Here is a 115,343-nt window from a genome sequence, read left to right on the forward strand (position 1 = left end):
GTCGCAGGCGCAGTGCCTGGTCGTCTACGGCAGCACGACGTGCGGCACGTCGGGCACCGAGCTGGTGCCCGGGCTCACGACGTCGATGGTCACGATCTGCGACGCGCAGCACACGACCGGCTGCAGCGATGCGTCCGATCCGTCGCAGTTCGCGAACCTGCCGACCTACGATTCGAACAACAACGCGGCAAGCGGCACGGCCACGGGCGCGATCAACGTCGTCGAAGTGAAGATCAGCGGCTACAAGTACCAGCCGATTCCCGCGTACCCGGGGCTGCCGTCGATCACCTTCGGCAACATCGTCACCGTGATGAGGCAAGTGTCTTGACGTCCTCCTTCGCCTAAAGGCGGAGGATTCCCACACCTGGCGATGCACGTCCGCATCGGAGAATGTTCAACGCAGCGTTGGTATCTCGATCATGTTCGACACCACAGTCACTACAGGCCCACTCTCTTATTCGCAGTCCCGCGATACCTTTCGGCCGCGTCGTGCTGTCTTTCGACCCGCACGCCGAACAGGACTGGGTCGAACCGCTTTCGTCCACTTCCTCGAACGTGGCCCCGTGCGCGATCGCTTTGTAGCGGAGCTTGTCCCGGAAGGACGACCAGGATGCGTCGTAGACGCTCTTCGCCATCCTGGTTCTGGCGAGTTTTGCGGCCGACACGTTGCCGACCGCGATGTAATCGAAACGCAGCACCAGATCGAGCGCGAGCTTATGCTGGAAATCGGCACGCGCATTCGCAACCTTGGCGTGCAGCTTCGCGATATGCCTCTTGTGCTTGCGTGCTCGCTGCGCTTTCGCCAGCTTGTCCGCCGCTCGTCGACCGAATTGGTCATTGGGCAGTTTCTCGCCGGTCGAAAGTGTGGCGAAGTCTTTCAGGCCGAGATCGATGCCGACACCGGAACGGATCGGACGAGCCTGCACATCGGGCATCTCGATCACGATGTTCAAGAACCAATTACCGCGTGCATCCTGCGCAAAGCTGGTCCCGTCCTTGATCTTGCCTTCGGGAAGCGGCCGGCTGTTGAACACGCGAAACGTGTTGCCGGCAAAGCGAAACGCGTCGCCCTCGCGCTTCAGGTCGCGGCCCTTCAGCGGCACCCAGCCCAGCGACTTCCTGCCGCGATAGCGCAGGAAGGGCCGACGGTGCTGACTGCGCGACTTCGCGTATTGCTCGCACGTCGCGTTGATCGTGCCGGAGTGGATGCCGAGCGCCTTGCTGCTGCCGGTCGTGAGCATGTTCAGGTCAAAACCCGTCGGCCACTTCTTGCTCCACTTGAGCGCGTGCTTCTGCGTGTCATTGCAGAAGTTCCAGACGTAGTTCACCGCGCGGCTCTGCTTGTTGAGCAGTCCGTTGAGCGACTTCACCCGGTAGCGGTAGACAAGGATCATGCCGGTGATCCTAACCCGTGGAAGAAGCTACCTGTCAACAGCCCCCCTTTCCTTCCCGCCATCAACGGCGGGGTTTCTCGGAGCAAATACTGATGAACGCGCGCTCATTTCCGCTGTCCCGCCGGCGCGCGCAGCGCGGCGCGGCGATCGTCGAATTCGCGCTGATCGCGACGGTGCTGATCATGCTGCTGATCGGCATCTTCGAGTTCGGCCGCGTGCTGTTCTACTGGAACACGGCGAGCGAGGCCGTGCGCCTCGGCGCACGCACGGCGGTGGTCTGCGACGTGAACGCCGCGGGCGTCGTGAAGCGTGTGCGATCGCTGATGCCGCTGCTGTCGAACGCGAACGTTTCGGTTAACTACACGCCGTCGAGTTGCGACATCAACACCTGTTCGTTCGTGACGGTGAGCGTCACGAACGTCACCGTCAAGACCATGATCCCGTTCATGAACGTCACGCTGAAAATGCCGCCGTTCACGACGACGCTGCCGCGCGAAAGCCTGAATTCCGCGACGGGCGGCTCCGCCTGCAACTAATCGACAAGACGAGGCACACGACATGATCAATATCCTCGTAGCTTCCGACGATACCGCGCGGCTTTCGCAGATCGCGCGTCTCGTGGCCGACTGCGGACGCTATCGCACGACGCGCGCCACCGGCCGCCCGTCGCAGATCGAACATCGCACTGACGGGCTCGACGCGTTCGACATCCTGCTGGTCGACGGCGCGTCGCTCGAGCCGTTCGAGCTGTCGGCGATCGAGCGCATCTGCCGCGCGCATGCGGGCCTGACCTGCATCCTCGTGACGGCCGACGCATCGCCGCACGTGCTGCTCGATGCGATGCGTGCGGGCGCCCGCGACGTGCTGCAGTGGCCGCTCGATCCGCAGGCGCTCGGCCACGCGCTCGGGCGGGCCGCCGCGCAGAGCACGCGGCGCGATACCGACGACACGCGCATCGTGTCGTTCATGTCGTGCAAGGGCGGCGCCGGCACGAGCTTCGCGGCCAGCAACGTCGCGTTCGAGATCGCCGAGGGCTTCAAGCGCCGCGTGCTGCTGATCGACCTGAACCAGCAGTTCGCCGACGCGGCGTTCCTCGTCAGCGACGAAACCCCGCCGTCGACGCTGCCGCAGCTATGCGCGCAGATCGAACGGCTCGACAGCGCGTTTCTCGACGCGAGCGTCGCGCACGTGACGGAAAACTTCCACGTGCTGGCTGGCGCCGGCGACCCGGTCAAGGCCGCCGAGATGCGCGAGGACGCGCTCGAATGGATTCTCGGCGTCGCGGCACCGCGCTACGACTTCGTGATCTTCGACGTCGGCGTCGGCATCAACCCGCTGTCGATGGTCGCGCTCGATCGCAGCGACCAGATCCAGCTCGTGTTGCAGCCCGCGATGCCGCACGTGCGCGCCGGCCGCCGGCTGCTGGAGATCCTCGTGTCGCTCGGCTATTCGACCGACCAGTTGCGGCTGATCGTGAACCGCGCGACGCGCGCGAGCGAGCGGACCCGCACCGCGCTCGAGGAAGTGCTCGGGCTGCAGGCGGCCTGCACGATTCCCGACGATGCCGACACCGTGCTCGAAGCGATCAACCAGGGCCATCCGGTGTCGCGGCTCGCGCGCGGCTCGGCGGTCGCACGGGCGTTGCAGGGCCATGCGAAACAACTCGTCGACGGCGAGGTGCGCGCGGGACGCAGCGCGACGCACAGCGAGCCGTTGATGTCCCGGCTGTTCGGCCGCAAGGCCACGCCGAAGCTCAAGTCGATGTAATTCTTACGGGGAACCATCATGTCATTGCGCGAACAGATGTCCTTGCATCGGGCCCAGCCGGCGGCGGCGGGCGGCGAACCGGTCGGCCCGGCGCATTCGTCGGTGCGCGACGCATACCAGAAGCTGCGCCGCGAAATTCACCTGGCCGTGCTCGAGCGCGTCGAGCTCGAGCGCCTGTCGCGACTGCATCAGGACCAGGTCCGCATGGAGATCGGCTCGCTGATCGCACGCATCCTCGACGAGGAAAGGATGCCGGCGAACGACATCGAGCGGCGCCAGCTCGCGATCGACGTGTACGACGAGATGTTCGGCTTCGGCCCGCTCGAAGCGCTGCTGCGCGACCCCGGCATTTCCGACATCCTCGTGAACACGTACCGGCAGGTCTACGTCGAGCGCTGCGGGCAGCTCGAACTGACCGACGTGACGTTCTACGACGATGCGCACCTGATGAAGGTGATCGAGAAGATCGTGTCGCGCGTCGGGCGCCGCATCGACGAGTCGAGCCCGATGGTCGACGCGCGGCTGCCGGACGGTTCGCGCGTGAACGCGATCATCCCGCCGTCCGCGATCGACGGGCCGCTGATGTCGATCCGGCGTTTCGCGGTCAACCCGCTGAAGATGGACGACCTCGTGCGCTACCACAGCCTGACGCCGCCGATGGCCGAGCTGCTCGACGCGCTGTCGCGCGCGAAGGTGAACGTGCTGGTGTCGGGCGGCACCGGCAGCGGCAAGACGACGCTGCTCAACATCCTGTCCGGCTTCATTCCGCGCAACGAGCGGATCGTGACGATCGAGGACGCGGCCGAACTGCAACTGCAGCAGCCGCACGTGCTGCGGCTCGAAACGCGCCCGCCGAACATCGAGGGCAAGGGCGAAATCACGCAGCGCACGCTGGTGCGCAACGCGCTGCGGATGCGCCCGGACCGGATCATCCTCGGCGAAGTGCGCGGCGCCGAAGCGCTCGACATGCTCAACGCGATGAACACCGGCCACGAAGGCTCGCTCGCAACGATCCACGCGAACACGCCGCGCGACGCGCTGACGCGGCTCGAGAACATGGTCAGCGTGTCCGGCCTGACGCTGCCGCCGAAGACGATGCGCCAGCAGATCGCGTCGGCGATCTCGGTGGTCGTGCAGGCGGCGCGGCTCACGGACGGCAAGCGCAAGATCATCAGCATCCAGGAACTGACCGGGATGGAAGGCGACATCATCAACATGCAGGAGATCTTCACGTTCAAGCGCACGGGCGTGGACCGCGACGGCGCGGTGCGCGGCCACTTCTGCGCGACCGGCGTGCGGCCGAAGTTCGTCGAGCGGCTGCAGGCGTTCGGCATCAACCTGCCGGATTCGCTGTACGACCCGTCCATGCGGTACGAGGCGGACTGACGCCAGGGCGTCCTGTGCTGCCGGGGAGAGGCTCATGAATGCGATCTTTTACGGTTTTGTGATTCTTACCTTCGTCGCGGTCGTGCTGTCGATCGAAGGCATCTATCAATGGTGGAACGCGCGACACGGCGCCGCCGCGCGCCGGATCGAATCGCGCATTCGCGCGATGTCGGCCGGCGGCAACGTGCAGCAGGAGCGGCTGTCGATCCTGAAAAAGCGCATGCTCGACGAGTCGAAGCCGTTCGACCGGCTGCTGCTGCGCCTGCCGCGCGTGCATGCGCTCGATCTCGTGATCCAGCAGTCGGGCCTCGACTGGACGCTGCCGAAGCTGATCACGCTCAGCGCGACGTTCGCGGCGCTCACGTGGTTCGCGGCGAGTTTCGCGCGAGCGCCGCAGCTCGCCGCGGTGCCGCTCGCGCTGTTCGCCGGGTGGTGGCCGATGATGTACGTGTTGCGCCGCCGCGCCCGGCGGATGCGCAAGCTCGAACGGCAGTTGCCGGAGATCTGCGACATGATCGCGCGCGCGCTGCGCTCCGGTCATTCGTTCACGAGCACGCTCGGGATGGTCGGTGACGAGTTTTCCGAGCCGATGGGCGGCGAATTCCGCGTCACGTTCGACGAGGTCAACTACGGCGTGTCGCTGCACGACGCGCTGATGAACCTCGCGACGCGCGTGCCGGTGCAGGACCTGCGCTACTTCGTGATCGCGGTGCTGATCCAGCGCGAGACGGGCGGCAACCTGGCCGAGTTGCTCGACAGCATCGCCGCGCTGATCCGCGAGCGCTTCAAGCTGTTCGACAAGGTGCGCGTGCTGTCGGCGGAAGGGCGGCTGTCGGCGTGGATTCTCGGGCTCTTGCCGTTCGGCACCGCGGCGGTGATGGCGCTGCTGAACCGCGAATTCCTGTCGGTGCTCTGGGAGGATCCGGCCGGGATCCGGATGGTCGGCACGATGCTGGTGTCGATGCTGTTCGGCCTGTTCTGGATCCGCCGAATCGTGCGCATTCGCGTCTGACGCGCGAGCCGAATAACGAACCGTTGCGAGGTAGTCATGCAAAACCTGAGCGTGGTCCAGGCCGTGATGCTGGGCGGCTTGTTCATCTTCGTGGCCGGCGGCGTGCTCGTCGCGATGCTGCTGTTCGCGCCGCGCGGCATCCAGCGCCGGCTCCAGCAGGCCGGCGGAACCGGGGCGGGCGGCGTCGCCGGCCCGGGCGACGGCGACGACATGGCGTCGCGCTGGGTCGCGAAGCTGGTCGAGCTGTCCACGCCGATCTCGAAGCTGTCGGTGCCGAAGGAGGGCTGGGAGAATTCGCCGCTGCGCATCCGGCTGATGAATGCCGGCTGGCGCAACCAGAGCGCGGCCGCGCTGTATTTCACCGCGAAGACGATACTCGCGCTCGGCCTGCCGTGCGCGGCGCTGCTGGCGCTGATCACGACGTCGCTCGGCGACGAGCGCGCGGTGCTGTCGCTGATTCTCGTGGCGCTCGCCGGCATCGGCTACTACATCCCGAACATCGTACTGTCGCAGCGGGTCAAGGTGCGCCAGCAGAAGATCTTCGAGGATTTCCCGGACGCGCTCGACCTGCTGACGGTGTGCGTCGAGGCGGGGCTCGGGCTCGACGCGGCGCTGATGAAGGTGAGCGAGGAGCTGCGGTTTCGCAGCGAGGTGGTCGCGAGCGAACTCGATCTGCTGCTGCTCGAGATGCGCTCCGGCTTCACGAAGGAGACGGCGCTGCGCAATCTCGCGCTGCGCACCGGCGTCGAGGACATCGAATCGTTCTGCGCGATGCTGATCCAGGCGGACCGGTTCGGCACGAGCATCGGCGAATCGCTGCGCGTGCTGTCGGACATGCTGCGTACGCGGCGCCGGATGCGCGCGGAGGAACGCGCGGCGAAGATCGCGCTGAAGCTGCTGTTTCCGCTGATCTTCTGCATCTTCCCCGCGCTGATGATGGTGCTGCTCGGGCCGGCGATGATCCACGTCTATCGCGTGCTGCTGCCCACGTTCGTCGGCGTCGCGCCGTAAGCGGCGCGCGGATGCGGCTTCACGCGCATCGATCCAGGCTCGACGTGCCGGCCCCGGGGCGATTCGGCGGCCGGCGCGGCAACAGGCTTCATGGAGGCTCCCTCCCCAGGCGGCGCCGCGAGACAGGTCGACCATAGCGGCGTCGATGCATCCTGGACCCATGGTCGATCATGGAACGAGCCGTAGTCCACCGCCTTCACGGCTGCCCCCTGCGGCTAACCGCCGAGCCGGCGTGCTGCGTATCGGGACGGCCGACGCCCGGTGTATCACTGAAAGTGATGCACGTAGCGCAGCACCATCCGCGTCCCCTGCGGCCGGTTGCGCGCATAGGTCTCGAAGTACGCGTTGAACAGCAGGTGATCGTGCGGCGAGAAGCTATACATGGCGCCCGGCCCGATCGCGAACACGGCTTCCCGCGTGCCCGGCACGTCCTGCCCGTTGGCCTTCATGTCGGTGGTCTGACGTAGCCAGTAGCCGTTGAGCCCCAGCCGCAGGCCGGGCCGCACTTCGTACTCGGTCGCGAAGTTCACGTGGATCGCCTGGCCCGCTTGCGTCGACGTCACGTCCGGGCCGAGTGCCGTCGCCGGTTGATGGTTGGTCGCGTTCCACAGATAGTGCAGCCGCCACGATACGGTCCATTTCGGCGTGAGCCACAGCGTCGCGGCCCAGTACGGATCGAACGACCAGAAATGGCTGCCCGGATTGATCGCGCGCGCCGGATCGTACGCGCCGGTCGGCACGACGAACTGGAATTCGACGCGCTGCGCGAAGCGTGGGCCCTGCGCGCCCATCACCGGGTCGAACTGGACGAACGGGCCGATCAGCAGATCGCCGAAGCCGGCGCGCGCATTCAGCGCGACGTTGCCGATGCCGTCGTCGGTCCGCGCGGACGCGATCCACGGCAGGATCACGTCGAGGCCCGGATGCATGCCGGCAAACGTCAGCGGGGACTGATAGACGAGCTGACTCAAGCCCGCGAACAGGTCGATGTCCTGCTTCGGCAGCCCGACCTTGTTGCCTGCATTGTCGTTGACGCGGCCGGCCGTGTAGTACTGCAGGTACTGCGTGCCGTACCAGCCGGCGCCGGCCGGCGGCATGCCGTCGAGGAAACTGGTCATGCCGAGGTTGACCGCCGGCAGGTCGGCCGCATGGGCCGGCGTATGACCGGCGAGGCCGCCGAGGCCGGCGAGTGCGAAGCCTGCGGCGACGAGCAGGCGAGAGCCGATTTTCATGTTCACCACCTCTTGGCTATTTGATTGTATGTACTAATTAAATGGAGCGTGAAAGATCGGGATGATCGGCGATCGCGCGATACTGGCCCGCATGGAACACGAGCGGCGCCTTGCCGAAGGCGTCGAACTGCTCGATCTCGCCGATGAACAGCAGGTGGTCGCCGCCTTCGTAGTGGCCGACGTTGCGGCACACGAAGCGCGCGCTCGCGCCGTCGAGGCACGGCACGCCGCCGTTCTCCGAATCCGCGTGCGGCACGCCGTCGAACTTGTCGGCGCTGGGCGTCGCGAAGCGGCGCGACAGGTCGATCTGGTCGTGCGCGAGGATGTTGATCGCGAAGTGGGTCGCCGCGACGAAATCCGGGCGGCTCGGCGCGAGCTTGCGCAGGCTCCACAACACGAGCGGCGGATCGAGCGACAGCGACGAGAACGAATTCGCGGTGAGGCCGACCTTGCGCCCGTCGGCAGCGCACGTGGTGATCACGGTGACGCCGGTCGGGAACTGCCCGAACGCGGCGCGCAACTGCATCGGGTCGAGGGCCGGACGGTCGGTAACGGTCGTGTCCATGGCGCTCACTCCGCACGCACGCTGTGTTCGCGGATCAGCGCCGCGCACGCCGACGGTTCGAACCACCACGGCGCGAACCGGCGCGGATCGTCGAAACCGTCGACAATCGTTTTCGCGAGCGACGGCAACTGGCCGGCCGCGCCGAGCAGTTCGAGGATGTGCGGCGGCGGCGGGGTGAGCAGCGAGTTGGTCCAGCGCACGACGTGCCGCGCATACGCCCAGTAGCCTTCGAACGTCTGGTGCATCCAGTCTTCGCCGAACGGTGCGGCACCGCGCGCGACGATCGCGTCGAAATACGCGTTCGCGCATTTCGCGGCGTTGTTCGAGCCCTGGCCGGTGATCGGATCGTTGACCACCACCGCATCGGCCATCCCGAACACGGTGCGGCCCGACGGCAGCCGGAAGAACGGCTTGCGCACGGTCGGCGCGAAGCGCCCGGCCAGCGTGCCGTTCGGATCGGTGAGCGCGACGTCGCGGCAGCGCTCGTATTCCCACGGTACGTACTGCTGCAGGAACGACAGGCTGCGGTCCAGATGCTGCTCGGGCGTCTTCACGTCGGCCCAGCAGTCGAGCGGGCCGCCCGGGATGCCTTCGAACACCATGATTTCGCACGGGCCGGTGGTGGTCAGCGCGGGAAACACGAAGTACTCGCCGATGCCCGGCAGCAGGTTGAAGCGCACGCGCGAATACGGCTCGCTCGGCGTCATCCCTTTCACGTAGGTCAGCGCCAGCGCGCGCTGCGGACGATCGAACGGGCTGCGCGCATCGTCGCGGCCGAGCAGGTTCACGATGTCGCCCTTGCCGGCCGCGAGCAGCACGAGATCGTGGCTGCGGGCCAGTTCCTCGAGTTCGGGCACGCCGATGTCGGCGATGCGCACGTCCGCGCCGCGGCGGCGGACGCCGTCGAGCCAGTCGGCCATCTTCACGCGCTGGTCGACCGACTGCGCGTAGCGGGTCAGCCGCGACGACCAGTCGATCGCCTTGCGGCCGTGGCCGTCCGGGTGCGGCACCGCGATGCCGATGCCTTCGACGGACGGGCATGCTTCCTCCCACGTATTCAGGCCGAGATCGCGCTCGATCTGCAACGACGTGTGAAACATGCATTGGCTCGACATGACCTTGCCGGAGCGGATCTGCTCCGCGTCGCGGTTGGTCGCGAGCGTGACGTGGTAGCCCTGGTCGAGCAGGGCGAAGGCGAGTTGCAGGCCGGACTGGCCGGCGCCTACGATAGCGATGCGTCTCATGGGAGTGTCCTTGGTTGGCCGCGTGGCGGCCGAATGATTGCGTGAAGGGGCGACGCGAAACGGTCACTCCGCGAGCCGCGGAATCGCCGGCACCGCCTGTTCGGGGCCCATCGCGGCATAGCCGCCGTCCACCGCGTAGTCGGCGCCCGTCACGAAGCTCGCCGCGTCGCTGCACAGGAACGTGACGACCTGCGCGACTTCCGACGGATCGCCGACGCGGCCGAGCAGGTGGAACGGCGCGGCGACGCGATCGGTCTTCGCACGGTCGCCGTGCGTGAGCTCGTCCATCACGCGCGACCAGGTCCACCCGGGCGACACCGAGTTGACGCGAATCCGGTCGGGCGCGAGATCCATCGCCATGCTGCGCGTGAGCTGGCGGATTGCGGCCTTGGAGGTCGGATACAGCCAGCGGCCGGTTTGCGCGCACTGCGCGGAGATCGAGCTGAAATTCACGATCGCGCCGCCGCCGCGCCGCGCCATGTGCGGATGCACGGCCTTCGCGAGCATCGCCGCCGACACGACGTTGACGTCCATCGCCGCGAGCCAGTCGTTGCGGGTCGCGTGGATGCCGTTGTCGACATAGCTGCACGCGAGGTTGACGAGCACGTCGATCGCGCCGAATCGTTCGACGATCGTCGCGATCGCGCGCTCGATCGCACGGTCGTCCGTGATGTCGAGCGCGATGAACAGCGCCCGTTCGCCGAGCGATGCGGCTACGCGTGCGCCGTTGTCCGCATCGAGATCGAGGATCGCGACGCACGCACCGGCGCGGCTCAGGTCCTGTGCAACCGCGGCGCCGATCAGCGTGGCGCCGCCGGTGACGAGCGCGACTTTGCCAGCAAGGGCATTCATGGGGTGTCTCCGGGAATCATGGGGGTGAGGGTGGGGCCGCGTCAGTGCGCACCGGTGGACGGCGCACTGTCGCGCCAGCGGCGCATCAGGCCGTTCGACGGCACGGTGACGTCGAGCAGCTTGCGGGCCGTGTCGACGCCCGCGACCGGCAGGCCTGACGGGTCGAGCAGGCCGATCTGCACGAGCACGCTCGCCTGATCCCAGTAGATGTGCTCGTGATAGAGCTTGTCGCCGCGAAACTTGACGATTGCGACGAGCGGAATCTCGACGCGCTTGCCGGTCGGCGCGACGCCCGGCAGCATCCAGTCGATCTCGGTGGTGTGCGTGAAGCAGAACAGCAGCTCGTCGACGATCTGGCTCGCGCCGATCGTGCGCGAGATCGGCGTGATCGTCGTGTCGGGCGGGTTCGCATGCACGAAGTGATGCGTGTAGAAGCGCTTGAGCTCGTCATGGCCGACGCCGCCGGTCAGCGTCGGAATATGGTTGACGTACGGCTCGGCGACCATCGTGGCCATCGTCGCGTCGACGTTGCGCGTGTCGAACTCGTGCTGCAGATGCGTTTCCCACAGCGCGGACAGGTCGTAGTGCGGGCCGAGCGCGGCGCGGAACGCGGCGATCGCGCGCTGGTGGGCCATGACCGCGGCGGCCTGGTCGTAATGATCGCCGCCGGCGCGGGCGAACGCGTGGTCGACGCCGGGGTAGACGTAGACTTCGACGCCGTCGCGGCCGGCCAGCGCAGCCGCGATGCGCTGCTGCGCGTCGGGCGGGCAGAAACGGTCCTGCGCGGCGATCTGCAGCACGAGCCGCCCGTGCAGGTGCGCCGCTTCGTCCAGCGCATGCTCGATGCCCACGCCGTAGTAGCTGACCGCCGCCGCCACGCCCGGCAGCCGGCATGCGGCGAGATACGCGAGCTTGCCGCCGAGGCAGTAGCCGAGCACGCCGGCCTCGCCCGTGCATTCCGGCCGCTGGCGGAGCGCGTCCAGCGCGGCGCCGACGTCGTCGACACCGTTGTTTTCGTCGAATTCGCGATAAAGGGCCATTGCGCGCTCGACATCGGCCGCCGCATACCCGAGCTCGATGCCGGGCGACTGGCGCCAGAACAGGTCCGGCACGAGCACCGTGTAGCCTTCCTCGGCGTAGTAGTCGGCCACGTCCCGCATCGTCGCGTTCGCGCCGAAGATCTCGTGACAGAGCACGATGCCCGGCCCCGTGCCGCCGGCCGGCGTGCTCAGGTACGCGCGAAACGCGCCGCCGTCCGGCGATGGAATCTCGATGTGACGTCCGTTCATCTGTCCCTCCGTGCTGTTGGTTTCGGTGATGGGCCCAGTATTGGCGGCCGAAATGGGCGTTTCTATCCGCTTTCTTCGGCCGGTATCCGCGAATTCCGGAAACCTGCGGCAGCGGCCGCCGCGAGCCGGCGGGCCGTGGGCGACTGCGGGTATGTGCGGATGCGGACAGCCCGCACAGTTTTCTACGATGCGCGAACGGTCCGCTTCTTGCGTGGCTTGCGCGGGACTTGCGTGTTTCGTGGGACGGATTGTCCGGATGCTCCGGGCGCTGTCCGGATCGTGCGACGCATTCCCCGAGATCGGGAATGCATGCACGGCGCGAGTGCGATCGAGCACGACGGGAGAACTTCGATGGCGCAATTTTCCGAAACCGGCTGGCTGGGTGAAGCCGCCTGTTTCAATCACGGCACGCTGCTGCTGGAGTCGAACGACGTCGACGAGGTGCGTGCGCGCGTGGCGGACGTCTTCAAGCCGCATCGACTCACGCCGACCGGCGAATCGCGCGTGCTGCACAGCTGCATGCACCATGCGCGCTGGGGCAACCTGTCGCTGAACCTGCTCGATTACGGTGGCGAGGTGTCGATCGAACCGGGGCCGCTCGAGCATTTCTATCTGTTGCAGATTCCGCTGCGCGGCGACGCCCAGATCGAATGCGGCGCGACGCGCTTCGTGTCGTCGCCCGACACGGCGTCGCTGCTGTCGCCCACGCTGCCGCTCCGGATGCGATGGGGCGAAGCGTGTCCGCAAGTCATCCTGCGTATCGAGCGCGACGTGATGGAGCGCCACGCGCAGCGGCATTTCGGCGGGGACCGGCGCGCGAGCGTCGAATTCGAACCGGCGTTCGACCTGTCGTCGCCGCAGGGCGTCTGTCTCGCGCAGGTGCTGCCGGTGCTCGCCGGCGCGATCGCGACGGACGCGCATCCGCTGCGTCATCCGCTCGCGTTCGAGCAGCTCGAATCGACGCTGCTGAACCTGCTGCTGTACGGCCACCCGAACACCGCGCGCAACGGCACCCGTTCCGCGCCGGCGCCGCTCGCGCCGTTCTACGTGCGGCGCGTCGAGGAATACATCCGCGCGCATCTCGACGAGCCGCTGACGATCGAACGGCTCGCCGAACTCGCCGGCGTCAGCCCGAGCACGCTGTTCGCCGGCTTCCGCAATCGCCACGGGATCACGCCGATGGGCTTCGTGCGGCAGTTGCGGCTGCAACATGTGCGCGACGAACTGCTGGCCGACGATACGCCGGGGCTCGCGTCCGTCACCGACGTCGCGCTGAAATGGGGCTTCGCGCACCTCGGGCGGTTCGCGATCGAGTACAAGCGGGCGTTCGGCGAATCGCCGTCGGCGACGCTCAGGATGCGCCGCGGGCGGGGGTGAGGGCGGCGCGATGGGTCGGCCCGCTCGATCGCGCGGCCACGAAGGTCGTTCGACAGCGTTGCACGGATCGTCCACAATCCGTCGTGCACATCGCGCCCGTCGGCGCGATGCCTCCGGGAGCGTCCTCAATGACTGGCCTATCCATCCGGTCCGCCACGATCGGCGATGCGCAGGCGATCGCCGATTTTCATGTCAAGGTCTGGCGGCAGACCTATCGGGATCTCGCGCCGGCCGACGCGCACGCCGTTCTCGACGAACACTATCGCCGCAGACAATGGAATGAAAAGCTGTCGTCGAACGACGGGAACCCGCTCGTGCTGGTGGCGGAGATCGACGGCAGCATCGTCGGCATCGGGGCCGCCGGCGCGCCGTCCGATCCGGTATTCAACGGCCGTGGCGAGATCAAGTTTCTGTATGTCGATCCCCGATTCCAGCGTCGCAGCATCGGCCGCCAGCTGCTCGCGCGGCTCGCGACGCATTTGGGCCGGTTGCGGTATCCGGGCGCGGCGTTGAGCGTCGTCGACGGCAACGACGCGGCGATCGCGTTTTATGCGGCGCTGCATGGCCGGCCTGCCGGCGAATACATCGATCCGGGGCCGGTCTGGCGATCGCGCAACATCGTGATGGTGTGGGACGACCTCGCGAGCCTTGGTGCGTGAGCACACCGCGCGCGGCGACGCGTATCACGCGAGGCGTGCCCGCAGCCACGACGTGAACGCGGCCACGAGCGGCGACTCGGCCAGTTCATGACGCGTGACGAGATAGTACGCGTGGCGTGACGGCACCGTGGCGCTGAACGGCCGCACGAGCGTGCCGTCGATCAGGTCGTCGCGCACCGACAGGCTGTCGCCGAGTGCGACGCCCTGGCCGTGCACCGCGGCTTCGACGCCGATGTGCGCGTTGCCGATTTCGAGAATGCGGATGCCCGGCAGCTTGTCGGCGTTCGCTTGCGCGAGCCACCGCGTCCACGAGCCCGCATGCTCGCAGAACAGCGTCCGCCCCGCGAGATCCTGCACCTTGCGGATCGCATCGGGCCCGTTCATCAACGCCGGGCTCACGACCGGGAACAGCGCCGGATGCGCGAGCAGCTCGACGCGCCGGTTGCGCCAGTTGCCTTCCCCGTAGCGAATGCAGACGTCGACGTCCGCCGAATAGGTTTCGCGATCGTCGTTCGACGGAATCACTTTCAGATGGATACCCGGATAACGCTCCAGAAAATCGCCGATGTGCCGGGCGAGCCAGCGCGACGTCAGCGACAGCGGCGTCGACACGACGAGATCGCCGGCGGCGGCCGGCGAATCGAGCCTGACGGTGGCGTTCGCGATCATGTCGAACGCGGTACCGACCGGTTCGAGCAGCGCCTCACCTTCGGGCGTGAGCTTCACGCGGGCCTTTGATCGGACGAATAGCGCGATGCCGAGCGTGTTCTCGAGAATGCGGATCTGGTGGCTGACCGCGCTGGCGGTCACGTGCAGTTCATCGGCGGCGGCCGACACGCTGCCGCACCGGGCGGCGGCTTCGAATGCGCGAAGCGGGTTCAGCGGAGGCAGGCGGTTGCGCATCGGCGGGGCACGTCGCGGGCGACGATACTGAGAAAAATTTCATTAAAACGGATTCAATTTCTCGCTACAACAAAAAAAATTGAATGCCTACAGTGGGAGCAATCCAACCGAGTCGAGGTCGACCGCAATGAGCCTTACCGAACCGATCGAACGCCTGTGGGGCGGCCGCTTCCAGTCGGCGCCGTCCGACGCGCTGCAGAACCTGTCCCGCTCCGATCCGAGTTTCTTCCGTCTCGTGCCGTACGATCTGGCGGGCTCCCGGGCCCATGCGCGCGAACTGAACCGCGCGGGTATCCTGAACGACGACGACCTCGCGCAACTGCTGGACGCGATGGACGGCATCGCGCGCGACTATGCCGCCGGCGCGATCGCGCCATCGCTCGCCGACGAGGACGTGCACACGTTCCTCGAGCGCGTGCTCACGCAGCGGCTGCCGGCGCTCGGCGGCAAGCTGCGCGCCGGGCGCTCGCGCAACGACCAGGCGGCGAACGACCTGCGCCTGTATCTGCGCGACAAGGCGCGCCGGCTCGTGCGCGGCGTGCTCGACCTGCAGGATGCGCTGATCGGCCAGGCGAGCCGGCATGTCGACACGGTGACGGCCGGATTCACCCACCTGCAGCCCGCGCAGCCGATCGTGTTCGGCCATCAATTGCTCGCCCACGCGCAGTCGCTGTATCGCGACGCCGATCGCCTGGTCGACTGGGACCGTCGCACCGCGCGTTCGCCGCTCGGCGCGGCCGCGCTCGCGGGCTCGGCGATCTGCGTGCGGCCCGAGCTGTCGGCGCGGGAGCTGGGTTACGACGCGCCGTGCGAGAACTCGATCGACGCGGTGGCCGCGCGCGACCACGTCGCCGAATTCGTGTTCGTCACCAGCATGCTCGCCGTGAACCTGTCTCGCCTGTCGGAAGAAGTGATCCTGTGGACGTCGCGACAATTCCGCTGGGTGGAACTCGACGACGGCTACGCGACCGGCAGCTCGATCATGCCGCAGAAGAAGAACCCGGACATCGCGGAGCTCACGCGCGGGAAGGCGGGGCGCCTGATCGGCAACCTGACGGGGCTGCTCGCGACGCTGAAGTCGCTGCCGCTCGCGTACAACCGCGATCTCGCGGAAGACAAGATCGCCGCGTTCGATTCGATCGACACGCTCGAACTCGTGCTGCCGGCGATGGCGGGGATGATCCGCACGATGCGCGTGAACGTCGACGAGATGCGTCGCCAGGCGCCGCTCGGCTTCACGCTCGCCACCGAGGTCGCCGACTGGCTCGCGCTGACGGGCGTGCCGTTCAGCGAGGCGCACGAGATCACCGGCACGCTCGTGCGCGCGTGCGAGCGGGACGGCATCGAGCTGGCCGACGCGAGCGCCGAACAGTTGCAGGCCGTCGACACGCGCCTCGCACCGGCGGTGCGCGCGCATCTGACGCTCGACGCGGCCGTCGCCGCACGCGGCGGGGCGGGCGGCACGTCGCCCGTACGCGTGCGCGAACAGATCGATCGCCTGAGCGAGGCAATCGAGCGCCAGGCCGCGTGGGCGGCCGATTACCGGGGGCCGTCATGCTGAGCGCATCCGATTCCCGCCGTCTCGACGGCGCACCGGCGGCGGCCGATGCGGTCGCGGACGACACGGCCGTCCTCGTGCGCGTGCGCCGGCGCTACTGGGGCCGCTACGTCGCATCGGTCGCGATCGTTGCCGCGCTTGCCTATATCGCCGCCGCGTTCGCGCGCGGACAGATCGAATGGCGTGTCGTCGGCCAGTTCCTGACCGCGCGCTCGATCCTGACGGGGCTCGCCAACACGATCGTGATGACCGTCCTCGCGATGACGGTCGGTGTCGTGCTCGGGGTCGTCACCGCGGTGATGCGGCTGTCGTCGAACCCGGTGCTCGGGGCGATCGCGCAGGGCTATATCTGGCTGTTCCGCGGCACGCCGGTGATTCTGCAGTTGCTGCTGTGGTTCAACCTGGCGCTGGTGTTTCCGACGCTCGGCATCCCGGGCATCGCCGAATACCGGACCGTCGACGTGATGACGCCGTTCCTCGCGGCCGTGCTCGGACTCGGCATCAACCAGGGCGCGTATACGTCGGAAGTCGTGCGGGCCGGGCTGCTATCGGTCGATACAGGCCAGTACGAGGCCGCGAAATCGATCGGCATGCCGCGCCTGCAGGCGCTGCGCCGGATCATCCTGCCGCAGGCGATGCGCGTGATCGTGCCGCCGATCGGCAACGAGCTGATCGGCATGGTCAAGCTGACGTCGCTCGCGAGCGTCGTGCAGTACGCGGAGATGCTGCACAACGCGCAGAACATCTACTACGCGAATGCCCGCGTGATCGAACTGCTGATCGTCGCCGGCATCTGGTATCTCGCGGTCGTCACCGTGCTGTCGCTCGCGCAGGCCCGCGTCGAACGGCGCTTCGCACGCGGTGCGGGGCGCGCGGCGGGCCGAAAATGAACGACACGATCCACAACTATCGGGAGAACGTCATGACGAATGCAGTCGTTCGCGCGGTCGACGTGCGCAAGTCGTACGGCGATTTCCAGGCGCTGCACGGCATCACGCTCGACGTCGAACAGGGCGAAGTGCTGTGCATCATCGGCCCGTCGGGCTCGGGCAAGAGCACGTTCCTGCGCTGCATCAATCAACTCGAGACGATCAGCGCGGGCGCGCTGTGGGTCAACGGCGAACTGGCCGGTTACCGGCGCACGGGCAACCGGCTCCACGCGCTGTCCGAGCGCCAGGTCGCGCGCCAGCGGCTGGCGACGAGCATGGTGTTCCAGCGCTTCAACCTGTTTCCTCACAAGACGGCGCTCGAGAACGTGATCGAGGGCCCCGTGCAGGTGCTCAAGCGCCGCCGTGCGCAAGCGGAGGAGGAGGCGCGCGCGCTGCTCGCCCGCGTCGGGCTCGCCCACAAATGCGACGCGTTTCCGGTCGAGCTGTCGGGCGGCCAGCAGCAGCGCGTTGCGATCGCGCGGGCGCTCGCGATGCATCCGCAGCTGATCCTGTTCGACGAACCGACGTCGGCGCTCGATCCCGAACTCGTCGGCGAAGTGCTGGCCGTGATGCGCGATCTCGCGAAGAGCGGGATGACGATGATCGTCGTCACGCACGAGCTCGGCTTCGCGCGCGAGGTGGCCGACCGCGTCGTGTTCATGGACGGCGGCCGGATCGTCGAAAGCGGGCCGCCGGACCAGGTGCTGTCCGCGCCGACCCATGCGCGCACGCGCGACTTCATTTCGGCGGTGATTGCTTGAGCGGGTCGGGCGCCCCGTGCAGAAGCGCCCGAACGATTCCTCCGTCAACGATACAAGCCCACAACGACAAGGCGACACCCCATGAAAGCATCCGTCCTGACCCGCACGCTGGCTGCCGCCGCATTCGGCGCGCTCGCGCTTCATGCGACGTTCTCGGTCGCGCAATCCGCCCCCGCGGCCGCGAAACGCACGCTGAACGTCGCGATCGTGCCGAACTATCCGCCGTTCGAATACAAGGATCCGGCGACCGACAAGCTCGCGGGTTTCGACGTCGATCTCGGCGAGGCGCTTGCCGCGAAGATGGGCGCGAAACTCAACTGGGTCGAGACGAGCTTCGACCAGATGATGAGCGCGGTCGCGACGCAACGCGTCGACATGATCCTGTCCGGGATGACCGACCTGCCGACGCGCCGCGATGCGGTGACGTTCGTCGACTACATCGAGACGGGCCCGCAGTTCTACGTGCTGAAGGCACGCGCCGGCGAGTTCGCGCAGATGAGCGCGCTGTGCGGCAAGCGCGTGGGGTCGAGCCGGCGCACGTCGTTCCCGGACAATACGACCGCATGGAGCGCGGAGAACTGCGTGAAGGCCGGCAAGCCGCCGATCGTGGTGGTGGGCACCGACGGCTCGTCGGATGCGCGGATGCAGCTGCGCCAGAACCGCATCGACGCGGCGGTGCAGGGCGGCGAGACGCTGCCGTACCAGAACAGCCTCGAGCGGAACGCGTATGCGCCGGTCGGCAAGCCGTTCCTGTCGCAATACACGGGCATTGGCGTCGCGAAGAGCAACACGGCGCTGAGCAGCGCGCTGACGGCGGCGCTCGACCAGCTGATCGCGGACGGCTCGTACCGGAAGCTGCTCGCGAAATGGGGGCTGCAGGAACACGCGGTGGCGAAGGCGATGATCAACGGCACCCACTGAGCGCGCGATGACGGACCTGGCGCCCCGCTGGCCCGACGCGAAGCGCGCATGCGTCGCGCTCGCGTTCGATCTCGACGGCCCGACCGGCGACGCGATGCTGAACGGGTCGATCTGGCGCAACCCCGCGTATTTCACGCTCGGCAGCTACGGGCCGTGGCGCGCGCTCGGCCGGCTGCTCGACCTGCTCGCCTCTTTCGCGTTGCCCGCGACGTTCTTCGTGCCCGCCTGGGTCGCGCGAACGTGGCCCGCGCAATGCGCGGCGATCGTCGAGCGCGGCCACGAGATCGGCTATCACGGCTACCGGCACGAAGCGTTCTGGACGCTCGAACCCGATCGGCAGCGCGAGATCATGGCGCAATCGGCCGAGATCTTCGCGCGCACGCTCGGCGTGCGGCCGGTCGGGTTCCGCACGCCGTCCGGCGACTGGAGCGCCGCGACCGTGGCCGTGCTGCGCGAAGCGGGCGTGCGCTATTCGAGCTCGATGCGCGGCGACGACCGGCCGTACCTGCTGCACGGCGAGGACGGCGAGCCGCCGCTCGTCGAGATTCCCGGCCGCTGGGAGACCGACGACTACGCGTCGCTCGCGTATCACCGCAATCCCGACTACCCGGCCGGGCTCGACCGGATCGCGGGCTACGGCGCGACGCTCGACAACTGGACGCGCGAATTCGACGGCGTATACCGTGAAGGGCTGTGCCTGACGACGCTTCTTCATCCCAAGGTGTGCGGCAAACCGGGACGCATCGCGCTGCTGGATGCCTGGCTCGACCACATGCGCGCGCAGGACGGCGTATGGTTCGCACGCTGCCGCGATGTCGCCGACTGGTGGCTCGGGCAGGCCGCGCGGGAGGCGGCGCCCACGCAACGGAGCGGCACGTGACCCACCTTCCTGCATGGCCGGGCGGCGCGCGATACGCGGTCGCGATCACGGTCGACTTCAACGACATTCATGGCATCCAGACGCGCGAACCGCGTATCGTCGGCCGCGAGAAATCGCTGTCGGTCTGGCGTTACGGCGCGACGCGCGGTGTCGACCGGCTGCTTGCGGCGTTCGACGCGTTCGGCGTGCCGACGAGCTGGTTCGTGCCCGGCGCCGTCGCCGAAACGCATCGGGGCACGGTATGCGAGATTGCCGCGGCCGGCCACGAACTCGGCGTGAGCGGCTATCGCTGCGAGGATTTCGATGCATTGCCGCTCGCTGCCCAGATCGACGCGTGCCGCGCGGGGCGTGCGGCGCTCGCGGACGCGACCGGTCGCGACGCGCACGGCTTTCGCTCGTTCACCGGCAACTGGGCCGACGGCTTCGCCGAATTTCTCGTCGCGGAAGGTTTCACGTGGTCGTCGTCCTGGCGCGGCGACGATCTGCCTTACGTGCATCCGCGTAGCGACGGCGACGTGAAGGGCGCACGGCTCGTCGAACTGCCGCTGCACTACGAGCTCGAGGACGAACCGTATTTCGAGTTCAACCTGTCGCCGCCCGTGCCGGCAGGCCAGCCGCGCATCGCCGCGTACCGCGACGTGCTCGACAACTGGCGGCGCGACGTCGACGGGTTCAGGCGTTTCGGGCTGTGCTGCGTGTTGCGCCTGCATCCCGAGATCATCGGCACGGCCGGCCGGATCGCTTTGCTGCACGCGTTGCTCGCGCACTTGCGCGGCACCGGCGATGCGTGGTTTGCGACGGGGCACGACATCGCGCGCTGGTGGCATGCGCACGCACCCGTCAACGACCCGGGCCATCCGGTCGACGTGTTCGCACGCTGCGTGGCAGACGAGGCGGCACGATGACGACGGACACGCAAGCGCGCGCGACGCGGCTCGCGGCATTCGTCGCACGGACTTCCGCCGATGCATTGCCGGACGACGTCGTCGCGAAAGCCACGCGTCATGTTCTCGACACGTTCGGCGCCGCGCTGGCGGGCACGTCGGCCGTCGAGACGCGCAGCGCCCGTGCGCTGACCGGCGCCGTTGGCCGCGGCGGTGCGTCGCTATGGGGCACGCGGCGGCGCGCGAGTGCGCGCGACGCGGCGTTCGTCAACGGCATCGCCGCGCACGCACTCGAGCTCGACGATTCGGGCGGCTGCGATCATTCGGGCGCCGTCGTGCTGCCAGCCGTGCTGGCCGCGCTGTCGTGCGCCAGCCAACCGGTCGCGGGCCGAGAATGCGTGATGGCGATCGTGCTCGGATACGACGTCGGTCGGCGCGTGCTCGAGGCGGCGGGCGGCTACTCGGCCCATAACGGCGCGGGCTGGCATTCGACGCTCAGTTGCGGCGTGTTCGGCGCGGCCGCCGCGAGCGCGCGCGTGCTCGGACTCGACGCCGTGCGCACGCGTGACGCATTGGGCCATGCGGCGAGCTTCGCCGGCGGCCTGTGGAGCTTCATTCACGACGGATCGCAAACCAAGCGGCTGCACGCCGGGCGTGCGGCGGAAGGCGGCGTGCTGGCGGCGTTGCTTGCCCGGGAGGGCGTGAGCGGCCCCGCCCGCGTGTTCGACGACGTGTGGGGCGGCTTCTTCAACACGTTCGCCGCGCCGTCGCATGCGCCCGACGCGTTGACCGACGGTCTTGGCGCGCACTGGAAGCTGATGCGCTGCTCGATCAAGCCGCACGCGTCGTGCCGCAGCGCGCATGCGGCGGTCGACGCGGCGCTGCAACTCGCGGACGGCCGCACGTTCGCGGCGGGCGAGATCGAACGGGTGACGGTGCGGGCGAGCGCGTTCGTTGCGCGGATGTGCGGCGGCCGCGACCTGTCGACGCTGTCGTCCGCGCAGATGAGCCTGCCGTACGCGGTTGCGGCGGCGCTCGTGTTCGGCGACACCGGGATCGACGCTTATCGTGCGGACCGGCGCACCGACCCGAGCGTGACTGCGCTGCTCGCGCGCATCACGGTCGATGTCGATCCGGCGCTCGGCGATCTCGACGAGCCGACGGTGATCCTGCAGCGCGCGAACGGGACGCGGGAATCGCGACACGTTCCGATCGCCCTCGGCGATCCGCGCAATCCGCTACCGGATGCGGCGCTGCTGGCCAAATATCGTGCGCTGGCAAGCACGGTGTTCGACAGTGCGCGCGTCGACGCGTTGAGCGACATGTGCCTGTCGCTGGACCGGCAGGCCGACGCGCGCGTGCTGAACGAGCGGCTCGCAGGCGATTCGGAACACCTCGATTGACCGTGTCGATGGGCTTCATGCGGCAGTTGCAGCTGCAACGTGTGCGCGAGAAGCGGCCGGCCTGTTGCGCGGCCTACCCTGCTGTCCGCAGGGATCGCGGCATCCGCGCCGCGCTACGACCGGTCGCGATTCCTCGCGCGCGTCGCGCCCGTGATGACCGCGATCCCGAACAGGATGACGGCCACGATCTCGATGACGTATTGAGCGACGTGCAGCGTCATCAAACCCCACGCGACGCCACCGATGAAGATGATCCATCCGACCAGGTAGATAAGCAGGGTCATCGTTTTTCTCCTTGCAGTATTGGCCCATGGCGCGGGTGACCGGCCGTGCAAAATTTACCGGCCGCGCGGGGGGCGCGATGGAGGCGCGATTCGCGAGTGGACGAGCATATTCCGGGCCCGGGCATGCGGGGCCGGACCGGCGTCCCGATGGTCGCATTTGGCCGCACGTTTCATTCCGGCGCCGCATCGTGCGCCTGCAGCCCGAGCCGCGCCATGAGCCGCCCGGCATCGAACGGCGCCTGCGTTTTCGTGTCGTTGTCGAAATAGCAGTACACGTCGCGCGTCGCCGCACGCGGTGGTTTCAGCGCCGGTGCGGCGAGACGCGCATCGTCGGGCTGCGCGCCCCGGCTCCACGCTTCGATTCTGCGCGCCCATCGTTCGAGCGCCGCATCGGCGTATTCGCCCGAATACTTCGTTTCGGTGCCGTGCAGCCGGATATAGACGAACCGCGCGCTCAGATCCTCGAAGTGCGGCCACGCCTCGGTCGAATCCGACACGACGAGCGCGACCTTGTGGCGGCGCAGCAGCTTCACGAACGCCGGATCCACGAAGCTGTCGTGTCGTACTTCCACCGCATGACGCAACGCGCGCTTGCGGTCGATCTGCAGATAGGGCTCGCGCACGCGCGCATCGTGCCGTCGGGCCAGCGCGAGCGCGGCTTCCGTGTCGTGCGGCAGCAGGCTCAGGAAGCGTTCCATGTGCACCGGATCGAACCGCAGCGACGGCGGGAATTGCCACAGCAGCGGCCCGAGCTTGTCCTTCAGCGCGAACAGGCCCTGCGCGAAAAAATTCGCGCACGCGGTCGTGGCCGTTTCGTCGCGAAAGCGCAGCATGTGCGTCAGGTAGCGCGAGCCTTTCACGCTGAACACGAACCCGGGCGGCGTGTCGGCGTACCAGCGCCGCCAGCTGTCAGGTGCTTGCAAGCTGTAGTGCGTGCCGTTGATTTCGATCGTCTGCATGTGGCCCGAGGCATACCGCAGCTCTTTGGCCTGCTTCAGGTCGGGCGGGTAGAACGTCCCGCGCCAGCCGGGGTAGCGCCAGCCCGAAATGCCGATGTGAATCCTGCCGGATGTGCGTGTCACGTCGATGCCCGGCTGCGCCGGGTTCCTGATGCGGTTCGGGCGACGAGCAATCCGCGTGCCGCCGCCGTCGCCGAGCCGATTTTTTTTAAAGACCGCGCCACGTTCGGCCGGTATGATCGCTGCGCTCGCGAACGACGCAATCGGCCGATGCATCCGGCCGATCCGTGCGTCACAGCCTTCGCCGGCACGGCAAACACGACACCACCGGATGGACCGCGGCGACACGCGGTCCGCCGATCCGGCCGAACGGGCCAACCCAGCACGACGGAGTATCGACACGATGTGGACGGAGACAGGGGCGGGGCGGCGCGCGACAGCGATCGCGGCCGGCGGAGCGTTGTGCGTGGCCGCCGCGGGCGGCGCGTACGCGCAGGCATCGGCGCCGGCGGCGACAGCGGCCGTGCTGCCGGCCATCGACGTGCGGGGGCCGGCCGACGCATCGTCGATCGGGCTCGTCGGGCGGCGCACCGCTACCGGCACCAAGACCGACACGCCGATCGACGAGATTCCGCAAACGGTCAACCTCGTGACCGCGCAACAGATCGACATGACCGGCGCGACCGACCTGAACCAGGCGTTGCGCTACGTGCCCGGTTTCGCGACGTTCGGCGCCGACAGCCGCACCGACTGGTATGCGGCGCTGCGCGGCTTCACGCCGACGCTCTACGTCGACGGCCTGCCGGCGCCGGATACGGCCGTGATCGCGAACTGGCGCGTCGATCCGTACACGATCGATTCGATCGCGGTGCTGCGCGGGCCCACGTCGGTGCTGTACGGCGCAGGCGAGCCCGGCGCGATCGTCGACGCGCACACGAAGCTGGCCGACGGCGAGCGCGTGCGCGAAGCCGGCGTGCAGATCGGCAACGATGCGCGCAAGCAGGCGATGCTCGACGTCGGCGACAGGCTCGATCCCGATGGTAGGACTGCGTACCGCTTCGTCGGCGTCGCGCGTGACGGCAATGCGGTGACCGGCCCGAACGGCGACCGGCGCGTCGCGCTCGCGCCGTCGTTCCGCTGGCGGCCGAACGCGGACACGTCGCTGACGGTTTCCGCGACGTTCCTGCAGGACAGCGGCGACATCTCGTCGAACTTCCTGCCCGCATCTGGCACGGTGCTGCCGAACCCGAACGGCCGCCTGTCGCAGGACCGCTACATGGGCGACCCGTCGTTCAACGACTACCGCAAGAAGCAATGGTCGCTCGGCTATGCGCTGGAACACCGCGTGAACGCGATCTGGACGCTGCATCAGGACGTGCGCTGGTCGCACCTGTCGCTCGACGATGCGACGGTGTTCGGCAACGGCCTCGCGCCGCGCAGCACGACGAACATGATGCGTTTCGCGGGGCTGTTCCAGCTCAACTACAGCCGGCTCGACATCGACAACCACGCGCAGGCGCGCTTCGGCACGGGGCCGCTCGAACACACGCTGCTGTTCGGCGTGCAGTTCGACCGGCAGACGACGACCAACAGCGTGTACCTCGCGCTCGCGCCGTCGCTCGACCTGTACCACCCCGTCTATCGGCCGGTGACGGCCGCGATCTTCTCCGGCCCGACGTCGCTCGGCCACGTCGATCAGTACACGGCGATGAACGGGGTCGGCGTGTACGCGCAGGACCAGATCCGCTGGCAGCGCTGGACGCTGACGCTCGGCGGCCGCGAGGATGTCGTGAATGCGCGGTTCGACGACCGCGCCGCCGGCACGCACGCGCAGCAGGACGTCAGTGCGTTCTCCGGGCGCGTCGGGCTCACCTATCGCGGCGACGCCGGGCTGTCGCCGTACGTCGGCTATTCGACGTCGTTCGATCCGGTCATCGGCGTGCGGATGTTCGGCGGCGGCCTGCCGAAACCGACTCGCGGCGCGCAGACGGAGGCCGGGCTGCGCTGGGAGCCGCCCGGCCGGAACCTGATGCTGAACGCGGCCGTGTATCGGATCGACCAGACCAACGTCGTGACACCGACGCCGGTCAATCTCGACCCGACCGGCACGACGTCGGTCCAGACCGGCAAGGTGCGCTCGCGCGGCATCGAGTTGAGCGCGGTCGGCAAGCTGACGCGCGAGCTGTCGATCGTCGCGTCGTATGCGTATCAGGACGTCAAGAACGTGCAGGCGAACGACGCGTCGCTGAACCACTGGCCGGTGTCCGTGCCGCTGCCGCGGCAGATCGCGTCGATGTGGGCCGACTGGACCTGGCATACGGGCGCGCTGGCGGGCCTCGGCGTCGGCGGCGGCGTGCGCTACCAGAGCGCATCGGCGGGCGCGCCGGACAACTCGCTGACGGTGCCGAGCGCGACGCTTTACGACCTCGCGATCCATTACGAACTGCCGCGCTGGCGTTTCGCGGTGAACGTCGCGAACCTGTTCGACCGGCGCTACGTGAGCGGCTGCCAGTCGTACGCGGTGTGCGTGTTCGGCAACGAGCGGACCGTGCTGGCCAGCGCGAAATACAACTGGTAGGCGCGAGCGCGTCGCATGCGGCCTACGCGCGGCGTTGCGGCTCCCGCGCGGCGGTGCGCGCGCCCGCATGGCCCTGGCGCCGCCATTCGGTCGGCGTGATGCCGAACCGTTCGCGAAAGGCGGTCGCGAAATTGGCCGGCGTGGAAAAGCCGATTTCCTTCGCGATGCTGGCGATGCTGAGCGACGTGGAATCGAGCAGATCCTGCGCGATCCGCAGCCGTTCGTAGCGTAGATACTCGAACACGGTCTGACCGAGATTGTCGCGAAACGCGCGCGACAGGCGCTTTTCGTGCGTGCCGACCGCGCGCGCCAGTTCCTCCACCGTCGGCGGATCGTTCAGCGTGCGCGACAGGTGGCGGATGGCCGCGCGCACGATGATGTCGTCTTCCTTGCCGCCCGCGGGCGGGCGTTCCGCGTGCTCCGTCACGGCGGGCCGTTCGCGCTTCGTCCGCGACAGCTGCACGCGAATCCGCGCGATCACCTCCGCCGGCTCGAATGGCTTCACTACATAGTCGACGCCGCCGATCTCGAGCCCCTCGAGCCGTTCGTGCAACGCGTCGGCCACGGTCAGGAAGATGACCGGGATCGCGCTCGTCAGCGGATCGGCGGCCAGCAGGCGGCATGCGGTGAAGCCGTCCATGTGCGGCATGCGCACGTCCATCAGGATCAGGTCGGGCATCAGCGCCTGCGCGCGCTGGCACGCTTGCGTGCCGTCGAATGCGATGCTGATCCGGCATCCCGTGCTGCGCAGGATCTCGATCAGCAAACGGAGCTGGTCGGGTTGATCGTCGACGATCAGGATATGCGCGTCGCTCAACGCGGAGATCGGTGAAGACATCGTGCACCTGTGGTGAAAAGGCGGTTGGCTGCGTTTCCGCGGGTGGCCTGCCCGGTGCGGTGGAAACGTCGGAAGCCGCTCTGTGGCGACGCATCGCACGGCGTTCGTCGTTTTAATCACGGAGCCGGTCGACACGCGACGGATTGCCGTGAGCGCGCGGAGAACGATCACGACCGCCGGAATCGATGCGAGCGGAATTGTAGGAGCATATTTCGAATCCGGCCAGCCATGACGACTCTATTCGCACCATTCAATCTTCTCGATTATCGAAAATGGCGGTTTGCGACAGGAATGTAAGGCGTCGACGTGCGTCAATATTCATGGTTTACGCGTATATCCAGTGAGAAATCGCACAGCCGGGCAGTTTCGCGATTGTCTTTTTGAAGAAAGATGTTATTGGAATCCGCTTTGGCAAAGTATTTATCCGCTAGGTAAAAGATTTTTAATAACGGCGTCGGCGCGAAATCGTTTGCGCAATGGATATGTTTTACCTAAGCCGTTGAATATTTGGAATTTTACAATCTATAAAGAATGCCGTCTTTAATAACTCGGGCTCGTGTCTCATAATTCGTCCGAACTTTGAACGACGGGTCGAGCAGGGCAGCGGAAGCGCCGCAAGCGGTGACGGACGTTGCCTGACCCGGGGCCGGCGCATCAATTGATGACTGTCCAGGGCCGTGCTCGCTGCACGGAAATGAAACCCGGTTGCCGGGGATGAAATAAAAGAAGCGTGGTGGGGCGCGGTCGGCGCGACGACAAATCGGGGATGTACATGAAGACGGGTTGAATCTCCGGATTCAGTCGGGGGAAAACTCGTCCATGAGAATCAATACGTATTCCTAATACAATTGTCGAATTAACGGAACGGGACGTCGGGACGACGACATGCCCGCGGCTTTCGAACGCCCTGCCGAAACGGGTGCTCGATGCGTGTCGTGTCGATATGGTGGCCCGGTAGCGGAATCCGCTTCCGAAACGAAGTCGCAATCGAAGTCGAAGCTGTCAATAAAAGTAAGTAGTCCGTATTCAAACCAGACGCTACACAACGGAGCAGAAGACCATGAAGAGGAAGCAGATTTCGGCGCTCGCCGCCGCGATGTTCACCGGCGCGGGTGTGCTGATCGCCGGCGCCGCCCACGCGGACAATTTCGTCGACCGCGGCAACCCGGACAATGCATTGAACGGCCAGTGCATCGACGGCACCAACCCGCTGTGCGTGGCGACCAAGAACGGCAGCTACGTGGCAGTCAGCACCACCAACGTGACGCAAGGAACCAATGCGAAGGCCGGCGCCAGCGGCATCGCGATCGGCGACCAGTCGAATGCGAGCAGCAAGGGCGGTAGCGGCAGCGGCGGCGCGATTGCGATCGGGGTCGGCTCGCAGGCGTTGGCGAACTCGGCCACCGCGATCGGCACGGTCGCGGTCGCACAGGGCAACACGGCGCTGGCGATCGGCCGCCAGTCGGCGGCGGTCGGCGATTTCTCGATGGCGCTCGGCAACGTCGCGGACGCGCACGGCACGAGCTCGATCGCGCTCGGCCACTCGGCGCTCGCCAGCGGCGACCGCTCGGTCGCGATCGGCGGCGCGAACCCGACGTCGAGCGACGGCGTATCGGCCGGCGCATCGTACGACGCGGTCACGCAGACGCGTGCCGCCGGCACCCAGTCGGTGGCGATCGGCGCCGGCGCGCAGACGAACGACAACAACCAGGTGGCGATCGGCTCGGGCAGCGTCGGCGCGAACAACGGCGGTACGCCGGTATTCGGCGGCACGGCCGCACCGGTCGGCGGCGCGGTATCGTTCGGCGCGCTCGGCAGCGAACGCCAGCTCAAGAACGTCGCGGCGGGCGCGGCCGATACCGATGCGGTCAACGTCCAGCAGCTGAAGAACGTGAACAACACGCTGAGCACGGGCATCGGCAATGTCGACGCACGCGTGACGTCGGTGGGCAATTCGCTGTCGACCACGATCTCGAACGTCGACCAGCGCGTGACCAGCGTCGGCAACAGCTTGAGCACGAGCATCGTCACGGCGACGCAGAACGTCGTCAAATACACCGACGACTCGCATGCGGCGATCGCGCTCGACGGCGCGACCGGCACGACGATCGGCGGCGTGGCTGCGGGCGTCGCCGATACCGATGCGGTCAACGTCGGCCAGTTGAAGGGCAGCGTCGCGCCGTTGCAGACGTCCCTGTCGACGGCGGCGTCGAACATCACGAACCTGCAGAACAGCGTGACCGGCATCAACGGATCGTTGAGCACCGCGGCGTCGAACATCGTCAACCTGCAGGCGGCCGATACGCGCAACGTCAAGTACGACGGCGCGAGCGGCTTCGACTCGGTGACGTTCGCCGGCCCCAACGGCACGACGCTGCACAACGTCGCGGACGGCAAGGATACGCACGACGCCGTGAACGTCGGCCAATTGACGGGCGGCCTTGCATCGCTGAGCACGAGCGTGACGAACAACCTCAGCACGACGCTCGGCAACCTGAGCACGTCGATCACGAGCCAGATCGGCAACGCGACGAAGAACGCGGTGCAGTACGACGACGATGCGCACGGCGGCGTTACGCTGGGCGGCACGGGTGCAACGGCGCCGGTCGGCCTGCACAACGTCGCGGACGGCGTGGCCGCGAACGACGCGGTGAACGTCGGCCAGCTCGGCAAGGCGACCGACACGCTGAACCAGTCGATCACGGCCGTCGGCAACCAGGTGACGACGAACACCGGCAACATCGCGGCGCTTCAGCAGGACGCGCTGCAGTGGAACCCGGGCCTCGGTGCATACGATGCAAGCCACGGCGGCCACGGCCCGCAGCTGATCAGCAACGTCGCGGCCGGCAAGCGCGGAACGGACGCGGTCAACGTCGATCAGCTGACCGCGGCGATTCACGACGGGACGAGCCAGCTCGACGCGCTCGCCGTCAAATACGACGATGCGAGCAAGCAGCAGGTGTCGCTCGGCGCAGGCAACGGCGGGAATCCGGTGCGCGTGACCAACGTCGCGGAAGGCAACGTGGCGGCCGGCAGCACCGATGCGGTGAACGGCGCGCAACTGCGTCGCGCGACCGACGGCGCCGCGGCCGCGCTCGGCGGCGGCGCGACGGCGAACCCGGACGGCTCGATCGGCGCACCGAACTACAAGATCGGCGGCAGCGCGTATAACAACGTCGGCGACGCATTGACGAACCTCGACGGCCGCGTCGGCAGCAACACGACGACGCTCGCGAATCACGAAACGCGCCTCGGCAACGCCGAAACCAATATCACGAACAACACGGCCGCGATTGCCGGGCTGCAGCAGGATGCGCTGCAATTCGACCCGACGCTCGGCGCGTTCAACGCCGCGCGCGGCGGTGCGCCGACGAAGCTGACGAACGTGGCCGACGGCAACCTCGCCGCGGGCAGCACGGACGCGGTCAACGGCGGCCAGTTGTCGGGCGTGAAGACCGCGCTCGAACAGCAGATCACGAACGTGTCGAACCAGGCCGGCGAAGCGGTGAAGAACGTCGTCAAGTACGACGTCGACCCGAGCGGCAACCGGCTGAATTCGGTGTCGCTCGTCGGCGGCGACGCCACGTCGGCCGTCGTGCTGAAGAACGTCGCGGCCGGCACCAGCGATACCGACGCGGTGAACGTGAAGCAGCTGAAGGACGTGCAGTCGAACCTGAACCAGCTCGGCGCGCTCGCGGTGCAGTACGACGACAGCTCGAAGAGCACGATCACGCTCGGCGGCGCGGGCGGCACGCGCATCACCAACGTGCAGGCCGGCACGCTCGGCGCGACCAGCACCGACGCGGTGAACGGCTCGCAGCTCTACGCGACCAATCAGCAGGTGTCGAAGAACACCACCGACATCTCGAGCCTGCAAGGGAGCGTGACCAACATCGCGAACGGCAAGGCCGGCCTCGTGCAGCAGCAGGACCCGAACGGCGCGATCACGGTCGGTAAGGCGTCTGCCGGTACGAGCGTGAACTTCTCCGGCACGGCGGGCGATCGCGTGCTGACCGGCGTGGCGGCGGGCGTGAACGCCAACGACGCGGTCAACATGGGCCAGTTCAACGCCGCGCTGCAGAATGTCGCGGTCAACGACCGGATCCGTGCGACCGCGACCGATGCGAACACCACGTGGATCGCGCGCGCCGATGCGGGTGCGATCGGGTCGACGGCGACCGCAACCGGCAAGAACGCGGTGGCGGTCGGCCAGGGCTCGGTCGCCGATCGCGACAATTCGTTCTCGGTCGGCGCGAAGGGCAACGAGCGCCAGGTCACGAACGTCGCGGCCGGCACGGCGCCGACCGACGCGGTGAACGTGCAGCAGCTGAACGACAACCTCGCGACCGCGTCGACGCAGGCGAAGGGCTATACCGACCAGCGCATCGGGCAGGTGTACAACTCGTTCAACGACCTGAAGAAGGACATGTACGGCGGCGTCGCGTCGGCGATGGCGGTGGCGGGCTTGCCGCAGCCGACCGGCGCGGGGCGTTCGATGGTGTCGGCGGCGACGTCGAACTATCACGGTCAGCAAGGCTTCGCGGCCGGCTACTCGTACGTGACGGAGAGCAACCGCTGGGTCGTCAAGGCATCGGTGACGGGCAACACGCGGTCGGACTTCGGCGCGGTGGTCGGCGCGGGTTATCAGTTCTGATGCAGGCCGCGTCGCGTTGAGCGACGCGCGGTGCCGGGCAATGGATACTCAGCCCGGCACCATCCGCTGTCGATCGAGGGCCCGGGGTTCGTTCGCGAATCCCGGGCCGTCGTCGTTTGATGTCGCCAGTCGATCGGGCACCGCGCATCGACGATGCCGTCGCGAATACGAGTCACACTATCCGCCGCGATCGTCGCCATCCCGCAACCGACGGCGCGGCAAGGGTTCCACGCGCATCCGGCGGAACGTCCAATGCGAGTTGTGGAATGCGAGCCCGCGCTCGTATTCTGAAGTCCTCGGGCGGCATGGCATGGAGCCTTCGCCCTTCACCGCATCAGAGCGCGCGACCATGACCGACACGACCCACACGATGAAACTCAACCACCTGAGCTTCCCCTCTGCCGACACGCTGGCGACGGCCCGATTCTTCGAGCGATACCTCGGCTTCACGATCGCGGGAAGCTGGGACAAATCGTGGATTCTCAAACGCCCGGGCTTCGACGTCGTGATCGATCACGTCGGCGACGGCGTGCCCGCGTGGCCGACCCATTTCCACGTCGGCTTCGAACTGCCGAGCCTCGAGGCCGTGCAAGCGTTGTTCGCGCGCTTCAAGGAGGAGGGCGTCGCGATGGAGACGGACGTCTTCAACAACGGGCGCGGCTCCCGCTTCTTTTGCCGCGCGCCGGGTGGCGTGATGTTCGAACTGAACACGCGCGCGGACGCCGCGCCGGAATATCAGGGCACCTTCGACGATTGACGTCGGAACAAACGGATCGGGGAAATCCACCCCACGGGCATAAGAATAGAGCCGCGTAGCGTGCCCGATGCGCGACGGCCGCCACGCGGCCGTCGTCGCCTGTCGCGATGCGCCGCGCCGTCAGCGCGGCTGAAAGCGGATCCATGGCGTCGCATTGTTGGTCGGATAGACGACCCACCAGTGCGCGTACACGTCGACTTGCAGCTCGTTGGCCAGCGCCTGCGCGAAACTGAAGCGGCCGGCCATCCCGGCGAAGCAGGTGACGAGCTTGATCGGCCTGCCCGACGCGGCGGGAAAGTTCGTATCGGCCGCGCCATAGCCCTGCGCGCGCAGGAACCGCGCCAGCGTGGACGCGGAGGTCGGCCGGTTGATCGGCACGCCGTTCTTGGCCGTCCACTCGACCATCGCGCTGCGCGAAATACCGTGCGTCGCGACGACGTCGACGTCGAGGTTGCCGACCCGCGTGAGATTCTCCGCGAACTGCTGCCGCTGCAGATCGGTGGTGAACGCATCCCACCGGGCTTTCACGCTGGCCGTGACCGGATCGTTCGGCATCAGGATCCGCACCTTGCCGACCAGGCCGCTCTGGCCGGGTTCGCTCGGCAAGCCGGGCGCGTTCGGCGGCGGATAGTTCGGGATTTCGCCGGCGTTCTCCAGGGGCGTCGGGTTCACGCCGACCGACGCCTTGCCGGTGAAGAAGGTGAGGTGCGCGCCCGCCGCCATCAGCCCGGCGCCGCCGCCCGCCACCGCGCCGATCGCGATGTTCAGCGCGGTCGCGCGGCTGAAGAACGGCTGCCCGGTCATGCCGGCCGTCACGCCGGCCCCGGCCGCGCCGCCGGCCACGCCGCCCGCGATGCCGGAGACGAGCGACACCGACAGCGTGGTGGCAACCTTGCCCGCGCTCAGGCCGAGCGCCGCGCGCGCGGTCAGTGCGCCGGCGCCGCCGCCCGCGAGCGCGCCGGCCGCGCCGGCCGCCGCACCGGCCAGCGCATCGATGCCGAACTGTTTCCAGCTGATCTGGTCGCCGGTGGCCATGCTCATGAGGTCGCCGGCCATCGACCCGACCGCGCCGGCCACGACGCCCACCAGGATCGCCGCGCCGATGCCGGTGCCGAGCAGCAGCACGCCGGCCACACCCACCGCCAGCGTGACCAGCGCGCCGACGATGATGCCCCACACGTTCATGCCGCTCGGATCGGTGAAGACGAGCGGGTTGTTGCCGACATAGACGTACGGCGACGGCGTTTCCAGCATCGGATCGACGCTGAGGTAGCGGCCGTAGCCCGGGTGGTAGAAGCGCGCGTTGCAGTCGTAGAAACCGGAATCCGCGTCGTAGTTGTGGCCGGTGAACAGGCGCGGCCACGCGAACGGCGCGGCCACCAGCACGGTGGGCTGGCCGTACACGTCGTACTGCCACGCGCCGACGGTCTCGCCGCTCGCGTCGAGCAGCACGCGCACGCTGCCGAGATGGTCGAGCAGCGCGAAGTAGAAGCGCCCGTCGTGCCATGCCACCTGGACGTCGAGCGCGGCGATGAAGCGGGTCGGCGCGCTCGCGCCGTTTGCCGCGTCGACCATGAGTTCGCCGTCGGGCATCGACGTCTGGAAGCGCTGCGACGTCGCGCCGCCGCTCGTCCGGGTCAGCGCCGCGCGATTGCCGTCCGCGTCGCGCAGGATCGATAGCGACGCACCGGGGCCGGCGTAGCTGACGGGCCGTCCGGTGCCGGCGTCATAGCCGATCTGCCAGCACGTCGCACCCGCGCCGTCGCTCGCGCCGACGATGCCGCCCGCATGGTCGTACGCGAACGTGGTGGTGTCCTGCGCGGCCGTGTAGCCGGTCAGGCGGTTGGTGCCGGCCGCATACGTGTAGCCGGCCGAATCGGCGCCGCGCGTGTGCCGCTCGAAGTTGCCGTTCAGGTCGATCTCCCAGCGTTGCGCGTCGGCGCCGGAACCGAACGCGGTCAGCTGGCCGAGCGAATCCATCGTGGTGCAGGCCGGCCCGACCGACCCGCCGGGCACGTCCGACGTGACGGTCTGTCGTGCGATTTCGCCGTTGTAATAGCCGCCGCCCTCACAGGCGCCGGTGTCGTAGGCGAGCGTTTCCCTGAGCACGCCCCCGGCATCGCTGACTGTGGGCCAGCCGGGCGGCGTGTACGCGAAGCGTCGGGACAGCATCGACGCGCCTTTGCCGTCGGGCAACAGGCGGGTGAGCGCCGGTTTGCCGTTCGGCTCGTACTCGTGCGCGATCAGCACCGTCGTCGTGCCGCCGGTGTCGGCCGCGACCTCGAGCACGCGGCCGAGCGCGTCGTAACGGCGCAGGCTGACGAGCCCCGTGGTCGAATCCGTGCTCGACAGCAGATTGCCGCCGGCCGACCACGTATTCGCGATGACGCAGTCGCCCGCGGGCGTCCCGGCGAATTGCCGGCGCCGCGCGAGCACGCGCCCGGCCCGGTCGTACGCGACCGTCTCGGTCAAGCCGGCCTGCCCGGCGTCGCCCTGGTTGACCTCCACCTTCCAGAGCCGGCCGGCGAGATGGTCGTCCTGGGTCGCATCCGATCCGTCGCCGTCGTAGTGGCGGCGCACGCTCCAGGTGGGCGACGACGGGGGCCAGTCGGGGTCGTCGGCATGCTGCTGAAGCTGCGCGCGGTCCCACGCGACGGCACAGGTGCCTTCCTCGATCACGCGGCTCAGCGTGTCGTATTTCCGATAGGCGATGTAGCCGCCGTTCAATGCATTGCCGTCGGCGAGGAAGCGCATCAGCCCGGCGCTGCTGTAGACGATCTGCGTGGTGCCGCTGTCGGGATCGGTCGAGCTGAGCCGGTGCCCGGCGAAGTCGTAGTCGGCGGTGCTGCTGCCGGCCGGCACGGCTTTCGTGCCGGCGCCGCCTGCCGCGTACGACGCGGGCGGCACCGACGCGATGGTGCGGCCCTGCGCGTCGTAAATCTGGCTCATGCGCCAGTCGAGGCTGTCGTCGGTGAGCGCGTTCTGCACGACACGGCCGATCAGGTGCTCGGCCGTGTCCGACCAGCTTTGCGTGACCGCGCCGTTGGGATCGACGTCCGTGGTCAGGTGATACTCGCCGATCGGCAGCGGATAGGCGAAGCGCCCCGCATCGGCGTTGACGCCGTAGCCGCGCGTCGCGTAATGCGTGCTGCCGGGCCGGATCGCATAGTCGTAGCCGGGCTGACCGAACGCCACCGGCCGGCCGAGCGGGGCGTTTTCGTAGACCGTGCGCGCGAACGGATAGCCGCCGGCGTCGGGATGCCACGCGGCGAGCGCGCCCTCGAGCGGCGCGCCTTGCCAGAGGCTGCCGTCGGCGCCGCCGTTGGTCACCAGCCCGTCCTGATAGACGAACAACGCCTGTGCGCCGGACACCGTGACACGGCTCGTGAGTGCCCGGATCGCGGTGTTGCCGCGATCGTCGTACACGCCGGTGTCGAGCACCGCGCTATCGGCCGATTCGAGCTTCAGCGTCTGCAGGCTGCGCGCGAGGCCATCCCGATACTCGACGCTCAGGCCGACGTCCTCGGCCACGGCCAGCGCCGAGAAGCTGCCGGGCTGCGTCATGCCGAGCTGGACGCCGAACGGGGCGGCGACCGCGGCGTCCGCATATTCGAACACCTTGAGCCCGTCGGCGAAGAACAGCACGCGGCCCGTCACGGCCACCAGCAGCCATTCCCGTGCGGCCGGCGCGCCGCTGTCGGATTGCAGCAGCACGGGGTTCGCGCCGTCGAGCCGCCACAGACGCCAGCCCTGCGCCGGGCTGAAGCCGACGAACCAGGTGCCGGTGCCGAGCACCGCGTCGCCGAGGCTGGCGCGGTCGACCAGTACGCGCGCGGCGATGCTCGCCGCCGCGAAACCGGTGCGTTCGAGCCGCGCGCCGAGCGGCCCGGCCGCTTCGCCGTGATAGCTGAGCAGCCCGCCGCCCGCACTCCAGTCGGCCGCATTGCCCGACGCGGCCGTGTAGAACGCCAGCGCGCCGTTGCAGAAACCGTCGTATATGCCGATCCCCTGGCCGTTGACGTTGATCGCCGCGTTCGGCGTGGCGCGCGGAAACGGCGCGGCCGGGCCGATCGTCGTGTCCTGCGCGGCGAACCACGTCATGCTGATCAGGCTCGGATTGTCCCAGGGGCCGACCGTCACGGACGGCTCGGCGAAAGGGTTGTAGAGCGTGCGCGAGCGCATGCCGTTCGGCGCGGTGGTGCCGAGCGTGCGCAGCCGCGCGCCGTCGTAGGCGATCGACTGGAACTGGCAGTCGAGCGGCGTGAAGAACACGTCGTCGAGCCGCAGCCACGCCGCGCCGCCCGTCGGCAGTTCGGCCCGAATGCCGAGCGTGACGGTGGCGTCCGCGCCGAGGCCGAGCGACGACGGATCGACGGTCCATTGCTGCGGTTGCCACTGGCCGGCGGTGGGCGCGAGGCGCCGGCTCAACTGCGCGCCGCCCGGCGCGGTGAGCGTCAACGTCACGGTGAAGTCGCTCGCGGTCGCGCCGGGCGGGCTCTTGAACCAGAGGCCGAACAACTGCCGCGCGCGGCCGTCGGTCAGCGTCACGGCACGGGTGAGCGTCGCCGACGCGCTGATCTGCAGGCAGGCGGTGCCGCTGGCCGCGTCGTCGCGATAGACGGCGGCGCCGGCCGGCAGGCTCCAGGTCGGCCGCTGGTAATCCTCGAAACTGTCGTACGCATTGCCGCCCGCCGAATTGACGAAGCCGGCGATGCGAAAGCGCGCTGCATCGTCGAACAGCGAAGCCATCGGCCGGCCGGTGACGTCGTGCGAGAGCAGCACGTTGCCCTCGCCGTCGCGCGTGTCGATACGCTCCTCCAGCAGCCAGCCCGCGCCGGGCTGACCGCCGTTCCACGCGGCGAACGGCGGCGCGTTCTCGTCGACCGCGACCCAGCTGTCGGCTTCCGCGAGATAGGTGGTGCCGTCGTCGTGCGCCCAGCTGCGGAAGGTCTGCGCCTTCGCGGCCTGCAACAACCAGCCGCCGTCCGCCTGCACCCGCGTCGATGCGCTGGCCACCGGCGCGAGGATGTGCGCGCTCCACATCGCCGGGTAGACCTCGAAACCGAACAGCGACGTGCGCTGCGTGACGTTGAGCTCGCCCCGGCTGTCGTAATAGGCAGTCTGCACCGTGGCCGGATAGCCCGACGCCGCGTTGTACGCATAGGTCATGGTGCGCGCGACGCCCTGCAGGCTCTCGACCGACGTCGCGATCTGCGGCACGGCGTCGTAGAGATTGCGCAGCGTGGCGCCGTTCGCGTCGCTCGCGACCTGGTCGGTGTAGGTCCAGTCGCTGGTGGTGGACGACAGCAGCGTGCCGTCGCGGTCGTACACCGAACTCGACAGCAGCAGGCCGGCCGCCAGCGAGTACGCGTCGTCGACGGGCGCGGCCGTCCCGCGTACGCCGGCGCGGATGCGGCAATCGTCCGGCAACCGCAGCGTCCGCGCGGGCAGGCCGTTGTAGAAATGGCTCGTGGTCCAGCCGTAGCGCTGCGCCTGAGGCGTCTCGCACGCCTGGTATTCGGACACCGTCGAGAATTGCACGATGCTGCCCGACGGATCGGTGTTGGCCGACACGTCCGCGTACGCGTAGCAGCGCAGCATCGTGTCGTAGCCGCTGTCCATCGCGAGCGCGGTCACGACGAAGGCCGCGAGCGGCGCATGCAGCGAGTGATTCGCATAGCGGTGCAGCGTGATGTGGGTCGATGCGTCGATCTCGTTGCCCGACGGGAAGGTCACGAACCCCGACGGAATCGCCGGCAGCTTGCCCGAAATGGCCGTCTCGTAGTGCAGCGTGCTGTTGAGCAGGCGGAACATCTGCTGCCCGGGAAAACGCTCGACCACCGGCTCGCCTTGCGCGTCGCGCAGCAGCCCGCCGTTGCAGAAGAAGCGCACCTGCGTGTCGAGCGGCGCACCGTCGGCGTCGAGCGTCATGAACGCGAGGAAGTCCGGCGCCTGGTTGATGACGGTCGTGCTGTCGAAGCGATCGACGGTGATCTCGCCCAGCCGGAAGCCGGCGAGCGGGTTCCACGCGGGCCAGACCGACCGGCCGTAGAGGTCGCGGTTCTGCGACAGGAACGTGCCGGCCAGCGTCGGGAAGCCCTGCGTCTCGCGGTCCGCGGGCGCCGGGTCCTCATCCTGCAGCACCTGGGTGACCCACGGCGTGTCGGCGTCGGGATCGAAACTGTCGAGCGCGGCGTAGAGCGCCGACGTCGTGTTCTCCGTCTTCAGCACGCCGAGCTGATCCCACGCGTACCAGTAGAACTGGCGGTTCGCGTCGCTGCCGGGCGCGTACTGGATGCCGGCGAAGTGGTAGGACCAGCTCACGCCGTCGAACACCAGCACGTTCGGGCCCGAGCCGATCAGGCTGTTGCCGGTGATCACCGGGCCGAGCGTCTGCATGAAGGCCGGCGACAGGTTCGTGAAGCCCGGGCCGTCGAATACGTCGGGCAGCGGGCGCAACGCGAGGTTGCCGTAGTCGTCGTCCCACGCGAGCACGGCCAGGCGGTAGTCGAAAGCCTGCACCACGCCGCCCGACGACGCATAGCGGTCGATCCACGCGGCGGCCGCGAAGCCCTGGCCCATCGACAGCTGGAAATACGACGTGGCGCCGACCGCCGGAATCGTGATCGCGTCCGTGTCCAGCGTGCTGCCGAGCCGCCACGCCAGCGTCGCCGCATCGCGGACCATCAGGCTGAAGCGGCCGCGCCCCGTGTCCTCGTCATAGCAGAACACCAGATAGTGATTGGTGGCCGCCGCCACGTACGATTGCGTGTTGACGCTGCCGGACGGGCAGCACGTGCCGCTCGCGAGCGCGGGCGCGACGTCCCAGTCGCGCGTCTGCCAGTTCAGCGCGTAGCGGTCGACGCGGCGATCGTCGTCGTCGATCACGACGAAGAAGTCGGCGCCGTTGGCGATCCGCAGTTGCGTGCTGTCGTAGCGGTACGGCGTGGGCGAGCCGGGCTCGCCCGCGAAATGCCAGTCCGCGTTCGCGACCGGCCGGCGCGACGCGAGATAGAGCGTCGATTGCGTGTCGTCGAGGTTGGCCAGCAGCAGCATGAAGCTGTCGGCGCTGGTCGTGGCTACCGTCCGATCGAGATCGAGCGCGCCGTCGAAGCGCTGCCAGTCCGTCCAGGCCGAAATCCAGCGGCCCAGCCACGTGTAGACGTTCACCAGCAGCGCGTTCTCGCTGGCCTCGTACCAGGCGACGACCACGTAGTCGGCGCCGTACCAGATGCGCGGCGCGCCCGGCCGGCTGGCGCCGAACGGATTGTCGACGGTGAGGTTGCGCGAGCCCGGATCGACGTTCTCGTCCGCGCCCACGTCGATCTCGGCGTACGTGTAGCGCAGCACGCCGCCGGTGGGCAGCGTCATCGACGTCATCGCGCCCGGGTTCGGCGCGCCGTCGGCATCGAAGTTGTAGTCGAATGCGATGCCGGGGCGGGCCGCGCCGCCGCTGAAGGTATCGGTCACCCCTTTCAGATAGCGTTTGTAGCAGGCGCCGGTGGCGAGCGGATTGGCTGCGTCGCGCGGCGCGAGCAGGGTCAGGTCGTACCAGTCGAAATCGAGCCGGGTCTGCTGCGCGCCCGAGCCGTCGATCACGTCGACGTGGTCGAGATAGCGCGTCTCGTAACGGTCCTGCCATGCGTTCGGCTGGTCGCCCGGCGCCTGGGCAGGGTCGCCGTGCGCGGCCAGGTATTCCTTCGGCGCGTCGAGCGAGCGGGTGTCGTAGGTCATCGGCTGCCATGCGAACCGGCACGACCAGCCGAGATCGTTTTCCATGCTCGCGATCTGGCATTCGCGCGTGTACGTCAACGTGCCGTCGCCGACCGCCTGCTCGATCGTGCTGTACGAAAATTCGATCCAGTGCCCGAGCGTATTGCGCAACTGCGCGAGATTCCACGCGAGCGCGTAGCGCTGCTGGTTTTCCGCGCGGCGGCTCGGGCCGACCCAGTTGCCCCAGCGGATGCCCCACTGGATCAGGTTGCGCGCGGCGGCGGCCGCATCCGAGCCGCCGTAAGTGGCGACCGTGCCGTCCGGGCGGACGACTTCCCAGCTGTCCCAGGCCGGGTAGTGCGTGATCTGCCAGAACTGGTAGGGCGCCGTTTCATAGGACTGGCCGTCGGTGGTCACGGTGATCGTGCCGTCCGGTTGCCGGCGCAACAGGTGCGAGCGGCGCAGCGGCGCATCGTCGAGACGCCACTCGTCGGGGCGGCCGGTGGACGCGATACGCGCGTCCCCCGACGGGCGCCAGCCGTGTCGTTCCAGCGCGGACGCGAGCGGCGCCGGCACGCGGTCGCTCGCGAACAGCGCCGCGTTCGCGGCGTCGTCGAACGCGTCGGCGGGCAGCGTGCCGCGGCTCCACGCCGTCGGGATCGGCACGAGCTGCATCGCCTGGCCCTGGCTCATCAGGTAATACTGGACGTCGAGCGGGCTGCCCGTACCCTGCGTTTCCGCGACGATGCGTTCGAGCGGCATGCTCCAGCCCACGCCGAGCGCGCCGCTCGGGTTCGTGAGGTTCCATTGCGAGACCTGGTCCGCGACGTTGCTCTGGTACAGCAGGGTCAGGTCGAACGCCAGCCCGCCACGTGCCGGCAGCGTCAGCAGCTTGAGCGGAAAGGCGAGATTGCCGCGGAACAGGTTCACGGCGGAACCGAAGCTGCCGGCGTCGAACTGGAGCACGCCCAGGGCGGGGATGTCGGCTTGCTGGCTGGCGCTGGTGGACATGGCGACTCCTCGAGAAAATGGTCCTCGGCCCGAACGGCGGGCGGAGGACCATGAAAGGCACGACTGCAAACCGGACAATGGAACGACGCCGCGCATCGCGGCGATGCGGCGGCGAACGTCGCTTATTGCGCCCAGGCAATGACCGACGCGGTCAACGAGCAACTGCTCGGGTTGAGTTCGTTATTGCTGTTGTCGATCAGTTGGAGCGAGCCCGTGATGGTCACCGTCGGCGAATTGTTCTGCGTCTGGACCTGCACGCTCGCGCCTACCGTGCGCAGGTGGTGGTCGGTGCTGCCGAACGAGGCCGAGTAACTGGCCACCGACGCGCCGGCCGCAATCACGTTGGTCGGGAAGCTGTAGGTGGTCTGGGCCGTGATGACGCCCGAGTCGGACGGCGTGGCGGTGCTCACGGGAATCGAGATGTTCTGCACGTAGATGGACGGCATGAAAGACTCCTGTCGATCGGTAGGGTGGGGAAACACGCTGCGCGCGGGATGACGCGCACGGGCCGTACGGCGACTGCACGCTGCCGCGACGCGGCGACCCGTCCCGCGCGCGGAATACGGTTCAGGGCAGCGTCACGCCGTGAGAATCGTTCTCGCCGGTCACGCCCGACTGCCATTCGCTGTTGCGGGTCCAGAAGATGTACAGGTACTTGCGCTCGCCCGGCGCCGGATCGCCCCATTGATTGCTGGCGGTGAATACGCGCTGGCCGTTCTTGTAGGCCGCCGCCACCTGGGTCGTGACATCGATGGTCGAGTTGTAGACCCCGTAACCGGCATTTTCGATCGTCGTGGTACTCATTTTCATTCCTTCATCAATATGTGAAATATCGAGGCACGTCTTTTTTAAAGAAATCCCGAATTTATATTGCGCGACCGGTGAAATTCGGGACCCACCGGATTTTTGAAATGAGTATTCCGCGAACATGCCGTCTCGCATTGAAACCCGACGCATGCGCGACGCGATGCGGGTGGACGACGCAGGTGACGATGCCGCCCCGGTTCTATCGAAAAACCGGCGGGGAACCTGCGTGGTCGGATGGCTGAATGACGGGAATCAACCGCCAGGCGGCGGTTTGCTGGTAGCGGACATGGATGTGGCCCCCGTTCGGATCACGTCTGTTTTACTTCTTCGTCTTGCATTTCGCCGACGCGCATTTCTTGCATGCCGATGCAAATGCAACTCTCAGTCCTGTTGTTTTTTCGTGCTGCGATTGCGTATTGCGTCGAGTGCAATGGGAGTAAATACCACGCGATTCGGCATGTCAAGGATGCGCTTATAAAAAGCGTTTGTAATCGACCGTCATTGAATAGGCGCGTTTTTTTGTGGTGGTGCGGCGGCCGCGTATCCTCGCGCGATCTCGGTGTGGGGGGGCCGACGGGTGAGGCGGCGCCCGAGCCGGGCTGGCGAACCGCGCGTCAATCGAGCGGCGGCACCGCGCCATCGCGCAACATCTTGACGAGCCGCGCGCGCCGCTTTTCGAGATCGGCGATCTGGCGGTCGATCGCTTCGAGGCGTGCGCGCTGGACGTCGGTGATCTGGTCGCACGACCGCGCGCCGTCGATCAGCAGCATGCAGTCCGGAAAGCCGCGAATGTCGTCGAGGGTGAAGCCGGTCGCGATCATGCGCTGAATCTGCTTGACCTGCGTCACCGCGTTGTCGGCGAACAGGCGATAGCCGTTGGCCGCGCGCACCGACGCGAGCAGGCCGTGCTCGTCGTAGTGCCGGATCGAGCGCACGCTCGCGCCGGTGAGCTGCGCGAGTTTGCCGATGGTCAGCAGGGGCTGGGTAGGCGGGTTTTTCATGGAAAGCAGGTTAGCACGATCCGCTTGACTCTCACACCAGTGTGAGGGTTGAGACTGGGCGTCCGTTCATGCCTGGAGGAAAAATCGTGACGACCCGAGTGCTGATCCGCTGGCTGATGGCCGTGATCTGGTGGGCGACGCCGTTCGCCCTGGCGTACGACGCGGCCGCCGCGCCGCTGAGCTATACCGTGACGTCGACGGACGGCGTGAAGCTGGCCGTGCAGGAAAGCGGCGACCCCGACGGCGTGCCGGTCATCCTGATCCACGGCCTGCTCGGCAGCCGGCTGAACTGGGACGCGCAGGTCCGGAGCCCCGACCTGCGCGGATTCCGGATCATCACGTACGACCTGCGCGGCCACGGGCTGTCGGACAAGCCGCTCGGCGCGCAACCGTATCGCGACGGAACCCGCTGGGGCGACGATCTCGCCGCGGTCATCGACGGTGCGCATGCGCGCAAACCCGTCGTGGTCGGCTGGTCGCTCGGCGGCGCGGTGATCTCGAACTACCTCGCCAAATACGGCGATCGCGCGATCGCGGGCGCCGTGTATGTCGATGGCGTGGTCGAGCTTGCGCCGGGCCAGATCGTCGATCATCCGGACGTGTACCGGGACATGAATGCGCCGGACCTGAAAACGCATCTCGATGGCGAGCGTACGTTCGTCGGTCTGTGCTTCAACCGTCGGCCGGATGCCGTGACGTTCGAGCGCTTGCTCGCGAACGCCGCGATGGCGTCGTGGGACATGCAAAAGACGATTCCGACGATGTCGGTGTTCGCCGCCGCGGGGCTCGGCAATGCGCGTGTGCCGCTGCTCTTCATCTACGGCGGCCGCGACGCGCTGGTCGATACGCACGTGACGCTGGCTCGCGCGGCCGAGTTGAATCCGCGCATTGCCAGCAAGGTGTACGCGGAGTCGGGGCACGCGCCGTTCATCGAGGAAGCCGAGCGGTTCAATCGCGATCTGGCCGCGTTCGTGCGGTCGGCGTCTGCGCAATGAAGTCGTGTGCCGCGCGGGCCGGCGAGGTGGGGCCGGCGTGACCGGCTAATGTAACGAAGCGCGGGGCGATCCGTTAGCGAAGGCATTCTCGATTGCACATGCGTGCTGCTGCCAAGCGCCGCCCGCGCAACTTTATGACGCACGCCGATTAATTTATCGGTTTATATCGTTTGGGATTGCCGGACCGGAGGAACAGAATTTCCGCTGCCGGAACCCGGCGACAGCGGCGCCGCGTTCGTTCGACGCCGCGATGGTCGCGCAGGCACTTGCCCGGTTCCCGGCTTCACGACGACCTTGCCATGAATTCGGCATCAAACTAAGGAATCCGATGAGTTCGATCGATCTGAGCCCGGTCACGCCGGTTTCTTCTCCCATCCGCTCGGCCAGCGACGTCGCGCGCCTGATCAATACGGTGGACAGTTCGGTCAGCCACGCACGGATGATCGTGCTGCTGGCGCTCGGCGGCGTGTTTCTCGACGCGTACGACCTGACGACGCTGTCGTACGGCATCGACGACGTCGCGCGCGAATTCGGGCTGACGCCCGCGCTGACCGGGCTGGTCGGGTCGGCGATCATGATCGGCACGATCTTCGGTAGCCTGATCGGCGGCTGGCTGACCGACCGGATCGGCCGCTACCAGGTGTTCATGGCCGACATGCTGTTCTTCGTGGTCGCGGCGATCGCGGCCGGGCTCGCGCCGAATGTCTGGGTGCTGATCGCCGCGCGCTTCGTGATGGGGCTCGGCGTCGGCATCGACCTGCCCGTCGCGATGGCGTTTCTTGCCGAATTCTCGAAGTTCAACGGCCGCGGCAACAAGGCGTCGCGGCTCGCCGCGTGGTGCCCGATGTGGTACGTCGCGTCGTCGGTGTGCTTCCTGTTGATCTTCGGCCTGTATTTCCTGCTGCCGGCCGAGCATGCGGGCTGGCTGTGGCGCGCATCGCTGATTTTCGGCGCGGTGCCGGCGCTCGTCATCATCCTGTTCCGCAACCGCTTCATGAACGAGTCGCCGCTGTGGGCCGCGAATCAGGGCGACCTGGCCAATGCCGCGCGCATCCTGCGCGAGTCGTACGGCATCCACGCGCATGAAGCGGACGATGCGCGACGCGAGCCGAGCCCGCCGCCCGTGCGGATTCGCGTGCTGTTCCAGCGTCCGTATCTGGGGCGCACGATCGTCGCCAGCGTGATGAACCTGTGCATCCCGTTCGAATACACGGCGATCGCGTTCTTCCTGCCGTCGATCCTGTCGCAATTCCTCGGTGCGGGCGTGTTCGAGACGATCGCGGCATCGCTCGCATTGAACGTGCTGTTCGCGTTCACCGGCGGCTTGCTCGGCATGCGTCTCGCATATCGGTATGCGTCGCGTCATGTCGCGATCGCGGGGTTCGCGCTGCAAACGGTCGCGCTCGTCGCGCTGGCGCTCGCAGGCCATCCGCACGGGGCGATCGCGGTCGGCGTCGTGTTGCTGATGCTCGGTACGTGGTTGTTCGCCGAAGGCTTCGGCCCCGGCGCACAGATGATGATCTATCCGACGCTGTCGTATCCGGCCGCGATTCGCGGCACCGGCGTCGGCTTCGGGCGGTCGTTGTGCGGCATCGGCCAGGCGCTGGCGCTGTTCGTGCTGCCGATCCTGCAGGCCCGTCTCGGCACCGACATGTTCTGGGTCGTCGCGATCAGTGCGGTCACGCCGATCGTGTTTCTGCTGATCGTGCGGTACGAACCGACGGCGCATGACGTCGACGACGAAAGCGTGGCGTAAGCGCCGAGGGGACGTTTACCGCCCCCTCGGAAAACACGAACGGCTTCGTCGAATCGCACGAAGCCGTTTGTACTGAAGCCGGTCGCCGCGCGAATGCGGACAGACCGGCTTCGATATATGACGCGTCAAGCGCTGACCGCTTCCCGCTCGGCCGCGCGCTTGACCTGTTCGATATCGCGAAACTGCGCGGCCGGATGTTCGTCCGGCAACCGCGCCGAGCCGCCGAACAGTTTTTCGCGCAGCGTGCCCGGCGCATACGCGGTCGGATACACGCCACGGCGCTGCAGTTCGGGCACGAGATAGCGCACGACGTCCTCGAAGGTTTCATGCGCGACCGCATACGCGAGATTGAAGCCGTCCACGTCGGTCGCGGCGACCCATTCCTGCAGGATGTCCGCGACGGTCGCCGCCGACCCGACGAACACCGGGCCCATCCCGCCGATGCCGCCCCACGCCGCCAGCGCCTCGATCGTCCACGCGGTGTCGCCGCCCGACAGGTGTTCGACCGCGGACACGATTGCATTCGTTTCGACGCGCCTGACGGGATCGGTCGGCGCGTACTGGCCGAAGTCGATGCCGGTCCAGCCCGACATGAACACCAGCGAGCCGTCGTACGACACATAGCGGCGATACTCGTCGAACTTGGCCCGCGCCTTCTCGTCGGTCTCGTCGACGATCACCGTGACGAGGTTGTAGATCAGCACCTTGGCCGGATCGCGCCCGGCGGCCGCGGCCTGTGCACGCACGTCGGCCACGTAGCGCGCGAGCTGGTCGCGGGTCGGCGCGGCGACGAACACGCATTCGGCGTGCTGCGCGGCGAACGCCTTGCCGGGGCCCGACGCGCCCGCCTGGAACAGCACCGGCGTGCGCTGCGGCGACGGCTCGCACAGGTGATAGCCGGGCACGTCGAAGAAGCGGCCCTTGTGGCCGATCTCGTGCACTTTCTCCGGATGCGTGAACACACGGCCGTCGCGATCGCGCACCACCGCGCCATCTTCCCAGCTGCCCTCGAACAGCTTGTACAGCACCTCGACGTATTCGGCCGCGACCGCATAGCGGTCGTCGTGCGTGCGCAGCCCGTGATCGCCGACGTTCTTCGCGCCGCTCTCCAGGTACGACGTGACGATATTCCACGCGAGCCGGCCCTTCGTGTGATGGTCGGCGGTCGACAGCCGGCGCGCGAACGTGTACGGGTGCTCGAACGTCGTCGACGCGGTGATGCCGATGCCGAGATGCTCGGTCGCCATCGCGATCGGCGCGGCCAGTTGCAGCGGATCGTTGACCGGGATCTGCGCGGCCTGGTGCAGCGCGTGATAGTTGCTGCCCTTGTACACGTCGTAATAGCCGATCACGTCCGCGATGAAGATCGCATCGAAGATCCCGCGTTCGAGCACGCGCGCGAGGTCTGTCCAGTAGTCGAGATCCTTGTACTGCCACGAGCGGTCGCGCGGATGCGCCCACAGGCCCGGCGATTGATGACCCACGCAGTTCATCTCGAATGCGTTGAAGCGAATGGTCTTGCTCATTGCGCGGCCCTCGTTTCCGCTGCGGCGTCGGTATTGGCGCCCGCACCGTTGCCCACGCGCCAGACGAACGGCGGCGTACGGCCGTTGATGATCCAGTCGCCGACGATGCGCGCCTTGTACACGAGCGGGTTGTGCGACGACACCGTGCGCGCGTTGCGCCAGTGGCGATCGAGCGCGGTCGTGCTGCGGGTCGCGGATGCGCCGAGCGCGTCGAACAGGCGCGTCGCCGCGCGCAGCACGAGTTCGGACACGACGAGCTGGCTTTGCGCGGATTCGATTTCGGCCGCGACGTTCGCGGCCTGCTCGGCCGCTTCGTCGCCGCCGAAGCGCGCTTCGTACGCGTGCTGAAGCGGCTGCGCGGCGCGCAGCGTGAGCGCGTCGGCCGCGTACGCCCATGATGCGATCTCGCCGATCACCTGCTGCAGCTGGGCGTCGTCGCCGGCACGCTGCGCATTGCCGTGGCTGTAGACGCGCGTGCGGTTGCGCACGAGCTCGCCCGCATCGTGCACGATCGCGTGGCCGATACCGGCCAGCGTCGCGACGTGGAACAACTGGTAGAACGCGGTCTGGTATTTGAAGCGGCGTGCGAAATCGATCACGTTGTCCGCGTCGACCGCCGCATTCTCGAAACGCGTCGTGCCGCTGCCGGTGGTGGTCTGGCCGAAGCCGTCCCAGTCGTCGTCGCGGATCACGCCGGGCTGCGCGGTCGCGACGGCGACGATCACGTCGCTGCCGTCGTGCGCGCGCTGCGCGAACACGTCGATCCAGTCGGCGAACAGGCTGCCGGTGCTGTAGAACTTCCGGCCGTTCAGCACGAGCCGGCCGTTCTGCTCCGACACCTTCGTGACGGTCTGGCCGAGCGGTACGTCGCCGGCTTCCGACCACGCATTGCCGACGAGCTGGCCGCTCGCGAAGCGGTCGAACCAGGTCGTGCGCTGCGGCCCGGGCGTCGCGTTCAGCCAGTCCTCGACGAACGCGAAATGCCCGCGTAACGCCTGCGGCAAATTGGAATCGGCGGCGGCGAGCTCGGTCAGCAGCCGGAACAACTGCGGCAGCGATGCGCCTGCGCCGCCGGCGCTTGCCGGCAGCCGGATCGCGCCAAAGCCTGCCGACTTCAGCCAGCCGATCGCCTCGTGGGGTAGTTCGCGGTTGCGTTCGCGCTCGGCGGCGCCGGCGGCGATACGCTCGAAGATCGGCCGGAACCGGCTCGCGAGCGCGTCGTAATCGGTACCGGTGGAAAGGTCGGGAGCTGCGTGCGACGAAGTCATGCGGATTTCCTCGAAGGGCGGGGCCGTGTGCGCCGGGAGCCCAGTATAGGAAGCGCGATGCAAGCGTTCCAATAACGGATTCTCGGATCGTTATCGTCGCTGCGTATTACCGAGACCCGCGCGGGGACGTATCGACGTTCTCGCGTCCATTGCGACGTCGAAGCGCCGATTCACCTGCATCCATTGCGACGTCGTTTGTTCTCCAAAGGAATATCGTTTCGAGAATCGCTCGGTTTTCCGGTCCGCGCGGCGCTGCTAGATTGACTGCTTTCGCCATTCGACAGGAGAACCCGATGTCAGACACGAGCGCGACGATTCAGGATCGGCCGGCCGAAGCACAACCACAGCTGGCCCGTGTGATTGCGGATGATGCGGAAGCGATCGCGGTCGCGCATGCGCTGGCGCAACGTCTCGCGCAAGGGGCCGCCGAGCGCGATCGAGAACGCCGGCTGCCGCGTGAGGAAATCGAATGGTTCTCGCAGTCGGGGCTGTGGGCGATCACGGTGCCGAAGGCGTACGGCGGCGCAGGCGTGTCGCACGTGACGCTCACCGAGGTGATCAAGATCGTCGCCGCGGCCGATGCGTCGCTCGGGCAGCTTCCGCAGAATCATTTCGGGCTGATCGACGTGATCACGCTCGTCGGCACCGACGCGCAGAAGCGTCATTTCTTCGCCGAAGTGCTGAGCGGCAAGCGGTTCGGCAACGGATTCTCGGAGAAGGGCACGAAGCACGTGCTCGACCTGAAGACGCGCGTGCGGCGCGACGGCGACGACTATGTGGTCGACGGCACGAAGTTCTATTCGACCGGCGCGCTGTTCGCGCACTACGTGCCGGTGCTCGGGCTCGACGACGCGCAGCAGGCCTGGCTCGCGTACGTGCCGCAACCGACGCCGGGGCTGACCGTGATCGACGACTGGTCGGGATTCGGGCAGCGCACGACCGCGAGCGGCACGGTCGTGCTCGACGCGGTGCGCATCCCCGCGTCGCACGTGCTGCCCGCGCAGCGCGTGTCGGACGTGCCGACGCTCAACGGCCCGCTGTCGCAGATCATCCAGGCGGCGATCGACGCGGGCATCGCGAAGGCGGCGATCGACGATACGCTCGCGTTCGTGCGGACCCGCACGCGGCCGTGGGTCGACAGTGGCGTCGAGCGGGCGGTGGACGATCCGCTGACGATCCGCGAAATCGGCCGGCTGCATATCCAGCTGCATGCGGCCGACGCGTTGCTCGAACGCGCGGCGCGCACGCTCGACGAGATCGCGGCAAAGGGTGACGTGACCGAAGACGACGTCGCGCGGGCGTCCGTCGCGGTCGGCGAAGCGAAGGTGCTGACGACCGAGGTCGCGTTGCTCGCCGGCGAGAAGCTGTTCGAGCTGGCCGGCACGCAGTCGACGCTCGCCGAGCACAACCTCGACCGGCATTGGCGCAATGCGCGCACGCATACGCTGCACGACCCGGTGCGCTGGAAATATCACCTCGTCGGCAATTACTACCTGAACGGCGCGCGCCCGGCGCGGCATGCGTGGAATTGAACAGTCCGCGGCAAGCGAGGCGGGCGCCGAGGATCGGTGACGCGCCCATGCCACGGGCTGCGCCGCGCCGCTCAAGCCAGCGGATCGTCAAAAGTATGTTCTCGTGGCGACGAAGGCGACGTCCGCGATGTGCACCGCACGACGGCGATTGACGCAGGTCAACCGCATTCGCGCCGCCGGCAATACAGTGGACTCCGGCGCTTGCATGACGCGGCGCCCGATGGCGCGCGCAAGTCGCCGCGTGATGAGGCATGGGCAATGAAACATCCGACGTGGGCGATCGGGGCTGCGCTCGCGCTGGGCGCTTGCGCCGGTATGAGCCAGGAGGCGGCGTTCCGGTCGACCGAGACGCAATTGCTGGCGGCACGAGAGGCTGCAGCGCTGCACTGTTCGACGGCACCCGAATGCGACCGTGCATGGCAGCTCGCACGGCGCTACGTCGACGCACGTTCGTCGACCCGTATCACGCGATTCAGTGAGGACCGGATCGAAACCGCGCAACCGCATTTCGCCGGAGAAGTCTATCTGTGGGCATCGCGCACGGCATCGGGCGACGGCGGCGCGGTGATTCGGCTCAAGGCGATGTGCAAGGGCATGTACGGCACCGACGGCGGCCCCGGCTGGCAATACGATGCATGCGTGTCGAAGATTCTTGAAATCGAGCGGGGCTTCGCGGCGTACGAGCGCCCGCCGGACACGCCGGCGCTGCCGGTCGACCCTCGCTAATCGGCGCCGTCCGCGCCGGCGCATACCGCTTCGAACCGTTGACTTCGGTCAACGCAGGTTTCCGGCGAGCGCTGATGATGAAACAACGCCGAACGTCACCGGCGCGTCCAGTCATCCAGCGAGGTAGGTATGTACACGAACATCATGGTCGCCGTGGACGGCAGTCCTTCGTCGAGTCAGGCGCTTGAAGAGGGCCTGAAGGTTGCCCGGTCCTGCGGCGCGCGCGTGTTCGCCGTTTTCGTCGTCGACCAATCGCTTCTGATCACGTACGCCGGACGCATGAACCCGGATGCGCTGCTCGACGAAGTCCGGCGCGATGGCGCGGCGGTGCTGCGAAGCGCGGAACGGGCCATCTCGCATGCGGCCGTCAACGGCGATACCGAAATCGTCGAGACCGAACCCGGCCAGGATATCGCTGAACGGCTGCAACGCTATGTCGTCGAACGGTCGATCGATCTCGCGGTGGTCGGCACGCACGGCCGGCGCGGCGTCCGTCGGCTGGTCCTCGGCAGCGTAGCCGAACGCTTTCTGCGCGGATCGCGTTGCCCGGTCCTGCTCGTACGCGGCGACGATGCCGCGCCTGCTGCCGTCGCGGCAGCCTAGGGTCGCCGCGCCCGATACCGGGTCGGCCCGCCATCTGCCCAAGGGATCGTCATGCCGATAACTTTTCCTTCCGAACCGCCGACGTATTGCGGCCAGGACCCGGCGCTGGCCTTTCCGGCCGTGGTCGAAGGCCGCCGCGTGCGCTGCGTGATCACCGCGGAAGCGCTGGAAGACCACTTCCGGGCGGCATCGTCGCGCGAACAGGATCTCGTCGATGCATTCGCACGCCATCGCCCCGCGATCGAACGCGCGGCGCGCTGCCTGCTCGAGGAGATGGACGGCAGGCCGATCCTGCTTCACAGCGGATTTTTCCGGTTCTGTACCTGATCGCGCCGGGTCGTCGACGCGTATCAAGCGCGTGACGGTGCGAGCGGATACGCCGATTTCTGAAGCGTCCTTCGTCCTTCGTCCGTTGTGCGACACGCGATGTCGCGCGAGTCCGATCCGCATCGGGGCGCCGCGCTGGCGGGACGAAAGCGCGGGCCGCGTGCCCGCCATTCGACGAAGTGCGAACCCGGCGGCGACTGCAACGCATCCGTTGACCTGCATCAGCAACGGGCGGCCGCGTGTGTGCAAATCTGGTCGTGTATGGCGGACAAGCGCGCCGCGGCTCTCGGGAGTACAGATGATGAAAACCGACAAGCAGTTGAAGCAGGACGTTCAGGACGAACTGGAATCCGACCCGGCAATCGATGCGACACGAATCGGTGTCGAGGTCTCCGACCGGATCGTGACGCTTTCGGGTCACCCGCCGAGCTATGCGGAGAAACTCGCGATCGAGCGCGCGGCGAACCGCGTGGCCGGTGTCAAGGCGCTCGTCGTCGACATGACCGTGCATCTGCCGAACGACGACATCCGTACCGACGAGGACATCGCGAATGCCGTGCGCTCGGTGCTGCACTGGACGGTCGGGCTGCATGACGACGCGGTCAAGGTGCAGGTCGAACACGGCTGGATCACGCTGTCCGGCAAGGTCGAATGGGCCTACCAGAGCCATCTGGCCGTGCGCGCGATCTCGCAGATGCGCAGCGTGACCGGCGTGACCGACCACATCGTCGTGCAGGGGGCGGTCGGCTCGGCCGACATCGGCGGCAACATCAAGCGCGCGATCATGCGCCACGCGGAGCGCGAGGCGAAACACATCGCGGTCGAGGTGCGCGACGGCACCGTTCGGTTGTCCGGCAAGGTCGGCTCGTTCTCCGAACGCAAGGCCGTGCGCGGCGCGGCGTGGTCGGCGCGTGGCGTGCGCGCCGTCGTCGACGACCTGGTCGTCGAGTAAGGCTGGCGGACTGAAGTCGGCCGCTCCTCCCGGCCGGATGCGATACGCGCGGCGGCCGCCCGTCTTCAAGCGTCTAGCCGCCCTTCCTTTTCCGCGCGGGCGGCGATGACGCCGGGCGCATGCGGTGTTCGCCCGCGCCCGCGTGCTCGCCTTTCCGCTGGACGTGATGCGCCACGGCATCGGTCACGGTCGGAAAGAAGCTGGCCGCACCGAACACATCGAACAGCCCGTAGGCGCGCAGGCGATCCTTCACCGGCCCCTTCATTTCCGCGAAGTTCAACGCGATGCGTTGCTCGCGGAGTTCTTCGCACAGCGCGACGAGCCGGTCTGCCGCGCTGACGTCGATATCGGTGACGGGCTCCGCGGCGACGACGATACGCGCGACCGGGCATGCCGAGCGCGCGATTGCCGCGTGCAGATGCTCGCAGAAGATCTCGACGTTCGCATAGAAGAGCGGTGCGTCCCAGCGGAACAGCACGAGGCCCGGGATTTGCACGGCGTCCGGATGGCGTGTGATGTCGTGATAGCCGCGCACGCCTGACAGCCGACCAAGCACGGCATCGTACGGGTGCCAGGCACGCCACACGAACGACAGCAGCGACAGCGCGCTGGCGAGCAGGATGCCGGGAACGACACCCACGCTGATCACGCCGGCAAGGCACAGGACCGAAATCAGGCATTCGCCGCGGCGCATCCGGTACAGCCGGACGACGCTGCGGACGTCGGCGATGCCGAACGCCGCGTAGATCACGACTCCGGCCAGCGCCGCGCGCGGGACGACCGTCAGCAGCGTCGGCGCGGCAATGAGCAGTATCGCGATGCATGCGGCCGCGACGAGATGGGCGACCTGGCTCTGCGCGCCGGCGGCGATCGCCACCGGCGTGCGGGACGCGCTGCTGCTGACCGCGCAGCCCTGCGTCACGCCCGCCAGCAGATTCGCCGCGCCCAATGCGATCAGTTCCTGGTTGCGGTCCGGCGTGTCGCCCGCACGCACGGAAAGCGCACGCGACAGCATGCTGATGTCGGCGAACGACACCAGCGCCACGGCGATCGCACCGGACGCGAGCGCGCTCAGGTCGGCGAGCGAGACAGCCGGAAGGTGCGGGGTGGGCGCACCGGCCGGCAAGGCGCCGACCGTGGCGATGCCGTGCAACGGCAACACGCGTGCGGCCAGGGTCGCCGCGAGCACGGCGATCAATACGCCGGGCCAGCGAGGTATCACGCGCTTCATCAGGAAAATGGCCGCCAGAACACCGACACCGAGCAGGCAGGCAGTGGGTGAAAACCGGCGGTCGACGAGGGCATGCATGATGTGCGGGACGCTGGCGAACACGTCGCCGCCCGATGCGGTCATGCCGAACAGCTCGGGCAGGCGGCCGATCGCGAGCGTGATCGCAATGCCGTTCAGATACCCGTACTGGATCGGGCGCGACAGCAGGTCGGTGACGAAGCCGAGGCCGAGCGTACCGAGCAGGACGCAGATCGTACCGGCCAACAGCGCCAATGCGCCGGAGAGCGCGATGGCCCGCTGCGGATCATGGTCCGCGAGCGGCGCGATCGCGCCGGCGATCAGCGCGGCCAATGCCGAATCGGGGCCCAGGACGAGGATGCGGCTCGGGCCGAGTACCGCATAGGCGAGCAATGCCGCGATCGACGCATACAGTCCGGTGACGGCCGGCAGGCCGGCCGCCTGCGCGTAGCTCATGCCGACCGGAACCAGCACGGCGGAAAGCGCGATGCCCGCATAGAGATCGCGCGGTAACCATGCACGCCGGTAGTTCGCGAGCAGCGCCACACCCGGGAACATGCGTGCGATGCGTCCGGAACGGGGCAGGTTCATCGCCGCTTCATCCAGCGGATATCCGGTAAAAAGGAACTGATCGATCCGGCAGGTGCAGGTTCATCGGCATGGGTGCAGCGCGCGGCACGGAAACGACCGCGCCCGGCTTCATGCAGCCTTGAGCGCCGAAAGTTGGAGCGCCTGCGCGAAACGGGCCAGCGTGGCGATCGATCCCGTCACGCTTTCGTACCGCTCCCGTCCGATCTGGCCGTCGAGGATCACGAGCATGCCGGCGTCGCGGGCGAGGGCGACCAATGCCAGCGTGTCGAGCGCGGCTGCATCGGACCGACCGGACGGATTGCCTGAATCGGCAAGCTGGGTAGCGTGTGACATGACGTCTCTCCTGATGGCCCGCGATCGGTGTGCCGGGAGCCGTGATCCGTGATTTCAGTATCGTCGGCGCGCATGCGCGATTCAATCGGCGTGTCCCGAAGTTGTAGTAGGAATCGAGCGGCGGCCGTCGGCGGATTCCTACACGGCGGACGGCTTCGGCGAAGGGCTTCGTCGGGCCGGCCGCCTGGCGCGGCACCGTGCGTACCACGATCCGATCGCATGCCAGATGTCGGCGGCCGATTCGCAGTAGGTGAACAGTTCGAGGTCGCGGCGGTCGATCATCCCTTCGTCCGCGAGAAACGCCAGATCGACGGCGCGCCGCCAGTACGCTTCGCCGACCAGGACGACCGGCAGCGGCGCGATCTTGCGTGTCTGCAGCAGCGTCAGTACTTCGAACAGTTCGTCGAACGTGCCGTATCCGCCGGGGAAAAACACGGCGGCCTTGGCGCGCTCGAGCAGGTGAAGCTTGCGAATCGCGAAGTAGTGGAACCGGAAGCACAGATCCGGCGTGATGTACGGATTCGGCGCCTGTTCGCGCGGCAGCTCGATATTGAAGCCGATGCTCGGCGCGCCGCGCTCATAGGCGCCGCGATTGGCGGCCTCCATGATGCCGGGGCCGCCGCCCGTGACGATCGCGAGGCGCGCGGTACGCGTGCGCCGGTCGGCATGGCCGACGATACGGCCGAATTCGCGTGCGACCCGGTAGTACGCGCTGTGCTCGACAAGACGGCTGGCGACCGCGACGGCCCGACGCCGGCCCGGGTCACGCGGGCGCAGCGCGAGCAGGCGGTTCGCTTCGTCGAGCCGAGCGTTCGCGACAGCGGGGGCGACGATGCGCGTGCTGCCGTAGATCACGACGGCATGGCCGATTCGCTCATGTTGCAGGCGCGCCTCGGCTTTCCAGTAGTCGAGTTGCAGCCGGATCCCGCGCATGGTCGCGCGTTGCAGCAACGTCGTGTCCGCGTCGTCGGGCGTGCAGTTCGGATGGCCGGCGAGATGCCGCGCCCGACGCGACGGCCGCGGGATGTCGTCGAGGCCGGCGGTCGCTTCGGGCCGGGCGCGTATCCGCTTGCCGTGCGCGCCGCCGCGCGCGGTGCCGGCGGGAACGCGTTTGACTATCGTGGGCATGAGCGGGAAGGCAGTGGCACGGTCACTGACTCAGCACCCATTGGACGAGCTGATGGGCGTCGTCGGCAGAGAGCGGCCCGCCGCGATCGATGGCGGACGGCATCGGCGTGTCGCCCCAATGCGTGGGGCCGCCGACGCGCAACTTGCGCTCCAGCTCGGCGGCCGCGTGCGGATCGCCGCGGTAGCGCGTGGCGATATCGTGGAACGACGGCCCGAGGAACGTCATGTCGGGCGTGTGGCAGAACATGCAGTGCTGCGCGTTGACGAGCTCGGTCGGTTCGGGCACGGTCGTTTGCGCGGCCGCCGTGCCGGCAATGGCCGCGATCAGAAGGAAAGCGAAGCAACGCGTGATGTTCATGGTTTTTCTCGTCCGGATCGGCAGGCGCGCAGCGCGCCGCCGGTTGCGCTCAGGCGATCACTCACGAGATCACTTCGCCGAGCGGGCGACGGGGCGAATGCGGCGTGTGCGGGCCGCGGCCGACTCGCAGCAGCAACTGCGGCTCGCCGCGCAGCCCGAGCGTCCGGCCGAGGTCGGCACGCAGCGCGGCCGTCTCGATCGGCTGGTTCAGGTACGACGCCGTATAGCCCGCGCGCGCCGCGACGAGCAGGATTCGCTCCAGCGCCTGGCCCGCGGCCAGCCACGCTTCGCGATCGTCGCGCACGGTCGACAGGCAGACGATCAACGGCGACGCGCCGACGAGCTGGTGATGGAGCGCGGCCAGCCCGTTGCCGAGATCGAACGTCCGCACCGCCATCGTCACGACAGGCGCCGCGAAGTCCAGCAGCGTCGGTACGCCGGCCGCGAATGCCGGCATGCCGTCGACGCGCCGGCGCGGATCGATCCAGCTCGCCAGTTCGCGGCGAAAGCGCGGATCGGCGAACTGCTGCTGGTCGGCCTGCGCAACCAGTTCGGCGACCCGTGCGCGATGCGCGATCGAGTCGATGCACGCGACCTCGGCGCCTTCCGCGACGCCGGCCGCGATCAGCTCGCGCTGAATCTCGTCGGGCACCGCGGTGGATTCGAACGGCGCGCGCGTCGTGACGCGCGCCTGGATTGCGTCGAACAGCCCGCCGAGAGACCGATCGGAATAGCCGTCGTCGCAGACCCGGACCAGCGCAAGGAGATCGGGGTCGACCTCGGACGGAAACGTGCTGATCGTGTGGGCGAGGCCGGCGTGATCGAGCGCGACGCGCAGATTGAGCAATGCCGCGCCGCAACTGATGATCAGTTCGCGGTCGAACGGATCGACCACGGGCAATGCGCGGACCCGGTCCGCGCAGACGGCGATCGTGGCGCCGTTGACGATGAACCGCCACGGCTGGGAATTGTGGCTGGACGGGGCCAGCACCGCGTACGCCAACAGCGACTTCAATTGATCGTCGACATGGGCGCTCGCGGCAAGCGGGGGAACGGACATCATTGATCATCTCCTGGCACGCCGCGCGGGCGACGTCATGCCATCTCATCGTGTCAGCAACCGTCCGGCAGCCGTTGACCCACATCAAGCGCCCGTCACCGGGCCATGCACGCGCGATGCGCCGGGGTTAGTCTTGGACAGCGAAGCACGAAGACGATCGGCCGGGAGGTGAGCATGCTTGCGATGATGTTTGACGGCACGACACCGCATTTGCGCGAGGCGCGCGTGCCGGATCCGCGGCCGGCGCCGGGCCAGTTGTTGATCGACGTGCATGCATGCGGTGTCTGTCGAACCGATCTGCACGTCGTCGACGGCGAGCTCGCGCACCCGAAGCTGCCGCTGGTGCCGGGGCACGAAATCGTCGGAACGGTGCGCGTGCTCGGCGATGGCGTGACGGGGTTCTCCGTCGGCGACCGGGTGGGGGTTCCCTGGCTCGGTTCGACATGCGGGCATTGCGCGTATTGCACGTCGGGCCGCGAGAACCTGTGCGACAGCCCGGGTTTCACGGGCTATACGATCGACGGCGGCTACGCCGAGTGCGCGGTCGCCGACCACCGGTATTGCGTGCACCTGCCGCAACGCTATTCAGATCTCGAGGCCGCGCCGCTGCTGTGCGCCGGCCTGATCGGCTATCGAACCTTGCGCATGGCCGGCGATGCGCGTCGCATCGGCATCTACGGTTTCGGCGCGGCCGCTCATCTCGTCGCGCAGGTCGCGCGTTTCGAGGGGCGCAAGGTGTTCGCGCTGACGAAGCCCGGCGATACCGCGGCCCAGCAGCTCGCGCTGTCGCTCGGCGCCGCGTGGGCCGGCGGCAGCGACGAAACGCCGCCGGAAACACTCGACGCCGCGCTCATTTTTGCGCCCGCGGGCGCGCTGGTGCCGGCCGCGCTGCGCGCCGTGGGCAAAGGCGGGATCGTCGTATGCGGCGGCATTCACATGAGCGATATCCCGAGCTTTCCGTACGCGTGGCTGTGGGGCGAGCGCCGGATCGCGTCGGTCGCCAACCTGACGCGTGCGGATGCGGCCGAATTCATGCGGATCGCCGCTGCGATGCCGCTGCGGGTCGAAGCCGTGCGCTACGCGCTGACCGATGCGAATCGCGCACTCGACGATCTGCGCAGCGGGCGCGTGTCCGGCGCCGCCGTGCTCGGCATGCGCGATTGATCCCGCCCGGTATCCGCGCGTTCTGCTCAGATGCGCCCGAGGCCTTCCGGATCCACGATGCGGATCTGCTTGCCTTGCGCGGCGACGAGCCCGTTGCGTTGGAACTTCGACAGCATCCGGCTGACCGTTTCGAGCTTCATCCCGAGATATTCGCCGATCTCGTCGCGCGTCATCCGCAGCACGAATTCGGCGGCCGAGTAACCGCGCGCCTTGAAGCGGGTGGAAAGGTTCAGCAGGAAGGCGGCCACGCGCTGCTCGGCGGTCATCGTGCCGAGCAGCACCATCTGCGCCGATTCGCGGACGATTTCGCCGCTCATCATCTGATAGACGTGATGCTGCATCGGCCGCACTTCGCGACACATCTGCTCGAGCTGGCCGAACGGGATGATGCAGACCGTGCTGTCCTCGAGCGCGATCGCGTCGCCGTTGTGCCGCCCGGTGTGCACGCCGTCGAGCCCGAGCGCTTCGCCGACGATCTGGAAGCCGGTGATCTGCTCGTCGCCGTCGCGATGCATCATCACGGTCTTGAACGACCCGGTTCTGACCGCATAGATGCTGTGGAACGCGTCGTCCGCGCGAAACAGCGTTTCACCGCGTTTGACGTGGCGCGTCGTGCAGATCATCGCGTCCACCCGGGCGAACTCGTCGGGCGTCATTTCCCGCGGCATGCAAACGGTGCGCAGCGTGCAGGACGAGCAGCGCGACGACGTGCGCTTCGGCTGGTCCGTCCGCGTGACGGGATGCAGCGGAATGAACGGGCGCGACGGCGCCGTCGTCGGGATGTCGGCATGGCTCTGCATGATCTGCTCCGGTTGGGGCGGCAGCGGGTCGCACCGTCGCGGTTGCGCTGGCCGTCGTACAGGCGGACACGAACGTCGCCGCCTGGTTGGTCGAATCGGCGCCCATCGGATCGGCGGGCCGGCAGCCGTCGCGACGGGACGGCAAGGCCGGGCAGCTCCGGAAGGCACGCCGGTGTGTTGTTGTTGATCGGAGTATGGACAGCCGAGCGCTTGATTGAAATCAGCGGAAATTGAAGATGCGGTAGGTGTTAGGGAAGGTTTGTAGGACGATTCCTACAAGGGTGCGGCAGGTTGTCGCGGTCAGAGTTCGTCCGGGTCGTCGAACAGCCGGTGGCGCATCGCGTACCGGACGAGCGCCGTATCGTTGGCCATCTGCATCTTCTCGAGGATTCGCGTCTTGTAGGTGCTCACGGTCTTGACGCTGACGCACAACGCCTGCGCGATCTCGGAAATGGACTCGCCGGACGTCACGCGTCGGAACACGTCGAACTCGCGGTCGGACAAGCGTTGATGCGGCAACAGGTCGGTCGGCTCGTTGAGGCTTTGCGCGAATTGCTCCGCCATCGACAGGCTGACGTACACGCCGCCGCCGGCAATTTTCGTCAGCGCGGCCACCAGCTCCGCGCTCGCGCTTTCCTTGGTCATGTAGCCCGATGCGCCGGCGCGGAACGCGCGCACCGCATATTGCTGCTCGGCGTGCATCGTCAACACCAGGATGTGCAGGGCCGGTTTCTCGTCCTTGATCTGCTTGATGAGTTCGATGCCGTTGCGGCCGGGCATCGACAGGTCGAGCACCAGCACCTCGGCCTCGGTGCCGCGCGTCAGCGCGATCGTCGATGCACTGTCGCTTGCTTCTCCCGCCACGACGAAATCGTGGGCGTTCTGCAGGATGTGCCGCAGGCCGTCCCTGACGAGCGTGTGATCGTCAGCAATGAGTACCCGGATCATGGCGTGCATCCTTTGCCGGTTTGCGCGGGGCACGCGCCCGCCGGCGTTCGTCGATCCGGCTCCGACCGGAATGTTGCAATCGCCCGATTCTGAACGGTGGACATGATGACTGCCGTCGATGAACGGACGATGTCTCTTCAAAGGGTCGCATCAAAAGCGTCTCCGATGCGCCGCAATTGTGCGCGTTTCGCCGGTATTCGCCAATCGGGCCGGATGCGGACGCGTGCTGCATCGCAGGCTTGACTGGCGTCGGCCGGACGATATGCGTCGGGCCTACGGGCAGAACGCTGATGCGGCCGTCTCGTGACGAGGCGGGCAGCCGTAACCAGGCAGCCCGAACCTCGCCGGTTCAGTGAGACAGCAGCACCGGCACCGTCATCGTCTCGAGGATCGTGCGCGTCGCGCCGCCCAGCACGCGCTCGTGGGCGCGGGTATGGCTGTACAGGCCCATGACGAGCAGGTCCGCATGCACGTCGGTCACCCGGTTCAGCAGCGTCCCGCCCACGCCGACCGACCGCTCGCGCGGCGTCGTCGAGAACGACGCGCGAACGCCGTGTCGTTCGAGATACGCGGCGACGTCGACGCCGGCCGGCGTCCGGTCCGGATCGGGTTGCCCGCGGACGACCGTCTCGACGTTGACGAAGCGTGCGCGGGCGAGCAGCGGCAGCGCGTCGGCCATCGCGCGCGCGGCCTCGCGCCCGCCGTCCCAGCCGATCAGCACGTTCTCGCCGAACGTGCGCACGTCGCCGGCATACGGCACGACGATCGCCGGACGGCCGCTGCCGATCACGACATCCTCGACGAAATGGCGCGCCACGTAGGTCATGCGGTCGTCGGGATCCTCCTGGCCGAGCACCAGCAGATCGGCGTGACGGGCGTGCAGGATCGCGGCATCGATCGCATTGCCGGCCGGCGCCTGCCATTCGACGCTGCGTCCGGCGCGTTCGGCGGCCGTCAGGAAGCGTTCTTCCGCCTCCTTGCGCCGCTGGTCGCACAGGCGCTCGTAGACGGCCAGCTTCAGCGGTTCGTCGGGCCGGCGCAATGGTTCGAGGAGATCCTGGCAGACCAGGTAGAGGCCGATCAAATGCGCGTTCCAGCGTCCCGCGAGCTGGAGCGCGAGGTCGACGCGCGTCGCGCAGCGATCGCTGTCGTCGAGATGAACGAGCAGGGTCTTGTAGCTCATCAGTTGCTCCGAGAAACCCCGTCCTTCAGGACGGGGAGGAAAGGATTGCTGTTGACAGGCAGCTTTTCCCAGGGGTTAGGATCACCTGCATGATCCTTGTCTACCGCTACCGGGTGAAATCGCTCAACGGACTGCTCAACAAGCAGAGCCGCGCGGTGAACTACGTCTGGAATTTCTGCAACGACACGCAGAAGCACGCGCTCAAGTGGGGCAAGAAGTGGCCGACAGGATTCGACCTGAACGTATTGACGACCGGCAGCAGCAAGGAACTCGGTATTCACTCCGGCACGGTCAACGCGACGTGCGAGCAATACGCGAAGTCGCGCAGTCAGCACCGTCGGCCTTACGTGCGCTATCGCGGCAGGAAATCGCTCGGCTGGGTGCCGCTGAAGGGCCGTGACCTGAAGCGCGAGGGTGACGCGTTCCGTTTCGCCGGCAACATGTTTCGCGTGTTCAACAGCCGGCCGCTTCCCGAAGGCAAGATCAAGGATGGGACCAACTTTGCGCAGGATGCACGCGGCAACTGGTTTCTCAACATTGTGATCGAGATGCCGGATGTTCCGGCCCGACCTATCCGTTCCGGTGTGGGCATCGATCTCGGCCTGAAAGACTTCGCCGCACTTTCGACCGGCGAGAAGCTGCCCAATGACCCGTTCGGTCGACGCGCGGCGGAAAAGCTCGCGAAAGCGCAACGAGCGCGAAAGCACAAGCGGCATATCGCGAAGCTGCACGCGAAGATCGCCAATGCCCGTGCCGACTTCCAGCACAAGCTCGCGCTCGATCTGGTGCGGCGTTTCGATTACATCGCGGTCGGCAACGTGTCGGCCGCGAAGCTCGCCAGGACCAGGATGGCGAAGAGCGTCTACGATGCATCCTGGTCGTCCTTCCGGGACAAGCTTCGTTACAAAGCGATCGCGCACGGGGCCACGCTCGAGGAAGTCGACGAAAGCGGTTCTACCCAGTCCTGTTCGGCGTGCGGGTCGCAAGCCAGCACGACGCGGCCGAAAGGTATCGCGGGACTGCGAATAAGAGAATGGGCCTGCAGTGACTGTGGTGCCGAGCATGATCGAGATACCAACGCTGCGTTGAACATTCTCCGATGCGGACGTGCATCGCCAGGTGTGGGAATCCTCTCCCTTTAGGGAGAAGAGGACGTCAAGATGGCTCCTTTTCGGTGGAAGCGGCCGTGACGTCGGCGGATGCCTTCGCCGCGCAGCTCGCCGGAATCATCAGGACCGGGCATCTGGCCAGGCGCAGCACGCGTTCGGCCACGCTGCCGAGGAACAGGCGCCGAAAGCCGCGCCGGCCATGCGTGCCCATCACGATCAGATCGGCGTCGATCTCGCCCGCGACGCCGACGATCCGGTGCGGGATGTCTTCGCCTGCCGGCGCGACGTTGGAAATCTGCGGCGTGCCGGCCACGTCGCGCGCCTGCATGCGCCGCGCGGCGTCCTCGGTCACGCGCAATCCTTCTTCACGGAACGAATCGACCAGGATCGACGGATCGTATCCGACCATGTCGTAGGCCGGCGCCAGGAAATCGACGACGTAGACGGGTGTCAGCCGCGCACCCGTTTCCGCCGCGAGCGCCAGCGCGGCGTCGAGTGCACGGGACGACGTGTCGCTGCCGTCGAGTGCCACCAGAATGTTCGAGTACATGGCATTTCCCTTGAACGGATGTGGATGAAACCATCATCGGCGCGTGCACGCCGATGGCGCTGATCTGGATCAAGCGTCCCGGTTGCCGCGCAGCCCGCCCGCCGCGGTGCGATTCACGCGTCGTTGGTCGATGCGCGTCGGGCGGCTCAGTGCGACATCAGCACCGGCAGCGTCATCGACGCGAGCACCGTGCGCGTGGCCCCGCCCATCAACAGCTCGCGCCAGCGCGGATGGCCGTACGCGCCCATGACGAGCAGGTCGGAACCCGTGTCATACGTGCGCGACAGCAGCGTGTCGCCGACGGACGAGCCGGCGCCGGCGTCGATGTCGAGCACGTTCACGTCGTGCGCATGGCGCGCCAGCATCAGCGCGGCATCGGCGGCCGGAATCCGCGTGGCCGCGGCCTCCGACTTGCCGTCGACCACGGCGACGACCGTCGTGCGTTTCGCGTGTTCGAGAAAGGGCAGCGCGTCGTGCGCGGCGCGGGACGCTTCGCGGCTGCCGTCCCATGCGACGAAGACCCGTTCGCCGACCGACGGGAATTCTCCGGTGTACGGCCAGAACAGCACCGGGCGGCCGGCGGTCAACACGAGATTTTCCGGAAACTGGTCGTCGATATAGGTCTCGGGATCGTTCGGGTCGCTCTGGCCGGCAATCACCAGATCGGCGAGACGGGCGGCGCGCGGGACGGCCACGTTCGCGCGCTCGTCGGTGCGAATCCAGGTTGCCGGCACCTTGGCGCGCGCCGTTTCCGCATGGAACAGACGCTCCAGCGCGGCCATCCGCTCGTCGCGCCGTTCGCGTTGCGCGCGGAAATAGTCGGCGGAACCGGCCATCACGTAGAACGAATGCGGCTCGGGCGTGTAGATCGCGAACAGCCCGGTGAGATGCGCACCGAAGCGCCGGGCGAGACGCAACGCGAACTCGAGACGCGAATGCGCGCGGGTGCTCGTATCGAGGTGCACGACCATGCTTTTGTAGCTCATCGGAATCGCTCCATCGACGGGTGATCCGCCAGTGCAATCCAGTCTACGAAGCAGGGTTTCCACGCGGTTGACTCAGATCAACGGGGGCCGTGCGCGATACCCGCACAGTGAAGCGGTCGAGACGCCGAGGCCGGGCAGGCGGCGCGACGCGGATGCGAACCCATTGATCCGATCGAAAGGGGAAGCCGATGAGTAGCGATGCTTTGACGACACCGAACGGCGCTTGGCGCGCGAGCTGCGATCTCGCGTTGCGCATGGTCGCGCTGAACCGCGACTGGCAACACGAATGGCATGCGCTGGCAGGGCGGCGCATCGAGCGCGACCGCACCGCGGTGCGGCGCCTGCAGCAGGCGCTGGCCGAAACGAACGAGTGGACGGCCTTCGCCGAGGCCGGCCGGCAGGTGACGAGCGACTACGCGATCGCGAGCGTCGAGATCTGGCAGGACGCCGCCGAGCTGTGCATGCGTGCGCAATTCGAGCATGCCAGTGCGTGGCGTACCTGGTTGCGCGAATACGGCTCGGGCGCGCTGACGCGTTATCAGACCGACTGGTTGCCTGACCTCGAGCGACTCGCGGTGGTCAACGAAGCCAGCATGCCGTGGGCCGACTGGATGGCCGCGCTGGAGCGCGGGATCGAGGAAGCGGGCGGCGCGACGAACGGGGCGCTTGCGGCGCGCCGCCTGAACGGCATCGCAGGCGAACGGGAGTACGATCATGTCCGCTAAGCGCGTCGCGTTCGTCACCGGCGGGATGGGCGGGCTCGGCGCCGCGATCGGCCGTCGCCTGCACGACGCCGGCATGACGGTGGCGGTGTCGTACACGGAACACAACGACCACGTCGCGACGTGGCTCGCGCACGAGCGCGACGCGGGCCGCACGTTTCATGCGTTCGAAGTGGACGTGGCCGACTACGATTCGTGCCAGCACTGCGCGGCACGCGTGCTCGCCGAATTCGGGCGCGTCGACGTGCTCGTGAACAACGCCGGCATCACGCACGACGCCACCTTCGTGAAGATGACGAAGAGCATGTGGGACGCGGTGCTGCGCACTAATCTCGACAGCATGTTCAACATGACGAAGCCGTTCGTGCCGGGCATGATCGACGCCGGTTTCGGGCGGATCGTGAACATCGGCTCCGTCAACGGTTCGAGAGGCGCGTACGGGCAAGCCAACTACGCGGCCGCGAAGGCCGGCATCCACGGCTTCACGAAAACGCTCGCGCTCGAACTCGCGCGGCATGGCGTGACGGTCAACACGGTGTCGCCCGGCTATCTGGCGACCGCGATGCTCGAGTCGGTGCCGAAGGCGGTGCTCGACGCGAAGATTCTGCCGCAGATTCCGGCCGGGCGGCTCGGCGACCCCGACGAGATCGCCGCGTTCGTCGCGCTCCTGTGCTCCGACGCCGGTGCGTTCGCCACCGGCGCGGAATTCGACGTCAACGGCGGAATGTACCTGCGATGAACGCGTCCGTGCTGCGCGCGGCGCTCGCGCCGGCATCGCTGCCGACGCCGGGCGACGACGGGCAGGCGCCGGCGGCGACGCGATGCGCGCCTTCCCCGATGAGCGCTGCCGAACAGTGGAACCGTGCCGCGCACGCGAACGTGGCCGCGCTGACGTTCGGGCTGTCGCCGGTGTCGCTGGCGCTGGCGATGCTCGACTGGGGCGCGCATCTGGCGGTGGCGCCGGGCAAAGGCTTCGAGCTCGCCGCACAGGCGTGGTTGGGCGCCGTGGCGCCGACGGCAAGCGGGCGCGACGGCGAGGCCGACGATGCGGAGTCGAGCGGCCTGGCCGTGCACGCCGGGGGCGCCGATCCGCGCTTCGCCGCGCCCGCATGGGGCGGCTGGCCGTTTCGCGCGTATCGAGACGGCTTCCTGTCGATCCAGCGCTGGTGGCGCGACGCGACCCGCGGTGTGCCGGGCGTCGAACGCCATCATGAGGAACTGGTCGGATTCGCCGCCCGCCAGTGGCTCGACGCCTGTTCGCCGGGCAATTTCCTGGCGACCAATCCGGTCGTGCTCGACGCGACGATGCGCAGCGGCGGCGCGAACCTCGCGGCGGGCTTGCGGCATTGGCTGGACGACGCGAACGCGTTCGTCGAGCGTGCGAGCGGCACGCAGGCCCACGATGCGCGCACCTATCTGCCGGGTCGCGACGTGGCGATCACGCCGGGTCGCGTCGTCTGGCGCAACGCGTTGTGCGAGCTGCTGCAATACGCGCCGACGACGGCCCGCGTGGCGCGCGAGCCGATCCTGATCGTGCCGTCGTGGATCATGAAGTACTACATCCTCGATCTGCAGCCGCACAATTCGCTGATCCGCTTCCTGGTCGATGCGGGCTATACGGTGTTCGCGGTGTCGTGGCGCAACCCGGGCGCGGAATCGCGCAACCTCGGGCTCGACGACTATCTGCGCGACGGCTGCATCGCGGCGCTCGACGCCGCCCGGTCGATCGGCGGCGAAGCGGTCCACGCGGTCGGCTATTGTCTGGGCGGCACGCTGCTGGCGATCGCCGCGGCGGCGCTGGCGCGCGACGGCAAGCAGTACGACGCGCTGCGCTCGGTCACGTTGCTCGCGGCCCAGACCGATTTCAGCGAACCCGGCGAACTCGGCCTGTTCATCGATGCGAGCGAGCTGTCCGCGCTCGACGCGCTGATGTGGCGGCAAGGCTACCTGGACGGTGCGCAAATGTCCGCCGCGTTCGAACTGCTGAACGCGCGCGACCTGATCTGGTCGCGGATGATGAGCGAATACCTGCTCGGCACGCGCACGAAGCCCAACGACCTGATGTCGTGGAATGCGGATACCACGCGCATGCCGTACCGCATGCATTCGGAATACCTGACGCGGCTTTTTCTCGACAACGATCTGGCGGCCGGCCGCTACTGCGTCGACGGGCGGCCTGTCGCGCTGTCGGATATCGACGTGCCGACGTTCGTGGTCGGCACCGAGCGCGATCACGTGTCGCCCTGGCGGTCCGTCTACAAGCTCCATCTGCTCACGCACCATGCGCTGACCTTCGTGCTGACGTCGGGCGGGCACAACGCGGGCATCGTGTCCGAACCGGGCCATCCGGGACGCCACTATCGGTGCGCGACGCGCGAACCCGGGGTGGCTTACCGCAGCCCGCACGACTTCGTGCGCGATACGCCGGCGGTCGACGGATCGTGGTGGACAGGCTGGCGCGACTGGTTGCACGCGCGCTCGTCGGGCGACGTGCCGGCCCGTACGCCGCCCGACGGCTTCGCGGCGGCGCCCGGCGCCTACGTACTCGAAACATGAATGGAGAAACCACAATGAAAGCACTCGTCTACCACGGGCCGGGGCGCAAGGCGCTCGAGGAACGGCCCAGGCCGGAACTGCAGTCGCCCACCGACGCGATCGTCCGCGTGACGCGCACGACGATCTGCGGCACCGATCTGCATATCCTCAAGGGCGACGTACCGACCTGCGAACCGGGCCGCATTCTCGGCCACGAGGGCGTCGGCGTCGTCGAGCAGGTCGGCGCCGCGGTCGATTCGCTGAAGCCGGGCGATCGCGTGCTCATTTCGTGCATCTCGTCGTGCGGCCGCTGCGAATACTGCCGCCGCGGCCTGTATTCGCATTGCACGACCGGCGGCTGGATTCTCGGCAACCGGATCGACGGCACGCAGGCCGAGTACGTGCGTATCCCGCATGCGGCGACCAGCCTGTACCGGATTCCGGGCGGCGCCGACGAGGACGCGCTCGTGATGCTGTCCGATATCCTGCCGACCGGGTTCGAATGCGGGGTATTGAACGGCAAGGTGCAGCCCGGGTGCTCGGTCGCGATCGTCGGCGCGGGGCCGATCGGGTTGGCCGCGTTGCTGACCGCGCAGTTCTACTCGCCCGCGCAGATCATCATGATCGACCCGGACAGCAACCGGCTCGAGATCGCGCGGCACTTCGGCGCGACCGATTGCATCGACGGCCGCACCGGCGATCCGGTCGCGGAAGTGATGAAGCTGACCGACGGCATCGGCGTCGATTGCGCGATCGAGGCGGTCGGCATTCCGGCGACGTTCGAGATGTGCACGGCGCTCGTGGCGCCGGGCGGTGTCGTCGCGAACGTCGGCGTGCATGGCGTGAAGGCCGACCTGCACCTCGAGAAGCTGTGGGATCGCAACATCTCGATCACGACGCGGCTCGTCGACACGGTCAGCACGCCGATGCTGCTGAAGACCGTGCGCGCCGGGCGTCTCGATCCGACACGCCTGATCACGCACCGGTTTTCGCTCGACGACGTCGAGCGTGCGTACGACACGTTCGGTCGCGCGGCGCAGACCCATGCGCTGAAGGTCATCATCGAAGTCGGCTGACGGGCCGGTGGCGCGTGACGGAGGCCGGTACGCAACGTCGCCCGGTTCTTGCCGCGCCCGACCGGTGTCTACCGGCGTTTCGCCGGCGCCGTAGTCAGGACGAAACGCCGGCCGGCTCGCGCGCATCGTCCGATTCGACTGCGTCGAGATCGACGGTCTGCGCGTAGGTCGGGACTTCGCACGGCCAGTGCAATCGCTCCGAAATGCGCCGCCGCAGTGCGTCCGCCGATGCAGGTTCGCCATGCGTGATGAAGGTCCGTGCGGGCGCGGGCTGCATCGTGCCGAGCCACCGGAGAATCTCCTCGTAGTCGGCATGCGCGGACAGCGCGGCGATCGACTCGACCTGCGCGCGCACGCGCACGTATTCGCCGTGAATCTTGACCGTCGGTTCGTGCGCGGCCAGCGCCGCGCCGCGTGTACCGGCCGCCTGATAGCCGACCAGCGCGATCGTGTTGCGCGCGTCGGGCGCGTAGCGGCTCAGGTGATGGAGCACGCGGCCACCCGTGGCCATGCCGCTGCCGGCGATGATGACCATCGGGCCGTGGTGTTCCGCAATCGCCTTCGACTGCTCGACCGACCGGATCATCGTCGCCGCGTGGCCGAGCGCGTTCGCTTCGGAAAGCGTCAGCCGATGTTCGAGGATGTGATGGCGATAGATGTCGGTCACGTCGGTCGCCATCGGGCTGTCGACGAACACGGGCACGCGCGCCATGCGGCCGGACGCCTTCAGCCGCGCGATGTAGTGCAGGATCTCCTGCGCGCGGCCGACGGTGAAGCAGGGCATCACGACCACTCCGCCGCGCGCGAACGTCGTGTCGAACAACGTGGCCAACTCGTTCTCGGGATCCGAATCCGGATGCAGCCGGTCGCCGTAGGTCGATTCGACGACGAGATAGTCGGCATGCGCCGGCGGCCGCGGCGGCTGCATGATCGGGTCGTGATAGCGGCCGAGGTCGCCCGAGAACGCGAGCACCTTGTGATCCCAGTGCATCACGACGCTCGCCGCGCCGAGGATGTGCCCGGCCGGCAGCAGGCGGAACGCGAGGCCATCGCCGAGCGCCGTGCATTCGTCGAAGGCGACGGGCTTCAGCAGCCGCAGCGCGCGCTGCGCATCGTCGAGCGTATAGAGCGGTTGCGCCGGATGATGCTTCGAGTAGCCGTGCCGGTTCGCGAAGTCGGCTTCTTCCTCCTGCAGCCGTGCGCTGTCGCGCAGCATGATGTCGCAGAGTTCGGCCGTGGCCGCCGTGCAGTACACCGGGCCGCGATAGCCTTCGCGCGCCAGCACCGGCAGATAGCCGGTATGGTCGAGATGCGCATGCGTGAGCACGACCGCGTCGAGCGAGTCGGGTGCGAGCGGCAGCGGGCTCCAGTTGCGCAAGCGCAGGTTTTTCGTGCCCTGGAACAGGCCGCAATCGATCAGCACGCGCCGGCCGCCGTGCTCGACCAGATACTTCGAGCCGGTCACGGTTTCGGTCGCACCGAGAAAAGTCAGTTTCATCGCTCGTCTCACTGGAAGTCGAGGGGTTCGGTGCGTCGATTACATCGCGAAGCGGCGCGCGGCGATTGACGGAAATCAGCGATTCCCGCATCAAGCATGATGTCGAATGCGGCGCGTGAGGCGGTTTCGCTAGCGCTCGCGCGGCGCGGGATCGAGCTGCGCGACGAACGCGACGCCGCCCGACACCAGCGCGACGATCGCGTACGGCAGCACGTGCGCGTCGACCAGCATCGCGTGCACGACGCCCAGTAGCGACGCGAGTGCGACGAACACGCCCAGCGTGGCGAGCGTGGTCCGGTACGAATGGCGAATCATGACGTTCTCCCGTGGAGCGGCCGGTGTTCGTCCGCGTTGGCACGCAGCGGCAGTTTGCGATTTCGCAAGCTATGGCGTCATGATCGCGTACCGGCTTCCGGCGCGGTTGATCTGTATCAACCGGCGAATCCCGGCCTCGCGCGCGCGATCGGGCGATGAGCCCGTGGAACGATCAAGTCATCTGACCAATGGTCTTGCGGAATCGCATCAGCGACAGCAGGAACAGCGCGCCCCCGATCGCGAACAGCGCCGCGAACTGCGGCCACACCGCATCGAAGCCGGCGCCCCGGTACAGGATGCGTTGCGCGAGTTCGACGAAATGAGTCGTCGGCGCGGCCAGCATGATGTCCCGCACGCCCGCCGGCATGCTTTCGCGCGGCGTCAATCCGCCCGACAGCAGTTGCAGCGGCAGCAGTACGAGCACGAGCAACATGCCGAACTGCGGCATGCTGCGCACGAGCGTCGCGAGAAAGATCCCCATCGACGTCGTGGCGAACAGGTGCAACGCCATCCCGGCCACGAACAGCGGGATGGAGCCGGGAATCGGCACGTGCAGCGCGCCGCCAACGACGCACGTCAGCGACGCGACGGCCGCCACCGTGACGACGAGCCCCATCGACCAGACCTTCGCGAGCATGATCTCCGCTGCGGTCACCGGCATCACGAGCAGATGCTCGATCGTGCCGTGTTCGCGCTCGCGAATCAGCGCGGCGCCGGTGAGGATCATCGACAGCATCGTCACGTTGTTGATCAGTTCCATCAGCGCGCCGAACCAGACTTCGTCGAGATTCGGGTTGAAGCGCATCCGCAGCGCGAGATCGACCGGCGGTGGCGGCGTGCCGCGATAGCGCCGCACGAACGCGTCGATCTCGCCCGACACGATCTGCTGGATGTAGGTGCTGCCGGTGAAGGCTTGCGTCATGCGTGTCGCATCGACGTTGAGCTGGATCGTCGCATGACGGCCGGCCAGCACGTCGCGCTGGAAGTTCGGCGGAATGTCGAGCGAGAACGTGTAGTCGCCGTTGTCGAGCCCGCGATCGGCCGCGCCGGCGTCGACGACCGGGGGCGGCGCGAACTGCGGCGGAAAGAACGCCGCCGCGATCCGTGCCGACAGCGGCGACGCGTCTTCGTCGACGAGCGCGATCGGCACCTTGTGCAGCGTTTCGGGGCGTGCGGTCGCGGCGACGTAGATCGACGCGCTGAACGTATACACGATGAGCGCGAGCAGGATCGGGTCGCGGGCGAGGCTCCACAGTTCCTTGATCCCGAGCCGGTAGATGGCGAGCACGCGCGACATGGTCAGCGCTCCTGTTTGCGCAGCAGGACGCCGGTCGTCACCATGATGACCGGCACGGCGGCGAGCAGCGGCCAGAACTGGGACGACAGGTCGGCGAGCCCGAGCGCCTTGTTGTAGACGCCGCGGCTGATCGCGAGCATGTAGGTGGCCGGATAGATCGTACCGATCCACTTGCCGCTGCCTTCGAGCGACGACAGCGGCGTGAGCAGGCCCGAGAACTGCACGACGGGGATCAGCGTGCCGACGATCGTCATGAAGATCGCGGCGATCTGGCTGCGCGTGAACGTCGACGCAAACAACCCGATGCCGGTGGCGACGACATTGAAGATCAGCACCGCGGCGGCCAGCGTCGCGAAGCTGCCCTTGATCCGCACGCCGAACACGACGTCGGCTAGCACGACCATCAGCAGGAAATTCAGCATGGCCAGCATCACGTACGGCGCCTGCTTGCCGAGCAGGAATTCGGCGCGGGTCACGGGCGTCACGTACAGGTTGACGATCGATCCGAGCTCGCGTTCCCGGACGACGGCGAGCGCCGTCAGCATCGCGGGCAGCATCAGCAGCAGCATCGGCATGATCGCGGGAATCATCGCGGGCAGGCTCTTGACGTCCGGGTTGTACCGATAGCGGATCGCGACGTCGACTGCCGGGACGAGCGACACGCCGAGCCGGCGCTTCGCCTGATCGCGCAGCCAGTTCTCGTGCATGCCGGCCACGTAGCCGCGAATCGTTTCCGCGCGCATCGGCATCGCGCCGTCGACCCACGCGCCGATCTCCACGTGCCGGCCGCGGGCGACGTCGCGTGCGAAGCCGGGCGGGATCTCGATCGCGAGCGACAGCTGGCCGTTGCGCATGCGGCGATCGATATCGCGGTCATCGGCAAGCTGGGCGCGCGGCACGAAGTAGCGGGAGCCCGCGAGATGCTGCGCGTAGTCCTGGCTCAGCATCGATTGATCGCGATCGAGCACGGCGAACGTCAGGTTGTCCACATCCAGACTGATGCCGATGCTGATCACGCACATCAACACGAGCGAACCGAACAGCGCCAGCGTCGCGCGCAGCGGGTCGCGGCGCAGCTCCAGCACTTCGCGCCACAGGTAGCTGCCGGCGCGCGCCGGGCTGAACCAGGCGGCGCCGCGGCCGGCGTCGCTCGCGTCGAGCGACGCGGCGAGCCAGCCGGCGCCAGGTGACGTGTCCGTCGGTGCGCTGTCGCCGCGTTGCGCGTCGGTCAGGTAGCCGATGAACGCGTCCTCGAGCGTGGCGGCGCCGCGCAGGCGAACCAGTTCGTCCGGCGCGGCGCTCGCCAGCACGCGGCCCGCATGCATCAGCGAGATGCGGTCGCAGCGGGCGGCCTCGTTCATGAAGTGCGTCGAAATGAAAATCGTGACGCGGTCGTTGCGCGCGAGCTCGATCATCAATCGCCAGAAGTCGTCGCGCGCAACCGGGTCCACGCCCGACGTCGGTTCGTCGAGGATCAGCAGTTCGGGCTTGTGCACCATCGCGACGGCAAGGGACAGCCGCTGCCGCATGCCGAGCGGCAGGCGTTCGGGCAGCGCATCGAGTACGTCCGCGAGACCGAAGCGCCCGACCATTTCGTCGATGCGCGCGGGCAGGTCTGGTTCCGGCACGCCGAACAGGCGCGCATGCAGCACGAGGTTCTGCCGGACGGTCAGTTCGCCGTACAGCGAAAACCCTTGCGACATGTAGCCGACGCGCCTGCGCGTATCGATGTCGTTCGCGGCGACCGGCCGGCCGAACAGCGTCGCCGTGCCTTCGGACGCGGCGAGCAGGCCCGTGAGCATCTTCATGGTCGTCGATTTGCCGCAGCCGTTGGAGCCGAGAAAGCCGAAGATTTCGCCGCGGCGGATCTTCAGGCTCACATGGTCGACCGCGACGAAATCGCCGAACCGCATCGTCAGGCCGTCGGCCTCGATCGCGTAGCCGTCGGTCGCGTCGGGCTGGAACGGCGTGATCCGGATCGGCTGGTGCCCGTGCCGGCGCGCTTCCGGCAGCAACGCGATGAACGCGGCTTCCAGCGTGTCGCAGCCGGTGCGGGCGAGCAGGTCGCCGGGGCTGCCCGTCGCGAGCACGCGGCCGGCGTCCATCGCGATCAGCCAGTCGAAACGCCGGGCCTCGTCCATGTACGCGGTCGCAACGAGCACGCTCATCGCCGGACGCGCGGTGCGAATACGGTCGATCAGTTCCCAGAACTGGGCGCGCGACAGCGGATCCACGCCGGTCGTCGGTTCGTCCAGGATCAGCAGGTCGGGATCGTGGATCAATGCGCAGCACAGGCCGAGTTTCTGCTTCATCCCGCCGGACAGTTTGCCGGCGGGGCGGTCGAGAAACGCATGCAGCCCGGTGCTGTGCGTGAGCGCGTCGATGCGGCGGCGTCGCTCGGCCGCATCGTGGCCGAACAGTCGGGCGAAGAACTGCAGGTTTTCCTCGACCGACAGCGTCGCGTACAGGTTCCGACCCAACCCTTGCGGCATGTAGGCGATGCGCCGGCATACGCGTGCGCGGTGGCCGCGCGACGACAGGTCGCCATCGAGCGCCCATACGCGGCCCAGCTGGATCGCCCGTGCGCCGGACACGAGCGCGAGCAGGCTCGACTTGCCGACGCCGTCCGGTCCGATCAGCCCGACCATGCGGCCGGCCGGGATATCGAGCGTCACGTCGTCGAGCGCGCAGGTATCGCCGTAGCGCAACGAGACGCCCGACAGCCGGGCGACCACGCCCGATTCAACGGATGCGGGCGGACCTTCGCCCGCACCGGCACCGCTAGCGACGGGCAACGTCGCGTTCATTGCGGCACCTTGATCGCGAGGCGCGCCGGCCAGCCCGCGTTCGGATCGGTCTTCAGCCACGCGACACCCGGCAGGCCGGTCTTGACGAGCTTCAGATGGCGCTGCAGCAGATCGCGGTCGATGCGCGCCTTGACCCGAAACATCAGTTTCTGCCGTTCGGTGGCCGTCTCGACCGTTTTCGGCGTGAATTGCGCCGTGCTCGACACGTAGGACACGCGTGCCGGAATCACGTATTCCGGCGCCGCATCGAGCACGATCCGCACGTCGGCGCCGAGCGGGACTCTGCCGACAACCGTTTCGGGCAGGAAGAACGTCATGTAGACGTCGGACAGATCGACGACATTGAGCACCTTGCCGCCTGCCGGCAGGACTTCGCCCGATTCGGCGATGCGATACTGGACCCGCCCGTCGCGCGGCGACGTCAGCTCGCTGTCCGAGATATCGGCCTGCACGCGCGCGACGGTCGCTTGCGCGGCCGTCACCGCCGAGCGGGCGGCGACGAGCTGGGCCCGGGTGGCGTCGATTCCGGCCTGCGCGGCTTCGACCTGGGCGCGCGCGGCGTTCACGGTCGCCCGCAGGCTGCCGGCGCGCGCGCGGTCGTCGTCGAGTTCCTGCAGCGACGACGCGCCGTCCCGCGACAGCGTTTCGGAGCGCGCCAGCCGGCGCGTGGCCGCGTCGAGCTCGCTTTCCCGCTGCACGACGAGCGCGGCCGCCGCGGCCTTGTCGCTGCGACGCTGGGCCACCTGCGCGTCGATGCTCGCCGCGGTGTTCACCGCCTGTTGTTCCCGGGCCTGCGCCTCGTCGAGCTGCGCCCGCAGGACGACGACGTCCATGCGGGCGAGCGGCTGACCGGCACTCACGAAATCGCCTTCGTCGACGAGCATGGCGGTGACGCGCCCCGGCAGCTTGGTCGCGACGTCGATCTCGGTCGCCTCGATGCGGCCGTTGCCGCTGACGAGCCCGGCGTCCGTCTGTGCGTCACGCCAGCGCGTCCAGCCGTAGTAAAGGAGGCCGATCGCGAGCACGGCCGCACCGGCACCGATCAGAAGAGGGCGCTTGATGGTCTTCATGGTCTGGAACCCGAATCGATGGAAAGGTGGTTCGATGCCGCGGCGGCGCTGTCGGTATCGGTGGTCCCGCCGCCGAGCGCGCCGTACAGCGCGACGCGGCTCGATAGCAGCGCACGACGCGTCATCACCCATTGCTGCTCGGCGTTCATCAGGTCCCGTTGCGCATCGAGTACTTCCAGGAAGCGGGTGGCGCCGCTGTCGTAGCGCAGTTTCGCCAGACGTGCGCGCTCGGCCTGGGACGCGAGCGTCGCTCGTTCGATCGCGACCTGGTCGGCGAGCCAGTAGCGTGCGGCGAGTGCATCGGACACGTCGCGAAACGCGCGCTGCATGGTCTTCTCGTACTGGGCGAGCGCCTCGTCGCGCTGGGCGTGCGCGAGGGCGAGATTCGACCGATTGCGGCCGCCGTCGACGAGCGGCAGCGTGACGTTCGGAATCACCGACCACACGCCCGTTCCGGACGACAGCAGGTCGCGCAGTGCGGTGCTCCCCGAACCGATCGCGCTCGTCAATGCGATACGCGGGAAAAACGCCGCGCGCGCCGCGCCGATGTTCGCGCGCGTGGCCTGCAGTTCGTGCTCGGCCGCGATTACGTCCGGACGCCGCGCGAGCGGCGACGACGGTAGGCCCGGCGCGAGCGACGGCATCACGGCGCCGTCGTCGAGCGTCAGCGGCGCGTCGGCCAGCGCCGGCGTCGCACCGACGAGCAATGCCAGCGCATCGGCCGCCGATGCACGCGCCTGCTGCAACTGGATGCCGAGCGACTCGGCCTGCTGCAGCAGAATCTCCGATTGCGTCAGGTCCAGCCGCGAGATCGCGCCGGCCGCGTGACGCAGCCGGAAAATCCGCAGCGATTCGCGTCGCGTGTCGATCGTCGCGCGCGTCAGCGCGATCCGTTCATCGATCTCGCACAGGGTCAGATAGGCGTCCGCCACGCCGGTGATCACGCTCAGCGTCACCGCTTGCCGGGCCGCATCGCTCGCGAGATAGCGCTGCAGCGCCGACGCTTTCAGGTTGCGCACGCGGCCCCAGAAATCGATCTCCCATTGCGTCTCCGCCAGCTGGATCTCGTAGACCTGGCCGATGACCGGCGTCGGCGTCAGGAAGCCGCCCGGTGTGCGAAACCGCGCGTAGGCCGCGCCGGCGCCGATCGTCGGCCACTGATCCGCGCTGCGGATGCCATAGACGGCGCGCGCCTGTTCGACGCGTGCAACCGCTGCGCGCAGATCCCGGTTGTCGGCGAGCGCCTGCTCGATCAACGCGCGCAGACGTCCGTCGACGAAGTAGTCTTGCCAGGCGGGCGGCGCCTGCGCAATGGCGGCGCTGCGGGCGGCAGGATCGGGGAACGCGGCGGGGATCGGCGCGGCGGGACGTTCGTCGGGTGGCGCGAGCGACAGGCATCCCGACAGCAGGCCCGCACAGGCTGCCAGCGCAACGAGACGAACGCGCCGCGCGGCGGCAGGCTGAAACAGCGGCGGAAGCGCGACGGCGCGCATGGGGTTCCTCATCGGCTACACGAACACGGGATGGCGCCGCGCTCGTGGCGACGCCGCTTCGGGTTCACTTATATCCGACGATTGCCGCGCGCCCCCTTGATCTGAATCACTGCGGCGGGAATGCGGGTCGAGGGCGGCCTCGGTTGACAGGCAGCGGTAATTCGCGTCAGCCGATGTTCCGCTTACGGTCGACGCCGGCGCGGCTCGCGTGCCGGCGATGCCTCACGCCCGCACGCTATGCGTGAACCGCGACCCGATACCGCGTGGTTTGCCGATAGACGTCGCCCGGACGAACGATCACGTCGTCGCGCAGGCCGTCCATGTTGACCTGGTCCGGAAACCCGCCCGCCTCGACGCACAGCGCCGCGTGCTGCACGCAGCGCGTGCCGCCGCTTACGCGCAGGCCGTCGAGATAGTTGCCCGTATAGAGCTGCAGCCCGCGCTGATCGGTCGACACGATCAACTCGCGGCCGCTTTCCGGATCGTAGATCCGCGCGACGGGCCGGACCTCGCGCGCGCCGTTGCCGACGACGTAGCAGTGATCGAAACCGCGCGCCCGCGCCAGTTGCGCATGCGGCCAGTCGAGGCGCGCGCCGATCGGCGCGCTGTGCCGGAAATCGAACGCCGTGCCCGTCACGTCGGCCGTGCCGGTCGGGATCAGCGCGTCGTCCACTTCGAGGAATGCGTCAGCGTCGATGTGCAGCAGATGGCCGCGCACGTCGCTGCCCGCGCGCCCGTTCAGGTTGAAGTAGCTGTGGTTCGTCAGGTTCAGCGGCGTCGGCGCATCGGTCCACCCCGAATAGTCGATCGTCAGCGTGCCGTCGTCGTCGAGCGTGTAGCGCACCTGCACGCTCACGTTGCCAGGGAATCCCGCATCGCCTTCCGGCGAATCGAGCCGCAGCGTCAGCCCGCCGCTATCGTCGACCACGTCCCACCGCGCGCGATGAAAGCCGTTCGCGCCGCCGTGCAGCAGGTTGCCGTTCTCGTTACGGTCGAGCAGGTAGTCGACGCCGTCGAGCGTGAAGCGCGCGCCGGCGATCCGGTTCGCCCAGCGGCCGACCGTCGCGCCGAGATAGGCGCCGGATTCGAGGTACTCGGCCGGCGTGTCGTGCGCGAGCACGATATCGGCCAGGCGCCCCGTGCGGTCGGGCGCGAGCCACGACACGACGGTCGCGCCGAGATCGCTGACGACGACGCGCATCCCGTGCGCGTTGCGCAGCGTGTAGCGCCGCACGGGCTCGCCGTCGGGCAACGCGCCCCACGGTTCGGCCAGCACGCGTGCCACGCCGGGTGTCAGAGGTGAGGAATCGGTATCGATGTGCATGAGTGGATGTCGAATGGGCGGCGGGCGTCAGTTCGTGGCGGCCGCGCGTTCCTGATATTCGCGCGGCGTGCAGCCGAGTTCGCGCCGGAACACCGCGTACATGTATTGAAGCGACGTGAACCCGCAACGGATCGCGACTTCGGCGCTCGACGCCTGCCGGCTGGCGAGCAGCGCCTGCGCGGCCTCGAGTTTGTGACGCAGGATCTCCTGGTGCACGGTGCGCTGCAGTTCGCGCCGGAAATGCTCCTCGAGCAGCGAACGCGACACGCCGACATAGTCGGCGACCTGTTCGGTCTTGATCCCCTGGCACGCGTACTGGCGGATGAAATGCCGGGCGCGCATCACGTGCGGGCTCGCCAGCGGCTGGTGGCGCGTCGATTCGAGCACGTTGATGCCGACCGGCGGCACGAGAATGCGCTGCCCGGGAAAGCGTGCGCCGCGCAGCATCCGGTGCAGCAGGTGCGCGGCGGTGCGGCCCATTTCCTCGGTGCCCTGGATCACCGACGACAGCGGAATGCGCGTCAGCGTGCGCGTGAGCGGATCGTTGTCGATGCCGATGATCGCGACCTGTTCCGGCACCGCGATGCCGGCGATCAGGCACGCCTGCAGCAGATGCCGCGCGCGCGCATCGGTCACCGCGATCACGCCGACCGGCTTCGGCAGCGCATGCAGCCAGTCGATCAGTTGCTCGATCGCGTGATTCCAGCCCGACGCGCTGGTCGACAGCCCACGATAGATCGGCGCGTCGAGCCCGTCCGCGCGCGCGAGCCGGTCGAACGCCAGCTCGCGCTGCTGCGCCCAGCGGTTCTCCTGCGCGACCGGCAGGCTGTACATCGCGAAATGCGCGAGGCCGGCCCCGATCAGGTGCGTATAGGCGAGCGACACGAGCTTCGGGTTGTCCGTCGCAATATATGGGACATCGTCCGGGTACTGCGCCGGGTCCTCGTATGACGATCCGATCGCGACGATCGGCAGCGGCGAACCGGCGAGCGCGTCGGCGACGGCCGGGTCGTCGAAGTCCGCGATGATGCCGTCGCCGTCGAAACGCTCGATTCCGGTGAGCCGGCAGCGGAAATCGTCTTCGAGGAACAGGTCCCACACGACGCGCGTCGTGTACAGGTACTGGCCGATGCCGCTGATGATCTCGCGGTCGTAGACCTTGTTCGCGTTGAACAGCAGCGCGATGCGGTGCGGTGTCTGGGCGGATGGGGCGCGTGTCATCTCGGTGTCGGGTGAGCGCGTCGGGGCGCCGTGCCGTTGTCTCCGGGGCGCGCTCGACGGCGGCGCGCGGTTGTCTGGTGTACGGCGATTGTAGGACGGAACGCAGGCCGCACGCGTACGACTGGCAAGAAACATCAAGCGCGCTGCGCAATTTCGCAATTGCCGGCCGGCAGGCGCGGGGGCACGATCCAGCCAACCGAATTCGGCCGCGTGCGTCGCCGCGACGCGCGTTGCGCTGCAACAAGAACCTGCACGGAGACGCCATGTCGTATTTCGAACACATTCCCGCCATTCGCTACGAAGGCCCGCAGTCGGACAATCCGCTTGCGTATCACCATTACGACCCCGAGAAGCGCGTGCTCGGCAAGACGCTTGCCGAGCATCTGCGGATCGCGGTCTGCTATTGGCACACGTTCGTGTGGCCGGGCAACGACATCTTCGGCCAGGCCGCATTCCAGCGGCCGTGGCACCAGCCGGGCGACGCGCTCGAACGCGCGCGAATGAAGGCCGATGCCGCATTCGAATTCTTCACGAAGCTCGGCACGCCGTTCTACACGTTCCATGACACCGACGTCGCACCGGAAGGCGACAGCCTGCGCGAATACGCGGGCAATTTCGCGCGGATGGTCGACTATCTCGGCGAGCGCCAGCAGGCGAGCGGCGTGCGGCTCCTGTGGGGTACCGCGAACCTGTTCTCGCACCCGCGCTTCGCGGCCGGCGCCGCGACGAACCCGAACCCCGACGTGTTCGCCTGGGCCGCGACCCAGGTGTGCCATGCGCTCGACGCGACCCACCGGCTCGGCGGCGAAAACTACGTGCTGTGGGGCGGACGCGAAGGCTACGAGACGCTGCTCAATACCGACCTGAAGCGCGAGCGCGACCAGTTCGCCCGCTTCCTGTCGATGGTCGTCGAGCACAAGCACCGGATCGGCTTCAAGGGCGCGCTGCTGATCGAGCCGAAGCCGCAGGAGCCGACCAAGCACCAGTACGACTACGACGTCGCGACCGTGCACGGCTTTCTCGTGCAGTACGGGCTGCAGGACGAGATCCGCGTGAACATCGAGGCGAACCACGCGACGCTCGCCGGCCATTCGTTCCATCACGAGATCGCGAACGCGTTCGCGCTCGGCGTGTTCGGCAGCGTCGACGCGAACCGCGGCGATCCGCAGAACGGCTGGGACACCGACCAGTTCCCGAACAGCGTCGAGGAGCTGACGCTCGCGTTCTACGAGATCCTGCGCCACGGCGGCTTCACGACCGGCGGGATGAACTTCGACGCGAAGGTGCGTCGCCAGAGCATCGATCCGGAAGACCTGTTCTACGGCCACGTCGGCGCGATCGACGTGCTCGCGCTCGCGCTCGAACGCGCGGCGGTGCTGGTCGAGAACGACCGGCTCGACGCGCTGCGCCGGCAGCGTTATGCGCAGTGGGACGATGAATTCGGCCGCAAGATCCTGTCGGGTGGCTACACGCTGGAGTCGCTGGCGGCCGATGCGCTCGCGCGCGGTGTGGACCCGCGGCATGCGAGCGGCGCGCAGGAGCGGCTGGAGAACATCGTGAACCAGGCGATCTACGGGCTGCGCTGACGCCATGTACATCGGACTCGATCTCGGCACGTCGGGCATGAAGGCGGTGCTGCTCGACCGTGACGGCGCGGTGCGCGCGAGCGCGAGCCGTCCGCTCACCGTGAGCCGGCCGCAGCCGCGCTGGTCCGAGCAGGCGCCGCGCGACTGGTGGGAGGCCGCCTGCGACGCGCTCGCCGCACTCGTGGCGGAGGCGCGTACGGCCGGCATCGATCCGCGCGACATCGACGCGCTCGGGTTGACCGGCCAGATGCACGGCGCGACGCTGCTCGATGCGCACGGCGACGTGCTGCGCCCCGCGATTTTGTGGAACGACGGCCGGGCCGACGCGGAGTGCGACGAACTCGAACGGCTCGCGCCCGCGCTGCGCACGGTGGCCGGCAACATCGCGATGCCGGGCTTCACCGCGCCGAAGCTGCTGTGGGTGCGGCGTCACGAGCCCGACGTGTTCGCGCGCATCGCCTACGTGCTGCTGCCGAAGGATTATCTGCGCTACCGGCTGACCGGCGCGTTCGCGACCGATTCGTCGGATGCCGCCGGCACGCTGTGGCTCGACGTCGCGAAGCGCGATTACGACGACACGCTGCTCGCCGCCTGCGGGCTGTCGCGCACGCAGATGCCGGCCGTCTTCGAGGGCAACCAAATCACCGGCACGCTGCTGCCGGCCGTCGCACGGGCGCTGGGCCTGCGCGAGATTCCGGTGGTGGCGGGCGGCGGCGACAACGCGGCCGGCGCGGTGGGCGTCGGGATCGTGCGGCCCGGCGATGCGCTGCTGTCGCTCGGCACGTCGGGCGTGTATTTCGCGGTGTCGGACGGGTTTCGCGCGAATCCGGAATCGGCGGTGCACAGCTTCTGTCATGCGCTGCCCGATACGTGGCACCTGATGTCCGTGATGCTGAACGCGGCCGGCTGCATCGACTTCACCGCGCAACTGGCCGGCTACGACGGCGTCGCGGCGCTGCTCGACGATGCCGAGACGAACGCCCGCGCGAGCCGCCCGTGGTTCCTGCCGTACCTGAGCGGCGAGCGTACGCCGCACAACGACGTGAACGCGAAGGGCGTGTTCTACGGGCTCACGCCCGACACGCGCCGTACCGATCTCGCGAACGCGACGCTCGAAGGCGTCGGCTTCGCGCTGCTCGACGGCATCGACGCGCTGCATGCGGCCGGGCTCGCCCCCGACAGCATCACCGTGATCGGCGGCGGCTCGCGCAGCGCGTACTGGACGCAGATGCTCGCCGACCTGAGCGGCCGCGCGCTGACGCTGCGCGAAGGCGGCGAAGTGGGGCCGGCGCTCGGCGCCGCGCGCCTCGCGCACCTCGCGGTCGAACCGCGTGCGCGGCTCGACGACGTGTGCCCGCAACCGCCCGTCGTCGCGGTGCGCGAGCCCGATCCCGAGCGGCACGCGTGGTATCGCGACGTGCGCCGGCCGACGTTTCGCGCGCTGTATCGGGCGCTCGAACCGGTGTTTGCGACGGGCGCTTGACACGCACGTTGCAGTGAATCGATGCGGGCGGTGCAATCCGGCGGCCGCCCGCGGTTCGTGAGTGGTTCCATAACAAGGAGTGGAGACATGAAATCCGTGACGCGTCGTACCGTATTGAGTTCGCTTGCCGGCGCCGCCGCGCTGGCGATCCTCGCACTGGGCTCGCCGCTCGCCCATGCGAGCAAGGACAAGCCCGAGATCGGTTTCTGCATCGACGACCTGCGCGTCGAGCGCTGGTCGCGCGATCGCGACTATTTCGTTGCAGCCGCAACCAAACTCGGCGCGAAGGTGTCGGTGCAGTCGGCCGACGCGAGCGAGGCGCGGCAGATTTCGCAGATCGAGAACCTGATCTCGCGCGGCGTCGACGTGATCGTCATCGTGCCGTTCAACTCGAAGACGCTCGGCAACGTCGTCGCTGAAGCGCGCAAGGCCGGCATCAAGGTCGTGTCGTACGACCGCCTGATTCTCGACGCGGACGTCGACGCGTATATCTCGTTCGACAACGAGAAGGTCGGCGAGCTGCAGGCGCAGGGCGTGTTCGACGCGAAGCCGAAGGGCAACTACTTCCTGTTGGGCGGTGCGCCGACCGACAACAACGCGAAGATGCTGCGCGAAGGACAACTGAAGGTGCTGAAGCCCGCGATCGACCGCGGCGACATCAAGGTCGTCGGCCAGCAGTGGGTACCCGAATGGAGCGCGTCGACCGCGCTGCGGATCGTCGAGGACGCGCTGACCGCGAACAATAACAAGATCGACGCGATCGTCGCGTCGAACGACGGCACGGCCGGCGGCGCGATTCAGGCGCTCGCCGCGCAGCATCTGGCCGGCAAGGTGCCGGTGTCCGGGCAGGATGCGGATCTGGCCGCGGTCAAGCGGGTGATCTCCGGCACGCAGACGATGACCGTCTACAAGCCGCTGAAGCTGATCGCGAGCGAAGCCGCGAAGCTGGCGGTCGATCTCGCGAAGGGCACGAAGCCTGCGTTCAACGCGCAGTACGACAACGGCAAGAAGAAGGTCGACACGGTGCTGCTGCAGCCGACGCTGCTGACCAAGCGCAACGTCGACGTCGTCGTGAAGGACGGCTTCTATACCCAGGCCCAGCTGGCGAGCCAGTAAGCGTACGACGGACGCGACGCGCGGCCGCCGCGACGGCGGCCGCTTACTGCGAGGCAATGAACGAATGACGGAACCCTTGCTGACGATGCGTAGCATCGTCAAGGCATTCGACGGCGTGAAGGCGCTCGACGGTATCGACCTGACCGTGCGCCCCGGCGAATGCGTCGGGCTGTGCGGCGAGAACGGCGCCGGCAAGTCGACGCTGATGAAGGTGCTGTCGGGCGTGTACCCGCACGGCACGTGGGACGGCGAGATCCGCTGGGAAGGCGCGCCGCTCGTGGCGTCCGGCGTGCGCGACACCGAGCGCGCGGGCATCGCGATCATCCATCAGGAACTGATGCTCGTGCCCGAACTGTCGGTGGCCGAGAACATCTTCCTCGGCAACGAGATCACGCTGCCGGGCGGGCGCATGCACTTCGCGGCGATGGTCCAGCGCGCGGAGGAACTGCTGCAGGAATTACGGATCGACTCGATCAACGTCGCGCAGCCGGTGATGAACTACGGCGGCGGCCACCAGCAGCTGATCGAGATCGCGAAGGCGCTGAACAAGCGCGCGAAGCTGTTGATCCTCGACGAACCGTCGTCGTCGCTGAGCGCGTCGGAAACGCGGATCCTGCTCGACATCGTGCGCGACCTGAAGCGGCGCGGCGTGGCGTGCGTGTACATCTCGCACAAGCTCGACGAGGTGGCGGCCGTGTGCGACACGGTCACCGTGATCCGCGACGGCCGCCATGTCGCGACCGAGCCGATGGCCGCGTTGACCACCGACCGGATCATCGCGATGATGGTCGGCCGCGAGATCCGCGACCTGTATCCGCGCGAGCCGCACGAGATCGGCGACGTCGTGCTCGACGTACGCCACGTGACGTGCCGCGACGTGACGAACGCGCGCCGCAAGCGCGTGGACGACGTGTCGTTCAGCGTGCGACGCGGCGAGATCGTCGGCGTGGCCGGGCTCGTCGGCGCGGGGCGCACCGAGTTGATGCAGGCGATCTTCGGCGCGTATCCGGGCGCGTGCACGGCGACCGTGACGATGAACGGCCGGCCGCTGTCGATCCGCTCGCCGGCCGACGCGATCCGCGCCGGCATCGCGATGGTGCCCGAGGACCGCAAGCGCCACGGCATCGTGCCGCAGCTCGGCGTCGGCCACAACATCACGCTCGCGGTGCTGCAGCGCTTCGCGGCGCGCGGGCGGATCGACGCGGCCGCCGAGCTCGACGCGATCCGCACCGAGATGCAGCGGCTGTCGGTGCGCGCCGCCCACCCGTTCCTGTCGATCGCGAGCCTGTCGGGCGGCAACCAGCAGAAGGCGGTGCTCGCGAAGATGCTGCTGACCGAGCCGCAGGTGCTGATCCTCGACGAACCGACGCGCGGCGTCGACGTGGGCGCGAAGGCCGAGATCTACCGGCTGATCTTCGCGCTGGCCAAGCGCGGCGTCGCGCTGATCGTCGTGTCGTCGGAACTGCCGGAAGTGCTCGGCCTCGCCGATCGCGTGCTGGTGATCGGCGAGGGCGAATTGCGCGGCGATTTCGTCAACCAGGGCCTCACGCAGGAACAGATTCTCGGCGCCGCGCTGAAGCCCGCGCGGCTGCCGGCCGAACCCACCGCAGCGAGTGCGACATGAATTCCGAACTTTCTTCCTCGACCCCGGCGATGCCGGATGCAGATGCCGGCCGCGCGCCGCGGCTGCCATTGCGCCACGTCTTCACGCGCTACAAGGTGCTCGCGCTGCTGTTCGCGGTCGTCGCGATCTGGGCGTTCTTCTCGGTGCTGACGGACGGCGCGTTCGTCACGCCGCGCAACGTATCGAACCTGCTGCGGCAGATGTCGATCACCGGCATGCTCGCGTGCGGGATGGTGTTCGTCATCATCGCGGGCGAGATCGACCTGTCGGTCGGCTCGCTGCTCGGGCTGCTCGGCGGCGTCGCCGCGATCCTCGACGTCAACCGCCACTGGCCGGTTGCGGCGACGGTCCCGGCCGTGCTCGCGCTCGGCGTGCTGATCGGACTCTTCAACGGCTGGTGGTCGACCTATCGGCGCGTGCCGTCGTTCATCGTCGGGCTCGGCGGGATGCTCGCGTTTCGGGGCATCCTGCTCGGCGTGACGGGCGGCTCGACGATCGCGCCCGTGTCGGACGGCTTCGTGTTCATCGGGCAGGGTTATCTGCCGCGTCTCGCCGGGGACGGCCTCGCGGTGCTGCTGTTCGTGGTCGCGACGCTGCTGGTGGTGCGGCAGCGCGGCACGCGGCGGCGCTACCGGCTCTCGGTCGCGCCGTTGTGGCAGGACGTCGCGAAGATCGTCGGCGCGGGCGCCGTGCTGTTCGCGTTCGTCGCGACGCTCGACCGTTACGGCGGCATTCCGGTGCCCGTGCTGCTGCTGCTCGTGCTGCTCGGCGTGTTCTCGTGGATCGCGACGCAGACCGTGTTCGGCCGGCGCATCTATGCGGTGGGGTCGAACCTGGAGGCGACGCGGCTGTCGGGCGTGGACACCGATCGCGTGAAGCTCGCGATCTTCGCGCTGATGGGGCTGATGTGCGCGTTCGCCGGCCTCGTCAACACGGCGCGGCTCGCGGCCGGGTCGCCGTCGGCCGGCTCGATGGGCGAACTCGATGCGATCGCTGCGTGCTTCATCGGCGGTACGTCGATGCGCGGCGGGTCGGGCACCGTCTACGGCGCGCTGATCGGCGCGCTCGTGATGGCGAGCCTCGACAACGGGATGTCGATGCTCGACGTCGACGCGTACTGGCAGATGATCGTCAAGGGCGCGGTGCTGGTGCTGGCGGTGTGGATCGACGTGGTGTCGCGGTCGAACCGGCGCTGACGCGCCGGTCGGCGCCGGTCGGTCGCGAGTCGACGAAGAGGACGACCATGGAACGAAACACGATGCGCGCGGCGGATGTTGCCGTGCGGGTGGCCGGACCGTTCGCGATGCCGGATGCCGGTTCCGTGCTGGGCCTGGATGACCCGCGCGACCGGCAGGTGATCGCGGATGCACTGCGCGCGCTGCTGCGCGAGCGTTCCGAAGCGCTCGCGTTCGCGATGCGCATGGCTGACCAGTGCGGCCGGCCCCGGCCCGATGCGGCCGATTTCGCGCTGACCGACATCATTCGGCTGGCGCGCATCGTCGAGCGAGTCGAGCGGGACCGCGCGTCGCAGCGCGCTGCCGCTGCCGTTGCCGCGGACGCGCGTTGAAAGGCGAGGCGGCTCCGACGCGCGGGCCGCGGACCGAATGCGCCGCGCATGCCGCGCGGTCGACGCTCAACGCGGCGAATCGAATCGCACGCCGATCGGCGGACGACGATTCCCCGAATCGCGGGCTGACACGGCTGCTTCCTTACAACACGTAATTGACCCGCCCGATCCCGACGCGCACCATGCGCGGTTGCCGCCGCTTCCCGCCACTGTCATCGTTTGCGTTCAGGATCGCATGACGTGTGGCGGCCGGAGCCGGTGCAGGCGAAGCGGGGCGCTTCCGCAGATGCCTGACCAACCGCCGTCTGCTTCGCCGTGCCGGGACTTCCGGCGACAGCGGCACACTTTCGACGAAGTTCGAACCCAGGGCCGCGCGCGGGCGCGGCCGCAACGACCAAGGGAGACGCATGAGCGGCAAGGACTGGACGAAGGACAACGCGATGCGCGAAGCGGTCGCGCATCGCACGGGCGACGCTTCGCAACCCGAATGGATGTCGGACGACGCGATGTCGCGGCGCACGTTTCTCCACAGTCTGGGCGCATGGGCGATGCTCGCCTGCGGCGGGACGTTCGGCGGTGCGAGCGCCGCATTCGCCGCGGTATCGCAGGGCTCGACGGCGGCCTTCGTCCATCCGGGCCTGCTGCATACGCAGGCGGATTTCGATCGCGTCGCGCAAAAGGTGATGACGCACGCACAGCCGTGGTTCGACGGCTGGTCGGTGCTGATCGCGAACGGCCACGCGAGCCAGTCGTGGCAGCCGCGGCCGCAGGTCGAGATCGATCGCGGCGGCAGCGGGCCGCAGAACTACGGAATCCTGTACAACGACGTCGCCGCCGCCTATGCGTGCGCGCTGCGCTGGAAGGTGACCGGCGACAAGCTGTATGCGGACACGGCCGTGCGGATCATGAACGCATGGGCGGCGACGCTGAAGCGCCTGGGCGGCGATTCGAACGTCGACCTCGCGGCAGGCCTGTACGGCTACGAGTTCGCGAATGCCGGCGAGATCATGCGCGGCTATCCGGGCTGGGCGGCCGCGGATTTCGCCGCGTTCCAGCGGATGATGCGCACCGTGTTCTACCCGATCAACACCGATTTCCTGCATCGTCACAACAATACCGAGATCACGCACTACTGGGCGAACTGGGACCTGTGCAATATCGCGTCGATCCTCGCGATCGGCGTGCTGTGCGACGACCGCGCGCTGTTCGACGAGGCGATCGACTATTTCCGCGCGGGGCCCGGCAACGGCGCGATACCGCAGGCGGTGTATTACCTGCATCCGGGCCATCTCGGCCAGTGGCAGGAGAGCGGCCGCGACCAGGGGCACAACACGCTCGGCATCGCGCTGGCCGGCGCGATCTGCGAGATGGCGTGGAATCAGGGCGTCGATCTGTACGGGTACGACAACAACCGTTTTCTTGCCGGCGCCGAATACGTCGCGAAAGCCAATTTGCGCCAATCGCCCGACGGCCCGTTCTTCGACGTGCCGTACGTCACCTACTCGAACGTGAACGTCACGCAAACGCGGTTCGCGACCGGCGGCCAGGGCGGGGTCCGGCCGTGCTGGGCGCTCGTGTACAACCACTACGTGAACCGCAAGGGGCTCGCGGCGCCGTGGTCGAAGCGCTTCGCGCTCGCCGCACAGCCCGAGGGTGGCGGCGGCAACTACGGGCCGAACAGCGGCGGCTACGATCAGCTCGGCTACGGCACGCTGATGTATACGCGCGATCCGGCCGGCCCGACGCCCGCACCGAGCGGGCTCACCGCGCACGCGAGCGCCGGGCGCGCGGTGCTGTCGTGGTGGGGTGTCGCGAACGGCACGCACTATACGGTGAAGCGCGGCGCGGCGTCGGGCGGCCCGTACGCGACCGTCGCGACCGGCATCGTCGATCCGCTGACGTGGACGGACAGCCCGGCCGCGGGCACCTGGTATTACGTTGTGAGCGCAACCACGCCGACCGGCGAAACGCAGCATTCCGCGGAGGCGCGCGTGGTGACCGGCCAGCAGCTGCAGATCTGGCTGCCGTTCGACGAATCGCGCGGCGTCACCGCCGCCGATCGCAGCGGCAACGGGCACCCCGGTACGCTGGTCGGCGGGGCGGCGTTCGCGCCGGGGCGCAGCGGCAATGCGCTGTCGCTCGACGGTGCGGGCGGCCATGTCGCGCTTGCGGCGGGCGTGCTCGCCGACGTGTCGGATTTCACGGTCGCGGCATGGGTGTGTGCGCGCACCGTGCGGAAGTGGTCGCGGGTGTTCGACTTCGGCTCCGGTGTCGGGCGCTACATGATGCTCACGCCGCTTGCCGACACCGGCGCGCTGCGCTTCGCGATCACGGTCAACGGGGCGCACGGCGAGCGGCGTATCGATGCGAAAGCGCCGCTGCGAGCCGCGCAGTGGACGCACGTGGCCATCACGCTGGCGGGGACGACGGCCGCGCTCTACGTCGACGGCGCAGCAGTCGGCAGCGCGGCCGACGCGTTTCTCGCGCCGTGGCGGCTCGGTCCGACCGCGAACAACTGGATCGGGCGGTCGCAGTTCGCGGCCGATCCGGCCTTCGACGGCTTGGTGAGCGATTTCCGCGTGTACCACGGTGCGCTGACGGCGGGGCAAGTCGCCGCGCTTGCGCGGTAGGGGCGTGCCGCACGCCGAGATGGGTCGAGACGCCCGACGCCGGATTTCCGGCGGCGGGCGTTTTCGATTCCCGTTCGATTTTCCGGGCAGGTACCTTCAAGCCTGAGTACGGTCGGCGCAACGGCGCGGGCTCGGCGAAGGCGGTGATTGCGGACACGTATGTCGATGGCGGCAAGGCGGCCCAGGCGCGTGCGATCGGCGGGATTCGTCGCCGATACCGAAATGCAAGTGGCGAGCGTGACGGCACTGGCGCGCGCCGTTGCCGTTCCGATCCGATCCGATCGGGCCAGCAGTCGGCGCAATGCATGCCGGTCGTGACCGCTTCGCATGACATGCAATACGCTATTCTGTCGTCCTCAACCGCCAGCCCGATCCGATGAAGCGTCCGTCGTTTTCCACCCAACTCGTCATGCTCTGGGCACTCGTCGCGGCGCTGTGCGCGACGCTGGTCGCGGTCGTCTGGGTTACGGCGAGTTCCGCCGAGAGTCAGCAGGTGGCCAGCGCGAAGGCCGCCGGCGCGTCGGCCTGCGAAGCGGTCGCGTCGCGTTACGGCGCGTCTTCCGCGTCGGCGGGCGCCGGGCCCGCCCCGGACCTGATGCACGCGATCCTCGACATCGTGCTGTCCCGCGCGCCGGACATGGAGGGCGGGTTCTGGATGCCCGACGCCGCCCCGGCGGCGAGCGGCTTTCTCGCGTATTCCTTTCCGACTTATCAGGGCAGCGGCGTCAAACACGACGTTCCGGAAGCGGAAACGCCGCTGATCCTCCGCACGCTGCGCGCCGCGGCCGCGACGCATGCCGCGACGGCGAACGTCGTCGAAGGCGCGCAGGATGCGGTGATCGCGGCGGCCTGTCCGGTACGCGGCGGATCGGGGCTGTACGTGTGGATGCTGACGCGTGCGCGCCCGCCGCTGGGCCGGCACGGGGAATTGCTGGCCACGGGCCTCGCGGCCGTGCTCGCGGTGATTCTGGCGATCGCGGCGGCGCTGGCCGTGGCGCTGCGCCGATGGAAGCGCAATCTCGCGCGGATCGAGAGCGGGCTCGGGCCCGACGGTCGCGAGCATCAGCTGCCGTACGTCGGCGAACCCGATCTCGACCGCGTCATCGATGCGTTCAACGAGCGGGCGCGGCGCGCCGACCTGCTGCAACAGCAGGCCGACGAACTGCGCACGCGCCTCGCGCAGGCCGAGCGCTTCGGCATGCTGGGGAAGCTTGCCGCACAGGTCGCGCACGAGATTCGCAATCCGATGGGCGCGATGCGGCTGAAGGCGGAAAACGCACTGGCCGGCGACGGCCGGCGGCAGCAGGACGCGTTGCGCGTGATCCTCGCGCAGATCGAGCGCATCGATGCGCAATTGTCGAGCCTGCTCGCGCTGACGCAGCCGGTGCGCCCGCATGCGACACGGGTCGACGTCGACGCGTGGCTCGCGCAGGTCGTCGATGCGCACCGCGAGCTCGCGCAGCGGCAAGCGATCGACCTGACGCTGTCGCTCGCGGGGCAGGGCGAGCGGCTCGCTTGGCCGTCGGATCGTCCCGCCTTCGATCCTGACCAGATGCGGCGGGCGCTCGACAATCTGCTGCTCAACGCGCTGCACCACGCGGGCGACGGCGGCGCGGTCACGCTCGCCGCCGAGCGGCGCGCGTTCGCCGAGCGCGACTGGCTGTGCATCACCGTGTCGGACAACGGCCCCGGCGTGCCGGCCGCGCAGCGCGAGCGGATTTTCGAGCCGTTCGTGACGGGCCGCGCGGATGGCACGGGCCTCGGCCTCGCCGTCGTCCGCGAAGTGGCGGCGGCGCATGGCGGGCACGCGCGCCTCGACGGGGGTGCCGCATTCGTGATTGAAATTCCATGGCAAACATCCTCATAGTCGACGACGACGCGGCCTTCCGCGACAGCCTCGCCGAAACGCTCGCCGATCTCGGTCATCGGGCCGTCGAGGCCGCAACCGGTCGCGCCGCGCTCAGCGCGTTGCGCGACGGCGGCGGCATCGAATGCATCTTTCTGGATTTCCGCCTGCCCGATCTGGACGGGCTGGCCGTGCTCGCGCAACTGCGCGACGATCCTGCGCTGGCCGCGATTCCGGTCGTCATGCTGACGGCCCATGCGACCAGCGACAACACGATCGAAGCGATGCGGCTCGGCGCATTCGATCACCTGACGAAGCCGATCGGGCGTCGCGACATCGCGCAACTGCTCGAACGCATCGTGTCGGCGAATCAGCCGCCCGCGCTCGCGCCGTCTGACAGCGGTTTCGCGGGCGAACCGTCGGCGGACCGACCGCAACTGCTGGGCGTGAGCGCCGCGATGCGCGACGTGCAAAAGCAGGTCGGCCGCGCCGCGATGAGCGACGCGACCGTGCTCGTGACCGGCGAGACGGGCACGGGCAAGGAGGTGGCGGCCCGCGTGCTGCATGCCGCATCGGCCCGACATGCGGGGCCGTTCGTCGCCGTGAACTGCGCGGCCATCCCGGCCGATCTGCTCGAAAGCGAGTTGTTCGGGCATCGTCGCGGCGCGTTCACGGGGGCGCACGCCGATCGCGCGGGGCGGCTCGTCGAGGCCGACGGCGGGACGCTTTTTCTCGACGAGATCGGCGACATGCCGGCCGCGATGCAGGCGAAGCTGCTGCGCGCGTTGCAGGAGCGCCAGGTGATGCCGCTCGGCGCGGATCGCCCGACCGCGATCAACATTCGCGTCGTGGCCGCGACGCACCGCGACCTCGCCGCGGCCGTCGCGAACGGCACGTTCCGCGAAGACCTGTTCTATCGGCTGAACGTCATTCCGCTGCACCTGCCGCCGCTCGCGGAGCGCGTCGCCGACATCCTGCCGCTCGCCGCGCATTTCCTCGGCAGTGCGGCAGGCATGCGCGCGCTGCATCTGACGAACGACGCGCAGCGCGCGCTGCTCGATCACCGCTGGCCGGGCAACGTGCGCGAACTGCGCAACGTGATGGAGCGGGCGGCCGCGCTCGCCCCCGGGCCGGCCGTCGGCGCGGCCGATCTCGGCCTGGCCGCCGTGCCGGCGCGCGCGTCGGGCGCCGAGGCGGTGCCGGCGCACCTGCTCGACATGCCGCTGCCCGATGCGCTGGCGACGGTCGAGCGCGCGGCGATCCTGCACGCGCTCGAGCGCGCGAACGGCAATCGCGCGGAGGCCGCGAGGCAGCTCGGGATCGGCCGCCAGTCGCTCTATGCGCGCATGGCGAATCTCGGGATCGAGCGGGACGACTAGTCGCGCCGTTTCGACCGTCGGGAATGCCGACATCCGGTGAAGCGACGTGTCGGGAAATCCGACACGTCAGACGTGCGTCGCGATTCGGCGCACGGCCACACGGTGCTTCTCGGGTTGGCACGGGTATTGCGGATATCGATGCATCGCAACCCGTCGCCGGAGCCCGTCATGAAGTCGTACCAGCCTGTCGTTCGATCGCGGTCGCGGCGCCGTGCCGCCGTTCACCGGTCGTATCGCATGCTCTGCGCTGCCGCACTCGTTGCCGTCGCAACCGTCAGCCTGGCGCAGGTGCCGCCGGCGCCGCGTGCGGAAGACCCGGCCGGCGCCATGCCTCCTCCTGCTCCTCCTCGGCCTCGTGCGCTTGTGCCTGCCGCGCCCGGAAACGACGCCGCGTCGGATGCGCTGGTTTCCGGCACGCTGTCGCGGCTGACGATCAATCCGGAAGGCGCCGTCGACGGCTTCGTGCTGACCGACGGCACGCTCGTCCGCCTGCCGCCGCATCTCGGTTCGCAATTGACGGCGCTCGTGCGGTCGGGCCAGCGTGTCACGATAGCCGGCGAACGACACGTCGACGATGAAATCCGCGCACGCGTCGTCCGCAACGACGGCACCGGCGCGTCGCTGTCCGATCAGCCGCCCGCGCCCGTCGCACCCGTGCCGCCGATGCTGCGCGGCGTCAATCTCGCCCGCCTGAGCGTGTCCGGCGTCGTGCGCCGCGTGACGCACGCGCCGCGCGGCGAGCCGGACGGCGTGATGCTCGACAGCGGGACGATCGTCAAGCTGACCGTTCCGGCCGCGCAGCAATTCGGCGCGCTGCTCGTTCCCGGCGAGCGCGTGGCCGCGGTCGGTTACGGCACGCGCAATGCGTACGGCGAAGCGTTGCAGGCGACGGCGTTCGGCGCGCCGGGCCATGTCGTGAACCTCTACGACGATGTCGCGCGCTGATCGCGCGACGCTATTCCCCCATCCATCGAAAGGAGTCCTGTCATGCACTGGATCGATCCCGCGTGCCTGCCCGAAACGCGCGGCCGCGTCACGCAGTTCCTGCTCAATCCGCACGGAGAAATCGACGGCCTGATCCTGAACGGCGACCTCCAGGTGCACGTACCGCCGCATCTGGGCCGCGAACTGGTGCGTCATGTCGCGGTCGGCGACCGCATCCGCGTGCGGGGCGTCAAGCCGCGTCGCGCGGCGATGATCGCGGCCGTGCAACTGACCGGTCGCGGCGGCATCGACATCATCGACGCCGGGCCGGAGCACGCCGTCCCGAAGCCGCCGCGACCGCCTCGACAGCCGATGGAATCGAGCGGCGAAGTCGCGTTCGGGCTGCATGGCCCGAAAGGCGAGTTGAACGGTGCGTTGCTGACGAGCGGCGTCGCGCTGCGGGTGCCGCCGCATGCGGCTGAAGCCCTGCGCGACTATCTGCTTCCCGGCGTCCATGTGCAGGCGTGGGGCCACGGCGTCGTCACGCCGCACGGCACGACGCTCGACGTGAGCGAGATCGCCGAGCTCGTCGATGCGGATGCCGAATGATCGTGTGACGGTGAGACGCCCATGAGACCGGCACGCGCGCTCGAGGCGCTCAACTTCTTCCTGGCCGACGTGCAGGCCGGCATCGGCCCGTTCATCGGCGTCATCCTGCTGTCGCGCGGCTGGGGCGCCGATGCGATCGGCTCGGTGATGACGCTGGCCGGGCTCGCCGCGATGGCCGCGACGCCGTTGGCCGGCGCGCTCGTCGATGCGGTGCGCGCGAAGCGGGCGCTGATCGTCGTGGCGACCGCGGCGACGGCGCTTGCGTCGCTGGCGATGCTGTTCGTCCACAGCTATCCGGCGGTGGCGGCGTCGCAGATCCTCGCGGCGGTCAGCGGCGCGGTGCTGGCGCCGGCCGCCGCGGGCGTGACGCTCGGCATCGTGCGCCGGCAGGGTTTCGACCGGCAGTTCGGGCGCAACCAGATGGCGAACCACGCCGGCAACGTCGCCGGGGCGGCGCTCGCCGGGTGGCTCGGCTGGCATGTCGGGTTCGATGCGGTGTTCGCGCTCGTCGGCGTGTTTACGGTCCTCGCGATCGTGAGCACGTTGGCGATTCCCAGGTACGCGATCGATCATGCGTCCGCACGTGGCCTCGATCCTGCCGGTGCTGCGCCGGCAACGGACGCGACGCATCCCGATGCGTTCGACGCGGCGTCGACGTCGCGCGTCGGCGGCCTGCGCACGCTCGCCGAGAACCGGCCGCTGGTGCTGCTCGGCGCGTCGCTCGCGCTGTTTCATCTCGGCAACGCCGCGATGCTGCCGCTCTACGGGATGGGCGTCGTCGTCACGCATCGCAGCAACGCGAGCGCGTTCACCGCGCAGACGATCGTCATCGCGCAGTGCGTGATGATTGCGGCGGCGTGGCTCGCGCCCCGGCTGATCCGCGCGCACGGTTACTGGCGGGTGCTGCTGTGCTCGTATCTCGTGCTGCCGGTGCGCGGGCTGGTCGCCGCGACGTGGATGAGCGAAGCGGGCGTGTGGCCGGTGCAGGTGCTCGACGGTATCGGCGCCGGTCTGCAAAGCGTGGTCGTGCCCGCGCTCGTGGTGCGCCTGCTGCATGGCTCCGGCCGCGTGAACGCCGGGCAGGGCGCCGTCGCGACCGCGCAGGGCATCGGCGCGGCGCTCAGCCCGGTGCTGGGCGGCATGCTCGCGCAGCACTTCGGCTATCCGGCCGCGTTCGTCGTGCTGGGCGCCGTGTCGACGGGCTCGCTCGCGCTGTGGCTCGGCCATGCGCGATCGCTGAGCAGCGCGTGCGGCAAGCCCGCCGATTTATCGGCGACATCGTCGTGACAGCGATGTCGATTCCCCTGCCTCCGTCCACTTGCCCATGAATCCTGTTTCGCTTGCCTGGCTGATTTCCGCGCTCGCCACCGCGGGCGTCATCACGCGCCCGTTCGGCTGGCCCGAGGCCACGTGGGCCGTGAGCGGCGCGCTGCTGCTGGTCGGGTTGAACCTGTTGCCCGTCGCGCAGGCGCTGGACGCCGTCGCGAAAGGCGGCGACGTGTACCTGTTCTTGACGGGCATGATGCTGCTGTCCGAGGCGGCCCGTCGCGAGGGGCTGTTCGACTGGGTCGCGACGCACGTCGTCAATCTCGCACAGGGATCGCCGCGGCGGTTGTTCGCGTTGATCTACGCGGTCGGTGTCGTCACCACGGTGTTCCTGTCGAACGATGCGACCGCCGTCGTGCTGACGCCCGCGGTCCTGGCCGCCGCGCGCCGCGCGAAGGCCGATCCGATGCCGCTGCTGTACAGCTGTGCGCTCGTCGCCAATGCCGCGAGTTTCGTGTTGCCGATTTCGAATCCCGCGAACCTGGTGCTGTACGGCGCGCACATGCCGGCCCTCGGCGTCTGGCTCGCGCACTTCGCGGCGCCGTCCGTCGCGTCGATCGCGTGCACGTTCGTCATGCTGCGGATCGTGCAGCGACGTGCGCTTTCCGGCCGTTGTGAGTCCGCGCTGCCGGTGCAGCCGCTGACCAGCGGCGGCCGCATCGCGCTGGCAGGCATCGCCGCAACGGCCGTCGCGCTGATGGCGGTATCGATCGCCGATCGCCCGCTCGGGTTGCCGACCGCGCTGGCGGGTGTCGTCACGGTCGCGTGCGTGGTGATGCGGGATCGCGCGGCGGGCGTGCCGATCGTTCGCGCGATTTCATGGAGCGTGTTGCCGCTCGTCGCGGGGCTGTTCGTCGTCGTCGAGACGCTCGACCGGACCGGCGCGGTGCGCGCGCTGGCGGGGCTGCTACACGCGCTCATGCAAAGCGGCGAGCATGTCGCGGCGGCCGTAGCCGGCGTCGCGGTAGCGCTGGTGTCGAACGGGGTCAACAACCTGCCCGCCGGGCTGATCGCGAGTTCGACGATCCACGTCGCGCACAGCCCGCAAACGGTGGTCGATGCAATGCTGATCGGCGTGGATCTCGGCCCGAACCTGTCGATCACCGGATCGCTCGCGACGATTCTGTGGCTGACGGCGATCCGGCGCGAAGGGCTGCAGGTCGGTTTCCGCGCATTCCTCGCGGTCGGCGCGTGCGTGATGCCGCCGGCGTTGCTGCTCGCGCTGGGCGCGCGGTTCGTGGTCGGCGGCTGACGTGCGATGCGCGTCGCGTCAGCCGTCCCGGCCGGCTTAGAACGAGTAAGCGAGCGACGCGAACAGGCTGCGCGGCGCGCCCGGCGCGACCCACAGGCTGTTGTACGAGCTGACGTAGGTGGTGCGATTGAACAGGTTGTTCAGCACGACCGACGCGCGCAGGTGCTTGTTGACCTGAACGTAGCCGTTGAGCTGCACGGTCGCGTAGGCCGGCAGCTCGAAGCCGTCCTGCGTGTTGGCCGTGTTGCCGGCGCGGCGCCCGACGTAGATCACGCCGGCGCCGGCGCCGGCCTTGTCCGCGAACGGCAGGGTCGTCTCGTACATCAGCAGCGCGCTGCCGCTCAGACGCGGCACGTCGACGAGGCGTGAGCCGGGCGCCAGCACGGTATCGCGCGTGACTTCGGCGTCGACATACGCGAAATTGGCGATGCCGCGCAGGCCGTGGCCGAGATCGCCGCTCCATTCGAATTCGACGCCGCGGCTGCGTACTTCGCCGGCCGCGCGCGAGAAGCCGGCGTTCGCCGGATCGGCGGTGAGCACGTTGCGCTTGGTCACGTAGAACGCGGAGACGGTCGTGAGCGAGCGCGCGCCCGCCCATTTCGCGCCGGCTTCGTAGCCGTGGCCCTTTTCGGGATCGAACGCGTTGCCGCCGACGTCGGCGCCGTTGTTCGGCCGGAACGAATACGCGGTGTTCGCATAGAACGACCACGCGGGGCTCATTTCATACACGACGCCGATACGCGGGCTCACCGCGGTCTGCAACTGGCTCGTCGTCACGCCCTTCAGGCGGTTGTCGATCGACTGGTGGAAGCGATCCCAGCGCAGCCCGGCCAGGATCTTCCAGTGCGGCCCGAACGCGAGCGTGTCCTGCGCGTAGACGCCTTGTCCGTTATCGCGTTCGAGCAGGCTGGTCGCGGTGCGCGGCGTCGGCGCGGGCTGGCCGTACACCGGATCGAAGATGTCGATCGCATACGGCGCCGCGGCGCTCGGGGTGGAGCGCGCGACGAACTGGTCGTAGTTGAAGCGATACGCATCGACACCCATCACGAGCGTATGGCCGATACCGCCCGTGCGGAACGAGCCGGTGGTTTCGACGCGGCCCTGCAGGTCGTTCGAGTGAAACGCGACTTGCCGGTAGCGGCGCCACAGCGTGCGGCCGTCCGGCTGCAATGCGAATGCCTCGGACGAGCGCCCCGACAGGTCGGTGTTGCGTTGCGCGACGCCCGCATTGATCGACCAGCTGGAATCGATGCGATGCTCGAGCGTGAACTGGTGGCCCGTGTTGCGCACGTCGTAGTCGCCGTCGCGCGGCTCGCCGAGGAAGCGCGACGCGGGGATCACGCCGAGCTGCCCGTTGACCGCCAGCACGCCGCGATCGAGCGGCGCGCGCTGACGTGCGCTCTCGAATTCGTAGTGCAGCGTCGTGTCCGCGCCGATGTCCCACGTGAACGACGGCGAGAACAGGTAGCGTTTGCTCGACACCGTGTCGCGAAAGCTGCCGTTGTTTTCGTTCATCGCGACGAAGCGGTACGCGAGCGATTTCGTGACGGGGCCGGTCGAATCGAGGGTCTGGCGCAGTGCGCCGTAGCTGCCGGCCGATACGCCGATGGTGTTCGCGCGTGCAAACTGCGGCTGCTTCGTCGTATAGCTGATGATCCCGCCCGGATCGCCGCGGCCATACAGCGCGGATGCCGGCCCCTTGAGCACTTCCATGCGCTCGAGGTTGACGGTGTCGCGCGGCACGCTCATCCCGCGATTCCACGAAAAGCCGTTGACCAGGTAGTCGGTGCCGGACGTGTTGCCGTCGCCGGCGAAGCCGCGCACCGCGTAGTTGTCCCACAGGCCGCCGAAGTTGTTCTGGCGCGAGACGCCCGCGACCCAGTCGTAAAGATCGTCGCCGCGCGTGGCGGCCACGGTCTGGATCAGCTTCGTGTCGACGCTGCTGACCGCGAACGGAATCTCCATCACGTCGGCCTCGCTGCGCGTCGCGCTCGTCGATTCGCGCGTGCGGAACGGCGCCGTCGCGCGTTGCGCGGAGATTTCGATGGTGGGCAGCGACGTTTCCTGCGCGTCGGCGGCGCCCATGCCGGTCGTGCCGACGACGATGGCCATCGGCGCGGCCGCCCAGTTCCTCCTGCTCATACCTCTCCTTTTCGTGTCGTTCGCGTTCGGGCACGGCGGGCGGCCTTGCGCCGACATCTGTGTTCCAAACAGTACATTTGCGCGGCAATTTAATGCAAATGAGAGGCATTTGCAATCGTAATTTTGAGAATGGATGCGAGAAGGGAAACGGTGCGCGTCGCGGACGCGGTCGATCGGGCGTAGCGGTTTCGTGAAATTCCGAATGGTGGGAAATGTGTCGTGTCGTGGTGGCGATCGTATATCGCCTCAACATCTGCAATATGGGAAATTGGCAAGAAATATCGGGTAAACGTGGACCTTGGTGAAGTCATGGAATGTGAATTGGGTTGTTTGACAAATCCCGTAATTCGGGATTAAAGTAAAAACACTTCAGCCAAACCCGTCGAGCAGCATCATGAACATCCCACAGTTGGACAGCGATACCGAAGCAAGAAGCGGGGCGAGCGTCGTGCTCGCCACTGCGCGAGACGCGGGCGTCGACGTCTGTTTCGCCAATCCCGGCACGACCGAGATGCCGTTCGTCGGTGCGCTCGACACCGTGGCCGGCGTGCGGTCGATCCTCGGGCTGTTCGAGGGCGTGTGCACGGGCGCGGCCGACGGCTATGGCCGCATGACCGGCAAGCCCGCGATGACGCTGCTGCATCTCGGGCCCGGCCACGCGAACGGCATTGCCAACCTGCACAACGCGCGCCGCGCCCGCACGCCGATCCTGAACATCGTCGGCGATCACGCGCGCGCGCATCTGAAGTACGACGCACCGCTCACGTCCGACATCGAATCGCTCGCCCGTCCGGTGTCGGTGTGGTATCGCAGTGTGGCGCGCGACACGGATCTCGCGACGGATACGGCCGATGCGATTTCGGCCGCGATGGGCACGCCGCGCGGCGTCGCGACCCTCGTGCTGCCCGTCGATCTCCAGTCGGCCAGCGTGCGCGGCGCGGCGTGGCCCGCCGTCGTACGCCCGGCCGCGGTGTCGTTCGACGCCGCGCGGGTCGAACAGGTGGCCGATCTGCTGCTCGGCGGTCATCGCGCCGTCCTGCTGATGGGCGCCCGCGCGCTGTCGGCGCGCGGGCAGCGGGCGGCGGCACGCATCGCGACGGCCACCGGCGCGACCTGCTTCAGCGAAACCTTTCCTGCGCGGGCGGAGCGCGGCGGCGGCCTGCCGGACATCGACCGCCTGCCTTATTTCCCCGAGCCGGCGCTCGCGGCGCTGGCCGGCCGGCGCGTGGTGCTGGCCGGCGCGCTCGCGCCCGTCACCTACTTCGGCTACGACGGCATTCCGGGCGAACTTGCGCGGCCCGAGGACATCGTGACGCTGGCAACACCGGGCGATGCGGCGGACGACGCGCTGGAGGCGCTGGCCGATCGCATCGGTGCGGCGGCGAATGACGATGGCGTGCACGTCGAGCGCTGGCGCGTGGAGGACGGCCCGCTCACGCCGCAGGCCGTCGGCCGCGTGCTCGCGAATGCGCTGCCCGACGACGCGATCGTGTCGATCGAAGGCGGTACGTGCGGCTACCCGTTCGTGACCGCATCGGCGCGCGCACGTCGTCACACCATTTTGACGAACACCGGCGGCGCGATCGGCCAGGGCCTGCCGGTGGCGCTCGGCGCCGCCGTCGCGTGCCCGGACCGCCGCGTGTTCGCGCTGCAGTCCGACGGCAGCGCGCAATACACGATCCAGTCGCTGTGGACGATGGCGCGCGAGCGTTTGCCGATCGTGATGCTGATCGCATCGAACCGGCGCTACGGCATCCTGCAGACCGAACTCGCGCGCAGCGGCCTGCCGGCCGACACGCCGCACGCGAGCCGCCTGACGCAACTGGACGATCCGCCGATCGACTGGATCGCGCTATCGCGCGGCTACGGCGTGCCGGCCGAACGCGTGGGCACGACGGAAGCGCTGGTGCAAGCGCTCGACAACGCGCTCGCGCATACCGGCGGGCCGACGCTCATCGAAATGCAGTTGTCCTGATCGCGCAACGCGCTTCTTTCCTTAATCCCGACTCTCACCTTTCATCGACATGGATCTGCAACTGCACGGAAAAGCCGCGTTCATCACCGGCGGCAGCATGGGCATCGGCAAGGCGGTCGCGCTCGAACTGGCGCGCGAAGGCGTCAACGTCGCGATCGCCGCGCGACGCATCGAACACCTCGAAGCGGCGGCCGCCGAGATTCGCACGACGCTCGCGCCGCTCGGCGACGCGGCCGGCGCGATCCTGCCCGTCACGGTGGACACAACGGACATGGCGTCGATCGAAGCGGCGATGGCCGCGTGCGTCGAGCGCTTCGGCCGGCTCGACATCCTGCTGAACGGCGCCGCGCATCCGGGCGGGCTCGTGCGCGCCGAACTCGAACACGCTGACCCGGAGGGACTGCTGCAGGATATCGACATCAAGGTGGTCGGCTACCTGCGCTGCGCGAAGGCGGCCGCACCGTACATGCGGGCCAACGGCTTCGGCCGGATCGTCAACATCGGCGGCCTGACGGGCCGCGGCAGCAAGCAGCTGTCCGGCATGCGCAACGTGGCGATCGTGCACCTGACCAAGACGCTGTCCGACCAGCTCGGCCCGTTCGGCATCACGGTCAACACGATTCATCCGGGCGTCGTCGAGACGCCGCACATCCACGAGCTCTACGAGAAGGAGGCGCAGAAGCAGGGGCTCACGGCCGCGGAGGTCGAGGCCAACTACGTGAAGGTCACGCCGATCCGCCGCGTGCTGCAGCCGGAAGAAATGGGGTGGATCGTCGCGTTTCTCGCGTCGCCGAAGTCCGGCTCGATCACCGGCGAGTCGATCGGCTGCGACGGCGGGCTCACGCGCGGCATTTTTCTCTGACACAAGGAGCACTTCATGACCGCAACCGTACTGGTCGCCACCGCCGGGCAAGGCATCCTGCGCTCGAACGACGACGGCGAGACCTGGCATCGCCTCGGGCTTGCCGAGCCGATCGAGTTCGACGGCATCGTGCGCGCGCTCGCGGTGTGCCCGGCGATGCCGTCGCGCGTCTATGCCGGCGCCGATTCGGGGCTGTGCATCAGCGACGATGGCGGCGCGCACTGGTTCCGGCCCGAGAACCTGCTGAACGGGCAGACGGTCTGGTCGATCGCGATCGATCCGGCCAACCCGGCCGTGCTCTATGCGGGCACCGGCGCGCCGTCGCGCGCCGCGCTTTACAAGTCGAGCGACGCGGGCGCGACCTGGGCGCGAACGGCGCCCGAGTTTCCGGAGTTTTGCGCGGGCGTCAATCGTCCGCGGCTGCTGACGATCTGCGTGGACCCGGAAGACAGCCGCAACGTCTGGTACGGCGTGGAGGAGGGCGGCGCGTGGCGCAGCCGCGATGCCGGTGCGAGCTGGACGCGCGTGGACGGCCCCGGCACCGCGATCCGCAACAGCGACATTCATGCGATCGCCGTCGTGCCCGCCGCGCAAGGCCGGCCGAAGACCACGGTGCTGCTGACGGTCAACGCGGTGTACGTGAGCGAGGACGACGGCGTGACGTGGGACGGCAAGCTGTCGCGCGACCGCTTCGACGGGCTGTACTACACGCGCACCGTCGTGCAACTGCCGGAGCCGGAAGGCGACCTGCTGATGGCGATCGGCGACGGCACGCCGGGCAGCCGCAGCCGCATCTACCGCTCGACCGATCGCGGCCACGCGTGGCACGAGACGGATCTGCACACGCCGCCGAACTCCACGTTCTGGGCGTTCGGCGTGCATGCGGCCCGGCCGGCGCTTGTGTATGCGGGCACCAAGTACGGGCACCTGTTCCGCTCGCGCGACGGCGGCCGGAACTGGACCAAGGAATGGCGCGATTTCAGCGAGATCACGGCGGTGGCATGGACGCCGTTCGAGGCGCCGCTGGCCGCCCACGCGCAGTCGACCCACTGAGCGGAGCGAACGATGACACCGTCCGATATCCGCCAACGCGCGGAGCGTGCGAACGCGAGCGGCCTGCCGCTGCCGACGCCGCGCGTGCAACGCACCCACCTGTCGCTGTTCGTGCGCGATCCCGTTCGCTCGAGCACCTGGTATGCCGAGGTGCTCGGCATGACGGAAACCGCGCGCGGCGAGCAGTGGGTGTTCATGTCGTTCGGCCAGAAGCACCACGACATCGCGCTGATTCGCGCGGCATCCGATGCGGAACTCGGCACGATCGGCCTGCAGCATTACGGCCTCGAAATCGCGGGCGGGCTGACCGAATTGCGCCGTCTGTACGGGATGCTGATTCGCCGCGACGTGCCGATCGTCAAGATCACCGATCACAAGGTCGGGATCGGCGTGTATTTCACGGACCCGGACGGCAACCGACTCGAATTCTTCTGCGAAATGGTCACGGACGACGAAGAGGGCAAGCGCGTGCTGCATCGATACAACGCGCCGAGCGATCCCGTCCAGCTCGAACCGCTGTTCGACTGACGCACCGCCTTTCCATCCGCATCATCGACGTTTTATATAGGAATGCAAATGAGCAAGATCGCCAATTTCGAAGGCTTTCATATCCGCAAGTGGTACACGCAGATCGAGGATTCGCTCGCGAACGAAACCGGCCAGCTCGCGGACGGCGAGCCGTTGCGCAAGATCGTGATCGCCGCGGCCGTTCACAACCCGTACGCAGGGCGATTCAGCGAAAACCTCGACGATCTCGTGCGTCCGTCGCCCGCGCTCGGCAAGGAGTTTGCGCGACGCATCGAGTCGCTCGCCGACGGCCGCGCGATCGAGAGCTACGGCAAGGCGTGCCTGGTCGGTTCGGCCGGCGAATACGAACACGGCAACGCGTTCCTCACGTCGATCTTCGCGGAGCCGATCCGCGCGGCGCTGGGCGGCGGCAAATCGTGGGTGCCGTCGAGCGGCAAGCGCGGCCCGATCAATACGGTGATCGACGTGCCGCTCGCGCACAAGGATGCGCTCTACGTGCGCTCGCACTACGACACGGTGACGTGCCTGTTTCCCGATGCGCCGAACGACGACGAAGTGCTGGTGATCTTCGCGTTCGCGACACGCGGCCGGCTGCATGCGCGGCTCGGTGGGCTGAAGGCGAGCGAGATCGTCGGTCGCGACGGTCTGGTCTGAGCGCGCATGTCGGGCGAGGAGCAGATGATGAACACGGCGTCCGTCAACGATGGATGGATAGACAACGATGGACTGCGGCTGCACTACGTGAGCTGGGGGCGCGACGATGCGCCGACCGTGGTGATGCTGCACGGCCTGCGCAGTTACGCGCATACCTGGGCGCCCGTCGCCGCTGCGCTGGCCGACCGCTACCGGGTCGTCGCGCTTGATCAGCGCGGGCGCGGGCTGAGCGATTGGGATCCGCGGCGCGACTACTACGCGGCGGCCTACGTGCGCGATCTCGACGCATTGGTGCGCGCGCTCGGCCTGCGACGATTCGTGCTGGTCGGGCACTCGATGGGCGGCGCCAATGCATTCGTCTACGCGGCGGCGCAGCCGGAACGGCACGCCGAAAGGCACGCCGAACGGCACGCCGAACGGCTCGCGGGCCTCGTGATCGAGGACATGGGCCCCGGCGCGTCGGCCGGCTCGCCGGGTTCCGAGCGCATCAAGCGCGAGCTGCAGGAAACGCCGGACGCGTTCGCGTCGTGGGACGACGCACGCGCGTTCTGGCGGCGCCAGCGGCCGAACATCGCGGAATCCGCGCTCGATTCGCGCATCGCACATTCGCTGAAAGAAGGCGAGCCGGGCCGGATCGTCTGGCGGCACGACGCGCAAGGAATTGCGGCCGCACGGCTGGCGGCGACGCCGGAGCAGCTCGTCCATCTGTGGCCGTTGATCCTCAACCTGCACGTGCCCACGTTGCTGGTGCGCGGCGGCGACTCGGATTTCCTGTCCGCGGACGTGGCGGCCGAAATGGCGGCCGCCAATGCGGAAATCGAGCGGATCGACATTCCCGGCGCGACGCATTACGTGCACGACGATCAACCCGATGCGTTCAATCGCGCGTTGCGGTCGTGGCTCGATCGTCTCGAGGATCCTGCATGGCGCAGCGGAGGCGTGGGCGAATGAAAGCGAACAACCGGAACCGGACGTCGGTCGCGATCGTCGGCGCGGGGCCGAACGGCGTCGCGATGGCGAATCTGCTGGGCCTTTACGGCGTCGCGACGGTGCTTATCGAGAAGGCGGCGGACGTCGTCGATTTTCCGCGCGCGGTCGGCATCGACGACGAAGCATTGCGGATGTTCCAGACCGCGAGGCTCGCCGACGAATTGAGCCGCGACATCATCCAGAACGTGCCGTTGCGCATGTTCAAGGCGAACGGCGAATGCTTTGCCGACATCCGCCCGTCGATACGCGAATTCGGCTGGTGGCGGCGCAACATCTTCATGCAGCAACTGGCCGAACACACGCTGCGCGCGGGGCTGGCGCGCTATCCGCACGTAGCGCTGCGGACCGGCGAGGAAGTGGTCGGCGTCGAACAGGACGACCGATGCGTCACGTTGCAGGTGCGCGCCGCCGACGGCAGGCAGTATGCGCTCGACGCCGACTACGTGGTGGCGGCCGACGGCGGACGCAGCCCGATGCGCGACTGGCTCGGCATCAAGCTGGCCGGCACGACGCATCCGATCAAATGGGTCGTGGTCGACGTGAAGAATGCCGGGCTCGACCAGCCGTGCACGGCGCTGAACTGCGACCCGCGCCGCCCGAACGTGTGCATCTATCTGCCGTTCAATTTCCGGCGCTGGGAGTTTCTCGTATTCCCGCACGAGGACGCAGAGGCGATCGCGCGGCCGGAATCGATCCGTGCGCTGATCGCGCCGTACGTCGACGACGTCGATCGTATCGAGATCGTGCGCGCGCGGACCTATACGCACCATTCTCGCGTGGCCGAGCGTTTCGTGGCGGGCCGCGTGGCGCTCGTCGGCGATGCTGCCCACCTGAGCCCGCCGTGGATCGGCCAGGGCCTGAACGCCGGCCTGCGCGACGTCGGCAATCTCGCGTGGAAACTCGCAGGCGTCGTGAACGGCACGCTCGATCCCGGCGTGATCCCTACCTACGAATCGGAACGCCGCGACCACGCGAAGGCGATGATCGATCTCGCGGACACGTTCGGTGCGATGCTGATGCCGACCAACCGGGTCGTCGCGTTTCTGCGCGACCGGTTCCTCGGGCTCGCGCGGTATGCGCCGGGCCTGAAGGACTACGTGCTGCAGATGCGTTTCAAGCCGATGCCGAGCTATACGCGCGGCGTCGTGCTGCCGGGCGCGCCGGGCGACGCGGCGGGCAGGATGATCGCGCAGCCCGACGTCGAAACGGCCGACGGCGTGCGCCGCAAGCTCGACGACGTGCTCGGCCCATGGTTTTCGATCGTCGGCTGGCAATGCGATCCGCAGGCGTGCCTGAGTGACGACGATCGCGCGTACTGGACGGCGCTGGGCGCGACCTTCGTTCAGGTCAACCGCTCGCGCAGCGGGACGGGCCGCGCGCGGCGCGTGACGAGCGCCCACGGCAGCGTGTGCGTCGAGGACGTCGACAACGCGCTGGCGGCATGGTTCGACCGGCATCGCGGCCCGCTCGTGGTCGTGCGCCCCGACCGCTACGTGGCCGCGCAGACGGACGCCGCCGGCATCGCAGGCGTGACCGCGGCGTTCCAGGCGTTTGCGCCGCGACAACGGGAGACCGCGGATGTTTGTTGAGCAACGCACGTACACGCTGGTGCCGGGCGGCGTCGCCGAGTATCTGCGGCTCTATGCGGAGTGCGGCCGCGCGCCGCAGGAGCACGCGCTCGGCACGATGGTCGGCTGTTTCGCGACGGAAGTCGGACCGCTGAATCAGCTCGTCTATCTGTGGGCGTTCGATTCGCTGGACGATCGGGCGCGGCGTCGTGCCGTGCTGATGGCCGATCCCGACTTCAGGACGTTTCGCGGCAAGGTCCGGCATCTGCTCGTCCGGCAGGAAAACCAGATTCTCCGACAGGAAATCGGCGGTCTGCTGCGTGCACCGCCATCGGCCGCGTGATGCGCGTTCGTTGCATGTCCGGCCTATCGTACAGTCTCTACCGAGGTATCCGTCTTGATCCCGTTTACGCCGCTGACTTCCCGCATGACGCCTGATGCGCAACGCGATTACGCGTCGCTCCATCTGTATATCGACGGCCGGTTCCTTCAGGCCGATGGCCGGCGCACGCAGCCCGTTCTCGATCCGGGAACCGGCAGCGTGCTCGGCGACTTGCCGCATGCGACGCCGGACGATATCGACGCCGCGGTGCGCGCCGCGCATCGTGCGTTCGCGACGTGGCGCCGCGAGTCGCCGCTCGCGCGCTCGGACATCCTGCGCCGCGCAGCTGCGCTGGTGCGCGAGCGGGCACCGGCGATCGGCCGCCACATCACGATGGACCAGGGCAAGCCGCTTCGCGAGGCGATTGCCGAGGTCGTGTCGTCGGCCGAGCAGCTCGAATGGCATGCGGAGGAGGGGCGTCGCACCTATGGCCGCGTCGTGCCGTCGCGCTCGTCGGACGTCGCGCAGACGGTGCTGCGCGAACCGATCGGCGTGTGCGCGGCGTTCTCGCCGTGGAATTTTCCGTTCAGCCAGGCGATGCACAAGATCGCGGCCGCGCTTGCGTCGGGCTGCACGCTGGTGCTGAAAGGGCCGGAGGAATCGCCGAGCGCGATCGTCGCGCTCGCGCGGATCTTTCACGACGCCGGCTTGCCCGCGGGCTGCCTGAACATCGTCTGGGGCGTGCCGGCCGACGTGTCGAGGCAGCTGATCGAGTCGCCGCTCGTGCGCAAGATCTCGTTCACGGGTTCGGTGCCGGTCGGCAAGCAACTGGCGGCGCTCGCCGCGTCGCACATGAAGCGCATGACCATGGAGCTGGGCGGGCATGCGCCGGTGCTGGTCTGTGCGGACGCCGATATCGACCGCGCCGCGACGATGCTGGCCGCGTACAAGTTTCGCAATGCCGGGCAGGTTTGCGTGTCGCCGACGCGGTTCTTCGTGCAGCGTGCGGTGTTCGACCGGTTCGTCGGCGCGTATCTGGAAGCGGTCGGCAAGATTCGCGTCGGCTACGGGCTGGAAGAGGCGACCACGATGGGGCCGCTTGCGCATGCGCGACGCGTATCCGAGATCGACGCGTTCGTTGCCGACGCAAAGACGAAAGGGGCGAAGATCGCATGCGGCGGGACGCGCGTGGCCGGACCAGGGCACTACTTCGCGCCGACGGTCGTACTGGGACCGGCGCGCGACACGCGGCTGATGAACGAAGAGCCGTTCGGCCCGATCGTCGGGATCGTGCCGTTCGACGCGCTCGACGATGCGCTCGACGAAGCGAACCGCTTGCCGTTCGGCCTTGCGTCGTACGCGTTCACGACGTCGGCGCGCGATGCGCACCGGATCGGCCGCGCGCTCGAAGCCGGCATGGTCAACATCAATCACTTCGGGATGGGGCCGGCGGAGATTCCGTTCGGCGGCGTGAAGGACAGCGGTTTCGGCAGCGAGGGCGGAATGGAGACGTTCGACGGTTATCTGGTCACCAAATTCATCACGCAGATGAACTGACCGGATGTCGGTCGACCGTCGCGCGCGACGACGGTCGCATGCTCAGGTCGCGTCGCCGATCTGTGCGGTGGCGTCGATCAGCAGCTTGCCGAGCACGTGCTCGTCGAACAGCGCGAAGTGTTCGGCGCGAAAGACCAGCGACAGGCTGCTGTTGACCTCGCCGCTGCTGGCCGTGCGAATCGGCGCGGCGATGCCGACGAACCCTTCATCGAGTTCGCCGCGCGAGATCCAGTAGCCCGCGTCGACGATCTGCTGGCACGCGCGCCAGAACTGCGTCCAGTCGCTCGCGAACTCGCCGAGCTCGGCGTTGTGGCGTTCGTGCAGGCGCTTCAGCCGCGCGCGCGACATCGCGGCGACGATCACTTTCGACGACGCGCCCTGGAACAGCGGCATGATGCGGCCGCGGCCGAAACCGAGTTGCAGGTTCTCGGCGCCGGTTTCGTGCATCACGTTGATGATCTGTTCGTCGAACAGCGTCGACACGAGCGCATCGCCGCCGGTGACCTGAACCAGCTTCTGGATCACGGGCTTCGCGGCGGTGAGCGTCGGGTCCGACTGCCGCATGTTGTAGTCGAGATGGATGATGCGCGGGCCCAGCGTATAGCGGCCGTTGGTGCCGACGAGCAGGCCGACGGATGCCAGTTCCTTCACGTAGCGATAGCACGTGGTGCGCGAAAAGCCCATGTGTTCGGCGATTTCCTCGGCGGTCATCGACGTCGCCGACGAAGAGAAGACGTCGAGGATGGACAGCATTTTGGTGAGGCTCGACATGACGTAATCCGGGATCAGACGGCTTGCGGCTAGGGAACGTGAAGGCCGAGTGCGGTTTCGGGTTGCCGCGCTGCGGCACGAAATGCAGCGCGGCGGGCGACAGGCCGTAGTCTAACTTAAGTCGTGCGGGCGGCACCGGGAACCGCGTCGATGCTTGTATGGTATGCGTGCCGGCGCATCGACGTGACTCGCTTCGCCATCGATTGATATGGATTCCTATTTTAGACAATGAAATCGCACTGGATCGATGTTGCTGCCGCGCCGGCCGGTTTACGCGTGCATCGTCCGGGAAAATTCGATGAGGAGAAGCAGATGAAACGGTGGTTCCGGATGGTGGCATGGTGCGGCTGCGGTGCCGTCGCACCGGCGTTCGCGCAATCGAGCGTGACGCTCTACGGTTCGCTGGACACGGGCGTGACCTATACGAACGACGTGGCGTCCGCCCCGCGCGGCGGACGTCAGATCGCGTTGCAGGCCGGCGTGTCGCGCAACGACGTGTGGGGCGTGACGGGCAGGGAGGATCTCGGCGGCGCCGACTATGCGGTCTTCCGGCTCGAAAGCCAGTTCCAGACGTCCGACGGTGCGCTGACCGTACCCGGCTCCGCATTCAGTTCGCAAGCGTACGTCGGGCTCGGCGGCGACTGGGGGACCGTGACGCTCGGGCGCCAGTTCGATTTCGTCGGCGATCTCATGCCGGCTTTTGCAACCGGTGCGAACACGCCGGCCGGCCTGCTCGCGTGGGGCTTGCCCGCGAACGCGTCGGCGGGCGGCGCGCTCGACAACCGCGTATGGGGCGTCCAGGTGAACAATGCGGTGAAGTACGTGAGCCCGACATTCGGCGGATTGTCGTTCGGCGGCCTATGGGGATTCGGCAACGTGCCCGGCACGGTCGCGCGCAGCAGCGTGCAAAGCGCGATGCTGTCGTACACGCAAGGTGCGTTCGGCGCCGCGCTCGCTTATTTCGGCCAGCATGACGTCACTGCCGGTGGTAATCTGCGCAATGTCTCGGGCGGCGCAGGCTACAACGTCGGGCCGTTTCGTGTCTTCGGCATGGTGTCGGACGTGCGGATCAGCGCTGCCGCGCCGCTGCGGGCCACCACCTATGACGCCGGGCTGACCTATGCGGTCACGCCGGCGTTGCAACTGGGCGGCGGCTTCCAGTACCAGCAGCGCGGCGGCGACATCGGCTCGGCCAACCAGATCACGTTGAGCGCCGACTATTCGCTGTCGAAGCGGTCCGGCCTTTACGCGGTATTCGCACGCGGGCACGACAGTGCGTATGGCGCGCAGGTCGAGGCGGCGCTCGGCGGGGCGGCGTCCGGTTCGACGCAGACCGCGGTTCGGCTCGGCCTGCGGCATCAGTTCTGACGATGCGCGAGAAACACGGGCTGCCGCGTCCGTCGCGCGAGAGCCCGTGTTTCCTCACCCGGTTCAGAACCGATGCATCATCCCGACGCGCAACGCCAGCTGGTTGCGGCCCGACGACTGTCCGGCCGTGCCCAGCACGTGCGCGTAGTCGAAGTCGGTGCCGGTATGGCCGGTTGCATGCTGGTACGCGCCCTGGATGTAAGTCGAGGTCCGCTTGCTCAGATCGTAGTCGAGCATCATCGACATCTGATGCCAGCTCGGCGACGCATCGCCTGCCGTCGTCGCGACATGCGCATGCGTGTAGGCATAGGCGGCGCCGAGCCAGAGATCCGGCCGGAAGAAATACTGGCCGTTGACCTCGAAGTTGTCGAACTTCCACGCGTGCTGCGAGCCTGCGGCCGGCTGGTTCGCGAAGTACAGATTCGACTCGGGGTTGGTCACGTCGACGTGCGAATACGCGGCGGACAGCGTCAGCGTGTCGCTGAACTTGTACGACATGCCGGCATCGATGTTCTGCTGCGCGCGGCCGCTGAAGACCGTATCGTCGCTCGACAACGCACCGCCCGCGGTCGCGCCGCCGTTGTTGGCCTTCAGGTACGCGACGGCGGCGGAGAACGCGCCGGCCTGGTACTGCACGGCGGCGCTATAGACGCGATTGCGGGCGAAGCCGCCCGCCTGATTCGCGAGCCCGTAGAGTACTTCGCCCTTGAAGCCGGCGTAGGAGGGCGACACGTACTTGACGCTGTTCTGGATGCGGTAGTCCCAGTCGGCGTTGTCGTTGTCGTACGGGTGCGCGCCGAAGTCGCCGAGCCAGTTGCCGGTGGCCGTGAACGGGCTCCACATGTCGAGCGTGGGGTCGTACTGGCGGCCGAACGTGAGCGTGCCGAACCGGTCGGAATCGAGCCCGACGTAGGCTTGCCGGCCGAACATCCGCGACGTCACGCCGAGCGCGCCGGTGCTCGCGTTGAAGCCGTTCTCGAGCTGGAACAGCGCTCTGAGCCCGCCGCCGAGATCCTCGGTGCCTTTCAGCCCCCAGTTGCTGCCGACGGTATCGCCGCTGACCATCTGGTAAGCGTTGCTGCCGCCGGCGTTGCTCGTGAAGTTGACGCCTTCGTCGATCAGGCCGTACAGCGTCACGGTGCTTTGCGCATGGGCCGTCAGGCCGAATCCCATCGCGCTCGCGGCCGATACGGCCGCCATCATCTTCTTCATCGTCGATCTCCAGGTGTGGACGGCCCACGCGGCGCGGTGCGGTTTCCGACGGCATACGTCAGCACCGGACGCGTGTAGCGGGTCCGCTTGTCGTTAGTAAAACGAAATATTAAATTTGAAGAAAAGAGACCCGCCGCGATCGGGCGGACCGAATGCGGAACCTCGCCGGGCGCGCGGTTCCGCGTGGCGGCGGCGTTACAGCATCCGCCGCAGCACGTCGTTTTCCGGGTTGCGGTCGAAGAACCGGTGTTTCAGCGCGCCAAGCACATGCAGTACGATGAGCGCGAGCAACGTATAGGCGAGCGTTTTGTGCAGCCATTGAAACGCCTCGAACCAATGGTCGTTCTTCGGCAGCAGCTCGGGTACGCGGAAAAAGAAGAACGGTACGCCGTCGCTCTGCGTATACGTGCTGGACATCGAATAGCCCATCAGCGGCACGATGATCGCGAGCGCATACAGCAGGTAATGGCCGATCTTCGCGAGCGTGCGATCGAGCGTCGGCAGCGTGGAAGGCAGCGGCGGCAACGGCTTCATCGAGCGAATCGCCAGTTGCGTGACGACCACCAGCAGCGTGAGCACGCCGAACTCCTTGTGCGTCGGGTAATACCAGTCGAACTTGGCCGGCAGGTTGTCGTCGAGCCGGACCATCGTCCAGCCGGTCCACAGCTGCGCGCCGATCAGGATCGCCCTGACCCAGTGCAGCAGCCGAAGCGCGAGCGGGTATTTCTCCGCGGGGAATGCGATGGCCTGGTTTTCCATTTGATTTGTCTTCCTTTTAAACGAAACGGGGCACGCGGGATGCCGATCGTCGACTTCGGCGCCCCGCGGCGATCTTCGTCGAACCGAGGCCGGATGGCGATGCGCACGAGCCTTCGACGAAAGGCCCGTGCGCCGGGCCGGTTCGCGCGCTCAGGCGATCGCGCGCGAATCCGCGCAGCACTCCTGCAACGCCTCGCGCAGCGTCACGGCCATGAAGTCGGCTTCGCCTGGCTGCAGCGTCAGCGGCGGCGACATCACCACCTTGTTCGCGATCGCCCGCACCAGCACGCCGCGCCGGCGCGCGGCATCGGCCACGCGGGCGGCGAACCCCTTGCCCGGATCGAGCGGCGTGCGGCTGGCCTTGTCGGTCACCAGGTCGAGCGCCAGCATCAGTCCCTTGCCGCGGACGTCGCCGACGGTCTCGAAGTCGGCCTTCAGCGGCAGCAATTGCTCGAGCAGGCGCTGGCCGACCCGTGCCGCATTGCCCGGCAGATCCTCGGCCTCGACGATGTCGAGCACCGCGAGCGACGCGGCGCACGCGAGCGGATGCCCGCTGTACGTATAGCCGTGCATGACCACGTGCGAGAAGCCCGCGCCATGTTCGATCGCGTCGGCGATGCGCCCGTTGTACAGCGTCGCGCCGAGCGGCACGTAGCCGGCGGAAATGCCCTTGGCGACGCACAGGATGTCGGCGGCGACGCCCCAGCCGCGGCTGCCGAGCAGGCTGCCGGTGCGGCCGAAGCCGGTGACCACCTCGTCCGCGATCAGCAGGATGCCGTTACGGTCGCACACGGCCCGCACGCGCGCCCAGTAATCGGCCGGCGGGACGATCAGGCCGCCGGCGCCCTGCACCGGTTCGGCGACGAACGCGGCGATGGTCTGCGGGCCGTGGAACGCGATCGTTTCCTCGAGCTGCCGGATGCAGTGCTCGACGAGTTGTTGCGGATCGTCGCAATTCCACGGATTGCGATAGAGCCAGGGCGTGTCGAGCAGCACGCAGCCGGGCAGCAGCGGGCCATGATTGTAATGGTAGACGCCGTTGCCGCCGATCGACGTGCCGCCCATGTGCACGCCGTGATAGCCGTTGCGCAGCGACAGGAATTTCGTGCGCGACGGCTCGCCCGCGGCGACCCAGTACTGGCGCGCCATCTTGAGCGCGGTCTCGATCGCGTCGGAGCCGCCGCTGCCGAACATCACCCGCTGCATGTCTTCCTGCGCGAACATCGCGCACAGGCGGTCGGCCAGATCGTAGACGCGCGGATGGGCGACGCCGTCGAAGGTCTGGTAGTACGACAGCGCGTCCATCTGCCGCGCGATCGCGCTTTTCACTTCCGGCCGGTTGTGGCCGACGTTGACGTTCCACAGTCCGCCGACGCCGTCGAGCATGCGGTGGCCGTCGACGTCGTACACGTAGTTGCCGTCGCCGCGCTCGATGATCACGGTGGGAGTCGTATGCCCGGCGGCCGCCGAGCTCATCGGGTGCCAGAATCGTTTTTGACGCTTTTGATAGTCCATGGTGTCTCTCGTCTCTCTTGCGAAGTACTTGAACAGGGTTGGGGCGCGGTGTGCGCCGTCGGGTCACAGGGCTGCGGTGACGATCTTTTCCTCGAGATACGAATCGAGCGCGGCCTTCGACAGGTCGCGCCCGATCCCGCTTTGCTTGGTGCCGCCCCACGGCAGGCGCGCGTCGATCGGGCTCCACGCATTGATCGCGACCGCGCCGACGTCGAGCCGCTCGGCGACGCGGTGCGCGGTGCCGACGTCCTGCGTCCACACCGAAGCGGAGAGACCGAACGGCGTGTCGTTGGCGATGCGGACGGCGTCGTCCTCGGTCTCGAACGGCATCACCATGCCGACCGGGCCGAACACCTCGTCGCGGGCGATCCGCATGCCCGGATGAACGCCGCCCAGAATCGTCGGGCGCATGAAGCAGCCGCGCGGCGGCACCTGTTCGTCGCCGGCGAGCATCACCGCGCCTTCGGCGAGCGCGCCGTCGACGAGCGCGCGTACCCGCGCGAGGTGGCGCGGGTTGATCAGCGCACCCATCTGTACGCCGGGCTCCGACGGCGGACCGACGCGCATCGCGCGAGCTGCGTCGGCAAGCCGTTCTTCGAGCGCCTGCGCGATCGAGCGATGTGCGAGCACGCGCGAGCCGGCCGCGCACGTCTGCCCCTGGTTCGCGAACATGCCGGCCATCAGCGACGGAATCGCCCGGTCGAGATCGACATCCGCAAACACGATCTGCGCGGCCTTGCCGCCGAGTTCGAGCGTGACGCGCTTGAAGGTCTTCGCTGCCACGCCCGCGATCGTGCGGCCGACTTCGGTGCTGCCGGTGAAACTGATCTTGTTCACGAGCGGGTGCGCGACCAGCGCGGCGCCGACTTCCGCGCCGACGCCGTGGACGATGTTGACGACCCCGGCGGGCAGGCCGGCTTCGCAGACGAGTTCGCCGAGCCGGGCGACGGCCAGCGGCGTGTCCTCCGACGGCTTGATGACCACCGGACAGCCGGCCGCGAGCGCCGGCGCGAGCTTCCACACCGCGATCATCAACGGCGCGTTCCACGGGATGATCTGACCGGCGACGCCCACCGGCGCGCGCCGCGTGTAGCTGAGCGTCGGGCGGCCCATGAAGCCGTCGGTCGGAATCGTGCGGCCCTCGAGCTTGTCGGCCCAGCCGGCGAAATAGCGCAGCGTGTCGATGCACATCGGCAGGTCCATCATCCGCATCTCGGCAAGCGGGCGCCCTTGTTCGACGGCCAGGCATTCCGCCAGTGCGTCACGGTCGCGCTCGACCAGGTCCGCGAGCCGAAGCAGCCAGCGCGCGCGGGCCGAGCCGCCCGCGCGGGCCCACGCGTCGCCGTGCAGCGCGGCGTGCGCGGCACGCACCGCGCGATCGACGTCTTCGGCGGTCGATGCGGGCACGGCGGCCACGTAGTCGCCGGTCGCCGGCGCCAGCTTTTCGAAGGTACGGCCGGCCGCTGCGTCGCAATGCCTGCCGTCGATCAGATTCTGAATTTTCATCATGGTGTTCCGTGTTTCCCAGGGGCGAATCGTCGGGCCGAACGGGTGAGGGCGATGACAACGGCCACCGTCAGGCTTCGACGTCGCA

At 68.1% G+C, this 115,343-nt stretch carries 94 protein-coding genes (1 of these 94 cut by a window edge); 54 read left to right on the plus strand and 40 right to left on the minus strand.

Features of this window, described 5'->3' with window-relative positions; translation table 11 throughout:
* Window positions 1-328, plus strand: partial view of a TadE/TadG family type IV pilus assembly protein gene (locus HWX76_RS13430; protein ID WP_124592668.1) — the 3' portion only. It extends 206 nt beyond the left edge of the window; the window shows 328 of its 534 coding nt (coding positions 207-534); its start codon lies off the left edge, out of view; the stop codon is at window positions 326-328.
* A gap of 13 nt (window positions 329-341) precedes the next feature.
* On the opposite strand, the gene HWX76_RS13435 is transcribed toward HWX76_RS13430, so the two are convergent.
* A complete protein-coding gene (locus tag HWX76_RS13435; RefSeq protein WP_176015913.1) occupies window positions 342-1,394 on the minus strand; it encodes an RNA-guided endonuclease TnpB family protein in 1,053 nt (350 codons plus the stop codon).
* Window positions 1,395-1,486: 92 nt separating this feature from the next.
* Between HWX76_RS13435 and HWX76_RS13440 the strand changes: the two genes are divergently transcribed.
* From HWX76_RS13440 to HWX76_RS13460, 5 genes are read left to right on the plus strand one after another with little or no spacing between them, the layout of a single operon-like run.
* Entirely contained in the window at window positions 1,487-1,930 is a 444-nt protein-coding gene (locus tag HWX76_RS13440; RefSeq protein ID WP_124555452.1) for a TadE family protein, read from the plus strand.
* Window positions 1,931-1,952: 22 nt separating this feature from the next.
* A complete protein-coding gene (locus HWX76_RS13445) occupies window positions 1,953-3,161 on the plus strand; it encodes an AAA family ATPase (protein WP_050015325.1) in 1,209 nt (402 codons plus the stop codon).
* Window positions 3,162-3,179: 18 nt separating this feature from the next.
* Complete coding sequence (locus tag HWX76_RS13450) at window positions 3,180-4,547, plus strand: CpaF family protein (RefSeq protein WP_050015323.1); 1,368 nt, start codon at window positions 3,180-3,182, stop codon at window positions 4,545-4,547.
* 34 nt (window positions 4,548-4,581) lie between these two features.
* The gene (locus HWX76_RS13455; RefSeq protein WP_050015321.1) at window positions 4,582-5,559 is read left to right on the plus strand and encodes a type II secretion system F family protein; all 978 of its coding nucleotides are present in this window, start codon (window positions 4,582-4,584) and stop codon (window positions 5,557-5,559) included.
* Window positions 5,560-5,595: 36 nt separating this feature from the next.
* Window positions 5,596-6,570 carry a type II secretion system F family protein gene (locus HWX76_RS13460; RefSeq protein WP_050015320.1) on the plus strand — a complete coding sequence of 325 codons (975 nt, stop codon included), beginning with the start codon at window positions 5,596-5,598 and terminating at the stop codon, window positions 6,568-6,570.
* Between the two features lie 266 nt (window positions 6,571-6,836).
* Here the strand turns inward: HWX76_RS13460 and HWX76_RS13465 are convergent, their stop codons facing one another.
* The 5 genes from HWX76_RS13465 to HWX76_RS13485 all read right to left on the minus strand — a co-directional run bounded on the left by HWX76_RS13465 (window position 6,837) and on the right by HWX76_RS13485 (window position 11,752).
* Complete coding sequence (locus HWX76_RS13465; protein WP_050015413.1) at window positions 6,837-7,802, minus strand: transporter; 966 nt, start codon at window positions 7,800-7,802, stop codon at window positions 6,837-6,839.
* 37 nt (window positions 7,803-7,839) lie between these two features.
* Entirely contained in the window at window positions 7,840-8,367 is a 528-nt protein-coding gene (locus HWX76_RS13470; protein WP_050015318.1) for a flavin reductase family protein, read from the minus strand.
* Window positions 8,368-8,372: 5 nt separating this feature from the next.
* A complete protein-coding gene (locus HWX76_RS13475; RefSeq protein WP_176015914.1) occupies window positions 8,373-9,611 on the minus strand; it encodes a styrene monooxygenase/indole monooxygenase family protein in 1,239 nt (412 codons plus the stop codon).
* A 63-nt stretch (window positions 9,612-9,674) separates the two neighbouring features.
* Entirely contained in the window at window positions 9,675-10,463 is a 789-nt protein-coding gene (locus HWX76_RS13480; protein ID WP_050015314.1) for an SDR family oxidoreductase, read from the minus strand.
* 41 nt (window positions 10,464-10,504) lie between these two features.
* Window positions 10,505-11,752 carry a dienelactone hydrolase family protein gene (locus HWX76_RS13485; protein WP_176015915.1) on the minus strand — a complete coding sequence of 416 codons (1,248 nt, stop codon included), beginning with the start codon at window positions 11,750-11,752 and terminating at the stop codon, window positions 10,505-10,507.
* Window positions 11,753-12,103: 351 nt separating this feature from the next.
* Between HWX76_RS13485 and HWX76_RS13490 the strand changes: the two genes are divergently transcribed.
* The gene (locus HWX76_RS13490; RefSeq protein WP_124630126.1) at window positions 12,104-13,129 is read left to right on the plus strand and encodes an AraC family transcriptional regulator; all 1,026 of its coding nucleotides are present in this window, start codon (window positions 12,104-12,106) and stop codon (window positions 13,127-13,129) included.
* A gap of 128 nt (window positions 13,130-13,257) precedes the next feature.
* Window positions 13,258-13,788, plus strand: coding sequence for a GNAT family N-acetyltransferase (locus tag HWX76_RS13495; RefSeq protein WP_176015916.1), 531 nt, complete (start codon window positions 13,258-13,260; stop codon window positions 13,786-13,788).
* A 24-nt stretch (window positions 13,789-13,812) separates the two neighbouring features.
* On the opposite strand, the gene gcvA is transcribed toward HWX76_RS13495, so the two are convergent.
* Window positions 13,813-14,691, minus strand: coding sequence for a transcriptional regulator GcvA (gcvA, locus tag HWX76_RS13500; protein WP_089490044.1), 879 nt, complete (start codon window positions 14,689-14,691; stop codon window positions 13,813-13,815).
* 127 nt (window positions 14,692-14,818) lie between these two features.
* On the opposite strand from gcvA, the gene argH reads away from it, so the two are divergent.
* The 7 genes from argH to HWX76_RS13535 all read left to right on the plus strand — a co-directional run bounded on the left by argH (window position 14,819) and on the right by HWX76_RS13535 (window position 22,027).
* Window positions 14,819-16,252: an argininosuccinate lyase gene (gene argH, locus HWX76_RS13505; RefSeq protein ID WP_124555445.1), complete on the plus strand. Its 1,434-nt coding sequence runs from the start codon at window positions 14,819-14,821 to the stop codon at window positions 16,250-16,252.
* A complete protein-coding gene (locus tag HWX76_RS13510) occupies window positions 16,246-17,139 on the plus strand; it encodes an amino acid ABC transporter permease (RefSeq protein WP_124630128.1) in 894 nt (297 codons plus the stop codon). The genes argH and HWX76_RS13510 overlap by 7 nt, the downstream gene beginning before the upstream one ends.
* A complete protein-coding gene (locus tag HWX76_RS13515; RefSeq protein WP_050015301.1) occupies window positions 17,136-17,939 on the plus strand; it encodes an amino acid ABC transporter ATP-binding protein in 804 nt (267 codons plus the stop codon). Before HWX76_RS13510 ends, HWX76_RS13515 begins: the two co-directional genes overlap by 4 nt.
* An 81-nt stretch (window positions 17,940-18,020) precedes the next feature.
* On the plus strand, window positions 18,021-18,860 hold the full coding sequence (locus tag HWX76_RS13520) for an ABC transporter substrate-binding protein (protein ID WP_176015918.1): 840 nt from the start codon (window positions 18,021-18,023) through the stop codon (window positions 18,858-18,860).
* A 7-nt stretch (window positions 18,861-18,867) separates the two neighbouring features.
* Entirely contained in the window at window positions 18,868-19,740 is an 873-nt protein-coding gene (locus HWX76_RS13525; protein ID WP_176015919.1) for a polysaccharide deacetylase, read from the plus strand.
* A complete protein-coding gene (locus tag HWX76_RS13530; RefSeq protein ID WP_239469036.1) occupies window positions 19,737-20,645 on the plus strand; it encodes a polysaccharide deacetylase in 909 nt (302 codons plus the stop codon). Before HWX76_RS13525 ends, HWX76_RS13530 begins: the two co-directional genes overlap by 4 nt.
* Window positions 20,642-22,027, plus strand: a complete 1,386-nt coding sequence (locus HWX76_RS13535; RefSeq protein ID WP_176015921.1) for an MmgE/PrpD family protein — start codon at window positions 20,642-20,644, stop codon at window positions 22,025-22,027. Before HWX76_RS13530 ends, HWX76_RS13535 begins: the two co-directional genes overlap by 4 nt.
* Before the next feature lie 113 nt (window positions 22,028-22,140).
* Here the strand turns inward: HWX76_RS13535 and HWX76_RS13540 are convergent, their stop codons facing one another.
* Together HWX76_RS13540 and HWX76_RS13545 are read right to left on the minus strand one after the other, a co-directional pair.
* Window positions 22,141-22,311 (minus strand): hypothetical protein, encoded by a 171-nt coding sequence (locus HWX76_RS13540; RefSeq protein ID WP_167351632.1) that lies wholly within the window; start codon window positions 22,309-22,311, stop codon window positions 22,141-22,143.
* 170 nt (window positions 22,312-22,481) lie between these two features.
* Window positions 22,482-23,393, minus strand: coding sequence for a DUF72 domain-containing protein (locus tag HWX76_RS13545; RefSeq protein ID WP_176015922.1), 912 nt, complete (start codon window positions 23,391-23,393; stop codon window positions 22,482-22,484).
* A 280-nt stretch (window positions 23,394-23,673) separates the two neighbouring features.
* On the opposite strand from HWX76_RS13545, the gene HWX76_RS13550 reads away from it, so the two are divergent.
* Window positions 23,674-25,848 carry a TonB-dependent siderophore receptor gene (locus tag HWX76_RS13550; RefSeq protein WP_176015923.1) on the plus strand — a complete coding sequence of 725 codons (2,175 nt, stop codon included), beginning with the start codon at window positions 23,674-23,676 and terminating at the stop codon, window positions 25,846-25,848.
* Window positions 25,849-25,870: 22 nt separating this feature from the next.
* Here the strand turns inward: HWX76_RS13550 and HWX76_RS13555 are convergent, their stop codons facing one another.
* Window positions 25,871-26,686 carry a response regulator gene (locus HWX76_RS13555; protein ID WP_050015289.1) on the minus strand — a complete coding sequence of 272 codons (816 nt, stop codon included), beginning with the start codon at window positions 26,684-26,686 and terminating at the stop codon, window positions 25,871-25,873.
* Window positions 26,687-27,746: 1,060 nt separating this feature from the next.
* Between HWX76_RS13555 and HWX76_RS13560 the strand changes: the two genes are divergently transcribed.
* Both HWX76_RS13560 and HWX76_RS13565 read left to right on the plus strand, forming a co-directional pair.
* Complete coding sequence (locus HWX76_RS13560; RefSeq protein ID WP_176015924.1) at window positions 27,747-31,340, plus strand: YadA-like family protein; 3,594 nt, start codon at window positions 27,747-27,749, stop codon at window positions 31,338-31,340.
* 349 nt (window positions 31,341-31,689) lie between these two features.
* Window positions 31,690-32,097 (plus strand): VOC family protein, encoded by a 408-nt coding sequence (locus HWX76_RS13565; protein ID WP_176015925.1) that lies wholly within the window; start codon window positions 31,690-31,692, stop codon window positions 32,095-32,097.
* 120 nt (window positions 32,098-32,217) lie between these two features.
* Here HWX76_RS13565 and HWX76_RS13570 read toward each other — a convergent pair whose 3' ends face one another.
* From HWX76_RS13570 to HWX76_RS13585, 4 genes are all read right to left on the minus strand, one after another.
* The gene (locus HWX76_RS13570; protein WP_176015926.1) at window positions 32,218-40,821 is read right to left on the minus strand and encodes an RHS repeat-associated core domain-containing protein; all 8,604 of its coding nucleotides are present in this window, start codon (window positions 40,819-40,821) and stop codon (window positions 32,218-32,220) included.
* A 122-nt stretch (window positions 40,822-40,943) separates the two neighbouring features.
* Window positions 40,944-41,267: a hypothetical protein gene (locus tag HWX76_RS13575; RefSeq protein ID WP_050015283.1), complete on the minus strand. Its 324-nt coding sequence runs from the start codon at window positions 41,265-41,267 to the stop codon at window positions 40,944-40,946.
* Between the two features lie 121 nt (window positions 41,268-41,388).
* The gene (locus HWX76_RS13580; RefSeq protein WP_050015281.1) at window positions 41,389-41,625 is read right to left on the minus strand and encodes a hypothetical protein; all 237 of its coding nucleotides are present in this window, start codon (window positions 41,623-41,625) and stop codon (window positions 41,389-41,391) included.
* Between the two features lie 617 nt (window positions 41,626-42,242).
* Entirely contained in the window at window positions 42,243-42,629 is a 387-nt protein-coding gene (locus HWX76_RS13585) for a MerR family transcriptional regulator (protein WP_050015280.1), read from the minus strand.
* Window positions 42,630-42,715: 86 nt separating this feature from the next.
* Here HWX76_RS13585 and HWX76_RS13590 point away from each other — a divergent pair, with 86 nt between their 5' ends.
* Complete coding sequence (locus tag HWX76_RS13590; RefSeq protein WP_176015927.1) at window positions 42,716-43,624, plus strand: alpha/beta hydrolase; 909 nt, start codon at window positions 42,716-42,718, stop codon at window positions 43,622-43,624.
* Between the two features lie 328 nt (window positions 43,625-43,952).
* Complete coding sequence (locus HWX76_RS13595) at window positions 43,953-45,380, plus strand: MFS transporter (RefSeq protein WP_089490035.1); 1,428 nt, start codon at window positions 43,953-43,955, stop codon at window positions 45,378-45,380.
* A gap of 125 nt (window positions 45,381-45,505) precedes the next feature.
* Here the strand turns inward: HWX76_RS13595 and HWX76_RS13600 are convergent, their stop codons facing one another.
* Together HWX76_RS13600 and HWX76_RS13605 are read right to left on the minus strand one after the other, a co-directional pair.
* A complete protein-coding gene (locus tag HWX76_RS13600; RefSeq protein ID WP_176015928.1) occupies window positions 45,506-46,906 on the minus strand; it encodes an LLM class flavin-dependent oxidoreductase in 1,401 nt (466 codons plus the stop codon).
* Window positions 46,903-48,174: an acyl-CoA dehydrogenase family protein gene (locus tag HWX76_RS13605; protein WP_176015929.1), complete on the minus strand. Its 1,272-nt coding sequence runs from the start codon at window positions 48,172-48,174 to the stop codon at window positions 46,903-46,905. Before HWX76_RS13605 ends, HWX76_RS13600 begins: the two co-directional genes overlap by 4 nt.
* Window positions 48,175-48,467: 293 nt before the next feature.
* Here HWX76_RS13605 and HWX76_RS13610 point away from each other — a divergent pair, with 293 nt between their 5' ends.
* From HWX76_RS13610 to HWX76_RS13630, 5 genes are all read left to right on the plus strand, one after another.
* Entirely contained in the window at window positions 48,468-49,706 is a 1,239-nt protein-coding gene (locus HWX76_RS13610; RefSeq protein ID WP_050015271.1) for an SfnB family sulfur acquisition oxidoreductase, read from the plus strand.
* A gap of 258 nt (window positions 49,707-49,964) precedes the next feature.
* A complete protein-coding gene (locus tag HWX76_RS13615; RefSeq protein WP_050015269.1) occupies window positions 49,965-50,432 on the plus strand; it encodes a hypothetical protein in 468 nt (155 codons plus the stop codon).
* A gap of 129 nt (window positions 50,433-50,561) precedes the next feature.
* Window positions 50,562-51,035, plus strand: coding sequence for a universal stress protein (locus HWX76_RS13620; RefSeq protein ID WP_050015267.1), 474 nt, complete (start codon window positions 50,562-50,564; stop codon window positions 51,033-51,035).
* Window positions 51,036-51,086: 51 nt separating this feature from the next.
* On the plus strand, window positions 51,087-51,362 hold the full coding sequence (locus tag HWX76_RS13625; protein WP_050015265.1) for a DUF1488 domain-containing protein: 276 nt from the start codon (window positions 51,087-51,089) through the stop codon (window positions 51,360-51,362).
* Between the two features lie 301 nt (window positions 51,363-51,663).
* Window positions 51,664-52,314, plus strand: a complete 651-nt coding sequence (locus HWX76_RS13630) for a BON domain-containing protein (RefSeq protein ID WP_050015409.1) — start codon at window positions 51,664-51,666, stop codon at window positions 52,312-52,314.
* Window positions 52,315-52,387: 73 nt separating this feature from the next.
* Here HWX76_RS13630 and HWX76_RS13635 read toward each other — a convergent pair whose 3' ends face one another.
* The 5 genes from HWX76_RS13635 to HWX76_RS13655 form a co-directional block, all read right to left on the minus strand.
* Window positions 52,388-54,154 (minus strand): SulP family inorganic anion transporter, encoded by a 1,767-nt coding sequence (locus tag HWX76_RS13635; protein ID WP_050015263.1) that lies wholly within the window; start codon window positions 54,152-54,154, stop codon window positions 52,388-52,390.
* A 108-nt stretch (window positions 54,155-54,262) separates the two neighbouring features.
* A complete protein-coding gene (locus tag HWX76_RS13640) occupies window positions 54,263-54,487 on the minus strand; it encodes a hypothetical protein (RefSeq protein ID WP_050015261.1) in 225 nt (74 codons plus the stop codon).
* Between the two features lie 138 nt (window positions 54,488-54,625).
* A complete protein-coding gene (locus HWX76_RS13645) occupies window positions 54,626-55,615 on the minus strand; it encodes a TIGR00730 family Rossman fold protein (protein ID WP_176015930.1) in 990 nt (329 codons plus the stop codon).
* A 22-nt stretch (window positions 55,616-55,637) separates the two neighbouring features.
* Entirely contained in the window at window positions 55,638-55,973 is a 336-nt protein-coding gene (locus tag HWX76_RS13650; protein WP_050015257.1) for a c-type cytochrome, read from the minus strand.
* A gap of 61 nt (window positions 55,974-56,034) precedes the next feature.
* Window positions 56,035-57,036: a nitroreductase family protein gene (locus HWX76_RS13655; RefSeq protein ID WP_050015256.1), complete on the minus strand. Its 1,002-nt coding sequence runs from the start codon at window positions 57,034-57,036 to the stop codon at window positions 56,035-56,037.
* A gap of 171 nt (window positions 57,037-57,207) precedes the next feature.
* Here HWX76_RS13655 and HWX76_RS13660 point away from each other — a divergent pair, with 171 nt between their 5' ends.
* Window positions 57,208-58,197, plus strand: coding sequence for a zinc-dependent alcohol dehydrogenase family protein (locus HWX76_RS13660; RefSeq protein WP_050015254.1), 990 nt, complete (start codon window positions 57,208-57,210; stop codon window positions 58,195-58,197).
* 26 nt (window positions 58,198-58,223) lie between these two features.
* On the opposite strand, the gene fnr is transcribed toward HWX76_RS13660, so the two are convergent.
* The 3 genes from fnr to HWX76_RS13675 form a co-directional block, all read right to left on the minus strand.
* Complete coding sequence (gene fnr / locus HWX76_RS13665) at window positions 58,224-58,997, minus strand: fumarate/nitrate reduction transcriptional regulator Fnr (protein WP_050015252.1); 774 nt, start codon at window positions 58,995-58,997, stop codon at window positions 58,224-58,226.
* 300 nt (window positions 58,998-59,297) lie between these two features.
* Window positions 59,298-59,945, minus strand: coding sequence for a response regulator transcription factor (locus HWX76_RS13670; RefSeq protein WP_089490178.1), 648 nt, complete (start codon window positions 59,943-59,945; stop codon window positions 59,298-59,300).
* Between the two features lie 349 nt (window positions 59,946-60,294).
* The gene (locus HWX76_RS13675) at window positions 60,295-61,128 is read right to left on the minus strand and encodes a universal stress protein (protein ID WP_050015248.1); all 834 of its coding nucleotides are present in this window, start codon (window positions 61,126-61,128) and stop codon (window positions 60,295-60,297) included.
* Between the two features lie 89 nt (window positions 61,129-61,217).
* On the opposite strand from HWX76_RS13675, the gene HWX76_RS13680 reads away from it, so the two are divergent.
* Complete coding sequence (locus tag HWX76_RS13680) at window positions 61,218-62,270, plus strand: RNA-guided endonuclease TnpB family protein (RefSeq protein ID WP_060733340.1); 1,053 nt, start codon at window positions 61,218-61,220, stop codon at window positions 62,268-62,270.
* Between the two features lie 13 nt (window positions 62,271-62,283).
* On the opposite strand, the gene HWX76_RS13685 is transcribed toward HWX76_RS13680, so the two are convergent.
* Window positions 62,284-62,787, minus strand: coding sequence for a universal stress protein (locus tag HWX76_RS13685; protein WP_050016723.1), 504 nt, complete (start codon window positions 62,785-62,787; stop codon window positions 62,284-62,286).
* 146 nt (window positions 62,788-62,933) lie between these two features.
* The gene (locus HWX76_RS13690; protein WP_124630148.1) at window positions 62,934-63,773 is read right to left on the minus strand and encodes a universal stress protein; all 840 of its coding nucleotides are present in this window, start codon (window positions 63,771-63,773) and stop codon (window positions 62,934-62,936) included.
* A gap of 188 nt (window positions 63,774-63,961) precedes the next feature.
* Between HWX76_RS13690 and HWX76_RS13695 the strand changes: the two genes are divergently transcribed.
* Genes HWX76_RS13695 through HWX76_RS13710 form a run of 4 tightly spaced genes read left to right on the plus strand, consistent with a single transcriptional unit; the run spans window position 63,962 to window position 68,106 of the window.
* Window positions 63,962-64,498, plus strand: coding sequence for a hypothetical protein (locus tag HWX76_RS13695; RefSeq protein WP_124630149.1), 537 nt, complete (start codon window positions 63,962-63,964; stop codon window positions 64,496-64,498).
* Entirely contained in the window at window positions 64,488-65,234 is a 747-nt protein-coding gene (locus HWX76_RS13700) for a beta-ketoacyl-ACP reductase (RefSeq protein ID WP_050016729.1), read from the plus strand. Before HWX76_RS13695 ends, HWX76_RS13700 begins: the two co-directional genes overlap by 11 nt.
* Entirely contained in the window at window positions 65,231-67,051 is a 1,821-nt protein-coding gene (locus HWX76_RS13705; RefSeq protein WP_176015931.1) for an alpha/beta fold hydrolase, read from the plus strand. Before HWX76_RS13700 ends, HWX76_RS13705 begins: the two co-directional genes overlap by 4 nt.
* Window positions 67,052-67,065: 14 nt before the next feature.
* Window positions 67,066-68,106, plus strand: a complete 1,041-nt coding sequence (locus HWX76_RS13710; RefSeq protein ID WP_124592711.1) for a zinc-dependent alcohol dehydrogenase family protein — start codon at window positions 67,066-67,068, stop codon at window positions 68,104-68,106.
* 94 nt (window positions 68,107-68,200) lie between these two features.
* Here HWX76_RS13710 and HWX76_RS13715 read toward each other — a convergent pair whose 3' ends face one another.
* The 8 genes from HWX76_RS13715 to HWX76_RS13750 all read right to left on the minus strand — a co-directional run bounded on the left by HWX76_RS13715 (window position 68,201) and on the right by HWX76_RS13750 (window position 79,131).
* Window positions 68,201-69,604: an MBL fold metallo-hydrolase gene (locus HWX76_RS13715; protein WP_176015932.1), complete on the minus strand. Its 1,404-nt coding sequence runs from the start codon at window positions 69,602-69,604 to the stop codon at window positions 68,201-68,203.
* 129 nt (window positions 69,605-69,733) lie between these two features.
* Window positions 69,734-69,919 carry a DUF2964 family protein gene (locus tag HWX76_RS13720; RefSeq protein WP_176015933.1) on the minus strand — a complete coding sequence of 62 codons (186 nt, stop codon included), beginning with the start codon at window positions 69,917-69,919 and terminating at the stop codon, window positions 69,734-69,736.
* A gap of 172 nt (window positions 69,920-70,091) precedes the next feature.
* Entirely contained in the window at window positions 70,092-71,216 is a 1,125-nt protein-coding gene (locus tag HWX76_RS13725; RefSeq protein WP_124630152.1) for an ABC transporter permease, read from the minus strand.
* 2 nt (window positions 71,217-71,218) lie between these two features.
* Window positions 71,219-74,023, minus strand: a complete 2,805-nt coding sequence (rbbA, locus tag HWX76_RS13730) for a ribosome-associated ATPase/putative transporter RbbA (RefSeq protein WP_089490452.1) — start codon at window positions 74,021-74,023, stop codon at window positions 71,219-71,221.
* Window positions 74,020-75,093, minus strand: coding sequence for an HlyD family efflux transporter periplasmic adaptor subunit (locus HWX76_RS13735; RefSeq protein ID WP_050016742.1), 1,074 nt, complete (start codon window positions 75,091-75,093; stop codon window positions 74,020-74,022). Before HWX76_RS13735 ends, rbbA begins: the two co-directional genes overlap by 4 nt.
* On the minus strand, window positions 75,090-76,586 hold the full coding sequence (locus HWX76_RS13740) for an efflux transporter outer membrane subunit (protein WP_176015984.1): 1,497 nt from the start codon (window positions 76,584-76,586) through the stop codon (window positions 75,090-75,092). The genes HWX76_RS13735 and HWX76_RS13740 overlap by 4 nt, the downstream gene beginning before the upstream one ends.
* A gap of 235 nt (window positions 76,587-76,821) precedes the next feature.
* On the minus strand, window positions 76,822-77,910 hold the full coding sequence (locus HWX76_RS13745; RefSeq protein WP_124637550.1) for an aldose epimerase family protein: 1,089 nt from the start codon (window positions 77,908-77,910) through the stop codon (window positions 76,822-76,824).
* A 27-nt stretch (window positions 77,911-77,937) separates the two neighbouring features.
* Window positions 77,938-79,131 (minus strand): DNA-binding transcriptional regulator, encoded by a 1,194-nt coding sequence (locus HWX76_RS13750; protein WP_176015934.1) that lies wholly within the window; start codon window positions 79,129-79,131, stop codon window positions 77,938-77,940.
* A 263-nt stretch (window positions 79,132-79,394) separates the two neighbouring features.
* Here HWX76_RS13750 and xylA point away from each other — a divergent pair, with 263 nt between their 5' ends.
* From xylA to HWX76_RS13815, 13 genes are all read left to right on the plus strand, one after another.
* The gene (xylA, locus tag HWX76_RS13755) at window positions 79,395-80,717 is read left to right on the plus strand and encodes a xylose isomerase (protein WP_050016749.1); all 1,323 of its coding nucleotides are present in this window, start codon (window positions 79,395-79,397) and stop codon (window positions 80,715-80,717) included.
* 4 nt (window positions 80,718-80,721) lie between these two features.
* On the plus strand, window positions 80,722-82,200 hold the full coding sequence (gene xylB, locus HWX76_RS13760; RefSeq protein WP_089490448.1) for a xylulokinase: 1,479 nt from the start codon (window positions 80,722-80,724) through the stop codon (window positions 82,198-82,200).
* An 87-nt stretch (window positions 82,201-82,287) separates the two neighbouring features.
* Window positions 82,288-83,316, plus strand: coding sequence for a D-xylose ABC transporter substrate-binding protein (gene xylF, locus HWX76_RS13765; RefSeq protein WP_176015935.1), 1,029 nt, complete (start codon window positions 82,288-82,290; stop codon window positions 83,314-83,316).
* Between the two features lie 64 nt (window positions 83,317-83,380).
* A complete protein-coding gene (gene xylG / locus HWX76_RS13770) occupies window positions 83,381-84,940 on the plus strand; it encodes a D-xylose ABC transporter ATP-binding protein (protein ID WP_089490447.1) in 1,560 nt (519 codons plus the stop codon).
* Window positions 84,937-86,136, plus strand: a complete 1,200-nt coding sequence (locus tag HWX76_RS13775; RefSeq protein WP_176015936.1) for a sugar ABC transporter permease — start codon at window positions 84,937-84,939, stop codon at window positions 86,134-86,136. The genes xylG and HWX76_RS13775 overlap by 4 nt, the downstream gene beginning before the upstream one ends.
* Before the next feature lie 47 nt (window positions 86,137-86,183).
* Window positions 86,184-86,507 (plus strand): hypothetical protein, encoded by a 324-nt coding sequence (locus HWX76_RS13780; protein ID WP_176015937.1) that lies wholly within the window; start codon window positions 86,184-86,186, stop codon window positions 86,505-86,507.
* Window positions 86,508-86,998: 491 nt separating this feature from the next.
* Window positions 86,999-89,137, plus strand: a complete 2,139-nt coding sequence (locus tag HWX76_RS13785) for a LamG-like jellyroll fold domain-containing protein (protein ID WP_124630206.1) — start codon at window positions 86,999-87,001, stop codon at window positions 89,135-89,137.
* 376 nt (window positions 89,138-89,513) lie between these two features.
* Window positions 89,514-91,004: a HAMP domain-containing sensor histidine kinase gene (locus tag HWX76_RS13790; protein WP_176015938.1), complete on the plus strand. Its 1,491-nt coding sequence runs from the start codon at window positions 89,514-89,516 to the stop codon at window positions 91,002-91,004.
* Window positions 90,986-92,362, plus strand: coding sequence for a sigma-54 dependent transcriptional regulator (locus tag HWX76_RS13795; RefSeq protein WP_124630159.1), 1,377 nt, complete (start codon window positions 90,986-90,988; stop codon window positions 92,360-92,362). The genes HWX76_RS13790 and HWX76_RS13795 overlap by 19 nt, the downstream gene beginning before the upstream one ends.
* 363 nt (window positions 92,363-92,725) lie before the next feature.
* Window positions 92,726-93,307 (plus strand): hypothetical protein, encoded by a 582-nt coding sequence (locus HWX76_RS13800; RefSeq protein WP_235356275.1) that lies wholly within the window; start codon window positions 92,726-92,728, stop codon window positions 93,305-93,307.
* 42 nt (window positions 93,308-93,349) lie between these two features.
* Window positions 93,350-93,895 carry a hypothetical protein gene (locus HWX76_RS13805; RefSeq protein ID WP_089490443.1) on the plus strand — a complete coding sequence of 182 codons (546 nt, stop codon included), beginning with the start codon at window positions 93,350-93,352 and terminating at the stop codon, window positions 93,893-93,895.
* A gap of 21 nt (window positions 93,896-93,916) precedes the next feature.
* Window positions 93,917-95,182, plus strand: a complete 1,266-nt coding sequence (locus HWX76_RS13810; protein ID WP_089490442.1) for an MFS transporter — start codon at window positions 93,917-93,919, stop codon at window positions 95,180-95,182.
* Between the two features lie 37 nt (window positions 95,183-95,219).
* Entirely contained in the window at window positions 95,220-96,473 is a 1,254-nt protein-coding gene (locus HWX76_RS13815) for an arsenic transporter (RefSeq protein WP_124555380.1), read from the plus strand.
* A 36-nt stretch (window positions 96,474-96,509) separates the two neighbouring features.
* Here the strand turns inward: HWX76_RS13815 and HWX76_RS13820 are convergent, their stop codons facing one another.
* Window positions 96,510-98,615, minus strand: a complete 2,106-nt coding sequence (locus tag HWX76_RS13820; protein WP_176015939.1) for a TonB-dependent receptor — start codon at window positions 98,613-98,615, stop codon at window positions 96,510-96,512.
* A 394-nt stretch (window positions 98,616-99,009) separates the two neighbouring features.
* Here HWX76_RS13820 and HWX76_RS13825 point away from each other — a divergent pair, with 394 nt between their 5' ends.
* From HWX76_RS13825 to HWX76_RS13865, 9 genes are all read left to right on the plus strand, one after another.
* Window positions 99,010-100,590, plus strand: coding sequence for an acetolactate synthase large subunit (locus HWX76_RS13825; protein ID WP_176015940.1), 1,581 nt, complete (start codon window positions 99,010-99,012; stop codon window positions 100,588-100,590).
* A 49-nt stretch (window positions 100,591-100,639) separates the two neighbouring features.
* Entirely contained in the window at window positions 100,640-101,452 is an 813-nt protein-coding gene (locus tag HWX76_RS13830; protein WP_050016771.1) for an SDR family oxidoreductase, read from the plus strand.
* Between the two features lie 15 nt (window positions 101,453-101,467).
* On the plus strand, window positions 101,468-102,505 hold the full coding sequence (locus HWX76_RS13835) for a sialidase family protein (RefSeq protein ID WP_176015941.1): 1,038 nt from the start codon (window positions 101,468-101,470) through the stop codon (window positions 102,503-102,505).
* Window positions 102,506-102,517: 12 nt separating this feature from the next.
* Entirely contained in the window at window positions 102,518-103,033 is a 516-nt protein-coding gene (locus HWX76_RS13840; protein ID WP_050016774.1) for a VOC family protein, read from the plus strand.
* 48 nt (window positions 103,034-103,081) lie between these two features.
* Entirely contained in the window at window positions 103,082-103,687 is a 606-nt protein-coding gene (locus tag HWX76_RS13845) for an amino acid synthesis family protein (protein WP_023476921.1), read from the plus strand.
* Window positions 103,688-103,714: 27 nt separating this feature from the next.
* Window positions 103,715-104,638, plus strand: coding sequence for an alpha/beta hydrolase (locus HWX76_RS13850; protein WP_176015942.1), 924 nt, complete (start codon window positions 103,715-103,717; stop codon window positions 104,636-104,638).
* Window positions 104,635-106,266 (plus strand): bifunctional 3-(3-hydroxy-phenyl)propionate/3-hydroxycinnamic acid hydroxylase, encoded by a 1,632-nt coding sequence (locus HWX76_RS13855; RefSeq protein ID WP_176015943.1) that lies wholly within the window; start codon window positions 104,635-104,637, stop codon window positions 106,264-106,266. The genes HWX76_RS13850 and HWX76_RS13855 overlap by 4 nt, the downstream gene beginning before the upstream one ends.
* Complete coding sequence (locus HWX76_RS13860) at window positions 106,256-106,588, plus strand: NIPSNAP family protein (RefSeq protein WP_050016779.1); 333 nt, start codon at window positions 106,256-106,258, stop codon at window positions 106,586-106,588. The genes HWX76_RS13855 and HWX76_RS13860 overlap by 11 nt, the downstream gene beginning before the upstream one ends.
* Before the next feature lie 84 nt (window positions 106,589-106,672).
* A complete protein-coding gene (locus HWX76_RS13865) occupies window positions 106,673-108,124 on the plus strand; it encodes an NAD-dependent succinate-semialdehyde dehydrogenase (RefSeq protein WP_176015944.1) in 1,452 nt (483 codons plus the stop codon).
* A gap of 42 nt (window positions 108,125-108,166) precedes the next feature.
* On the opposite strand, the gene HWX76_RS13870 is transcribed toward HWX76_RS13865, so the two are convergent.
* Complete coding sequence (locus HWX76_RS13870; RefSeq protein ID WP_039356037.1) at window positions 108,167-108,895, minus strand: IclR family transcriptional regulator; 729 nt, start codon at window positions 108,893-108,895, stop codon at window positions 108,167-108,169.
* A 312-nt stretch (window positions 108,896-109,207) separates the two neighbouring features.
* Between HWX76_RS13870 and HWX76_RS13875 the strand changes: the two genes are divergently transcribed.
* Window positions 109,208-110,263, plus strand: a complete 1,056-nt coding sequence (locus HWX76_RS13875; protein WP_089490490.1) for a porin — start codon at window positions 109,208-109,210, stop codon at window positions 110,261-110,263.
* Window positions 110,264-110,326: 63 nt separating this feature from the next.
* On the opposite strand, the gene HWX76_RS13880 is transcribed toward HWX76_RS13875, so the two are convergent.
* The 4 genes from HWX76_RS13880 to HWX76_RS13895 all read right to left on the minus strand — a co-directional run bounded on the left by HWX76_RS13880 (window position 110,327) and on the right by HWX76_RS13895 (window position 115,258).
* Complete coding sequence (locus tag HWX76_RS13880) at window positions 110,327-111,475, minus strand: porin (RefSeq protein WP_089490433.1); 1,149 nt, start codon at window positions 111,473-111,475, stop codon at window positions 110,327-110,329.
* Between the two features lie 195 nt (window positions 111,476-111,670).
* The gene (locus tag HWX76_RS13885; RefSeq protein ID WP_124555370.1) at window positions 111,671-112,234 is read right to left on the minus strand and encodes a cytochrome b/b6 domain-containing protein; all 564 of its coding nucleotides are present in this window, start codon (window positions 112,232-112,234) and stop codon (window positions 111,671-111,673) included.
* Window positions 112,235-112,384: 150 nt separating this feature from the next.
* Entirely contained in the window at window positions 112,385-113,749 is a 1,365-nt protein-coding gene (locus HWX76_RS13890) for an aspartate aminotransferase family protein (RefSeq protein ID WP_050016787.1), read from the minus strand.
* A 63-nt stretch (window positions 113,750-113,812) separates the two neighbouring features.
* Window positions 113,813-115,258: an aldehyde dehydrogenase family protein gene (locus HWX76_RS13895; protein ID WP_176015945.1), complete on the minus strand. Its 1,446-nt coding sequence runs from the start codon at window positions 115,256-115,258 to the stop codon at window positions 113,813-113,815.
* Between the last annotated feature and the right edge of the window lie 85 nt (window positions 115,259-115,343).

This window comes from Burkholderia sp. BCC0398 (assembly GCF_902833245.1).
Taxonomy (GTDB): Bacteria; Pseudomonadota; Gammaproteobacteria; order Burkholderiales; family Burkholderiaceae; genus Burkholderia; species Burkholderia sola.

Bases quoted from the DNA above. Each gene is read 5' to 3' on its own strand.
- HWX76_RS13630 (WP_050015409.1), top strand. From the start codon at position 51,664: ATGAAAACCGACAAGCAGTTGAAGCAGGACGTTCAGGACGAACTGGAA.
- argH (WP_124555445.1), top strand. From the start codon at position 14,819: ATGAGCCTTACCGAACCGATCGAACGCCTGTGGGGCGGCCGCTTCCAG.
- HWX76_RS13670 (WP_089490178.1), bottom strand. From the start codon at position 59,945: ATGATCCGGGTACTCATTGCTGACGATCACACGCTCGTCAGGGACGGC.
- HWX76_RS13510 (WP_124630128.1), top strand. From the start codon at position 16,246: ATGCTGAGCGCATCCGATTCCCGCCGTCTCGACGGCGCACCGGCGGCG.
- fnr (WP_050015252.1), bottom strand. From the start codon at position 58,997: ATGCAGAGCCATGCCGACATCCCGACGACGGCGCCGTCGCGCCCGTTC.
- HWX76_RS13885 (WP_124555370.1), bottom strand. From the start codon at position 112,234: ATGGAAAACCAGGCCATCGCATTCCCCGCGGAGAAATACCCGCTCGCG.
- HWX76_RS13570 (WP_176015926.1), bottom strand. From the start codon at position 40,821: ATGTCCACCAGCGCCAGCCAGCAAGCCGACATCCCCGCCCTGGGCGTG.
- HWX76_RS13465 (WP_050015413.1), bottom strand. From the start codon at position 7,802: ATGAAAATCGGCTCTCGCCTGCTCGTCGCCGCAGGCTTCGCACTCGCC.
- HWX76_RS13525 (WP_176015919.1), top strand. From the start codon at position 18,868: ATGACGGACCTGGCGCCCCGCTGGCCCGACGCGAAGCGCGCATGCGTC.
- HWX76_RS13805 (WP_089490443.1), top strand. From the start codon at position 93,350: ATGCACTGGATCGATCCCGCGTGCCTGCCCGAAACGCGCGGCCGCGTC.
- rbbA (WP_089490452.1), bottom strand. From the start codon at position 74,023: ATGAACGCGACGTTGCCCGTCGCTAGCGGTGCCGGTGCGGGCGAAGGT.
- HWX76_RS13810 (WP_089490442.1), top strand. From the start codon at position 93,917: ATGAGACCGGCACGCGCGCTCGAGGCGCTCAACTTCTTCCTGGCCGAC.
- HWX76_RS13745 (WP_124637550.1), bottom strand. From the start codon at position 77,910: ATGCACATCGATACCGATTCCTCACCTCTGACACCCGGCGTGGCACGC.
- HWX76_RS13550 (WP_176015923.1), top strand. From the start codon at position 23,674: ATGTGGACGGAGACAGGGGCGGGGCGGCGCGCGACAGCGATCGCGGCC.
- HWX76_RS13850 (WP_176015942.1), top strand. From the start codon at position 103,715: ATGAACACGGCGTCCGTCAACGATGGATGGATAGACAACGATGGACTG.
- xylA (WP_050016749.1), top strand. From the start codon at position 79,395: ATGTCGTATTTCGAACACATTCCCGCCATTCGCTACGAAGGCCCGCAG.
- HWX76_RS13860 (WP_050016779.1), top strand. From the start codon at position 106,256: ATGTTTGTTGAGCAACGCACGTACACGCTGGTGCCGGGCGGCGTCGCC.
- HWX76_RS13830 (WP_050016771.1), top strand. From the start codon at position 100,640: ATGGATCTGCAACTGCACGGAAAAGCCGCGTTCATCACCGGCGGCAGC.
- HWX76_RS13785 (WP_124630206.1), top strand. From the start codon at position 86,999: ATGTCGGACGACGCGATGTCGCGGCGCACGTTTCTCCACAGTCTGGGC.
- HWX76_RS13475 (WP_176015914.1), bottom strand. From the start codon at position 9,611: ATGAGACGCATCGCTATCGTAGGCGCCGGCCAGTCCGGCCTGCAACTC.
- HWX76_RS13880 (WP_089490433.1), bottom strand. From the start codon at position 111,475: ATGAAGAAGATGATGGCGGCCGTATCGGCCGCGAGCGCGATGGGATTC.
- HWX76_RS13640 (WP_050015261.1), bottom strand. From the start codon at position 54,487: ATGTCACACGCTACCCAGCTTGCCGATTCAGGCAATCCGTCCGGTCGG.
- HWX76_RS13450 (WP_050015323.1), top strand. From the start codon at position 3,180: ATGTCATTGCGCGAACAGATGTCCTTGCATCGGGCCCAGCCGGCGGCG.
- HWX76_RS13645 (WP_176015930.1), bottom strand. From the start codon at position 55,615: ATGCCCACGATAGTCAAACGCGTTCCCGCCGGCACCGCGCGCGGCGGC.
- HWX76_RS13870 (WP_039356037.1), bottom strand. From the start codon at position 108,895: ATGTCGAGCCTCACCAAAATGCTGTCCATCCTCGACGTCTTCTCTTCG.
- HWX76_RS13895 (WP_176015945.1), bottom strand. From the start codon at position 115,258: ATGATGAAAATTCAGAATCTGATCGACGGCAGGCATTGCGACGCAGCG.
- HWX76_RS13825 (WP_176015940.1), top strand. From the start codon at position 99,010: ATGAACATCCCACAGTTGGACAGCGATACCGAAGCAAGAAGCGGGGCG.
- HWX76_RS13615 (WP_050015269.1), top strand. From the start codon at position 49,965: ATGAAACATCCGACGTGGGCGATCGGGGCTGCGCTCGCGCTGGGCGCT.
- HWX76_RS13610 (WP_050015271.1), top strand. From the start codon at position 48,468: ATGTCAGACACGAGCGCGACGATTCAGGATCGGCCGGCCGAAGCACAA.
- gcvA (WP_089490044.1), bottom strand. From the start codon at position 14,691: ATGCGCAACCGCCTGCCTCCGCTGAACCCGCTTCGCGCATTCGAAGCC.
- HWX76_RS13485 (WP_176015915.1), bottom strand. From the start codon at position 11,752: ATGAACGGACGTCACATCGAGATTCCATCGCCGGACGGCGGCGCGTTT.
- HWX76_RS13680 (WP_060733340.1), top strand. From the start codon at position 61,218: ATGATCCTTGTCTACCGCTACCGGGTGAAATCGCTCAACGGACTGCTC.
- HWX76_RS13780 (WP_176015937.1), top strand. From the start codon at position 86,184: ATGGAACGAAACACGATGCGCGCGGCGGATGTTGCCGTGCGGGTGGCC.
- HWX76_RS13460 (WP_050015320.1), top strand. From the start codon at position 5,596: ATGCAAAACCTGAGCGTGGTCCAGGCCGTGATGCTGGGCGGCTTGTTC.
- HWX76_RS13480 (WP_050015314.1), bottom strand. From the start codon at position 10,463: ATGAATGCCCTTGCTGGCAAAGTCGCGCTCGTCACCGGCGGCGCCACG.
- HWX76_RS13540 (WP_167351632.1), bottom strand. From the start codon at position 22,311: ATGACCCTGCTTATCTACCTGGTCGGATGGATCATCTTCATCGGTGGC.
- HWX76_RS13455 (WP_050015321.1), top strand. From the start codon at position 4,582: ATGAATGCGATCTTTTACGGTTTTGTGATTCTTACCTTCGTCGCGGTC.
- HWX76_RS13445 (WP_050015325.1), top strand. From the start codon at position 1,953: ATGATCAATATCCTCGTAGCTTCCGACGATACCGCGCGGCTTTCGCAG.
- HWX76_RS13865 (WP_176015944.1), top strand. From the start codon at position 106,673: ATGACGCCTGATGCGCAACGCGATTACGCGTCGCTCCATCTGTATATC.
- HWX76_RS13840 (WP_050016774.1), top strand. From the start codon at position 102,518: ATGACACCGTCCGATATCCGCCAACGCGCGGAGCGTGCGAACGCGAGC.
- HWX76_RS13560 (WP_176015924.1), top strand. From the start codon at position 27,747: ATGAAGAGGAAGCAGATTTCGGCGCTCGCCGCCGCGATGTTCACCGGC.
- HWX76_RS13515 (WP_050015301.1), top strand. From the start codon at position 17,136: ATGAACGACACGATCCACAACTATCGGGAGAACGTCATGACGAATGCA.
- HWX76_RS13815 (WP_124555380.1), top strand. From the start codon at position 95,220: ATGAATCCTGTTTCGCTTGCCTGGCTGATTTCCGCGCTCGCCACCGCG.
- HWX76_RS13655 (WP_050015256.1), bottom strand. From the start codon at position 57,036: ATGATGTCCGTTCCCCCGCTTGCCGCGAGCGCCCATGTCGACGATCAA.
- HWX76_RS13565 (WP_176015925.1), top strand. From the start codon at position 31,690: ATGACCGACACGACCCACACGATGAAACTCAACCACCTGAGCTTCCCC.
- HWX76_RS13535 (WP_176015921.1), top strand. From the start codon at position 20,642: ATGACGACGGACACGCAAGCGCGCGCGACGCGGCTCGCGGCATTCGTC.
- HWX76_RS13695 (WP_124630149.1), top strand. From the start codon at position 63,962: ATGAGTAGCGATGCTTTGACGACACCGAACGGCGCTTGGCGCGCGAGC.
- HWX76_RS13890 (WP_050016787.1), bottom strand. From the start codon at position 113,749: ATGGACTATCAAAAGCGTCAAAAACGATTCTGGCACCCGATGAGCTCG.
- HWX76_RS13845 (WP_023476921.1), top strand. From the start codon at position 103,082: ATGAGCAAGATCGCCAATTTCGAAGGCTTTCATATCCGCAAGTGGTAC.
- HWX76_RS13725 (WP_124630152.1), bottom strand. From the start codon at position 71,216: ATGTCGCGCGTGCTCGCCATCTACCGGCTCGGGATCAAGGAACTGTGG.
- HWX76_RS13585 (WP_050015280.1), bottom strand. From the start codon at position 42,629: ATGAAAAACCCGCCTACCCAGCCCCTGCTGACCATCGGCAAACTCGCG.
- xylG (WP_089490447.1), top strand. From the start codon at position 83,381: ATGACGGAACCCTTGCTGACGATGCGTAGCATCGTCAAGGCATTCGAC.
- HWX76_RS13855 (WP_176015943.1), top strand. From the start codon at position 104,635: ATGAAAGCGAACAACCGGAACCGGACGTCGGTCGCGATCGTCGGCGCG.
- HWX76_RS13875 (WP_089490490.1), top strand. From the start codon at position 109,208: ATGAAACGGTGGTTCCGGATGGTGGCATGGTGCGGCTGCGGTGCCGTC.
- HWX76_RS13605 (WP_176015929.1), bottom strand. From the start codon at position 48,174: ATGACTTCGTCGCACGCAGCTCCCGACCTTTCCACCGGTACCGATTAC.
- HWX76_RS13720 (WP_176015933.1), bottom strand. From the start codon at position 69,919: ATGATTCGCCATTCGTACCGGACCACGCTCGCCACGCTGGGCGTGTTC.
- HWX76_RS13440 (WP_124555452.1), top strand. From the start codon at position 1,487: ATGAACGCGCGCTCATTTCCGCTGTCCCGCCGGCGCGCGCAGCGCGGC.
- HWX76_RS13490 (WP_124630126.1), top strand. From the start codon at position 12,104: ATGGCGCAATTTTCCGAAACCGGCTGGCTGGGTGAAGCCGCCTGTTTC.
- HWX76_RS13790 (WP_176015938.1), top strand. From the start codon at position 89,514: ATGAAGCGTCCGTCGTTTTCCACCCAACTCGTCATGCTCTGGGCACTC.
- xylF (WP_176015935.1), top strand. From the start codon at position 82,288: ATGAAATCCGTGACGCGTCGTACCGTATTGAGTTCGCTTGCCGGCGCC.
- HWX76_RS13775 (WP_176015936.1), top strand. From the start codon at position 84,937: ATGAATTCCGAACTTTCTTCCTCGACCCCGGCGATGCCGGATGCAGAT.
- HWX76_RS13650 (WP_050015257.1), bottom strand. From the start codon at position 55,973: ATGAACATCACGCGTTGCTTCGCTTTCCTTCTGATCGCGGCCATTGCC.
- HWX76_RS13740 (WP_176015984.1), bottom strand. From the start codon at position 76,586: ATGCGCGCCGTCGCGCTTCCGCCGCTGTTTCAGCCTGCCGCCGCGCGG.
- HWX76_RS13520 (WP_176015918.1), top strand. From the start codon at position 18,021: ATGAAAGCATCCGTCCTGACCCGCACGCTGGCTGCCGCCGCATTCGGC.
- HWX76_RS13495 (WP_176015916.1), top strand. From the start codon at position 13,258: ATGACTGGCCTATCCATCCGGTCCGCCACGATCGGCGATGCGCAGGCG.
- HWX76_RS13635 (WP_050015263.1), bottom strand. From the start codon at position 54,154: ATGAACCTGCCCCGTTCCGGACGCATCGCACGCATGTTCCCGGGTGTG.
- HWX76_RS13575 (WP_050015283.1), bottom strand. From the start codon at position 41,267: ATGCCGTCCATCTACGTGCAGAACATCTCGATTCCCGTGAGCACCGCC.
- HWX76_RS13710 (WP_124592711.1), top strand. From the start codon at position 67,066: ATGAAAGCACTCGTCTACCACGGGCCGGGGCGCAAGGCGCTCGAGGAA.
- HWX76_RS13555 (WP_050015289.1), bottom strand. From the start codon at position 26,686: ATGTCTTCACCGATCTCCGCGTTGAGCGACGCGCATATCCTGATCGTC.
- HWX76_RS13700 (WP_050016729.1), top strand. From the start codon at position 64,488: ATGTCCGCTAAGCGCGTCGCGTTCGTCACCGGCGGGATGGGCGGGCTC.
- HWX76_RS13735 (WP_050016742.1), bottom strand. From the start codon at position 75,093: ATGAAGACCATCAAGCGCCCTCTTCTGATCGGTGCCGGTGCGGCCGTG.
- HWX76_RS13660 (WP_050015254.1), top strand. From the start codon at position 57,208: ATGCTTGCGATGATGTTTGACGGCACGACACCGCATTTGCGCGAGGCG.
- HWX76_RS13690 (WP_124630148.1), bottom strand. From the start codon at position 63,773: ATGAGCTACAAAAGCATGGTCGTGCACCTCGATACGAGCACCCGCGCG.
- HWX76_RS13835 (WP_176015941.1), top strand. From the start codon at position 101,468: ATGACCGCAACCGTACTGGTCGCCACCGCCGGGCAAGGCATCCTGCGC.
- HWX76_RS13595 (WP_089490035.1), top strand. From the start codon at position 43,953: ATGAGTTCGATCGATCTGAGCCCGGTCACGCCGGTTTCTTCTCCCATC.
- xylB (WP_089490448.1), top strand. From the start codon at position 80,722: ATGTACATCGGACTCGATCTCGGCACGTCGGGCATGAAGGCGGTGCTG.
- HWX76_RS13435 (WP_176015913.1), bottom strand. From the start codon at position 1,394: ATGATCCTTGTCTACCGCTACCGGGTGAAGTCGCTCAACGGACTGCTC.
- HWX76_RS13675 (WP_050015248.1), bottom strand. From the start codon at position 61,128: ATGAGCTACAAGACCCTGCTCGTTCATCTCGACGACAGCGATCGCTGC.
- HWX76_RS13625 (WP_050015265.1), top strand. From the start codon at position 51,087: ATGCCGATAACTTTTCCTTCCGAACCGCCGACGTATTGCGGCCAGGAC.
- HWX76_RS13580 (WP_050015281.1), bottom strand. From the start codon at position 41,625: ATGAGTACCACGACGATCGAAAATGCCGGTTACGGGGTCTACAACTCG.
- HWX76_RS13600 (WP_176015928.1), bottom strand. From the start codon at position 46,906: ATGAGCAAGACCATTCGCTTCAACGCATTCGAGATGAACTGCGTGGGT.
- HWX76_RS13705 (WP_176015931.1), top strand. From the start codon at position 65,231: ATGAACGCGTCCGTGCTGCGCGCGGCGCTCGCGCCGGCATCGCTGCCG.
- HWX76_RS13620 (WP_050015267.1), top strand. From the start codon at position 50,562: ATGTACACGAACATCATGGTCGCCGTGGACGGCAGTCCTTCGTCGAGT.
- HWX76_RS13750 (WP_176015934.1), bottom strand. From the start codon at position 79,131: ATGACACGCGCCCCATCCGCCCAGACACCGCACCGCATCGCGCTGCTG.
- HWX76_RS13715 (WP_176015932.1), bottom strand. From the start codon at position 69,604: ATGAAACTGACTTTTCTCGGTGCGACCGAAACCGTGACCGGCTCGAAG.
- HWX76_RS13820 (WP_176015939.1), bottom strand. From the start codon at position 98,615: ATGAGCAGGAGGAACTGGGCGGCCGCGCCGATGGCCATCGTCGTCGGC.
- HWX76_RS13470 (WP_050015318.1), bottom strand. From the start codon at position 8,367: ATGGACACGACCGTTACCGACCGTCCGGCCCTCGACCCGATGCAGTTG.
- HWX76_RS13795 (WP_124630159.1), top strand. From the start codon at position 90,986: ATGGCAAACATCCTCATAGTCGACGACGACGCGGCCTTCCGCGACAGC.
- HWX76_RS13685 (WP_050016723.1), bottom strand. From the start codon at position 62,787: ATGTACTCGAACATTCTGGTGGCACTCGACGGCAGCGACACGTCGTCC.